This window comes from uncultured Flavobacterium sp. (assembly GCF_951805225.1).
GTDB lineage: Bacteria > Bacteroidota > Bacteroidia > Flavobacteriales > Flavobacteriaceae > Flavobacterium.
Genome location: NZ_OX638201.1, coordinates 2306856 through 2422198 on the forward strand (window position 1 = coordinate 2306856; position 115343 = coordinate 2422198).

Below are 115343 nucleotides of genomic sequence, written 5' to 3' on the forward strand. Positions count from 1 at the left end.
TGGAGCAATTCGTCATATCCTAAAAAACGCCCTTTAATCTTGAGAGTTTTCCCGGATGTAATATTTTGAGGCAAACGGTTTTTGAATGTCACAAATATTTTTTCGCTCATAACAATTCCATTACCAGCTTTATCAATACTTGTTACTGGTGCAGATAATTCAATTGTTTTGTCCTGATATTTGATGTAAGCCAGACTATCGTTTGAAGCAAACTCTCTTTCCAGTTCGTTAACGGTTACAACATAATCGGCAGTTTCTGATTCTATATCCCTATGCCCTTTGTAGATGTAGAAGAAAGACAAAATTCCGATTATTATAAAAAGGGAAATTGTAGTTAGTATTTTTTTTCTCATAACTGTTTTTTAGTATTTGGATTATCTACGTTAAAAAATACCTATTGGATTTAAACCATTAAATATGCCTTTTGTTAAATCTGTATTATTCTTTTCAACGTATATGATTTTGAAATGCCTGATGATTCTTAAAATCATGCCTTTATTTATAACTAAAAACCAATCTTATGAATCTAAAAACACTTTTCGTTATCTCATCATTAGCTTCAATCTTTGTAAGCTGCGCCAACGATGATCCAAGCACCTTAATGGACCCCACACCCATTAATGGTCTGGCAACGTACAGCCAAAATGTAAAATCTATTATTGATAATAACTGTGTTGTATGCCATGCAGCAGTTCCTAAAAATGGAGCGCCTATGTCCTTAGTTACTTATGATCAGGTGAAAAATGCAGTTTTAAATCGAGGATTGCTTACACGAATTTCTTTAGAAAATGGAGATAGTTCCTTAATGCCACAGGGCGGACCAAGATTACCTCAAACCACTATAGATATTATAAATAAATGGAATCAGGATGGATTATTAGAAAAATAATCTAGAACAAGATCATGAGGAAAATCATAATAATGCCAATGCTATTGGCTTCTTTTATTGTTTTTTCGCAAGAAAAAACAGTAACTAAATCTGCAGCAATAACCCTTGAAGCTTCAGTACCTTCTTTTCAACCGGTTGCAGGAACTAACAGCAATGTAACTTTTGTTTTAAATCCCGCAACAGGAGAAGTGGCAAGCCTTGCTTTAATGAAAGGATTCCAATTTGAAATGGCTTTGATGGAAGAACATTTTAATGAAAATTACATGGAAACCGATAAGTATCCAAAAGCCGTTTTTAGAGGCCAAATTGAGGGGTTCGACATTAAAAGTCTAACAGAAGATTATAAAGATTATATTATAAAAGGGAAGTTAGAACTTCACGGTAAATCTAAAGATATAAAAGCCGCTGCAAAAATTACCAAGACGGGGTCGCGAATCACCATCATTTCTGATTTCGCCGTAAATGCCAGTGATTTTAGCATCCCTATCCCATCGCTTATTAAGTATAAACTGGACGATAGGGTAAAAGTTCAAATTATTGCGGTTTTAAAATAAGTGCTAAACCAGATAAATCTTATCCACTAAAAACAATGTAAAGCCAAAAAACTATGAAAAAAAACATACTCATTGCAATGCTATATGTCTGCGCTATTGGCCTCTCACAAGAAAAAATGATCAGTAAATCAGGAAAAATTACTTTTGAAGCATCCGTTGCTTCTTTTGAAGAAGTCAAGGCCACAAATACTAATGTTACTTTTGTCCTGAATCCTGCAACGGGCGAAATTGCAAGTTTAGCCTTAATGAAAGGATTTCGATTTAAAGTCGCTTTGATGGAAGAACATTTCAATGAAAATTATATTGAAAGTGACCGCTATCCAAAAGCAGTCTTTAAAGGAAAAATAGAAGGATTTGATCTTCAGAGCCTAACGGTAAATCCTAAAGATTTTATCATTAAGGGTAAATTGGAACTTCACGGAAAATCTAAGGATGTAAGCACCACAGCAAGGATAAGCAAATCAATATCAGGAGTTAGTATTTTATCTGATTTTAGTGTAAATGCCAGTGATTTTAATATTGCAATACCAAGCCTTGTTAAAAGCAAAGTTTCTAATAAAATAAACATTCAAGTTGCAGCAGTATTAGGAGCAAACAGACAATAACTACCAAAAAAACTTAAAAAGTCAATTATTCATTATATCAAAAAAAATGGAGGAAGAAACAAAAATTGAAGACGACTTTACCCTTATACGCTTTCAGAATGACAGTTCAGAGCCTTTTTTTGCCAACCGTGAGCTGGGAAGTGATATGATTCAGTTTCATTTCGGACTGAAAGGCAATAGCAAATTTTTGTTCAGTCAGGGTAGTTATACTTTAGAATTGAAAGAGGAAAAATCCCTGCTTTTGTATAATCCTAAAAAGCAGACATCACTTCATTTAGAACTTGCTCCAAATTCATGGGTGATTTCTATTATCGTCTCGATTAAGAAATTTCACGCGCTGTTTTCTACTCAAGCAGATTATATTACTTTATTAAGTGCTGATAATAACAACCAAAAGTATTCTACTGAAGCAAATATCAATCCCCCGATGGCAATTGTTTTAAGCCAGCTGTTTCATTATAACTTTCATCCTTCTATAAAAAACCTTTATTACAAAGGAAAAGGATATGAACTGCTGAGTTTGTATTTTAACAGGTCTGAGAATCCAAGTGCACAACATTGTCCGTTTTTAATTGATCAGGACAATGTTTTGAAAATCAGAAAAGCCAAAGAAATTATTATTGCAAATATGAATGAACCCCCTGGTTTACAGGAATTGGCAGATGAAATTGGCCTTAATATGAAAAAACTAAAAATAGGTTTCAAACAAATATACGGTGATACTGTCTATGGTTTTCTGTTTGATTACAAAATGGATTGCGCCAGAAAACTGCTTGACAGCGGCTGCTACAATGTAAATGAAGTGGGCTTAAAAATAGGTTACAGCACCGGAAGCCACTTCATTGCGGGATTCAAGAAAAAATTTGCCACAACTCCAAAAAAATATCTGATGTCGATTAATACCAATTTTAAAACAGTATCGATTTTGTAAATTGCAGTATAAATAAAAAATAATATTACTCATATTTCTAAATGGCAGCAAATGCTACTTTTAGAAAAAATTCAAACAACAAATACTTAAAGCTTAAAGCTTAAAGCTTAAGTAAAAAGCAAAAAAATAATGAAAGGCGTATTAATAGTAAATTTGGGATCTCCCGAAAGTCCAACACCAAAAGATGTAAAGCCGTATTTAGATGAATTTTTAATGGATAAATACGTGATCGATGTTCCGTATTTATTGAGAGCTTTATTAGTCCGAGGCATCATCTTAAGAAAAAGACCCAAAGAATCGGCACATGCTTATACAAAAATCTGGTGGGACGAAGGTTCGCCCCTTGTAGTGCTTTCAGAAAGAATGCAGAAGAAAGTACAAACATTGGTAAATGTACCGGTTGCACTGGCAATGCGCTACGGAAGCATGACCATCGAGAAAGGACTCCAGGAGTTACACGATAAAGGCGTTAGCGAAGTAATGCTTTTCCCACTGTATCCGCAATATGCAATGGCTTCTACTCTAACCATTTTAGTAAAGGCAGAGGAAATCAGAAAGAAGAAATTTCCACAGATGACTTTTACCAATGTTGCTGCTTTTTACAACAAACCGGATTATATCAAAAATCTGGCAGATTCAATTCAGAAACATTTAGCTGGATTTCCATACGATCATTTATTGTTTTCGTATCACGGAATTCCAGAACGTCATATACGAAAAACCGATGTAACCAAATCGCATTGCAAAATTGACGGTTCTTGCTGTAACACACCTTCACCAGCGCATGATTTCTGTTATCGTCATCAATGTTATGAAACGACAAAACAAGTAGTAAAATTATTAGGTCTCCCAGAAGATAAATACAGCTTAACTTTCCAGTCCCGATTGGCTGGAGATAAATGGCTGGAGCCTTATACCGATATTGAAATTGATAAAATGCCGGCAAAAGGAATTAAAAATCTGGCTGTGGTAACACCGGCTTTCGTTTCGGATTGTTTAGAAACGCTCGAAGAAATCGCCATGCGTGCCAGAGAAGATTTTGAGAAAAATGGAGGAGAAAATTTCTTGGCCGTTCCTTGTTTGAATGACGACGACCAGTGGTGCCAGACTGTTGGTAACTGGATTAATGACTGGGCTGAATAATACTAAAATAGCAATATCGAGATATTGGACCTCCCATCATTCATATATCCGTTCGCCTCTTTTTACAAATGAACTTCGATAATTCTTCTGTCGAAGCATTTAGTGATTCGGCAGATTGAATAATCAAAAGTAAAATTTCTCTCAACTCATTATTTCCAAGATTTACATCTTCACACAACAATTTTGAAAGACCCAGGATATTGGCAACGGACTTTCTAACCTTGTGAGAAATTGCAAACATCATCTGCTCTAAACCACTGTTAAATTCTTCCATGTTCAACTCCTTTTCTTTTTCTCTGATATTCAAATTTACATTGGCAATTTTTAAATCTTTAGTACATCTTTCCAATTCTTCGTGATTAAAAATAAGTTCTTGCTTCGCTTTTTTTAACTTATCTAATATAATATCCTGATCCATAATTTACGATTAATAAAGTTAGTTAAAAGTATAACATTTAAAACGACTTTTCTTACATAAGTGCATCTAACATCAATTAGATTCTAAATTCCCCACTTTTTATTTCGATGTTTTGTTATTAATTGATTTTGAGAATTAAAAAAAAAATTTTAAAAAGTAAATATTTACTCTGGAAAGTAATTTTGTTTAATATTCTAATTCTGCACTAATTATCTTGGTAACTTTTTTAAGTTTTAAAATAGAATTATTTTGCATAATTTTAAGTAAAACTATTTTATGTATAACAAGTTTAATATTTCTGAAATCATTCTTAATATACTGGCACAAAGCCCTGAAAAAACTTGCCCTTTTGAAGATTTAACCAGTATGGTTATTCCTGGTTTGAATGAATCCCTACAAGAGATTTTTATCCAAAGGTCAAATCAGGCAAAAGTCTTAGATGCATTAATAATGCTAGATAGTGAAGGTCTTATTATTTTAGATTCAGCTACAGATGCAAGCATTATAACTATTAAGGGACTAATAAATATAAGAAGCAAAAGCTTTCTAAATTGATAAACAGTCTTTTTTGACTTTCTAAATATATTACCCATTAATACCTTTGTTAAAGAACTAGTACCAGTATAAATATCATTTATCTTCTTATTCTGCATTTATCACTGCAATATTTCACTTCGTCCCAGATTTTTTCCCATTTTTTTCTCCACGCAAATGGTCTCTGGCAAACAATGCAGATTTTAGTGGGCAGGTTTTGTTTTTTAACTCCTCTCATTTTTTTGTTTATTTCTAAAACTCCAAACAATATCACTGGCGTATTTTCGAGTTTGTTCTATGTCAACTATAGGCTCTGGATAATCTCTACCTATTTCGCATTTGTAAAATTGCTGCTCAATAAGATTTAATTTCCATGGTTCATGAATTAATTGTGGTGGAATTTCAGCCAGCTCAGGTAGCCATTTCTTTATAAATATGCCCTCTGAATCGTGCTGCTGTGAATTTTTTACGGGATTATAAATTCTAATGGTATTGCCTGTTGTTGTACCGGCCTGCATCTGAATCTGCGGATAATGAATTCCGGGTTCATAATCTAAAAACTGTCTTGCCAAGAAATGAAGGTCCCGCCAGTCCTGCCACAAATTGAATGTGAAAAAGGAAACCAGCATGGCCCGCATTCTAAAGTTGACATAACCTGTCTGGACTAAACATCGCATGCAGGCATCAACAATAGGAACGCCGGTTTTACCTTCCTGCCAGGCTTTTATATAGATTTCGTTTTTTGGCTTGACCAAGGAATCGTAATCTTTGTTTATATTTTCAAATTCAATTTGACAGTCATTTTCAAATTTTTGCATAAAATGGCAATGCCAGTGAAGTCTGGAAACAAAATTTAGCATGGCTCTTTTGTTGTATGATGTTTCATAAAACTGATTGGTATATTGATACACCATTCGCATACTGATGTTTCCGTAAGTTAAATAAGGCGATAAACGGCTGCAGCCTTTTCGACTTAAAGCTGGTTTGGAAATATGTTTGCTGTAATTTACGTGTCTTTCTTTTGCAAAACTTTCTAAATATCGCCGGGCCCAATATTCGCCACCTTGTTGAAAATTTTTATTTCGGTTTGTAATTTCATTCGAAAGTACTCTTCCTTTTAGTTTTTGATAAAAATCAGGATCTAAATTTTCAAATTTAAAAGTATTCAGGTCAATCATTTTAGGAATTGCGCGCATTGTTTCTGCCCAGCGCTTATCCCAATCTTGTTTTGATCGCAGCTTTCTGATAACACCATGGAGCTGGAATTGTTTCCAAAGAATTTTATGATCATCAAAAAAAGACTGCATGGCAATATCCCTGTCAAAAGTGACTTTGTTGCCAATTTCCTGATGCGAAAACACTGTTTGAACATCATAAAGACTGCATAAGTGCTCAAAAACAGTCTGGACTTCGTTATGAAAATAATAAATCTGCGCAGCAAATGATTTTAATTTAGACTGCATTTCCTGTAAGGATTCATAAACAAACCGCCAATGACGGACATCAGCATCATCGCAAGCCATTATTGAGGGTTGAAAAAAATAAACCAAAAGAAGGGGGATATTTTCCTGCTGCGCCACAAAAAGAGGTTCGTGATCTGTAAAACGGAGATCACGTTTGAACCACATAATATTTATCTTTTTTTTATTCAACTTTTAAGCAATGATGTAATTTCCTTATCGGGCTTTGCATAGCTTAATCGGTCTAACTGCATGGTTTTATGATAGCTGTCCAGACCGGAACAAGTAATAGTATTGGCTTTTTCTAAATCGAGGAAACCATCCTCAGACAAGCAGTCTTCGGGTATGAAAATCTGGACTATTTCCCCGATAATCATAGTAGTATTATTGATTGAAATGGCTGTTTTTTCTTTAAATTTAATGCCTAACTGTACGTTGCTTTCGAGCACAAAAGGAGCTGGAAAGTTATTTTTATATTCCGCACTGAGTCCTGCAGCATCAAATTCTGAAATTTCTTTATTGTATCTCGCTGATGTCTGATGTGCCTGCTTGTAGATCTGTTCATTGATATGATTAATGGTATAGAATCCTGTATCTAAAATATTTCTCATGGTATCACGCTCGGGCGGGCTGGGGCGAAAAATCATACCTATTAATGGAGGATTTGCTCCAATATGAAAAAAAGAACTAAAAATGGATAAATTAGTATTTCCCTGTACATCAGAAGTTCCTACCAATGCCACACTTTTAAAACCGCCTAAACTATTGATTAAATGCACGGCTGTTTGCTTTTCCATTTTTTCCAGATCACTGGTTTTAAAATTTATTTTGTTTTTCATTAGTAGAAATTTATTAAAAAAAGCAACTTTTCAATTGATGAGTATCCATTTTTTATCACTGTTAAGTCTAAAAGTAGCAATATGTTCCTTATTCCATTCTTTGGGTCCTATAAGTGAGAGAAAATCAAAACCGTCTGCATCTTTATATAAGTGATATATTTCACCTACAATAGGTTCAAAAGAAAATCTGGCATTGTATACCAATTCATTCCATTGGAATTCTTCGATTAAATCCTGGTATTGCATTTTTAGTTCATTGAATTTACTTTCAAACTCTTTGTTTACCTTATTTAGGCCCATGCCTTTCCATCCTGCTAAATCATCTGCTTTTATTACCGGTGCACCAACACTTGTAGCATATGGCAATAGGCTTGCATTATAACCATGCTGCTCAGAAAATACGACATTATCCGGTTTATCTTTTTTTATCATATTGAAATGTTTTTTTAACGCTTAGATATTTTATTATTTGAAATTGATCTTTGCCTGTTACATTTAAACCTTTCAATTTCTGGGGTTCTCTTTGCAGCGTGTTTTGTTTTACAATTTTCAACGCGAATGCGCCATAATTTATAACTGCTGAATTTTAGCTCTTTTTTCATTAAAGCTTTAACATCGGCTTCTGAAAGATGAAATTGAAATTTTATTGCATCAAAAGGTGTTCGGTCTTCCCATGTCATTTCTATAATTCTATCGATCTGAATTTCATTCAATACACCATTATCGATTTTTACAATGATTGACTTTATCATATATTTTGTTTAACAGTTATTAAATACCATTAAACAAAAATAATACTTTTACAGTTATGAGAGAATTGATAATACATTAAATCTTAAACCAATAGATATAATCTAAAAGATGGGAAGAAATTCTATTTTATAAATTGATAAAAAATCCAGGCCACAATTCTTTATTTCAAGAATTCCATCTTTTAAGTACTTAAAAGGGCTAAAAGAATAACATTTGATTTTTAAAGTTTATAATCAATTGATTAAAATTACTTAATTGAAAACTTGGAGTGCCAAAGATAAAGAAGAAGAAATTTAGGCTATACATTACATGTTTGCTTTGATTTTGAATACAACAGCGAAATTATTTTGACAAAAGTAAATTGCACAAAAAATATTACTTCAAAATACTCATCCATAATACCTTTTACTTAGTCCGATTTTATTTTACTTTATTTTTTGACTTCTTTTAAAACCAAAAAGAATATTAAAGCGTAAATGACTTTATAACTTAAAAAAAGTAATTATGAAAACTAGAAAATTTTTAGCCGCAGCAATTTTGGCATTAGGGTTTGGATTTACATCATTTGCGCAAAAAACTGTAATGGTTGGCGGATCAGCTATGTATCCTAATAAAAATATTATAGAAAATGCGATAAACTCAAAGGATCATACCACCTTGGTAGCAGCAGTAAAAGCAGCAGGATTAGTTGAAACTCTGCAAGGTAAAGGGCTATTTACTGTTTTTGCACCAACAAATGAAGCATTTAGTAAATTGCCGCCTGGAACTGTTGATACATTATTGAAACCTGAGAATATTAAATCATTACAAACCATATTGACATATCATGTAGTGGCCGGTAAAATGAATAGTTCTGATATTGCAAAAGCAATAAAAGCTGGTAAAGGAAAAGCTGCTTTAAAAACAGTGAGCGGAGGAACTCTAACTGCCTGGATGGATGGAAAAGATTTGTACATTAGCGACGAAAGCGGCAATAAGGCTAAAGTTACAATTTCAGATGTAAATCAATCTAATGGTGTTATACATGTAGTGGACACAGTACTGCTTCCAAAAATGTAATTTGCTGAAAATAAATTACAATTATATAAAAAGCCCTGAAATTTCAGGGCTTTTTATATAATTACTATGAGATACAATATTAATAGTCAATTGTATAAGAGATTTTGATTACCATTTTATTGCCAGCTTAAGACTTTAAATATTTTGGACTTGACATCTCTTTTTTGGAAAAAATTAAGAATATATCTTTTTACTATAAAGTACATGAACTAACATTCATAGCCATAATCTTCATTCTTCAACATCTCAATAAGTTAAAATAAACCTAAACCTGTAATAGACTTCCTGCTGAATGGTAACCTTTGGACAGCAATGACCTTCGGTATCCATTTTCGATGCGTTAAAAATTCTAAATCTAAAAGCGGCAGGAGCGTGATGACAGTCTCTAAGGGATTTTTTTCGTAACAATATTCAAAAAATCTTTTTCTGCAGCCCGATATCGGAACGTCCGCTGAGTACAATGCCCAAAGGGCAGAACCTCGAAACCTTTGAGATGCTGTCAAAAGTTTTACATTCCTTATTCCATTCCAAGTCCATACCGCTGTGGGGACAGGTTCCCTCATAGAGGTGCAGTTTTCCGCTTTTATCCCGGTAGGCTGCAATTTTATCATCTCCCGCAGTAATAATCCTGCCCTCTTCATCACGCAGGTCCGAAACTGTTGAAATATCCCAGGCAAGCCATTTTCGGGCCTTCTCCAGTGAAGCCCTGCGAATTTCACGAGTATCCTCTCCGGCTTTCCTCATCGGAGTCCGCGACGGGGCATATAATTTTACACAGCTGTTTCTTTTTCCATTAATAAGATCCTTAATAATAAGGGCACCTAATGCCCCGTCCGAAATTTCGTTTACTGCAGACCCTTTTACAATAAAAATATTCCCGCCGGCTGAACTTCTGCCTATCAAAGGCAACAGATCGCAAGGCTGCATTATTTCTCCCGACCATTTACAGTCAGCAGCGGTGAAAGAAGGAAAATGCATTTTAGTCCATAAAGCAAGCTTTTCCATTCTCTGCTCCCCTTTTTCAGTTTCAGGCTCATATCTTGCCGATGTATCATATAAAGCTTCTGCAGTTAAAAGATCGTACTGGGAATCCAGTGCTTCCACTACAGCATTATGATTGGGTCCGGAAACCCGCTGGGAATATAAAGGCCGGGTTTCACTCCAGAATCCAAAGGGCATTGTACCCTTTGGAATTTTTACTCCGATGCGGTACGCTTTCTGCATATTGAGTCTGGCCGAGAATTGAGGCAGCTTGTTGATCAGCGTATCACAAGCGAGTACAACATGGTCCGATTGTATGAAATACCCGTTAATATCTGCCCCTTGGTCAGAGATTTTTTCAACATTTGAGTGGTCAAAAAATATCCCGCCCTCCTCTATAAATGCCTTAAGAAGCCCATTAAGAAATGAGGCAACATCACATTGGGACTGTCTGGAAAGCTGCAGACATTTTTTGTTTTCCGCCGTCTTACAAGACGGTATAGAATGAAGCATCTTTACCGGCAGCCGCAGGGATCGGGCAGCGGCATATTCTTTGTCCATCCTGCTGTCATCTTCATCCGCACAAGGAAATAAATAACTCTTCACTTCCTTATATCCGCATTGTATTGCTTCCTGCCTTATTACAGAGGCAGTCCATTCTAATGCATTTTTGTAACTCTTGAGAACTTTGGCCGCTTTTTTCACCCCTATCCTGTCTGACATGTCATAATAACTACACGTTATGGGGTTTGCTATATTGGCTGTAATCCTCCCGGACCCGCTCTGGTGAGGCATTGCCGTGCCTGCCAGTATCACCTTCCTGCCGGATTTTCTTAACCAGTAGGCAGCGCTGATACCTGCAGCGCTTGTACCGATAACTAAAATCTCTGTGCTGTGATTGCATTTGATTTCGCTTCGAATATCCTTGGTAGATGAAATACATTTTGTAGACCCGTCCAGTTCTAAACATTTATCTGTATTCATAACTTATCTTATTATAAATTGAAGTCGTTATCAGAATAAAAATATAACTTCTAAAAGTTTTAAATTTAATAAAATTCTTACAACAAAAAAAATAAAATGTCTATAAATTTTAAAGTTCAGGAAATGATAATTTATATGATTATCCAGCAAATCTTCCGCTGGGGTCAGGATGTAGAAGCTTAAAGTCAAAACGGCATTTTTAATCCCCTGTTTCATTATAACACCAATCATTACAACATACATTAAAACGCTGGCAATTTAGCTCTAAAAACTACAAATGAGTTTTTAATAAGCAATTGGTACACAAATTGGAGTTGATACCTTATTTGCGACTAAAAGCTTAGGCAGTATTTATCTGAATTTGTAAAAAATGATGATATATTGCCTAAAATTTCTGACTGGCAGCTAATTTTATTCCTTCTAATTTTAACAGCATGAAAAATACGAGGAGAACCTTTACTTTAAGCTTTAAGATTCTGGCCGCTTCCATGAGCATCCACTGCGGAAGAGTCTGTGACGTGGCAAGAGAACTCAATATCAGTACAAGTACCCTTCAGCACTGGAAGAAGCTTTACCAGGAAGGCATATTTACCATAAAGAAAACTTCAGCTGAAATATCCCATAAAAATGAGCTGCAGAAGCTTCGGAAACAGATAAAAGAATTAGAAATTGAAAGGGACATCCTAAAAAAGGCTCAAAATATCTTCTCCAAGAGCGGCGGGTGAAATATGAATTCATCAGAGAAAATGCTGAAATTTTTCCTGTCGAGAAGATGTGCCGGATTTTTCAGATTCACAAAAGCAGTTTCTTCAGATGGAGGAAAAGAACCCCCACTGCAAAGTCAGTTCGGAAAGCCCATATAATAAAAGAAATTATAAGAATTTACCACTGGAGCCAATGCCGATACGGAAGCCCGAGAATTGCTAAAGAATTAGATTCCATCGGGATAAAAGTTTCCAGAAAATTTGTCGGGCAGATTATGAAGGAAAACCATCTGAGAAGCATTGCTAAATCTAAATCTAAATATAAAAAGACTACAAGCCCACCCCGTAATAACAGATCAGCAGAAAACAGATTAGAACAGATTTTTAAGGCAGCCAGAAGAAACGAAATCTGGGTTTCTGATATTACCTACATCGAAACAGATGAAGGCTGGATCTATCTCACTGTGGTAATAGACCTTTTTGACCGTAAAGTGATCGGCTGGTCAATCAGCGAAACAATGAGAGCAAAAGATACCAGCATCACCTCTTTAACGAAAGCTCTTTTAAATCGTCCATTGGAGAACAATCAGGAACTACTCTTTCACTCAGACCAAGGAAAGCAATATGCCTGCCGTGAGTTTATTGCTTTATTAGTCACAAATAAAATAACCCAAAGCATGAGCCGAAAAGGAAACTGCTATGATAACGCGATAGCAGAAAGCTTCTTCAAGACATTAAAGGTAGAACTGGTATACCAAAATAAATATAAGACTAAAGAGAAAGCAGAAAAATCAATAACCGATTATATCGAGAACTTTTACAACACCTGCAGAAGACATTCTGCACTCGGAAACTTAACGATCGAAGAGTTTCAGAATCAGCAGGCAATTAAATAATAGCTTTTCTTATGATGCTAGAGTTAAACTGGGTGCACAATCGATGCATTTAGATTTAACAAGAACTGATAATACTGTATTAAAACAATTTGAAGGCTCAAGTTCGAAACATTACTACCTTATTAGTATACCTAAAAAAATTTAGTCTTTTTTACTAAAAACAGGTGGTCAACATCACTTAGTTTTACAATTTGTAATCTGAAGCATTACTCCAGATCATTATCTGCCTTCTTTTGTCCAGATCTTTACCTTGATTTTAATGTACTTCATTAGGGCTCCTCATTTTTTTGTACTTTTGTTTTAGCTTAAACCCCGAAGAAAACTGATGTCTTATGGCACTGCTTGTTATTGAGTTTGTTATTTGTATTTTGGCAAGAGGCAATGGTTTTAGGCAGGCTGTTAGAAAAATAGAAGTCATTTTATGGAGGAAAAACTAAGAGAACATATAGAAAAAATAGTACCACTCAGTGATGAGGAATTTACCTTTGTATCGACTCATTTTATGGTCAAGAAGTTTAAGAAACACCAATTTATTATCCAGAAGGGCGATCAGGTGAAATATTCTTACTTTGTAGTATCGGGGCTTTTAAAATTGGTTCATACAGATGATTCGGTAAAAGAGCACATCATTTCCTTTGCAATGGAAGATTGGTGGGAAAGTGATTATTATGCCTTTTACACGCAGACTGAAGCAACTCTATCGTTGGAATGTTTGGAAGACACTGAAGTGCTCGCCCTTTCCTTCGATAATTACCGAAAGCTATGTGATGGCCTCCAAAAGATGGAACGTTTCTTCCTCGAGAAATCGAGTTTTGGTTTTCTTGGAGCGCAGCGACGCATATTGTCGCTGATTAGCTCTAATGCAAAAGAACGCTATGAGCAATTGCTTAAACGATATCCTTCTTTATTTCATCGCGTCCCAAAATCACTAATTGCTGCCTATCTGGGCGTGTCCAGAGAAACCCTGAGCAGATTTTCCCGTTAACCGAACAAAGGGCATGGTGTGACAAACCTCACACCATAATAGTGAGTAATGTCATCTTCAAAATCCCTGCATTCCATCTAACTTTGGATGATTAATTAAATACAACCATGGACTATCCATGGCAACAGAAAATCCAAAAAAAGAATGCAAAAGAAAATCACTAATCCCTGGAAATGGCAAGATCAACTGAGTTTTGTACAAGCTGTAGAAGTAGAACAAATACAAGGTACACTCTACGTTTCAGGACAAACAGCCATCAGCGCTGATGGACAATCGAGTACTGGCGACATGAAAACACAATTGACTGGAGCCATACAAAATCTGGAACAAGTAATCCGCGAAGCTGGTTACGACTGCAAAAATATTGTGCACTTAAAGATCTACACCATCTCAACTGCAGATCTTTGGCGCCAGTTTCCTATCCTTCAGGAATGGATCGCCAAAAATGACATCAAACTGACGATGACTTTGTTAGAGGTAAAAGGTCTTTTTGAAACACTGACAGTAGAGCTGGAAGCTATAGCAGTAAGATAACCCTTCCTCAATTGCAGTGAATGGGTTAAGTATCAATAGGCTCCTAAAGACTACAAAAAAGAAGAGGCTGTCCGAGAAGTAATTTCGGACAGTTTTTTTTTGTTTTTCACATTGGTTTCACTTAATTTAAGTATTAAAATCAATGATTATGCAGCCCAGCTCTTAACACAATCATTTTATAATAAACGGTGGTTCTGTGGCATCTGTCAGAATCAAATATAAGAATCTAAGTAATTTAAAAGTTAGCCTGCTAATTTACATAATGATTTAAACATAGCTGTCCCATGTCCAATCATCTGATTCTTTCTCAGCATATGCACAACTTCAATTCTACTCAATGTTCGTCTTGCTGATTCAAAGCTTTTAAAGCCTAACCCGTTTTGTATCCTCCATTTTATAAATCGATGGTCCTGTTTCCGTACAGTTTGGGACTTCAGTTTAGCTGGCAACCTTAACCAACATTTCTGGCCTTGTATATAGTTTCTCTCCGTCAGGCCAAGAGTTTGCCTACTGTTTCCTTCAGATTCCACTCACGCGATGGACACCCTTGCATTCAGTTAGCACTTCCCACTGTAAAGGTATGTTGGGGACTTGCACCCTAGAGTTATCGCCCATGCTGGGCACACCAGCCAATTGGCGCTTTTTTTTATAACCTTCTTAATTTTTTATTAGTCTAAAGAGCCGCAGTATGCTATGTTTTATTGCATCAGTATAAAAAGGCGAGTGTTTAGTAAAGTTGAAAGGCAGCTTCATGTGTTTAGGTTATTCATTGATTTTCTGCTGGAAGTAATAATAGCTTTGTGAGAGAATTGCACATATGGCATTAAAAAAAAACGAAAATTCAGTATTGATTAGAAATACAAAAAGTGGGTTGCAATGTACAGTTCTCGATAAACAAAAAGCCCTGCAGCAGCACTGGCCCCGATAGCAGTGAAATCCTTTGGTGCCGAGGCTGGGCACAAAAGAATTCTTAGCCAGTTCGCTTGCGATCGGGTGAAACGTATAGCGGGATGATCTCCTAAAAAATAATATTATATATAATTGACGATCATGACCACTCCAAATTAATTACCTAATTTATCTACTGTTATATATAAATAACACAAGATATCTTTTATTTGATATAGGTCTCATCCAATCTCCAACTCGCCCCCACTCTGTCTTTTCTCTTCTTGATCTCTGACTTAATCAAAGGCGCAAACTTACCCGGCGCTGAATCGTAGCATGATCCACAAACACTCCTCTAACCTTCATTATTTCTTCAACATCCGATAGCTAAGTATACATCTTAATTTGAAATATACTGACTGAAGAATTATGTATTTTGGATAACAATGACCTTTAGTATTCATTTTTTTGATGATTTAAAATTCTAAAGATTGTATTCATTTTTTGGTAGTTTTAAAATTCCAAAGATAGAAGTATTCCCAAATGCGAAAAAAGCGTTGCAATATATCTTAGTTCTTAATTTCTTTCAAATGAAGATTTTTAATACTATATTTGAAACTTAGAAATGGTAAGCAAATATTCTTAATTATTTCTTACCGAAATTATTTAAAACTCCATCTAAAACAAGACAATAAGTGAATTATTTTTTATCTAGTTATCATGAATTTAGATAACTTCATTAGTTTTAGTAGATCAATAATTTATTTAAATTCTACGCAGTTTTAGTATTTAGTTAGTGAGTAAATTCAACAAGTTTTTAGTCCAGTACTGTGGCTATTTTTTTTAAGATATTCTTTTTTAGTTTAAATATGTACATTCCAGAAAATTTGCCAACACAAAAAATAAAGAAAGGTACAATTGTACTTTTTAAAGGAGATGATTGTAAATATACATACAAAATTCTACGAGGGTGCTTGAGAAGTTATATCATAAACGAAAAAGGCAAGGAGGTAACCTTAATATTTGCTCCAGAGGATTGGTTATTAACAGATTTCAATAGTTTCATTTATAATGAGCCTTCAGTATTTTTTATTGACGCAATAGAAGACTCTGAAGTATTATTGTTAGGCAGGAATTTAATTGCAGAATTACCACAATATAAAAACGAAGATCTTATCGAAAGAATATTTGTTTTAACAAAAAACATTATAGCAATTAATAAACGCTTATCAATGTTATTGGGTTCGACACCAATTGAAAGATATAAAGATTTTATAAAATCCTATCCAAATTTAATTCAAAGAATACCTCAAAAGCTTATCGCTTCATATATTGGTGTTTCCTCTGAACATTTGAGTACCTTGAAAAATAATAACCTTTTTTTTTAATTTACAGAACTGTATGTTAAAATTACATCACAATGTAAAACATTGTTGACTAATCAAATACAAGTAGCCCACGATTTTAGTTTTGTTTTATAACCTCCTAAGAAACCAACTGCGAAACTAAATCGTCTTTTTAAACACTATTTTGACATTTGAATTGTAATTTATAACACCTTACCTTGTCTTACGCTATAATTGTATTTACTGAATTAACTGACGTCTGAATCTAAATTATTGAAAGAGAATATCACCAAAAGAATAATCTTAATTCTAAATGTATATTCCTTGAAGTCTTTTTTAAAATAATACTATTTACATCTTCAATTATCTTTAGAAACGTGATGAGACGAATTTTTGAGCAATTTTATACAGCAAATTTTCAATATCCCTGAGCTAATGAAAAATTAAAATTGCGTTCAAAAAAAAGAGGCTGTTTTCTGGACAGCCTCTTCAAATTATATTTTATAATACTTAGCTCAACAATGTAATAACCTGTAAAGCCAATTCTGTACCAATTCTGTCTTGTGCTTCTCCGGTAGCAGCTCCAATGTGTGGCGTTAATGAAATTTTAGAGTGCATTAAAATAGCCATTTCTGGTTTTGGTTCGCTTTCAAAAACGTCTAAACCTGCAAAAGCAACTTTTCCAGAATCTAAAGCTTTTACTAAAGCAACTTCATCGATAACACCACCTCGAGCACAGTTTACGATTCCAACACCGTCTTTCATGATTGCCAGTTCTTTTTCTCCAATGATGTAACCATCCTGAGCAGGAACGTGTAATGTAATGAAATCAGCTTCTTTGAATAAAGATTCTAAAGATTGAGAAACGATAGTCGTAGTGATTGACTGACCATCAAAAAACTCCACTTTAACGTCTACAGAAGGAATAAAACTATCGGCAGCGATTACTTTCATTCCTAAACCAAGCGCCATTTTTGCAGTAGCTTGTCCGATACGACCAATACCAACAATACCTAGAGTCTTTCCTCTTAATTCAGTTCCATTTGCATATGCTTTTTTCAAACCATCAAAGTTCGAATCCCCTTCAAGAGGCATGTTTCTATTAGAATCATGTAAGAAACGAACACCAGAAAACAAGTGTCCAAATACCAGTTCAGCAACAGATTCTGATGATGAAGCCGGAGTATTAATTACATGTATTCCTTTGCTTTTGGCATAATCAACATCGATATTGTCCATACCAACACCACCACGACCAATAATTTTAAGTCCCGGACAGGCATCGATAATGTCTTTACGAACTTTGGTAGCACTACGTACTAAAACCACCGTTACATTATTTTCGTTTACAAAGTTAGCCACCTGTTCCTGAGCTACTTTTGTAGTAATAACTTCAAAACCTCCTTTTTCTAAAGCAAGAATTCCACTTTTTGAAATTCCGTCATTGGCTAATACTTTCATCTTCGTTTATGTGTTTACTTGTTTAATCGTACAGATTAGATTAAACATATATTATAATTTTTTCTTTTTTGTTTAGGAGCTGATCCCGCTATCCGTTATAATCTTTTTTGTTTTTAAAGAAAAAACAAAAAAGGATTTCCATCTATCGGGGCTAAGAATCCCGTATTCAATTTAAATTTTCGGGTAAACTGAAAACTGTGACTGAAAACTAAACTTTACTTTCCAGTGCTTTCATAACATCTACTAAAACCTGAACACTTTCGATCGGCATAGCATTGTAGATGGAAGCTCTGTAACCACCCACTGAGCGGTGTCCAGGCAATCCTGAAATTCCGGCTTCTTTCCATAAAGCATCAAAAGTTGCAGTATGATCGGCGTTGTTTAACAAGAACGTAACGTTCATTTTAGAACGATCTTCTACCGCTGCAGCACCTTTAAATAATGGGTTTCTGTCGATTTCAGCATAAAGTAAATCAGCTTTTGCGTCGTTTAATTTTTCAACAGCAACGATTCCACCTTTGCTTTTAATCCATTGTAATGTTAATAATGAAACGTAAACAGCAAAAACAGGAGGAGTATTGTACATACTTTCTGCTTTAATATGTTTGGCATAATCTAACATACTGGGAATAGTTCTTCCGTTTTTCTCTAGAATTTCTTCTTTGATTACCACTAAAGTAGTTCCTGCAGGGCCCATATTTTTTTGAGCTCCGGCGAAGATCAAATCAAATTTAGAGAAATCTAAATTGCGAGAAAAAATATCAGAACTCATATCGCAAACAACAGGAATGTTAGTTGCCGGAAATTCTTTCATTTGAGTTCCAAAAATGGTATTGTTACTTGTGCAGTGAAAATAATCAGCATCACTTGGTATTGCGTATCCTTTTGGAATATGATTGTAATTTTCTTCTTTTGAAGAACCTACGATAACAGTTTCGCCAAAAAGCTTAGCTTCTTTTACAGCGGCAGTTGCCCAGGTTCCGGAGTCTAAATAAGCGGCTTTTCCACCTTCTTTCAATAAATTATACGGAGCCATCAAGAATGCTGTGCTTGCACCACCTTGTAAAAATAAGGCTTGATACCCTTTTCCTGTAAGTCCTAATAACTCTAAAGCAAGGGATCGGGCTTCTTCCATAACGGCAACGAAATCTTTGCTTCGGTGCGAAATTTCAAGAATAGAAAGTCCTGAATCATTAAAATTTAATATAGCTTTTGATGCTTTCTCAAAAACCTCTTGAGGTAAAATACTTGGTCCTGCGCTGTAGTTGTGTTTTTTCATGGTTGTTGTTAATTTCTTTTTTCTAAGAAATTAAAATTTCGAGAATAGGTTTGAAAATTGCTAAATTGCTTACAAATTTATTGTGCGCTGATAATATTCACTATTAATTTTTTTTCACCATTATAGGATACGAAAATAGCCTTATTCCCATCTGTTGTTTTTTTAATAGATTGTGTAGGATACAGAACAACAGCAGGCAGTACAGTGGGACTAGATATCAAATTTCCTTTTATATCAGCTAAACAGAATTTACTGTTTAGAGGCTTCTTGCCATCAAAAGTATTCCATCCAATCAAGATTTTATCTCCCAATTGTACAACTTTAGAACCCCAACCAACATATTCCGGTCCCTTATTAGAACTTACCCACGACTCTTTATTGATATTGGGTTTGCTTGTCTGTAAAGCATCCAAAATAACTAATTTTAAATCTCTATTTGATCTTGCGTCTGATGTTGAAAAAACAATTGCAACATTTCCATCTGATAGTTCTTCTAAATCTCCCGTATTGGAATTAGTTGTATTATTTCCACTTGCTCCATTTTGTATTTTATGATATTCAATTCCTCCTTCACTCCCCTTAATAGATGAGAATTTCTCAAATCCTAATGACCTGGGAAAAGAATCGCCATGAGCAAGAACATAAAATTTTCCCTCTTTTGAAAACATTCCTCTTTGATCAAAATTATGAGAATAAAACCAAGTGTTACCAACTACTTCATTCTTACTTCCCTTAGTTAGAAGTTTACCTGTTGTAGCATCTAAAAAACCTAGCCATCCTGCCTGATGCCTAACATTGTCATCCCATCTTTGTGTATGTGCGGTATAAATTGCAATTACTTTATCTTTCGCATTGTATTTTACAATTGATGTTCCAGCCTGTCCTGGATTTCCTTTAGACCATATCTCTGCTAAACTTATTTCTCCAAAAATTCGTGTATCAAATATCTCTTTACCAGTATTACCATCAAAAGCAGTATACCAGGCTTCAGCATCTTTATCACCAGATGAATTATCTTTTGAATAACCTAGAACAAATTTATCCTCTCCAAGTGAATCAAAACCAAGAAAATTACCCAAATTTGCTTTGGTAGGAATTATAAAATCTTTTATCACAGACTTATTTATCAACGAAACCCTTATTAAATGTTTAATTTTATCTTTACCAATCCACAAAATATCTATCGTATTATCTAAATTGACTACAAAATCAATGACGGCCCCCATCCCATAAGGTGAAGAAGGGCTGCTATATAAAGAATTAGCAATCTCAGCAACTGTTACAGGCGGCGCATCAGATATCGGAATTTCAAAACTACTAAGGCTTGACAAAAGATCTATTTTGGATAAAGGAATCTCTTCCTTTTTTTCTTTGTCATCGCTGCAGGACACTACAGAAAATATTACTAACATCATAACGATTTTTAAAACATAATTCATGCAACTTTTAATTTGAAACTTCATAGGTAACTTTATTTTATAATTATTAATACACTCTAAAAACTAACCCTCTCAATATTTTCAATACTCTAAAAATATTTTACTGGTAAACAAAATTGTGAACCTTTTATAGATTCTATAAAAATCAATTAGGAAAATTATTTGCAAAACTATTCAAGGCTGAAATAACCCTGTTTTCGCTAACGAAATATAATATCTGCTGGTTTCCTTTTTCATCTATGATATAACTTTTTAAACATCCCGTCAAAACTTTATAAATAACTTTACGACCTGTCTTTTAAAATAATTTAACTTTCTCTGATTTGTAGTATCATTTTTTTCTTACTAAAGAGAGTTTGAAATTTTATCACTAACAACAATAAATCTGAGTGTTTTTTTTATATAATACCACTAGAAATAAATACTCTGCAAAAATGAAACTTTTTTATAACTCAAATAATAAGATATCTTAATAAAAAAAATAATATTGTGCGACATCTAATTAATAAGATTACTTAATCAATTATTTTGTCAACGCATAACTACGAGATATTTACAACTTAAAGAAACCGGAAATAATCAAATAATTTAATACGCAATTAATTCTACTGAAACCTTAAAAAGAAAATGACTCATTCAGATTTAAACCTATAGTGAGTAATTTTTAATGCTAAATGAAAAAGACAAGTAATCATTTAGTCCTTAAAAAAAGGTTTTATTTAAAGCCTAGCTGATAGTTTTCAGAAAAACTTTCCTCAAACCTTAATCAATATAAGAAAATGGATTGCTTCTAGATGTGTGCTAATTCTTCCCTAGCCTCCTTGTGAAGTTAGCATATATACTTTCCAATTTTTCGGATTAAACGATTATAGGTATTCGATAAATAAAGAAATTCATATTATGAAACCAGTTGGAATGTTACTATTAAAAATTTATAACATAATAAGTAATCAATTCACCAACTGAACAAAATAGTATGCTAATAAAATCCACATGAATTATATCTATTATCCATACATACGATTTAAAGATTTATATTTTTATTGCTACACATTAGCTACTAAATTTTAAATGGAATATTTTAGCGGCAAAACATAAAGCTTTTGGCTTTCAAAAAACTTTTTAAACATAGTAGAACAACTGCTTCAAGACAAATAGTTAAGGAAAGAATATTGCGCTTAACAAGCATTTTTATATTAGTATTATTCTTGGTTAACATAAGTTGATTTATACAATAAAAAAAAATTAAAATTCATTAATTCTCTAATCCAATGATATTAATTATTTCAATACTATTATAAATAGTATATCCTTACTAACAGATCATTGTAGTGTAAAAAAAAATTAAAATACAAACTGCTAATAAAGCTTTAATTGAAAATACATAACTACAAAGGCAAATATGCGCTACATGTCATCTCGAATTTAGTTCAGTCACTAATTTATATATTTTGAATTCTTTAAAAGTGATTCCATTAATGGTCATATTTATTCTTATTTCAGAATATATTAAAATTTCTTTAAGGGATATTTTTTTGCTTTTGGTTCACTTCCCATAATTTAACAAATAGTCATTTATAGAGCCAAATTGATCGTGATCGTTGATAGGGCTATTGAAAAAGCGTTTTTTAGATCTTGATGAAAAACACTATCAAAAATTCAAAAATATTTCGTTTTACTAATTAACTTCTTGGTACTGATTTAAAAAGAGTTTAAAATTAAACATGGTAGTTTTTAAACCTGATAATTTTTTAAAACACAGAATTTCAATTCTTACAATTATAAAAAAATTTAGAAAAAGTACATCTCTTGATAGTTTATCGTATAAAACAGTTTGAAATTAGAAAAATTGAATTTACAAATTCTTAAAAAATCACAACTGTTGCCTTATTTTTTTTCAAATCGCCTGAAAAAAAAAGTAATTTATTAAGATATCTTAATATTTAATATCTAAAATAGGCAGATTTTTGCTAAAAAATTACTGGACAGTAAAATAGAAAAATTAATATTTCATTTTAAAAATAACATAAAATATTACCCTCTTTTTGTTTTAACATAAATCAGATAGAGCACCTTTAGTCTTCTTGTCAAAAGAAGTAAGGATTAATGGGGATATTATATATTACTAAAATAAATACCTATGTCAGAAAAATTTACAGTTAAAAAAATCAAAAAACACACCATAATATTATTTAAAGGAGAAGACTGTAAAGCTGTTTATAAAGTTTTGACGGGATGTTTAAAAAGTTATATCATAGATGAAAAAGGAAACCAGCATATAGTAGAATTCGCAGCTGAAAATGAGATTATCTCAGATTTAAATAGTTTTGTAAATGGCGTACCATCATTAATTTTCATAGAATCAGTGGAAGATTCAAAAATACTAGTAATCAGTAGATTATTTTTAAAAAACATTGAATTTTTAAATAAACAAGATCTCTTATACGCATTATTTTTAATTGCTGAAACTCTTATTAATGCAAATAATAGAATTTCAAAATTGATAAGCTTAGGGTCCTCGGAAAGATATGCCGACTTTGTCAAAACTTATCCTCATTTAGTTCAAAGATTATCTCAAAAGTCCATAGCCTCATTTATTAATGTAACACCTGAATATTTAAGTGATATAAAAAACAAAGCTAATCTTTCTTAATTTTTAATAATATAAAATGCAATAGTTTTTTATTAAGAACTTTAATTTAAGCTAAACAACATAAAAATGATTTATAAAAAAATATATTTAATTGGAGACATCGGAGATCCTAAAGACTTTAAAATTGTAGAAAAATTTAATTCTGCAGCTACGTTTATGAGGAATCTTGGTTTTATTGTAATAAACCCTATAGATATGTTTAAAAAATATGACGATGAATATAACAAAGCAATTAAAATTAACAAAGATTTACTTTTAAGATCTGATGGAATATGCATTTTAGATTATGATATTTATAATATCGATATAATGGAACAAATTAAAATGGCAATGTTTTTAAATTTATTCGTTACTAATTTTTCGTTCAATTTAAGTAACACAAATAATAATTAATATTCATATGCTTTTAAAATATATTATAATTGAAAAAAATGATATTCCAATTATATTTCCATTAGAAATTTTTCATTCTGATGTCTCAGTAAATGTGGGAACAGTTAAATCTGCAGGTTTTTGCATACTAAATTTAAAATGTAACGAAATTTATGTAAAATGTTTTGGGGAATCAACATCTTTAAAAATTAAAAGTAATGCTGATTTCGATGAAAAAGCTATCAAACGTAGTTTTTTCCCTAAATATGAATTATAAAAATATTTTATCAAATATTTTGGCATACTATTTACATGAATATTGTAAAGCAATAACTAATTCAAAATATAATCATTTTGTTGTCCCAAATATTTCAAACTGAAACTTTATAGTAAAAGCATTACATAACCCTTGGTTGCCAGAGCTTTATTTTTTTTACTCGCAATATATACAACTTATAATCAACTATTTTTTAATGTACAAATTAACCAATATGAAGGGGATTTTTACTTTTTCGCTAATCTAAAAACCATAAATTATTATTGAGAGCTCGCCTTTCACAGTTTTAAATTATTTAAAGTTAAAAGTGGTTATCTCTGGTTAAAACTTCCGATTTTCAAAAAGAAATCATATTAAAGTCCATATTAAAAAATTATATTATAAACATAATTAAATCCAATGTCTAAAAAAAACACATCCCAAATTCTTTTTTTTATTCTCTTAATCCTATTTTATTCAATCAATTCATTTTCTCAAAAAAATCTTTATGCCGGAATCGAAATCGGCCGCAGAGCAATAAAAATTTCAGTTCTGGATGTAAATAATATCAAGAACACAGAATATAAAATTCTCTACTTCGCCAATGAAAAACTTAGTCTTGCCGACCATATTTCTGCTAATGGCAAGCTTACTCAGGACGACATCAACAAAACTAGTACTATCGTTTTTGATCAATTAAGCAAAATTAGAAAAGATTTTAATCTTCTCGAAGAAAATATCTTTATAGCAGCTGCTCCAGTTTTCGCATCCGCTAGCAACATTGACGTTTTAAGAAATAAAATTACTATTTTGACTAACAAAAGTTTTGATATAATTAATATTGACGAGGAATCTAAAATACTATTTAAGGGTGGTATCCCGCAAGTAGATTATTCTAATGCTTTATTGCTCAATATCGGTGCCCAAAATACTAAAGGCGGTTACCTTCATAAACTGGCAGAGAATAAATCAGAGTTTATATCCCTGAAGTTTGATTTAGGAACAGTGACGCTTACAGATGCAGTAAGAAAAAAAGTTATGTATCAAAACCAGGTCTATGACATGTCAACATTCCAGGAAAAATCTTTTGACTATAAAACCATTCTGTGCAAGAAAGTAAAAGAAATGCTTGATGAAAATCCTATTTTATTAAAAAAAGAAAAGATCTATTTATCTGGTGGAGCCGTTTGGGCCTTTGCAACGTTATATTATGACCAAAACATTAAAGATCATTATGTTTCTTTAAGCATGGAAGATATTTTTAATTACGATGCGATCCTGAAGAATAATTTCAACAAGTTTAATACCCTTTCTAAAACCAATAAAGAAGCAGCCAGAGTTTTGAGTACATATGATCAGAAAAACCTTATTTCAGCAAATAACATATTATTGGCCTTTGTAGAAAGCATTCCAAATTTAGATAAAAAGAAAATATACTTTGTAAAAGAAGGACAAATAGTATGGCTTATCTCATACATAATAGATCACACAAAAAAAGTAATAGCTAATTTTTAACCATCTACTTTAGTATTCTTAGAAAGCTTATTAGCTTTCGCTATTACAAAATTCTATAAAATAATATTCTGTATCATTTAACTTCTTCCATTCATCCTGAAATAGTATGAAAATTATCCTGATCTCTTTGGTCTTAACAAAATAGCCGAAGTTATTAATACTCCATCTACAAAAAAACTGCCTTATTAGGTAGTCTGATTCCTTTTTCCTGACTTACTCATACGAGAAGATTTTCAAAAAATAATCTCTAAAACCTAAATTATAAATAAAAATACATGTCTTGTAACTGGTTTTATCAGGAGTATCGGTTAGTAAATATTATATTTACCTGAATCCCAACTCACAACATGGTATTTATTATGAAGCCGACAATCAGATTCTTGAATACGCGCAAAGCAAAGTCATGTCTTATGGAGGTGAATTGCAAATGTATTATCAGTTTCTAAAAAAAATAATTGGCAAAATTCTCACTGAATACCTTTATTTGGAACAATTATCAGGAAGTAAAAAAAGATATTCACTTCTCTCCGCCTACTTCTATTTTGTTTGGGATGACTTACTAATCGGCAATTCAAGAAATCAAGTCATTCCTGCCTAAAGAACAACAGCCAGCAGCAACGTCTTCAACCTTTCTGTGGAAACTAAAACTATGACAACTAAAATAATTAAGCCATTTCTAAGCCAACATCGAAAAATGTTGAACTGGAACTGCCAACAAGAAGTGAGCCTTAATTGGTAGCGATTTCCATTTTAATGCCCATGTAATTCCCGATGACAAAATCGCCGACGTACAAATTTAAAATACTTCTAAAAAATGGCAAAAACTACACGAAAGACTGGAAGTCCGAATTGTCTTTTACAGAATACAAAGGTCCAAAAACACCAACTTGGACAAATATTTTAATATTCATGATGATTCCCCTTAGGGGAAATACGATTTCTCGTTTATTGTTTTTTAATTCAAATATGTCTTACATTATCAATTGAAAAAAAAGAATTCCAGAAAAAGTTTTAAAGTTTTTCTGGAATTACAGTAGATATAATAAGGATTTTTATTCAAACTATAGTTTACTTCAACTCTATATTTATAGAAGACGCCCTATCGTTAAAATCAACAATACAATCTTTGTATGAAGTCACTACTTTACTATTTCCTGAAAAATTATCTCCATCATAAAGTGTAACCTTAAAACCTAAGGGAACTTTTATTCCGGAAACATCATTATTAGTTATCCCTGCATCCTTCAAATCTTGCGCAGTATACTTTCCTACTCCCAACTCAACCTCATAGCCTCCGAAGCCACAATTTTGATAAAATTTTGGCTTTTCGTTAGATGTAAAACTCGGTTTGCCTCCTATAAAATTAAAAGGAAAAATATCAGTAGTTAAAGCTCCATTTTCAAAAACCAATATAACTTTCAAATCATAAGGTATATCCTCTGTATATTCTAATTCATCAATAGGTATGTCCATTTTTAAGTTATTATCGCCCGAAACGGATTTCTTCCAGCCTATCGCATTATAATCATGGTTAACTCCACTTCCCTCATTTTCTACATTAGGGTCGAGTAAATAAATGACATCGGTAACTTTTTTGTCAGCTTTAAAATTTCCATCTATTTGAATAGTTTTATTATTACTATTATAACCAACTCGTATATCCACAACAGATTCTACTGATCCATAAAATTTCATATCAGATTCAGACTGAAAAATTTCATTTCGATTAAGAATTGCAGCACTTAATTCAGTTATAAAAGTCGACTTCCTTCCAAATGTACCATTTCCAGCCCCCATTAATGAAGTCCCTAAAGATTTTGCTTCTGATTTTTTTGCCTTATTATGAAAAAGATTTAAACCGTGACCTAACTCGTGCAGCATCCCTCCAATCAAATCTGACTTGGTTGTTTTAATTTCCTCTACTCTAATATCTGAATTATCTACGGCAAAACAACTACTACCCCATCCAAAAAAAGGCTGACGTCCTTTATCCGTTCGTTGAGGTAAAATTATCAGATTATGATGTTCACTGCTAAACTCTTTAGAATGTTGCTCTTTGTATAAGTTTATTTCATTAATGATAATTTGCCCGCTACCATAATCATAATCTTTCTGACCTAACTTACCTTTAATAGTAATAATTTTGACCTTAGGAGAATTAACATTAGAATAATCTATAGGTAGTCCAAAAGTTTTTTTTCCGAAACCATTCCTATCCATTTCTTCTTTTACGTAATTTTGAAAATATATTAACAGGTTACTTAATCTATTTTTATAATCTGCAACTTCAGGATTGTCATTAGGAACAAAATAAATAACATTGAGATTTTTTGAATGACTTTCAAATCCTATCTCTTTATCATTTGTAACTGCATTAATGGCGTTCTCCTCACTTAATTCTTTTTTAGAACAAGCAAATAATCCAAAAAGAATAAGAACAGTTATCATAGTCCTTATTTTAAAAATAAACATTTTCATACTGATTTTTTTAAAAATTATTATTATTATTATTATTATTATTATTATTATTATTATTATTATTATTATTATTATTATTATTATTATTATTATTATCATCACCTTTTTTTGAATATAGCTAATCCAAAATAATTTATGATATTCTATTATATTTAATATACCTTTTTGCCAATAGCCTAAAATCTTTTTTTTGGAATAACTAAGAAATATGTATTGTATAAGGTTAATTAATCTCATTATCATTTAAAGAGTTTTTTTTATCAAAATTATTAACAGGACAAAATTGTAACCTTTAAATAGAAGAAAAAATAAGATATCTTAATAAAAGCTATCAAGTTGGAGTTGCAATCTTTGTCGTCAGAGATTTTGTAAAATTACAAGTCCAACAAAATCAAGTTTTAGCGAATTTGAGTTCGTATGTGCAACTGAAGTATGTCTTAAATACAATAGCTTATACGTCCATGGCAAAACAGGAGAAGAAAAGCAGCAAGACCAGCAATTTCAGTAGCTCTTTAGTCTTGAAGGATTAGTTTTTTTTTGCTAAAAATATATTAGTGAATATAAATCATAACACATTTGTTATTCTTTTTTTGCCTTGATTGTTGGACTGTTTTTTTCTTTAGTAAAAATATTTATAAGAGAATTTTCTTTAATTCCATTTTTATTTTATTTTTTTTAAAACCAGCTAAGGATTATGATTAGATACTGACTATCAATCCCAAAGAAATATTAATTCCCGGCAACGGTGCTAAATACTTTAGAAAAGAATTCTGCGGTCTGGCTTCAACATTGAGCAGATTGGTACCAGCAGCAAAATATTCTATTTTATATTCTTTGAAAATCATATTGTAGGCAAGTCTTGCAGAAAGAAGTGAATAGGCCGGCATTGGCGGTTCCTGATTAATATTTTTTCCGAGGTAACGCTGTTCCATATAACGGTCGAATGCTGCGCTAAGTTCAAATTTACTCAAAGCGATCCCGCCTGAAAATCCAAATCGGCTGGTTGGCATATTGGGCATATAGTCTCCTTCTGCCCAGTGTCTCATACCATCTTCGGCAACATTGATATTTTTAACCAGGTCAAAATACCATCCCAGCTGGATATTAAAGTTTTCGCTGATTTTTTTATCGTATGCCATTTCAGCTTCCCAGCCATTTAACTCCGTGTCCGATTGGCGCCATTCTTTTACCAAAAAACCTCCTGAACGTGAAATTCCTGTATGAGCCAGATATAAATAATTATCCAATAAGGTGTGGTAGTTTGTAACAGAAAACTTTAGTCCGGCATAATTAAATCCTGCTCCAAACTCTGTGGTCTTTGCCGTTTCTTTGTTTAACTTGTCATCTCCGTTTTCTTCTAAAATAATAGCAAAATGATTATTGCCCGCATACAATTCGTTAACATCAGGAGCACGTTCGGAATGAGAGTAAGAGCCCCGTACATAGACATATTTAATAATATCTATTTGCAATCCAGAAGTAAACTGGCTGAGATGGAAATCACGATCTGACAGTTTTCCGCCACCCAGTCCCCTGCTTGGTTTATAGCCTTCTGTAAGCGTGGCACGTCTTTGAACCAGATCATGACGATAGCCTGCATTTAGCTTCAGAAATTTTATGGCAAATTGCTGCAGGGTGAATATTCCGTACTCGTGGCTATTGTTATCAGGAAGGTATCGCTGTTCACCGCTTCCATCAATATTGACAGCAGAAACGTCTATACCCGAAAGTCCTATTAAAAACTCAAGAGGCTGCTGATCCAACTCTAACCTAACAATCTGGCGTTCTGCCGAAAATTTATTGGCAAGATAATCGTCAATGAGTTCGCTGTCTTCAGAATATTGCAACATGTAATTTAATCTCAAGGCAGCAATTCCGGCGCTTTGGGGTCTGTACTCCGATTCCATCATCAGACTATTGCTTTCTGATCTGGTGTTTATGGGTAAGTAAATGCTTTCTCCTTCAACTTCATGTGCATAACCATCGTCATGTGTGTGCGTATGTCCAGGCAGTTTACGCAGTGCAAAACCGGGAATTCCATAATAGCCGTACGTTCTGCGAAACCCGGCGCCAATATTGAACTTTTCGCCCACATATCCCGTTCCAAAATTTACAACATAACTGTTGGCATGGCTATTAGGCATCGTTCCTTTTTTAACTGGAGCATAATCCGTAATCCCTTTCACTATGGTTGTAGAAAATGGTGTTCCGACGGGTTGTCCCGATATATATAAGCTGTTTTTCGGATTTGATACATAGGCGCCATCAACAAATGATTTTTCTTGAAAAGTATACAAGTCGGCATCTGTAAGCGCCCATTGCGGATCGTTCATTTTATCCAATACAAACTGGCTTATATAAGGATATAAAGTCAGATTTCTTGTAGTTTGTTTTTCTAGATGAACCTGCGCCATCGAAGCAGTTAGATTATCAATTTTTGGATCGTAGGCAATGGAAGCTTTTGTTTTTCCCGGTATCTTAATATCATCATTCCATCTGTTCATACCTCCGCCATGCCAGACCCATTTTTTTCCAATATTTCCGTTAAAGTCAAAGGCTTGTTTGTATCCGAGATTCGTACTTCCGTCTGCCCGTGCAAAACCAGAAAGGGATTTAGGTGCTTTCTCTTTCGGAATGGTGTTGTCTTTCAGGTTGACTGCGCCGCCAATGGCTCTTCCGCCAAAAAGAACATTTCCGTCATTAATGTGAACATCAATTCCCAAAAGATTATCCATATCTGTAATCAGATTAAGGTTTGGACTGATACCCGAAAGGTCGTTCATTGCCATTCCGTTGCTTAGCACTTTTACACGGTTACCGCTGAGACTTCTGATTACCACAGCTCCGGAATTTGGTCCGAAATACGAATTCTGAATTCCGGGAACGTGACTCAGTGTCTCTCCAAGGGTCGCCGACTGATTTTTTGAAAGTTCTTTTTGAGAAATCTTTCTTGAATTAGATAATTCTGATTTAATGTTATTACTAATGACGACTTCATTCAAAACATTGGTTTTAACACTGTCGACCGGTTTATCCTGCGAATATGCATAAAGATTAAAGGCAAGAAAAAATAGACATAAAGATTGGGAGGTAATTTGCATGATCACACTGAATTTGGATAAATAATGGGCGCAAATATAGCGCTTAAAAACACTATTGCAACAAAATTGCAATAAAATAACGCAACTATGTTGCGATAATGATTTTTAAAATATACTTTTGGCAAAAATTTTAAATATGAGAAAAGAAAAAAACTACGCCAAACTACTACTTATGGGACTTTTGGCTCTTTCGCTGACAGCGTGTAGCAGTGACAATGAGGAAACTCCTCAAAAACAAATTGATATCGAATTGACACCGGCTGCCTCTATGGTTTATGGCAAACAGCAGAGTATTGATCTGCCTTCGAGCGTTTTGGAAGCTTCTGATGTTCAGATTAGCTTAGATTTCAGCCTGAATGAAAATGTAAAAGTGAATGCTTCTGAAAATCTTAATGATAAACTTTTGAAGGCTTTAACGGTAAACAAGCAATCAGGAAAAATCAATATAAACAGCAGCCTGCTTTATCCTAACGGCGCTGTTTCGGGTAATGGAACGAAATTACCTGACAGCTACAAAGTTATTGTAAAGGCAAGTTCTGTAAGTCAGAACTTCCAAGGCAAACAAACTATTGACTTTAAAATCACGCCTGCCAATCTGTCGATGAAAGGTATCGAAAGCAAAGTAGCGATTCCGGTAGCTTATGTGATTTATGGTGATGCCGCCAGTTTTGAGCTTGAAGCTCCTCAAACTGTTTCGGCTGATATGAGCTGGGCAATTGAAAATCAATCGTCTATCGGAACAGATGTATCACTAAGTTCGAATGTTTTAAAATTTCCAGCCAATGCCGGAGATCCGGATAAAAAATCTGAAAAAGCTTACGATGTGACTCCAGTTCTCCTTAAAGACGGTTTCCGCGTAGCATCAACAACATTCCGCGTGATATTTATTCCGAAGATTAAATTCTTTTTCGGAGCCTATTATCCTGAATATGATCTGACCATAGTACTGAATAATCTTCATATTGCTTTATCGAACGGATATGTATCAGCTGCCCCGGCTTTTTCTCCGGAAGCTTACAAATCATCGTTTGCTATCAATGGTATTAAAAAAGACGGTCAGTCTTTTACCGATACTGAAAGTATATTTTCAATAAACGAAAAAACAGGTTCTGTTACCGTAAAGAAAAGTATTTCACTAACTGCAGGAGCATACGAAATCACCGTTAAAGCAATCACAACAACAGGACTTGAATTCCTAACCACATTGACTTTAAACATGTCAAAAGCAGAATAAATCAGTAAATTAATGGCAAGTTTAACGTATAACTTGAAGAAATACTTGCGCTTTAGTATCAAAAAACCATCAATTTTAAGTCAAGTTATTTCCCTAAAACAAGGAAAGAACTTTTTTGTAAAAACCATGTTTTACAACTTTAAAAACTGGATTTTAAGCTAACAAAAATTTTACATTTATAAAATAAACCTCCTTTAAATCACTTTAAAAGAGGTTTATTTTTATGATTTTGATTCTGAAGCTTCGGGACGTTTTAAAAAATGGTAATTGTGCAACAGTTATCTGTGTTAGCTGTTCGCCTTTCTTTTTAATCCTCTTCTTAAGGAAACTACCTTCAAGGTTGAGTTTTATCTGCTCTTCTATGAAATTTTTAAGCTTGTCATACTTAAACTTCCAGCTAATAATTTATCATTAAACAGGTTTATTGTTTCTCCTTTTTTTTGAAGCCCAAGACTGTATATTAATGGTAAATAATGGTCTGGAGTGGGAATTGCTAATTGAAATGCTTTTGATTGCTTATGGTAATCGATGAGCGGTTGGTAATTGCCATCGAGTAAATAATTATTGATAGTTGATCTAGCTTCAACTGCCCAGTCATAGCCATAATCGTCCTTATGTGCGTTTGCAAAATCAATCATGCCTAAATTGTGAATAATATTACCACTGCCTATTATTAAAATTCCTTTATTACGCAGGCTGCTTAATTGTTGTGCCAATTCATAGTGTTGTTGTGTAGATTTGATGTAATCAATACACAACTGAATTACGGGTATATTAGCTTCCGGGTAAAGGTGTTTTATTACACTGCATGCACCATGGTCTAAACCCCATTTTTCATCTAATTCTACTAACGTAGGTGATAATAATGTTTTGGTTTCTTGAGCGAGCGTTGGACTACCCTTTGCAGGATATTGCACATCAAATAAAGCTTGTGGAAATCCACCAAAATCGTGTATTGTTTTTGGCATTTCCATGGCAGTTACTTTGGTGCCTTTTGTAAACCAATGAGCCGACTGGAGTTGATACCTTTTTTGCGGCTAAACGCTTAGGCAGTGTTTATCTGCAGTAATAAAAAATGAGGATATATTGCCTAAAATTTCTGACTGGCAGCTAATTTTATTCGTGGATGGTATTTTCGAAACATCCAGCCTTTTTTAAATACTTTCATAGGAGACACCATGGCAACCTCTATTGATTTCGGGGATTTAGGTTCATAAAATAGAATAATTTCATCATCAAAATTATTGACGGGTTTTATCGCAGCTTCTAGAAAAGCTGGAGCGATATCAACAGTTCTTTCTCCTAATGGAATTGAGCCTAAAATAATTGCTTTTAAAATTAAATCAGGATATTGCAGGGCTGCGAACTGCGCAATCAATCCTGCCCAGGACCATCCTAGCACTACGGCTTTTTCTAACTTTAAATACAGTGCTAAATCCTTTATATCATTAGCACAACTGACATATCTGTAGGTAATGTACCCGTTGAAAGATATAAAGCTGTCCCAGAAAATGGAAAAATGGCTCAAGGGGGGATCATAAGGATAAAATAATTGCATAAAACTGCAGTAAACGACGGGATTACGATGTCCAAGTACTTTTTTATACCGGCAGTTAGTATTAGTTGTTGCTTAAAAGACAGCCAGCAAGAGCAATAACAAATAGGAACGCCATTATCACATTGATAATAAATCCAAAAATACTTCTAATTCCAATAGGTTCAGCAAGGCTTTTGAATGAATATACGATTCCGATTATTGAAGTCAGTCCAATCAGCAATCCAATAATACCAATAAATAAACCAGGCACATTGAGTCCAAATACTGCCCAAATTAAAAATATAAATAAAATTATTGATACAACTCCTAAGGAAAATGCTGCGTTCGAGTTTCTTCGCTGCAATATTGGCTGATCCATATCTAGTAATTTATTGAACTTACCTTGAGAAAAAAACAGAAAGCCGCTTAAACGGCTTTCCTTAGAGATTAATTATTTAGTTAAATTTCATTAGCCTAAATGAATTTTCTTTAACATTTTCTTCAATTATAAAAATTCCATTTTTAGTTATTGATGTTTCATAATTGCGTTTTGATTTCATTTGTGTTTTAAAAAAGTCGGCTACTTTTGGATTCAAAAAATTAGCATAAATTGTATTTATGTCGACATTATTATCTCCAAAAATTTCATCCACTGAATATCCTGTCGGAAATGACCCTCCTCTAATTCCGTTTAAAAGGATATTATCTACTTTATAAGTCACTTTTACATCTTTTGTAATTTGTCCTTTTTTAGAATCAATTTCGTACATAAATGCAAAATTATCCTTGGTTTTTTTTATTCCAAAACCAAATTGATTATCATTTAAATAAAAGAAATCAACATTCATGAAAAAAGCAACCGTATTTTTATTGAATTGTTTTTCATCTGAAATTTCTTTTTCAATTTTCCAGATTAAGTTTCCTTCAAAACTGTATTTAAAAATATAAAATCCTGAGAACTTTGAATTGTAGAAATCTTCATCAATTGTATTAGAATACAAACCGTATATATAAAATATTTTGTTTTTTATATCAACATAAACATTTCCTGTTGCCGATTCAGATAAAGAATGTTTTGAAGTATGTTCATCCTGAATAATAGTAAACTCTCCAAAGCCATTATTTGAGGGAGAAAAATATTTGTTTTCTAATTTTAAAGGAATGCTGACAGTAGAAATGATCTCACTATTCATATTATACCCCAAAATATTGTAAATATCTACAGTTCTTTCTTTGTTTAGGTCTTTATTCATCATGTAAAACCGATCATTGAAAAACGAACCTAATCCCCATTTTTCAATTTCTTTTTCCTTATTAAATTTGGGAGGTGTAAAATCATAAAGCTGCGTTGAAAAATCATTAAGGCTTCTTCTGTGTATTTGATATTCTTCATGCTCTTTTTTTTTCTTTTTGTTGTTTATTTTCTCACCGAGCAAAAAAGCATAATCATCATTAAAGAATTCGAAGCGAGTATACATTTGATCTACATTTTCAATATCTTCAAATGTAAAATCTTTTACATTGCCATTATCATCAAAAACCATCTTGTCCTTATTTGCAATTGCCAGCTTACCGCTTGTTGTACCAATTATGTCGTAATAGATAGGTCTGTCATTCATGCCTCTTCCAAAAAACGCCGGCAAGCCTTTATAGTTTGAGAGAATATCTTTAGAGTATCTTACATTTAACAGGCTGTCGTAACAAACAATTTTGACCTCTGATTTTGGAGATTTTTCTCTGCCCGTGACGATATAGACTGTTCCGTTTTTAACAAAATCAAAACCCAAAAGCTTATTTTTATCAGCTAATTTAAATTCGACAACTTTATCTTGTGCTTTCGCAAAGAAAGAAAACATAGAGAACAGGAATACAGAGAAATAAAAGTTTTTAGTCATTTTTTATTTATTATTAATTTAATTCAGTTTAGTTTTTTAAATTTTTAAGATAAGGCAGTATATGATTTTTAAAAATTATTTCTGGCTGTTGTGTTTTTCCATTTCTGTAGTTTCCCGATGTGATTGCAACAACTGCATTTAAACTTGGAACAACAAAAATATACTGCCCGCCTGCTCCTCTGGCTTCAATAGTTGCTGTATTTTTTCCTTTTACCTGATAGCTGTTATGCCACCATAAATACCCGTATCCATTTTTGTCTTCAGTGTTTTCTAAAACAAGGTAATTTTTAAATGAATCTTCTACCCATTTTTTTGATAGAACCCGTTTTCTGTTCCATTTTCCCTCGTTGAGATAGAGTTCTCCAAATTTGATCATATCTTTAGAAGTCAGATACATTCCACCTCCAAAATAAGGGTTTTTATTTAAATCACTAAAGATAACATAGTTTGAAATCTCTAATTTTTGAAATAAATAATGATCCATAAATAATTCTAAAGGCTCTGAAACAACTGAATCCATTGCAATTCCGAGTAAATACGGATTAGCAGATCCATAATTGGCTTTTGTATTTGGACTGTTTATCATTGGAGTATTCAATATCGTTTCGATCCAGTCTTTTGACTTTTGATAATTGTCTTCAACCGCCGGAGATTTAGGATTAGCATTAATTCCGTAATCAATTGCATCCAATCCAGAACTCATAGTCAATAAGCTTTTAATATTAATTTTTGCTTTTAAACTATCTTTATGAACCTGATATTTTGAAGGTAAAAAATCAAAAATAGATTGCTCGACACTTTTAAATAATGATTTATCTAAAGCAATTCCCACTATGGCAGATGAAATACTTTTTGATGCAGAGCGCATATCGTGCGGTACATTTGCGGTGTAACCTTCAAAATATTTTTCATAAATCAGTTTGCCATTTTTCGAAATTAAAACGGAATGTGTATTAGGTAATAAATTATTTGAAATAAGGTTCTCCAATTCTTTAAGTTCAGGAATGTAAGTTGGATTATTTGTTTTGAAACCACCAATTTTCCAATCTGTTACAGACTTTTTTAAATCAATCTCCGTGATTAAAGATTTTCCTAAAAATATTTCTAAGTGAATTTTATTAGTCACTAATTTTCCTTTAAATTGTAAACCGGTTTTAAAATCAGAAAACGATATAACATCATTTTCTTTTTGAAAATTGTCGCACCATGTTCCGGTAAAACGATTGTCGCCCAAAATGGGATAAGCCTCATATTTATTTTTTGAACCATTCTCTAGACTTAAATAAAAATCCAGTGCTTTTAGTTCGTCTACCATCAAAACATTCCAATCTCCTATAAAAAAATTGTGTACAGATTTAATTAATCTTACATGATAAAGCAGCATACCCGATTTAATAAATCCATTAATTGCTTTGCCATCCTTTGATAGAACGCCTTCAAAAAATATATTTTCGGCAAAAGGTATAGTAATGCGATTAACATTTGTGGCATTAAATGGATAATTGATAATGCTTTTGCTGTTGTAAATTTTTAAAGCAGCATTTTCAAATCCAAAATTTTCAATTTCTACCTTTAAATTGAATGTTTTAGAATTTTCAATTTTTCCTTCCCAGTTGTCTGTATATTCAGCCATATCCTGTGCCGTGACAGAAAAGGAATAAAGGATAAAGAAAAAAAACAGGAGGTTATGAAATCTCATTTTTTAATAGATTTAAAAATATGGTGCGAAGATGAGATTTTAAAAGCTTAAAAAATTGTATAAAATTAACATTTTAAAATTTTTCGAAATAATTTTGCCGGAGTTGTATTATAGATTTTTTTGAAACTTGAAATAAAATGACTTTGGTCGCAGAATCCGCATTGATAACAGATATCTGTCATTGAAATTTTATTAGAAACGATTAAACAAAAAGCCTTATTAACTTTTATTACCCTAATGTCATTTCCAAGGCTTGTACCAAAATATCTATTAAACTCTCTGGATAAGTGAATGGGATGAATTCCTAAAATGGAACTTAGTTTAGCCAGGGAATAATCAATTTGTTCTTCAAAAAGGAGCTCCTGAAGTTTGTGAACCCAATCCGGTTTTTTAGTACTAATTTTTTTAGTTTCTTTTATTGTACTGAAAAGTTCAACCATTAACGATTCAATGCCTAAGTTAGAATACTGATCGTTTATTTTGGATTCAATAAATACTTTATTCATCAAATTTATAGTTAATGGATTTTTCAGATGCATACTTCCTTCAAAATCTGTTGTTTGAATATCATAATTTAAAAACCAATTCTCATTGAGCTCAATATGAAATCCTCTTGCAAAACCAGGTGGCTTTATATTGTAATGGGCATCCTGCCAATTGTGAAACAACAAGCTTCCCTGCTCTAAGTAATACGATTCTTTTTTGTTAGATTCAAAAAGTTTTCCTTGAAGCAAATACGTAAAATAAGGGTTTTCATGATAATGCCAATCGACTTTACTGTGGGTATATTCAGTATCCGTAATAATAGTATTTTGGAAAATTGACTTTTGATAATTTGTTCCGTAAAATTCTCCTTTATTTAGTTGATTCATTTATTTCTTGAGGTTTTCTTCAGCACAATAAAGATTAATATTAAATTGGGATATTCCATCAAAATTCAAGTTTTTCTAGCTCCGTTCATCCTAAAAAATGTTTTTGAAAGAACGAAAATACGATTAAAAACCGTAATTGTAATAAATTAGTTGAATACAAAGAAGCTGTTTAGCGGATTTTTTTTAGTTCCCATTGTTTAACTGTTTAGTAATTCCAAATTCCTTTTTGCATCGCAATTTTCAATTGATAGTCTTTTGGATTACGATTGTAATTTTCTCTATTCATTTCAGAGCTAACACTGAATACCTCAGTTTTGTTTTTGAATTCAAAAGAGATATCCGGATTTTTTCTTGTATAAAATCCCGTTACTTTACAATTAATTATCTCTGTTTTATTTCTTTCAGACTCTTTTATATTTAGAAAATTCCACATTACAGCAGCAATTTGCCCGAAACTCAAATAGAAAATTATAACTCCTTGCAATAAATAAAATCCTATAACATATAATTTGGCATATGTTTCATCAAAACTTGTATATATATTGAGTAAAAAATCTTTTCTATAAATTACAAAAAATACTATTCCAATAACTTGAGCTGGGTCATAAAAATGAACCAGCTCAAATTTTTAAGTGACGAAAAAGAAGGACAATCAAACAGCTAATAAAAACATTTAATTTCAATTATTATATTTTTAAATAGATATTGATATAAAATTTTATGAGTCAGATTTATAAATTAACTTACATCAAACAAACCTCAATACATTAAATGATCCAATCTGAGGTTTGTGTTGGAAGAAAGTCAGCAACTGTATGAAGGTTTTTCCATTTAGGCTTAATTTAGAACCCATTCAGCATTCATAGAAAATTATTTATTTTGAAAAGGATTATAGGAAATACCAATATTAAAATAACCATTCATATCTTGTTTAACAGTCATGATTTCATTGGTTGCTCCTCTTTCTCGCAAGTTTCCCTGTAAAGTATTATTCACTCCGGCCTTAAATGTTGTAATAAAATTTTTGTTCAGCATATATTCATATACAAACCCTGATTTAATTTCATTTCTGTTAAACTGATATACTTCCTTTAGTCCGGATTGATGAGGATAAACAAAAAAAGATTCATTATCAAACGTTGAACCTAATGAAAGACGTCCTTTTTCTAATAATGGCCTTCTAATATATACATATTTTGGCAGCACAACATCAAGCGACCATAATGAATTAGAGAATTTATGTTCGAAAGTAAAAGTTGGTAATACAGGAAAAATAGACGTGTTGTTTGTCTGCAGAAGCATTCCTAAAGTTAGCGTAGTTTGTTCTGTTTTTTTGAGTAGAAAACTTCCTATCAAAACCCCGTTAATTCTTTCAAAACCTCCATTTGATCCTTCAGCAATAACGCTGGCATTATAAACAAAGGTTCTTCCAAATAATTTAGAATAGTACGTAAAATTTAGTCCTGTAGAATAGAAATTAAAGTTTTCATTATCGGTATGATATATGGGTGTACCAGTAGTTGCAAAATTCTCATAATTTTCAAATTCCAAAGATTCAAATTTATAGCGTAGAGATCCGCTTAAAGTCCATTTTTCTTTTCTGATAATTGGTGCATTCAATGCTGCTTTAAATCTTTTTTGACTTTTAAGTGTTCCTTTCTCATATAGTTTTTCATATAAATCAGCATCATAATCACCAGGAGAAAATTGCTCATATTGAAAATCCAAAAACCTCGTAGATGGAAAACGCGTTGTAATAGCTTTTACCGTTTTTCTTCTAACAGAATCGGATTCAATCTGTGCTGTTACAGAAAATACAGGAATTATAAGTAATAAAATGGCTAATCTCATAGTTGAAAATTTAAGTTTAAGTAATTTTGTTTCATATCAAAATGATTAAAGAAAATTACTGTTTAGGTTTTGGTTCGATATTTGGCGCAATCAATTGGTATACAACAGGCGTAACAAGTCTGGTTAGAATAGTAGAACTGGTAAGTCCTCCGATAATAACCCAGGCCAGCGGAGAATAAAACGGTGAACGCTCCAGTACTAAAGGAAGTAATCCTAAAATAGCAGTTAATGATGTCAGGATAATGGGCAAAAAACGTGTTTCTCCGGCTTGAGCAATGGCTTCATGTATTTCCATACCTTCTTCCCGAAGTTTATTGGTGTAATCAACCAGCAGAATAGAATTTTTGACCTCAATTCCGGCCAAAGCAATAATCCCTATACAAGCCATAAACGAAAGCGTATTTCCTGTGATGTGCAGAATAAAAACCGCTCCAACCATTCCAAGTGGAATTACAGACAAGACAATCAGGCAGCTTTTAAAATCTCCAAACTCTAATAATAAAACAGCAATAAATAGAAAAAAGGTTATCAGAAGAATGGTTCCAAGTCCGCCAAAACTTTCCTTGCTACTCTCAATTTCTCCTGCAACGTAATAGGAATATCCTGGTGGAAAATTTATTTTTTTGATTTTTTCTAATACTTTTTGAGTGACTTGCTGTGTATTATATCCTTTTTTCACATCTCCGGTTACTAGTCCATATCGGTTTTTATCATAATGTTTTATCATAGGAACCGATATTTCGTATTGAAGTGAACTTACTTGCTGGATTGGGATTTCTGTTCCATTTTTAGAATGTACATAAAGCTGAGACAAAATCGCAGCTGTAGGATGCTGCTCTCTGGCAACCGAAACAATCATTTTGTAATTATCTCCTTTTTCATCTTTATAATCAGCAATATCAACGCCGCTAATTCCCATGCGTACCGTTTGATCGATTTGGTTTGATTGTACACCAAAAAGTGCCGCTTTATCGGTATTAACAACCATTCGCATATCTGTTTTATAAGTATCTAAAAGATTGTTGGTATATAAAGTACCATCGGTATTTTTAATTTCTTTTTCAACTTTTCCTGCCAAAATTCTAATGGTGTTCAGATCATCACCAAAAATTCTGATAGCGATAGGCGCTTCTACAGACGGACCTTGTTCAAATTCTTTAACTTCGATTTTGGCACCAGGATAATTATGAAACGATTTACGAAACTTAGCGACAAGAGTCTGCAATTGGTCAATATCCATCTCCTCTACTCTTATAAAAAGCTGGGCAAAATTGGCAGCATCTTTATGTTGGCTTACATTGTAATAAATTTTCGGATTTCCTTTTCCAACATTCGTATAAACGGCTTTTACATTTTCATCTTTTAAAACCATTTTTTCAACATACGACGCAATGGTATCTGTTTTATAAAGATTGGTTCCCAGCGGTGTTTCAATGTTAATCATAAACATGGGTTTCTCTGATTTTGGAAATAAACTAAACCCAACTACAGGAACCAGCATAATACTTATTACAAACAATAATCCCGCAACTGCAAGTGTAACATAAGGTTTTGCCAAAGCTAAATTCAACACTGGCTTATATACCTTATTAATACCGGATTGTAGTTTTCGCAAGACTATATTTCCGTACTCATGCTCGTGTTTCTTTAATATGAGGCTAGCAAGAAACGGAACAATCGTCAACGAAACGAAAAGCGATGCCAGAACTGTTGTAATAACTGCCATTGGTAAACTTCTGATAAAATCACCGGATGTTCCCGGTAAAAATACGATCGGTAAAAAAGATATAATTAATATAACTGTACAGCCCAAAATAGCGTATCCTATTTGATGTGTAGCTTCAATCGCAGCTTTATAAGGAGAATAGCCTTCACGTAAATAACGCTCTATGTTTTCAATTACTACAATACTGTCATCAACCAAAAGTCCCAACGCAACTACAAGTCCTACAATCGTCAATTGATTGATTGTATAACCCAAAGCGTCAAGCATAAAAAGTCCTATCGCTATTGAAAGCGGAATAGAAATCATAACAATAGATGCAGCGCGCAGCCCGAGCGGTGTTAAGGTAAAAAGTACCAATACAATTGCAATACCAAAATCCCTGAAAAAATGATTCAGTCTTGCTTTTACATCATCGGCCTGAACAAAACCAGTTTCGAGCTTTATATTTGCTGGAAGTTGCTTTTTATAACTCTCAATTATGGGCAAAATCAGCGCATGATCTGCGATAATATTGGTATTTTCTTTTTCACTTACTGCAACAAATATGCAACGCTGTCCGTTATAGCGCCCAATATATTTTTCGTCTTCATACCCCATTGTAACATTAGCAACATCTTTCAAAAAAACTATTTTTTCTCCTGAAGCTTTGATTATAGTATTTTTAATTTCATCAATACTTTTATAATCGCCGCTGGTTTTGATATTGAATTTTTTATCTGAGGCATCGATACTTCCTCCCGGAATGTTTAATGCTTCGCTTTTGACCGCGCCAATAATATCATCTACTGCTATGTTATTTCGGGATGTTTTTTGCAAATCAAGATCTACTTTTATGATTTGGGCAGGACAAGCGTGAATTTCAATTTTTTTGACTGAGGAAACTTTCTCTATTTTGGTCTTCAGTTTGTCTGCCTCATTATATAAATCCTTATAACTGGCGCTATTGCTAATCAAAGCAATTTGATAGGTATTTACATCTGATGGATCGAACTTTTCTACCTCCAGACTTTTCAAATCCTGTGGCAAAACATTTCTAAGATTATTTACTTCGCGAATTACCTCATTGTATTTTTCGTCGACATTTACACCATAGTCAAATTCTACTTTTGTAGCCGCCACACCGTCTGTAATATCTGTCCTAATTTTGTCGATATCATTAAGTTCGTTTAATTTATCTTCTATTGGTTTTACAACCAGTTTTTCTAAATCTTCGGCACTGGCACCCGGATAAACGGCTACTACCGAATAATTAGGAGAATGAATAATAGGATCTTCACCACGTGGCATCGAGAAAAAAGAGTTCAACCCCAAAGCAATTGCCAGCAAAAATATAACGATGGTAAACTGGTAATTCTTAACAGAAAAATCGACTATCTTCATATCAATTATAATTTAATTTTTGAATCAGATGATAAATACGAAGCTCCATCTGTTATAACACTTTTTACATTTTCCAGCCCCGAACGTATTGCAATTCTGTTGTTTTCTGTAAAAGCAATTTCGACGGTATGTTTTTGTACTGATTTCTGATCTGGATTTACAGAGTATACTACGCCGGAATGCTCCCTTGCTTCGACCATTGCAGAAGTTGGAATAAAATAAAACTTTTCTTTTTGAGAAGGATAGATTGCTATTTTTGCTGCTAAACCATTCGCAAACTTATATTGCTGTGGATCAATTTTTAGCTTGATCAAAAATGTTCCGGTTTGAGGATCTGCCGCGACACCAATTTCAGAAACAACCGCAGTAAATTTTTTATCACCATACGCATCTGTTGTAATTACGGCCTGATCACCTTTTTTTACCCTTACCCATTCTTTGTCTGATAATCCAATTTTAATAATCCAGTTATTGTTTCCTGACGCATTAATGGTAAAAACAGGACTTCCGGCACTTGCCATTTCGCCTTCGTTCATTTCTTTTTTAATAACACTTCCAGATTGATTGGCATAAATCGATGCGTATTTTTTATTAAATTTTGCGATGTCATAAAGTTGTTTCGCTGAGTTTAAACTTGTGGCTGTATTTTCGAATTCTTCGGCTGTTGCAGCATTGTCTTTATGAAGATTTTCAATTCGTTTGTGATTTCTTTGTGCTTTCTCTAAATCATTTTTCGCTTGTTGAAGCTGTGCCGAAATTTCTGTTTGATTTAAGGTTCCTAACAATTGCCCTTTTGATACCATTTGTCCTTCGTCGACATATAATTTATCGATAATACCACCAATCTTAAAAGATAGTCGGGTTTCTTTATCAGATGTTATAATACCGCCTGAAACAATGGGTTGTGCATAACTTTTATAACTTATTTTTTGTATTTTAACTGCAATTATATCAGACTCGTTGGCTTCTACATGCTTCTTGGTACATGAAACCGTTACAGACATTATGATTATAAGAATAAAATTTTGTGTTCTCATATTTTTATTGGTTTAATATGTAAGAAGCGGTTGTACGTTCTACTTCTGCTTTTTTGATAAGCACCGCAGTATTGGCTAGTTCATAGTTTAATCGGCCATCTATAAGCTGTGTAAAAGCATCGTTAATTTCAACAAGCAACACCATTCCCTGATCGTATCTGGATTTTGTTTCTCTGTAATATTCTTCCAGAAAAACAATATTTTCAGCACTACTTTGTAATCGGGCTTCTGCACTATTTAAATCATTTTCTCCCAGTTTTTTCTGATATTCGAATTGCTTGGTACTTTCTGTAATTTTTGCATCCAAAATCGATACATCACTTTTGGCAATACTAATTTTGTTCTTGTTCTGAAAACCGGAAAAAATATTCCATTTTAGGGTCACACCGCCAAATAAATAGCGTGTATCAGTATTAAATAACAGATAAGTACTTTGAAAACCTGCATTCAGAAAAGTATTTACAACTGGCAGATAAGCCGCTTTTTTGCTCTTTACCATTAGACTAGATTGTTCGAGCGAACTTCTTAACGCTGTAATTTCTTCTCTTTCATTACTTTTAAATTCAGCTTCAGAAATAGAAACCTGAGATTGCTTAAATCCTGTGGTATCTATTTTTACTTCTTTTATTAAATCTTCATTTATAATAAAATTGAGATACGCAAAAGCCGTTTTCAGTCGGTTTTGGGCTTCGGTCTTTTTAGCGTTATTGTCGTTAATATCAGAATGAATCCTAAGAACATCGCCTTGCAGAACCTTTCCGTTTTTAAATCTCGATTGGGTAATTTTATAATTATCCTGCAGTAATTTATCGGCATTATTAAAAATTTTTATCTGATTTTTGATCATTGCAATATTGTAATAGGCAACTTTTATATCCCGGACCAAACCTCTTTTATAAACTGCTACTTCTGCCTCTTTTTGATTTATAGCTTCTTTTTTGATGTTTTTATTCAGAATCATTTCTGCATCGACCAATGACAGCATTACATTCAATCTCGTGTCATAATAATCATTGGCACTCAGATTAAATTCCTGATTATTTATGTTTTTAAAATTAGTATTGCCATTTAATTGGTTGAGGGAATTGTAAGCCGGATTTAACAAATCGCCAAGAGGTAAAACGATATTTCTTCCGCCCGAAGCGTAGGTATAATCACTTTGGAATTTTAAAGTGGGATAAAATATTCCTTTTGCAATTTTTAAATTATCAAAGGACTGTTTCAGATTTAAATTCTGTTGTTTTAGTCCAAGATTATTTTTAAATCCAAGCTGAATGTATTGATCTACTGTTTTATTTTGGCAAAATCCGAAAGAAAAAGCAAATAGAAAAGAGATCGCAATAACCTTATGAATCATAATGATAGTAATGTTTAATAATTGATTTACTGTGATTAAAGAAGTTTAAACTGTTGCATAAACTCTTTTAAATCTGAACCAAAACTATCAATTTGTTATAGTTCCTTTATTGATTTTATACCAAAGCCGTTATTTATTATACCAAATGGGCAACGGCTATAAATACTAGTTTTCTCAAGTTTGTTTGGTATAAAAAAACAGCTGTTTTGTATAAAAAGGAATTCGGTATTCGTAAAAAGGGTAATTTTATAAATAATTCAAAATTTATGGTAGAGCAACCCAAATCATCGGAAAACATTACTGCGATTAGCAATGATTTTTTTTCAAACCCAAAAAACAGGATTTACTGGCATCTCGCCCTTATAATCTTTATGATTTTATCTGCTTATTTCAGAGAAATCTCCTACACACCTCCTGCCTCTTTTATTTTTAAAGGAACCGTCGTTGTCATGCTGATTGCTTTATTCTACAGTAATGTTTATTGGCTGGTGCCGAAGTATTTATTTAAAAGAAAATTTTCTTTCTACCTTATTGTTTCATTTGTGTTTATTGCCATAATATATAGTGTAATGTTTTTTTTATTTGATGTTTTAAAACCATATCATTTTGAACAGCCAGACAATGTCAATTCTAATCAGGGCGAAATGTCAATTCTGTTTTTTATTTTTATGATCGTGGTTTTAATCGCTGCATCTGCCGCCGTGCGTTTATTTGATCAATGGATTTCTGACAATAAAATGATTGTAGAATTAGAGAAATCAAAAACGAGCGCAGAATTAGAGCAATTAAAAAACCAGATTAATCCCCACTTTCTTTTTAATATGTTGAATAATGCCAACGTACTAACCAAAAAAGATCCTGAAAAAGCTTCGGTTGTTTTAATGGGTTTAAGTGATTTACTCCGATATCAATTATATGACAGTTCGAGAGAAAAAGTTTTGCTTACGGCTGAAATTCGTTTTCTGGAAGACTTCTTAAACCTTGAAAAAATACGCCGTGATGATTTTACTTTTACAATAACTAAAAAAGGAGAATTGAACGGTGTCCAGCTGTCTCCTTTATTATTTATTACTTTTGTAGAAAATGCAGTAAAACATAATAATGGCGCAGGAAGCACGACGTTTGTTAATTTGTTTTTTAGTTTTGAGAATAATATACTTCTATTTAAATGCGTTAATTCTAAACCTTTAATAAAAGCTGTAAATACCACTGGCGGACTTGGCCTTACTAACGTGAAGAAAAGACTGAAACTGCTTTATCCTGAAAGACATGCATTAAATATTGAAGAATCTGATGTTCTTTTTAGCGTAACATTAACCATTAATTTATAAAGTATGAACTGTATTATTGTTGATGATGAACCTCTTGCTCGCGAAGCAATCGAAATGCTGATAGAACAAAACAAGACTTTACATTTATTAGGCTCTTTTAATAGTGCAGCTTCTGCATCTGAATTTATGGATGATCATAATGTTGAACTTATCTTTTTAGACATACAAATGCCAGGAATAAATGGAATTGAATTTGCTAAAAAGATTCCAAAAGAAACACTTGTTATATTTTCGACAGCATTTTCAGAATTTGCTTTAGACAGTTATGAAGTTGATGCTATTGATTATTTAATAAAACCGATACGTGAGGAACGTTTTCAAAAAAGCGTTGCTAAGGCTATTGCTTATTCTAAATTATTTAAAGCTGATCCTGTTGAAAATAAAATCGAAAGTATTGGAGATGATTACTTTTTTGTGAAAGCAGATCGCAAAATAATCAAACTATTTTTTAGTCAGATTCTATACATTGAAGGTTTAAAAGATTATGTTGTTCTGCATACAGCGAATCAGAAAATAGTCACGGCCATGAACATTAAAACTATACATGAAAAGCTTCCTCAAAAAATATTTGCACGAGTAAGTAAATCATATGTTATTAATATCAATAATATTGATTCTGTAGACAACAATACGATATACATTGGTGTCAACGAAATTCCGATAGGAAATATTTACAGAGATTCCTTTTTTGAACAATTTGTTACTGGAAAAATTTTAGGTAGATAAAAAAGAAATTACCCCTTTAACATGTTTAAAGATAGAAATGACAACTTCCTGTATTAACAGTTTTTATCATTTTGACCCTCACTATACATACAAACCGCTTATAAATAAAAATCCAAAATAATTATCTTACAAATTCACTTGCAAGTAAGCCAATTTCTTTAAATCATTCATAAAATGATTTGTAAATTGTTCAGTAACTGCTATACTTTTTATATAAATAGTATTTCTTTTGGTATTCATAATTTTATGTATTAGTTATTATCTGTTTAATTTATTTCGAAAAATAATATCCTTTACTTCTTTCTTTGAGAATGAAAAAATAAAGGGCGTAACAATAAAACAATTCAATAATGCAGTTTTGTATATAACCAAAACTCAACTTTAAAAAACATAACTTCTAATACTACAATACAGACCGGTATTACTCAGTTAGAAATATGTGTAAATATCAGTGTAACATAAAGGAAATTTACTAAGAACACTGATTATACTAATTTACTTTATGAACATTAAGTCCTGTTTATATTTTAAACATTGTTTCATTTTATAAAATGAAACGAAAAAAAAGATAAATTACCAGGCCAATATTAATTTTATCGCTGGTCACTAAATAAATTAAGAATTTTAATATTTAAACTAAGACCTCTTTAATAGATAAATAAGTATTTCTTCTTCGAGTTCTTTGGATAAGTTTTCACTTTTTAATTTTTGACTAAATATTTTCTCGATTTTTCTTTTTTGTTTTTCTGTAACCATTTTATTGCTGCAGTAATCATCGCAAATCATTTTAAATTTATCATCTACCAAATACCAAATTTTGATAGATTCGATAAAATCAGCAAATTTGACATTATACAATTCATTAGGTATTGACATATTCTATGATATTAAATGGAAACTATTGTAAAGTTAGAGATAACTGAAAAGAAATATTTTAAAAACAGGTTTCAAAATATAAAATGAAACATGATAAAGGTAAGTTTCTATACTGCCCTTCATATTCTGTAAAAGGAACAGGTCTTAACTTTTAAAATGAACTTGTTAAAGAAAGTGAACAGAAGGTTTATAAACATTACAGGAATTTTTCATGAAAAAAAGTCCCAAAATTCACATTCATGAAAAAACAGAATTGAGAATCCACGGAATAAAAGGGGAAAAATGGAAAAATCACTAGAATTTGGAAAGATACACTTCTTGAATGAGTTTAAAATTCTAAGATAAAAGTTATTACAAATACGATAGAATCCAACAAATTATCCATAGCGCTTTTAGACTTCTTTGAGGTTATGTTTTGTAAAAATTCGTGGTTTTTTCTTGTTTTTTTTACAAGATACATACAGAATAACGGTTTATAGCTATAGAATATTCTTTATTTTTACAACAAGTATAGATTTGAAGCAGTTAAATTCAAATTTTTCTTAAAGGTTTTTGTTAAATATTTGACTTTATTTGATTATTTTAATTGGATAACTTCGTCCCTCATATACAGTCTCTAATACTTTAACATCTTTTAATTTAATAGGATCAATTTTCATTGGATTTTCAGCTAAGATTACAAAATCTGCCTTTTTCCCTACCTTAACACTCCCTGTTACATCTTCCAAACGCAAAACAAAAGCAGCATTTGAAGTAATCCCTTTCAAAGCATTATAAACAGGAACTCTTTCTTCCGGAGCTAACAAATTCCCATCAGCTGTTATCCTATTTACAGCAACCCAAGCCAAAACTAATGGCTGAAGCGGTGCCATGGTAAAATCAGTATGCAATGCAAAAGGCACTTTATTTTTGAGTAACGAACCTAGTCGTACAAGCTCTGAACCTCTTGCTTTACCCAGAATTTTATCGCCCGAAAATTTATCGCCCATCGCAAATAAATAATATGGATTAGCCGATACAACAGCTCCTAAATCTGCAATTCTTTTAGCTTGTGCAGCTGATGATTGTCCAAAATGTTCAATAGTCAGACGATGGTCTTTCTGTGGACTTTCTTTTTGTAAAATTTCTAATTCATCTAAAATGGCTGTCAAACCACCGCTTCCATTGCAATGAATATGAATTGTATATCCTGCATTCCACCAAAAACGCATTGTTTTATGCAGCCGTTCCGGCTGCATAATCCACTCTCCATGATGACCATCATTAAAACCAGGCGCTTCTACCTGAAAAGCCTGACCAAAAAAAGCACCATCAGAAAATAGTTTTATACTATGTCCAATGATCATGTGGGGCGATTTTTTCTTCTCCAATTCTTTTACAATTATCAAGGTCTTTTCTCCATCTCCATTTATAACGCCCAATGTATTTAGGTCTGGAGTATAGTGTATGCGAAATGGTGTGTTTGGGTTATCTAAAATCGATGCAGTCATTTTTAAATCGGTTTCCATACTTCCGGAAGAACCTAATGCCATATCGCCAACCGTTGTAATTCCACCAAGGTGAACCACTTCACTAAATTTCTCCATCGCTTCCTTCATTACTTTTTCTCCCATTAAGTACGGAGCTAGTTTGGGTAATGCAATCGAGAAAAAACCTGCTTCTACAAATCGACCTTTTTTGTAATCAATCTGGCTATTCCCTTTTGCTTGGGCTTCTGTGATTTTAAATTTTTTAAGAGCAGCTGTATTAAAAAACATTTCGTGAGCCGAATATTGCCAGACTACGATAGGTCGGATAGTTGAAATAGAATCCAGCTCTGTACGCGATATACTGCCATGAAAAGGTTCCATATAACCCCACACTATTAATTGTTCCAAAGGGTCTTTCAATGCTTTATCATATTGAACCACTTTATCTATAAAAGGTTTATGCCCACGAACAGCAGTTACTTTCCCCCAGGGAAAATTCCAATCAAATGGCGACGCAAATTTTGTATTTAATATTACAGATCCAAGAATTGGATGTAAATGCGGATCAATAAACCCAGGCATCATGGTTTTTCCTTCCAGGTCATTCATTTTAGTTGTTTCGCCTTGAAATTTTTTGGCTTCGGATTTAGAACCAACGAAAAGAATTTTTCCATCTTTGATGGCTACGGCTTCAGCATAATTTGCAGTATCTCCTTCCATGGTTAGAATATCTCCACCATAATATATAGCATCGGCTAAACCTGTCATTTTTTTTGTTTTGAAGTCTGATTACAACTCACAAAGATCATTAAGAAAATTGTCAAAATAAATATGGTTATTTTTTTCATTTCAAGTATTTTGTTTAGTGTTACATCTTATTGAATGTATCAGCAACAGACTTACAATCAGTATTATTAAGTAAAAAAGATCCAATTCTGCTGTTAACAAATATAACCAAATTTTAGTATGAAAACAGGATTACTCATATCTTTAAAAGTTGTCAGATGTCACGTAAATTTTCTGCCATCAGCTTCATTTTGCTGGAAATTAAATATGGTTCGAATCCTGCCATTGTCTAATTTTCTCCAATTCTGTTTTGTAAAATTTAAAAGAGTTGATTTTTTCTCTTATTTGCTGTAAAACTGTATTTTTCTTTTCAAACAATTAAAAATTACAAAATTCATTTTAAGCAAGCTAAACTTTGCTCTTTTATTGGGAAATATTTAAAAATTAGCTTTTTGTACTTTAGTAATACTTAGGAATCAATTCCCTTTTTAATGTAAATGAAAAATGCTGAAGAATAAAAAATGTAAATTAGCCTAAATTTGCAATTGCACTTCCTGCTGCTCCAGAAAATTTTTCTTTGGAAATCAATGTCACTTTTTTAAGCTGTTAAGGTTAGATTTTAAAACTAATAAAAACATAAAAGATTGTAACTGGCAATACTTGTTTTGTGAAATTTTTGTATACTATCTCTTTATGACTCAAAACCAGATTCTAAGTTCGAAAAAGCAAAGCAGATTAATCCCTTTTATTTTTTCTTAATCATGAGTAAAGGTACTCCTATTTAATATGTGGAAAATTCAGTATGCAAATTAAAATTAACTTATCAATACCTGTAAAGACTCTGCACTTCCAATGCAGAGTCTTTTAGTTCATATCTCTGAGGATTTTATTATTTCTTAGATGGCTTAATTATAAAAAAATAAAGCTTCTTTTTTATAGTTAACCATTTTTATTTTCGCTCTAACTGTATGTTGCAGATCTTATTATAAGCTACTGGAATTTGCTCAACCTGCACATCACTTTTGTCTAAGCCGAAAGCTTTCTCATCGCTTAACCCTAATTTTTTAAGAAAGAAATATCCTTTTAATAAGAATCCGTCACGTAATTCAAATTCATTTTCTACTGAAAGGAATTTTTCGATCACAACAAATTTAAAATCAGGTTCGTTGTTATATTTCGTCGAACCATCTGGGCGGATATGCAGATTTAGTTCTTTACTTGCTACCAATTCCTGTACAATTTTTTTGAAATACAATTCGGCTCTTGGCTGTACTCTAAAACCAACATTGATATTTATTTTTATCACTTTATCATCAACCAACTCCGAAACATCATACGAAAGAGTAAATGGATCCTCAGTACGATTAATGTGAAGAAACCAGTACACATCGGCACGTTTTGGTTTTTTGGCAAAAATTGATTTGATAATTTTTTCTTCTATTTCATGTCTTCTGTCAGCTTTAGTCAGATAAATTAAATGCGTTGCAAATTTTGGTATAACATCATCCTGACTTAATTCTGTCAATTGTTCACTGTATTTTCCTAATTCTACAAATTTGGTGTAGCTATTATTAATTTTTCGTGCATAATACCACACGTACATTACCATAAATATAAATAATTCAAAAAACAAAAACATCCAGCGTTCCTTTATTTTAGCCACATTAGCTATAAAAAATGAAATTTCAATAGCGCCAAAAACAACTAAAAACCCTATGACATAAATTTTATTCCATTTTAATCGATAATATATAAAATAACTTAATAATAAGGAAGTCATCATCATTGTGATGGTTATGGAAAACCCGTAAGCAGCTTCCATATGTGCGCTTCTTTTAAAATAAACCATCATTAAAACACAGCCAAACCAAAGCATGGTATTTACACTTGGTATATAAATTTGACCTTTGCTATCGCTGGGCTGGCTTACAGTAACCCTCGGCCAAAAGTTAAGATTCATTGCTTCGCTTATTAAAGTAAAACTTCCGCTTATTAAAGCCTGTGAAGCAATTATGGTTGCCATTGTAGCAATTATTATACTGGGTAAAAGAAACCATCTTGGAATAATTTCAAAAAATGGATTTCTGTCATTTAGCAAAACTTGTCCTTGGTGCATGAGCCATGCCGCCTGCCCCAAATAGGCAGTTACCAGACTTATTTTTACATAAATCCAAGTGATACGAATATTTTTGATGCCACAGTGTCCCAAATCCGAATATAAAGCTTCAGCACCAGTTGTACAAAGAAAAACGGCTCCTAAAAGCCAAAAGCCATTCGGGTAATTAATTAATAAATTATACGCATGATAGGGATTTAAGGCAGTGATTATATCAGGATGAATTACAATTTCATTAATTCCAAAAACAATCAGCATTGTGAACCAAAGTGTCATAATCGGGCCAAATGCTTTACCTATAACCTGAGTTCCGAAACGTTGAAAAAAAAATAAAAGTGAGATAATGGCAACTACAATTCCGATGGTAAGCGTATTTCCCGGAATAATAACATTTTCCAATCCTTTGACCATACCTAAACCTTCGATGGCTGATGAAACAGAAATTGGCGGGGTAATAATTCCGTCTGCAAGTAATGTTGTTGCTCCAAGAATAGTAGGAATTACTAATTTTTTACCGTAACGCCTAACGAGTGCGTAAAGCGAAAATATCCCTCCTTCACCGTGATTATCTGCCCGGAGTGTAAGCCAGATATATTTAATTGTCGTTTGAAAGACTAAAGTCCAAAACACACATGAAACTCCTCCATATACTAAAGTTAAATCTATATTTCGTGCACCAATTATGGCTCTAAAAACATATAAAGGACTTGTACCAATATCTCCATATATTATACCGAGTGCAACTAAAAGTGAAGCAATTGTTACTTTGTTTTTAATGCCATTTTTTGAAGTATCCATTTTAATTTGTTAAAAATTTAATGGCGCAAAGTTCGACGAAATGATATTTGTAAAATATAAAGAAGTATGCTTAAAATATAAAGATTTTATAAAGATTAACTAAAACGGTAACCGACACCGCTTTCAGTAACAATATGTTTGGGCTGATTAGGGTTTTCTTCAATTTTTTTGCGCAATGTTGCCACAAAAACACGTAGATATTGAGTTTCGGTTTGATACCCTATCCCCCAGATTTCTTTTAGAAGATACTGATGTGTTAAAACTCGTCCTTCATTTTTTACAAAAAGAGTTAATAAATTGAATTCCGTTGCCGTCAATTTTAAAATTTCATTATTTTTTTTCACTATTCGGGCACTAAAATCAATTTCTAATTCTCCATAATTTGAAATATTGCTGTCTTCATCTCTTTGATTGCGTCTAATAACAGATCGGACTCTTGCCAATAATTCAGCTGTTCTAAATGGTTTTGCCAGATAATCTGTTGCGTGATTGTCCAATGCTTTTACAATATCTTTTTCGCTGTTTTGCACAGAAAGAATAATAATTCCTTTAGTGTACCAGGTACGTAATTCTTTCAGCACTTCATGGCCACTTTTGTCTGGCAGGCCAATATCCAGTAAAATTAAATCCGGCGGATGGTTCACTGCCATTAGTATACCACTTTTACCTGTTTCAGCCTGCCAAACTTTATAATCGTTACTTTCCAAAGTAATTTCGAGCAGTTTCCTAATTGGTGCTTCGTCGTCTATAATTAATATTTTGGCTTTATTCATTCTTTAAATTTTTTAAATAGGAAGTTTCAACAGGCAATTTTAGCGTAAATTTTGCTCCGCCTGTTGTATTGTTTTCCAATTCTATAGTCCCATCATGTGCCTCTACAAATCCTTTTACAATTGACAGTCCCAATCCGCTTCCGCCGCTTTTACTTTTTTGCAGTCTGTAAAATTTATCAAAAACAAGTTGTATCTCATCTTCAGGTAAACCATTGCCATTGTCGGAAACAGAAATAATACAAGTAGAAATCTCGTATTTGATATCAATCTCAATAATTGTATCCTTTGGAGTGTAAAGCAGTGCATTATAAATTAGATTACGCATTATTTCCTCCATCAACCCGGTATCTAATTTAAAAAAAGGCAGATTTTCCTTTGGTTTAAAAAATATAATATGATTACTGCCTAACGGTACTAATTTTTGAATAACACTGTTTATCAATTCTTCAGTATCACACCAATCTTTTTTCAACTGCAGTATTCCGGTATCCAGTCGGCTCATATTTAAGAGATTTTCTACCTGCTGATTGAGCCTAATACTGGCCTTGTCTATTTCATCTAATAAAACTTCTTGATTTTCTGCAGAAACGATAGTCCCTTTTTCTTTTAAAAGATCAACAGCTCCTATTATTGTAGCAATTGGTGTTCGCAATTCGTGTGAAATTGAATTCAATAAAACATTGTAGAGTTTTATGGTTTTTATTTTTTCTTCTATATCTCTTGCTTTTTCTCTTGCTTTGTTTTCAGATTCACGGATTTTGAAAGTTAAAACCGCATTTACTAATGCAATAATAATGTACATCATAAATAGCAGGACGTCTTCGGTATTCGTAATTTCAAATGAAAAAAGAGGCTTGATGAAAAAGAAATTCAAAATTAAACCGCTTAAGATTGCGGTTATTAACACTGGAAAAATATCAAATAGTACCGCAAGAACAGAAACAGTCATTAGTAAAATTAATGCCGTAATTCTATAATCGATCCATTGTGAAGATAAAAAACAAAGTGCCGAAATTAGTAAAACTAATGTAATACTAATAATGGACTGCTTTTCAATGGAGTATACTTTAACTGTCAGCCTTTTCAAAATAGAAATAATTTTGGTGTGAGCAAAAGTACTTAAATATTAAACTGCTTAAAATAAAAGTTTCCATCCAGGGTTTAATTTTGCCAATTTCATTTACCTTAAGCAGTTTTTACCTCTCTTACTATTTAGACATTTAATAATTTGTCCATTAATCAAAGTTTATTATTTCCTATGATCTTACAAACTTATTAAAGCAAATCCTGAATTTCAGTGCCCGATTAATAATGATACTATCATTCTCCTTTTTGATATTTATTTGAATAGCTGTCATTTTAATTCGTATTTTTAACAAGATATAAAACATTACAATACAGCAATATAAATAAAATCAGAATATCATTAATATTTATAATGCCACTTTAATATTTTAAAAAAAAATCAGTTTCAGTCTTATTTTAAAGAACAAAAATCTAATTTAAATACAAACAGCAATGAAAATAAGAAGCAAAATTCTTACAAATTTACTTATCCTTACTGTCCTAATTCTCAATCAGAATGCGGAAGCCTGCACAAGAGTGGTATACAAGGGATTAAATGGAATGATTATTACGGCACGTTCTATGGACTGGAAGACCGATATTGCGGCTAATTTATGGATTTTCCCCCGCGCAATGGATAGAAATGGTGAAGCAGGAACCAATTCTTTAAAATGGAAATCCAAATACGGAAGTGTCATAACAAGCTCCTGGGACATTGCTTCCTCTGACGGCATGAATGAAAAAGGCCTTGTGAGTAATCTTCTATGGCTGGCGGAGTCCAATTTCCCTGCTTTCGAAAAAAACGGAAATAAAAAAGGACTGGCAGTTTCACTCTGGCTACAATATACATTAGATAATTTTGCGACGGTAGCAGAAGCAGTGGAAGCATTTTCAAAGAATGATTTTGTGGTTGTTTCCTCTCACATTCCCGGAACGGATATTTTTGCTACTGTTCATTTATCTGTTTCTGATCCGACTGGAGACAATGCTATTTTTGAATATATCAACGGAAAACTAGTCATACATCATGATCCAAAATTCACTGTAATGACCAACTCCCCGATTTTTGAAGAACAATTGGCAATAAACAGCTACTGGAAAGGAATTCCGGGAACCATTATGCTGCCCGGAACAAACAGAGCTGCAGACAGATTTACAAGAGCCTCCTATTATATTGACGCAATCCCAAAAACAGACAATACAAGAGAGGCAATAGCTAGTGTGTTTGGAGTGATCAGAAATTGCTCTGTACCTCTTGGTATTTCGTCGCCAACAGAACCAAATATTTCCTCTACCAGATGGAGAACTGTAGCAGACCAAAAAAATCTTGTCTATTATTTCGATAATGTACTAAATCCAAACGTAATATGGGTTGAATTTAGCAAAATTGACTTTAGTGAAAAAGCCAAAGTCAGAAAACTGAGTTTGGAAAATAACGAAAATTACTCCGGAGATTCTTTGATGAATTTTAAAGCGACACAGCCATTTAAGTTTGCTGGCTTAGACTAGAATTAAAGTATCTTGATCTTAAACAAAATCCATAGATCTCCTTTCAAATGAATTTGCGGTCTATGGTTTATCTCTTTACCTATTTATTTTTCAAATACAAAAAATAATTCCTTTTGTATACAATTTCAAAAAAATCAAAATTATAACTTAAATTTCAGCATTTAATCTTATCAAAATAAATTAATAATACTTATACAATATATAATCAGCTGATTAATTTTTTAATCATACCATTAAAAATAAAACCGTGAAAAGGCAAAACTGAATACCAATAAAGTTTACCCATTATTCCTCTGGGCTTAAATGTAGCAGTCTGATATAATGTATTTTTGATAATCTTAAATTCAAGCCAGGCTTCACCGGGCAATTTCATTTCTGCATATAAAATCAATTTTCCCTGTTCTTTATTGGCATATATTACCCGCCAAAAATCCAGGGCATCACCTGAATGTATTTCATTTTTATGAGTTCTGCCTCTTCTGGCTCCAACCCCTCCAAAAACCTTATCTATAAATCCGCGTAAGCTCCAGAGCCAGTCCCCATAATACCAGCCTGTTTCTCCACCAATACACCAGATTTTTTCAATCGTGTATTCCCTGTTTATAATATCTTCTTTTCTACGATCAATAAAACAGTCCTTTTTTGGAACTTTTAGATAATGGCCAACATTTCCCTTAAATTGCCCGCTGATCAAAGAATCCTTCCAACTCGAAACAATATTATCTTCATTAATTTTTAGAAGTGCTCTATCCAAAGCCTGCTTGTAAGTAATTGGAGTTACTCCCAAAAGATCATTAATCCTGTTGTCATTACAAATCACTTCTACCTTCATGCTGCTGACCAGTGCAGAAGCTAACTTAAAAGAGGTCGAGGTTACAAAATAGAGCCAATACGAAGACAATTTTGGAGTCATTACCGGAATGGTAAAAATATATCTTTTTAGTTTTTTTGCTTTAGCGAACTGCAATAACATCTCTTTATAAGATACTATATCCGGGCCTCCTATATCAAAACTCTCATCATAGGTTACAGGGTTCAGTAACGACTTTGTTAAAAACTCTAAAACATCCGTAATAGCTATGGGCTGGCATTTGGTATTGAGCCATGTTGGAGTAATCATAACCGGCAATTTATTGACTAAATCGCGTATTATTTCAAATGATGCACTTCCCGATCCTACTATGATTCCAGCCCTTAAAGTTGTCGTTGGAATTGTTCCCGTTTTTAAAATATCTTCGACAGCTTTTCTCGACGACAGATGCTTGGATAACGACTTATCATTTACTATTCCGCTTAAATAAATAATTTGTTTTGCATTTGTTTTATTTATTTTTTCTACAAAATAATTTGCTGAAATACTTTCCAATTCATCATAATTACTTGCAGAACCCGACATAGAATGAATCAGATAATAAGCCGCAACGATATCATCGGGGATACTTTCCAGACTCTCGGGATTTAGAAAATCAACTTCGATGACTTGTATGTTATTTTTAAATTTTTCAGGAAAATAAAACCTGTTTTTATCTCTTACACAGCAAACCACATCATGTCCTTGCTCAATAAGCAAAGGTAAAATTCGTTTTCCTATATAACCTGTTGCACCTGTTAAGAGAATTTTCATGATCTATTTCTTTATAATTTAAAGCTTACCAAACCATAATCCATCTGGAAAATCTGGCCGGAAATAGATCTCGCATTTTCAGAAATCAGATAATTAGCCATTTGAGCTACTTCTTCAGGCTTGAGATAATTTTTCATCGGATGGCGCTCCATCATATTTTCCTTCATCCGATCATTTCGTAAAATAGAAGCGGTCAATGAGGTGTCAGTAATGGTGGGTGCAATGGCATTGATACGTATTGTCGGAGCCAGCTCAGCCCCAAGTGATTTTACCAGCCCTTCAACCCCTGATTTAGCCGCAGCGATACTGGCATGAAAAGGCATTCCTAATTTTGCGGCAACAGTACTAAATAAAACAATTGATGGATTTTTTCCTTGCTTTAAAACAGGCAGGTATTGCTGAATTACTCTTACGGCTCCAATGACATTAATTTCAAAATCATCTCTGAAATCGTTAGTACTCAGACTTAAAATGGGCTTCAGATTGATCGATCCGGGACAATAAATTAAAGCATCAATACTTTCGATTTCAGGCAATACATCTTGCAGAACATCGATCGAAAAATGAACTAAATTAGGATGCGAAATATCAGGTGTTGTCCTGCTGATATTATAAACAAAATTATTTTCTAATTGCTGTAGCAAAATAGCACTGCCAATTCCTTTACTGCCTCCGATAATTACAATTTTATCCATTTCCGTTCGACTTTAAAAATTTAGTATTGCTGTTTTGTTAGTTGGCATTAGTTGCATTTATATGTTAAAGATAATAATTGTTTAACAATTATTATTAAATGTTAAACAAAATAATATTTTAATTATCTTCGTAAAAGAACTTTTGTCTATTACATTTATAATTTAAAAAAAGTTCATAATCATTATTTAATGCAATAAGTAATTTTATGAAAAATAAAAAAATTAGTTTCTCTGATGTTGAATTAGATCGTATTCTAGAAATGGCCTGGGAGGATCGAACTACTTTTGATACTATAGAGCTTCAGTTTAATTTATCAGAAGCGGATGTAAAAGTGGAGTTGATACCTTATTTGCGACTAAAAGCTTAGGCAGTATTTATCTGAATTTGTAAAAAATGATGATATATTGCCTAAAATTTCTGACTGCCAGCTAATTTTATTCCTGCTAATTTTAACAGCATGAAAAATACAAGGAGAACCTTTACTTTAAGCTTTAAGATTCTGGCCGCTTCCATGAGCATCCATTGCTGAAGAGTCTGTGACGTGGCAAGAGAACTCAACATCAGTACAAATACCCTTCAGCACTGGAAGAAGCTTTACCAGGAAGGCAGATTTACCATAAAGAAAACTTCAGCTGAAATATCCCATAAAAATGAGCTGCAGAAGCTTCGGAAACAGATAAAAGAATTAGAAATTGAAAGGGACATCCTAAAAAAGGCTCAAAATATCTTCTCCAAGAGCGGCAGGTGAAATATGAATTCATCAGAGAAAATGCTGAAATATTTCCTGTCGAGAAGATGTGCCGGATTTTTCAGATCCACAAAAGCAGTTTCTTCCGCTGGAGGAAAAGAACACCCACATCAAAGTCTGTGCGGAAAGCCCATATAATAAAAGAAATTATAAGAATTTACCACTGGAGCCAATGCCGATACGGAAGCCCGAGAATTGCTAAAGAATTAGATTCCATCGGGATAAAAGTTTCCAGAAAATTTGTAGGGCAGATTATGAAGGAAAACCATCTGAGAAGCATTGCAAAATCTAAATATAAAAAGACTACAAACCCACCCCGTAATAACAGATCAGCAGAAAACAGATTAGAACAGATTTTTAAGACATCCAGAAGAAACGAAATCTGGGTTTCTGATATCACCTACATCGAAACAGATGAAGGCTGGATCTATCTCACTGTGGTGATAGACCTTTTTGACCGTAAAGTGATCGGCTGGTCAATCAGCGAAACAATGAGAGCAAAAGATACAAGCATCACCTCTTTAACGAAAGCTCTTTTAAATCGTCCATTGCAGAACAATCAGGAACTACTCTTTCACTCAGACCAAGGAAAGCAATATGCCTGCCGTGAATTTATTGCTTTATTAGCCACAAATAAAATAACCCAAAGCATGAGCCGAAAAGGAAACTGCTATGATAACGCGATAGCAGAAAGCTTCTTCAAGACATTAAAGGTAGAACTGGTATACCAAAATAAATATAAGACTAAAGAGAAAGCAGAAAAATCAATAACCGATTATATCGAGAACTTTTACAACACCTGCAGGAGACATTCTGCACTCGGAAACTTAACCATCGAAGAGTTTCAGAATCAGCAGGCAATTAAATAATAGCTTTTCTTATGATGCTAGAGTTAAACTGGGTGCACAATCGATGCATTTAGATTTAACAAGAACTGATAATACTGTATTAAAACAATTTGAAGGCTCAAGTTCGAAACATTACTAGCCCAACAATTCTGTCGACAGGGTCGGCAGAATTTATTTTCCATATTCAAATGTTTTCAAAATTAGATTATATTCATTAAATTAGCAGTATGGATAAAGAAGCAGAATCAGGACTCGATTTTATAATTGACAAATTAACAAACTCAATAGAAAACGTGATTACTGGAGATAGTTTTCAGACTGAAATTTCTATTCTCCAAAATTCTGATTTAAAGTCTTTAACAAAGAAAAATGGCTGGCTTTTTAATTGGAATGAAGAATTTAAAAATCCAATTAGAGATGTTTATAAACTTACAATCTTTGGAAATTCAAAAATAATTCAAGGTCTTATCAGCTTAGAAGTTAAGTCAGATCATGTCTATATGCATCTTGTTGAAAGTGCTCCATTCAATAAAGGACAAACAAAGGTTTATGCTGGTGTAGCTGGTAATCTAGTTGCTTATGCTTGTAAATTATCTTTTCAGCGCGGTCACGATGGAAATGTTTCTTTTCTTTCAAAATCGCAATTAGTTGATCATTATGAAAAAACACTTGGAGCATTCCATTTCGGTGGTAGAATTATGATAATTGAAACAAAATCAGCTTTGAAATTAATCAATAAATATTTTCAAAATAAATAATTATGAAAACTAAAAAATTAGATTTAGATATAGACAGTATTGGTGGACTAAGTTCTCTAACATTAGCTGAAGAAAAAGCTTTAAGCGATTTTTTTCAAAAGAAAAAACTAACAAAAAAGAAAACTGAGAAAAAGAAATTAATACTTAAAAATTAGAACGGTTCTGTCGCATCTATCAGAATCAGATATAAGAATTTAAGTAATTTAAAATTTAGCCCGCCAATTTACAGAATGATTTAAACATAGATATCCCGGGTTTGACCATCTGATTCTTTCTTAGCATATGCACAACTTCAATTCCACTCAATGTTCGTTTTGCCGATTCAAAACTTTTAAAACCTAATCCGTTTTGTATGCGCCATTTTATAAATCGATGGTCCTGTTCGACAATATTGTTGAGATATTTACACTGTCGGATTTTAATCTTTGAGAATGAACGTTTGTTATAGACTTTGATCGCTGCTGTATTAGAACCGCTTTTATCAATGTTTATTACTCTTGGCCGGAAATTATTACCAATTGCTTTAATTAGAAAAGACTGAGCGCTCATTCTTTGTCTTTTTCTGGTCAAAAGAAAGTCAACCGTATGGCCTAATTTATCTACTGCTCGATATAAATAACACCAAATTCCTTTTACTTTGATATAGGTCTCATCCAATCTCCAGCTCGCCCCCACTCTGCCTTTTCTCTTCTTCATCTCTGCCTCAATGAAAGGCGTAAACTTATAAACCCAGCGTTGGATAGTGGCATGATCAACAATCACACCCCTAATCTTCATTATTTCTTCAACTTCACGATAACTAAGTGTAAATCTTAATTTAAAATACACTGCCTGAAGAATTATGTATTTTGGATAACAATGACCTTTAGTATTCATCTTTTGATCGGTTTAAAATTCTAAAGATAAAAGTTATTCCCAGATGCGACAGAACCAAAATTTACACTTCAAAAAACATTAACCTGAAATGAAAAAGCCAAAGCAAAAAAATCTCGCACTGTTATGCAGTATTGCTATTACGGGCATCCTGTTCACCTGCTGCACTTCGGTAAAGGAATATCAAAAAGGAAAAATCAACGATTCTGAAATGGTGCTTTCTAACAGAAAAATCGAAAAGACAGAACTCAGTTTTCAATCCTACCGTGAAGGAGCTTCCGGAGCAAATTCAGGAAAAAGCGGCGGTGGCTGCGGTTGTAACTAATTTTCATGCCTTAAAAAATGAAAAGAATATTCATAACAGGATTTGCTTTATTGGCGCTATTTCAGGTAAGAGCACAAAATGTTCGTACTGATTCTACCAGTTACAAAAGCAAAAAATTAAAATTGGAAGAAGTTAATCTAGTTTCGAGCTATTATAAACAGGACGGAAACAATTCAGCCGTTACGGGCGGAATTGGTTCTGAACATCTAACCGACATTGCAAACACAATAGATGTTAAACTGGTAAAATACGGAGAAACCGGAATCAAGCATACTTTTGATATCGAAGCCGGTATTGATCATTATACCTCAGCATCATCAGATATGATTGATTTGAGTGCAAATTCATCTGCTTCATCTTCAGACAATCGCTTCTACCCTTCTTTGACTTATCTGAGAGAAAATGAAGAAAAAGGCAGGACAATCGGCATCGGCGTTTCATCATCAACAGAGTTTGATTACCAATCTTTTGGAGGAAATGTTAGCTTCTCACAAAAAACAAAAGACAGAAATGGAGAATTTACCGCTAAATTCCAAACCTTTATAGATCAGCTGAAACTAATTGAACCCGTTGAGCTTCGTGCTCCAGGAAGTGAAGGTTATGACAGTGCCAACCGAAATACTTTTGCAGGAACTTTAAGTTACTCTCAGGTTGTAAACAAAAATCTACAGGTAATGCTTGTAGGTGATGTTATCAGCCAAAACGGATATTTAAGCCTGCCTTTTCACAGAGTTTATTTTGCAGATGGTTCAGTGCATCAGGAAAAAATGCCGGATACCCGATTAAAAATTCCATTGGGAATCAGAGGAAGCTATTTTTTAGGAGATAATGTAATCATTAGAGCTTATTACAGATATTATACTGATGATTGGAACTTAAAAGCACATACCGCTGATCTGGAAATTCCTGTAAAATTAACACAGGCCTTTTCAGTTAGTCCATTTTACAGATATTATACTCAAACCGGAACGAAATATTTTAGACCATATGGCGAACATACTGCTTCTGATGAATATTACACTAGTAATTATGATCTATCTAAGTTTGACAGCAGTTTCTTTGGAATGGGAATGAAATTTACACCGCTAAACGGATTATTTGGGTTAAAACACTGGAATACTTTAGAGATTCGTTACGGGCATTACACACGAACTACTAATATGACTTCTGATATTATTAGCATTAACATCAAATATAAATAACAGCTAATCAAACACATACATTGAATAAAATTTTAGGCATGTTTCTTGTTTTATTTGAAAATATTAATGAATTAAAAACTGAAATTATGAAAACTTTAAAATATTTTTTGATCGGAATACTATTCCTTTCTTTTAGTTATACGCAGGCTCAAGTATCTGTTAATGTTAATATAGGCACTCCTCCTGCATGGGGACCTGCCGGTTATACAGATGTTCGTTATTACTATCTGCCAGACCTTGAAACATATTACGATGTAAACACATCAAACTATGTTTACTTAAATAACGGGAAATGGGTAAGAACCAGATCACTTCCTTCAGCTTACAGAAATTATGATCTCTATAATGAATATAAAGTTGTATTGACAGATTATAGAGGCGATCGTCCTTATGATAATTTCAAAACCCATAAAGTAAAATATGGAAAAGGCTATAAGGGACAACCTCAAAAAACAATTGGTCAAAAGCCCGGCAAAGGAAATAATAAACAAGGGAAAGATAATGGCCATCACGATAATGGCAACCATAATGGAAATGGGAAAGGAAATGGAAAACAGTAATAAAAAAGAGGCTCAATAAAAAGCCTCTTTTTTTATATCAATTATATATCATTCAATACGTAAATCTTTAATTACAATTTGCAATTCTAGGATTATTTACTGCTCCACATTGGAAAGCATATTTACTCTGCGGATATAATGGAGAAGGATTATCGGTTACCTCTAATGGAGATAGTGCCTGGCCATTATAACTCGGCATTGTTATTTGTTCTTTAGATCCGTTTCCCAGTGCTACATTTTTCGCTGTCAAATTTCCATTAAAACTATAATCAATCATTGCATCAAGTAATCTGTAAATTCCATAATAATCATATGCATCATATGAGGTTTGTGTATTAGGAAGATTATGCTCTGCCGTGTAAGTAAAAGTTGGTAAAACTGATTTTTTTATCAAAATAAAATCTTTCTCAGAGTTTGGAATATTTATATTTTTAAAAATATCAATTGCCAGCCTATGATCATTTGTTACGTCGTCATTATAGACCTGAGTTATCAATTTTGTATTTTCAGGGAAACTTTGTAATTCTGCCTGTGTAATTTCATAGGAATACCATTGTGCCATTGCAAAAATAAAACGCCCGTTTTGTCCCCAGCCTTCATCAATAAATCCTTTATGAGCCAAAGCAAAAGAGGCTCCTCCTCCAAATGAATGTCCCATGAAGCCTACTTTTTTTGTGTCAATTATAGTGGGATAATCTGTCACAGCTTTTTTGAAGCTTTGCCAAAGTGTGTCATATCTTTCATCGACTGTTACACCTGTTGTAGGATAAGGTGCAAATACGACAACATATCCTTTTTTTGCAATAAACTCATACAAACCTATATTGTATGCACTTTCTTCACCACCATAAGGATGCGAATAAAAAATAACAGGTTTGGGGGAAGTAATTCCTTTTGGGTAAAAAATTTCAACATTTTTTCCACTATATAATGGGCTTGGAAAACTAATTTTTGCAACTTCATAACTGCCATCCGAACCATATCCGGTTTTTGGCCTGGAAATAGGCCCTGCCAAATCATCATCTATATAAGCAGAATCTTGATTTGATTCATCTGCTTCATTTTTTGAGCAGGATAATAATAGAAAAAAAGAGATTATAAGTAAAATTGGGGTCTTCATTATTTAGGTATTTTAAGATTATTTTAATAAGACTGCTTTTGTATAAAATAGTTTAATTCGACTTTTAAATATTGGTCAATTTAATATAAATAATGAATTTAGGAAATGAAAATACCTTATTTAGAATAATTTAATTATCATATTAAAAGTAATAGGTTCGAATCTGTCAGAATCAAATATAAAACTTTAATCAATGTTAAAGTTAGTCCACCAATTTACAGAATGATTTAAACATAGATATTCCTTATCTAACCATCTCATTCTTTCTTAGCACATGCACAACTTCAATTCCGCTTAAGGTTCGTTTGACCGATTCAAAATTTTTAAAACCTAATCCGCTTTAGATGCGCCATTTGATGAAACGATGGTCCCGTTCTAATATATTGTTGAGATATTTACACTGCTTTTCTCTTCTTCATCTCTGACTCAAGTAAGGTGTAAACTTATAAACCCAGCGCTGAATTGTAGCATGATCAAACTCTTCAAAAAGAAAATCAGTTTAACTCACCTGCAATTAAGGCAATCTTTTAATTAGCAAAATAAAATTGCTTTAAAATTTAGAGTAAACTTATTTTTATTTAATTTTGTATCGATCATTATAAAAATAAATAAAACAATGAGAGGAAGACCTACCATCTACGAAGACTCTAATATTGTAAAAAAAGCGCAAGAAGTTTTTTGGCAGAAAGGATACAGTGCTACCTCATTGAATGATTTACAAAAAGCAACTGGTGCTGGTGCCGGAAGCTTTTATAATACTTTCAAAGGTGGTAAAAAAGAGGTTTTTGAAAAAGCTATTGAAGAACGACGATTGGCTTTTGATGCTTTTAAACTGGAATTAATCAAAAGCGAATCTCCATTAAGATTAATTAAAGACTTTTTTATTAGTATCGCTTCCGCAGAAGAAAATGAGCATCTTAAAGGATGTATTATTGCCAATACGGTTGTAGAAATGACTTTTATAGATAAAAATCTGGAAGCCAGTGCGGTTCAAATTTTAAAAGATGTAGAACAAATGTTTACTAAAGCCATTAAAGATGAAAAATTAAAGGGAAACTTAAAAACACCAACACATCCCGAGATCCTTGGGAAATATCTAATAACATTTTGGTGTGGACTTAATACGCTCAGAAGAATGTATCCAGATAAAAATGTCTTAAAAAATCAAATCGAAATGCAATTAGCTGTTATCAGCTAATTTTTTTGAATATTTATGTATCAATCATTACAAAATTAAAATAATAAAAATGAATTTAAAATTAGAAGGAAAAAGAGCATTTATAAGTGGTTCGACACAAGGAATTGGTTTTGCAATTGCCAAACAATTATTAAATGAAAAAGCTGAAGTCATAATCAATGGAAGACATGAAGAAAAGACAAATTTAGCCGTACAAAAATTAAACGATGAATTTCCAGATGCAGTAATTTCAGGAATTGTATGTGATTTAAAAAAAAAAGAAGAAGTAACTGCTTTATTAACTAAATTAAATAATATTGATATTTTGATTAATAACGTTGGTATTTTCGAATTAAAAGACTTTGAAAATCTGGAAGATGAAGAGTGGTATAGAATATTTGAAGTTAATGTGATGAGCTGTATTAGGCTTTCTAAAAAACTTTTACCGCAAATGCTTCAGAAAAAATCAGGAAGAATTGTTTTTATTAGCAGTGAATCTGGCGTGAATATTCCAGGAAATATGATTCATTACGGAATGACAAAAGCTACAATGACGACAATAAGTAATGGTTTATCTAAACTAACTACAGGTACGGAAGTTACAGTGAATGCTATTTTAGGCGGACCAACTTATTCTGACGGAGTTGCTTCAACAATTGAACATATTGCTGCTTTACAAAATATCGAAATTGAACAAATGAAAAATGCCATTATACAGCAGACCAATCCACACTCTTTATTACAGCGTTTCATTGATCCTGAAGAAATTGCTTCGCTGGCTGTTTATTTGTCAAGTCCGATTTCAATTGCTACGAATGGAGCATCATTAAGAGCAGATGGAGGTGTTTTAAAAACTATCTAATTATTCTAAATTGATATATTCCGTAATAAAAATTAAAATTATTCTTTTTGGTCAACAAAATTATATAGTTTCTGCACTTGTCCGTGTTCAATAACAAACAAATCTGGAGTCGATTTTAATTTTACTACAAAAATTGAATTTGTATTTTCTTGAATTCATTTTTGTGTGATTTAAAAGAGTTCGAAATTATTTCTTAAAAAAATATATTTTTACAATTGAAATACTTATGAATTATAACATTTATTTTAAACAATTTAACAGATTAAAACGTTCAATTTGGGATTTGTAGCATTCGTGACAAAGCTGAAATGGAATGAATTCCTTTTTTGCGACAAAAACTTAAAGCTTTTTTTAGAGTATTTCTGCAAGTTTTGAGTTACATAATTTATAAATTGATTAAGTCTGAAATTAAATATAAAAACCTCCACTGGAGGTTTTTAGTATTGAATTAATTATAACCGTTAAAAATTTATTTAAAAAGCGATATTGTATCTGCCATGTTCTCTTTAATTACAAATACTTTTATAAATTCCTGAACTTTACTTTTCGTTTCATCTGTGGTTTCTAATGAGTTGATATTAATTTCATTATCCTGATATAAAATATGTATAATTTCTGTATATCCCTTACAAATTAAACTTCCCTTTAGTCTGATTATTTCAACTTTTGCTGGCAATCCAAATCCTTTTGGACTTTTTGTTTTATAGCTTTTTCCATCACAGATATTTTAAAATTAATAAAGACCTAATTCAAATCAAATGTAGATATTTTTTATTTTTTGCTCTGTTAAAAAAACAACTCCTTTTTATTTATTATTTAAAAATATTCATCTTCTCATCATAACAGGATTTAGAATGTTTAAAAAGTTTAAAATACTATGCAACACATAGCTTTTAATATTGACAATTAATGAGCTATTGTAGAAATCTCTTCACTTAATTACGGTATTATTTAATAGTTATATAACTCCTGAACTTCCATCCTGCCCTCTGCAGGCTTTTCAAAAGAATTGAAATGAAATTCATCGTCCTGATCCAAAATATTAATAATTTCAGTATAGCCCTTAGAAATTGAGTTGCCTTTTAATTTAATTATATCATTTTGCTGGAGTACGTTCAGATCCTTACGAACCTGCAGTTTAACAACTTTTTGCTTTCTAAATTTTAAATTGACATTATAAAATCTACGCTAAAATTAGAAAATAATTGGCTCAAAAACTAACTTTAACACAACATCAATTTTTTCATAAACAAAAAACATTGTAAAAAAGAGAAGGTGAAGTATTTTTAAATGTAATGGATATTTTTAATACATTAGTCTTACAAAAAAAAATAAAATAAGAAGATTTTAGTTATATCACCAAAGATTATTACGAAACACCAGTAATATGTTTTGGAATCAGTTACAAATTTTAGATTTTTTTTAATCAGTTATTAAAAATTCAGAATTAATTCTGAATTGTATTTTAAAATTCACGCTTATTAAAAGTTATGCCGAAACTAAATCCGTCTCACAGCAGATACGCTGTATTATTCTATTTTATGATATGGTTTTTAATCCTGTCACAAATCCTTAGAATCACTTTTTTTATATGGCAGTATGATGAAGTATCCTGGAACATCATAAACCTTTTCAGAACACTTTTTACAGGCTTATTCTATGATATCGGAACAATTACTTTTGTGACACCTACCGCTATTCTTTATTATACGGTTATGCCTAACAAATGGATTGGTTCAGTCCTGGATAAAATTTTAATTTATTTCTTTACCACCTTAACGGTCTTTATTCTGGTGTTTACCTTTTTTGCAGAACTGACCTTTTGGGATGAGTTTAAGACTCGCTTTAATTTCATAGCAGTGGACTACTTAATCTATACCCATGAAGTAGTGGCTAATATCGAGCAGTCCTACCCGCTTCCTTTATTGGTTGGAGGTGTGCTGCTACTTACTATGCTTTTTATTTTCATTTTCTTTAAAAGAGGAGCCTTCGGTAGTACCTTTACAACCAAAGCAAGTGCAAAAACCAGATTAACGGTTTTGAGCGTTTCGGCAGCGGTTGCATTATTCTTTGGATTTTTTATCCATAATTATCAGACCGAATGGTCAGCGAATCGTTATAACTCGGAAATTTCAAAATCAGGAATCTATTCTTTTTTTGCTGCTTTTCGCAACAACCAGATGAAGTATGTTGATTTCTATACTTCTATAGGTAACGATAAAGCATTTGGAATTATAAAAGAAAAACTTAAAGATCCGAATAGCCGTTACAATTCTGCGGGATATTCTATTCATAGAACCATAAAGGACAGCGCAGCATCTGACCAGAAAAAAAATATAGTTTTTGTTCTGGTTGAAAGCTTAAGCGGCAGTTTTTTAAAGGAGTTTGGAAACAAGGAAAACATAACACCTTTTATGGACAGTCTGGCCCAGAAAAGTATATTTTTTAATGATCTTTACGCAACAGGTACGCGAACAGTTCGGGGTATGGAAGCAGTGACACTCTGTATTCCTCCCACCCCAGGACAGTCGATTGTAAAAAGACCTGAAAATCAAAATCTATATACGGTTTGCAGTGTTTTTAAATCAAAAGCATATGACTGTAATTTTTTCTACGGAGGAGACGGCTATTTTGATAACATGAATGCCTATTTTGGCGGAAACGGCTTTACAATATATGACCGGGGGCGCGGTAGTGTACTGAGTGATAAGATAAAAACAACCAGATATAACATCGATGACAATGAAGTAACATTTGAGAATGCATGGGGAATATGCGATGAAGATATCTTCAATAAAATGCTTAGCGTTGCTGATGCGCAGTATAAAAACAATAAGCCTTTTTTCAATTTTGTCATGACCACTTCCAATCACAGGCCCTTTACCTATCCATCGGGAAAAATTGACATTCTATCTGGAACCAGCCGTGAAGGAGCAGTAAAATATACTGACTTTGCCTTAAGGGAATTATTCAGGAAAGCCAGCCAGAAACCGTGGTTTAAAAATACGGTGTTTGTAATCATTGCAGACCACTGTGCCAGCAGCGCCGGCAAGGATGAAATAGATGTTGCCAATTATCATATTCCGGCTCTCATAGTAAACCTGCCCGAGCAGTACAACCAAAAAATTACCAGGCAGTGTTCTCAGATTGACCTGTGGCCTACCCTGTTCTCTATTTTCAAATGGAATTATGAGTCTGACTTTTTTGGAAAAAACGTACTTGATCCAAAGTTTGAAGAGCGTGCCCTAATGGGTACCTATCGTAAGCTGGTATTGATGAAAAAAGAAAAAGTAATGATTTTATCAGACCAGAAAAAACAGGCTTTTTACTCCTGGAATAAAGAAGATAACAGCCTTAAGTCCATACCTATGAACCAGCCGTTCCTTGAAGAAACTATTGCATGGTACCAGACTGCCGATTACCTTTTTACCAATAAATTATTAAAATAATAGTAACCTATATACATTTTATAATCAATCCAATTTAAAGTGGATACCCTTTTTGCCACAAAAAGTTAAGGTGGTTTGTAAAGATATTTGACCATTCCAAGTTTTATGGCAGAATCGTGGCGCATTTCATTTTGAAAAAGTACAACATCAGCAAAATCAAGGCCTAAGAAGTTTAGGTTCGAAACTTTTACACTCTGCGGTTGATTTAAAAGGAAACTTTTCAAAGTCTACAAAAAGTCAAAATTTATGGAAGCCCTGCATTTTAAATATTTATAATTATATTTGTAAAGCAAAAGAATAATACAACTTCTTGTTAGTTCGTTAGTACTCTAATTTTTGTGCATGTTTGAATATTGAAATAGTAAAATTGAATTTGGGTGCAGAATCGGTGCATTAGGTTCCAGACATTTATAAATACGTAGCAAAGACGGGATCTAAACACATAAAGTTCGAATCCTGCTCTCCCCACTAAAAGTCCTAATGAAAATTAGGACTTTTTTTATGCCCTAAATTTAGATGTTTTTTTTGCCACAAAATAGGATCAACGCAAAAACCTGTGGAGAAACATAAAATATTTTGTATTGACTAATTATTTTAACCGCAAAGGGCGCAAAGGCTTTTTATTCCTAAGGTTTTATATAAACGCAAAGTTCGCAAAGCTATATTGATAAAGCTTTGCGAACTTTGCGTTTAAGGAGCGTAATCTATAACAAAAAAACCTTTGCGCCCTTTGCGGTTAAATTCATGCTTAATTTTTATAGTTCCACAGGTTATTGCATTGATCCATTCTTAACTTATTGAAATTTAAAAAAGAATCATTAAAAATTTTTAGCTTTCATTTAAAGTAACTGAACTGAGAAATAACGGATAAGACTCTATATTTTTTGCCTGCAGGTCTGCATAATTATTATTTTCTTGTAAGTTTTCATTTTTTGTTTGCAAACATGAAAAACGTTCTTATATTTGCAACCGCTTAGAAAAACAAAGCGCACTAACGCTGAGATCGGGGAGATACTCAAGCGGCCAACGAGGGCAGACTGTAAATCTGCTGTGAAAACTTCGCAGGTTCGAATCCTGCTCTCCCCACTAAAAAGTCCTAATAAAAATTAGGACTTTTTTTATGGCAAAATTTCATTGCTGAGAATTCAAAAATAAAATCTTCCGTAAATAAAAAAACATATAAAAACTACAAATTCAAGGATTCGTAGTTTTTATATGTTTCTAAGGTAATTTCAATCTTTATAAAGATACTCAAAAGTTTTATGGCAGAATCACGGAAAATGGTGATTTTGAAAAAACTCAAAATATAATTTGATAGCGCTGCTATTCTATATTTAAATCAAAAACCCCCAATACTGGAAATAAACTCCTAAAACAATTAAAGAGAAAAGAATTGTTGAAATAACGCTTGCATTTGAAATTGACTTAAGTTTAAATGTAAAATAAATCAATGAAAATATAGTAAATAGAATAAAAAGCCACTGTACTACAAACAAATAGCTAAACTGACTGCGCATACCGAAAGCCAGTATATAAAAATTTTCCTGAGCTGTGTTGTTTATAGCTAAAACAAACCCGATGATGGCAAACAGCCCTAATAGAGAAGCAATTACAATTAAGATCCTGATAAATTTATTTGCTTTAGTATCGATTTCCTTTTTTATAAAGAAATAAATAAATACAAAAATTGAAATCAATAAAATAATAAAGGCAATGAGCAATGGTGCAAAAAATAAAAGGTTGAAACCATTTAGACTATTTGCAAAGTGAGAAACCCCGCCGTTTAATTCTACATCTGTAACAAAATTGACTTTATCAACAGATTCAAATCCTGTTACATCAAGTTTTTTACCTGGATTACTGATGAAATCATCAATAACTTTAGCTCCGATTTTGGAAAAAGCGGGAGCATGTCCAAAAACCGGAGCATCAACTAACAAAACATTTTTAAATCTTGCTGCAGTAATTTTTCCATTTGAAGGCGGAGTAATTGGGTCAAAATTTCCTGAAAGCACTAACACTGGAGCTTGCAATTCAGACAGATTCGACAGATCATTTTTGGCTTTAGCTGTTGTTACGTTTCCTAAATTCCATTTTTCGCATACTAAAAAATCTGATTTATAAAACGATAAACCGCCTTTTAATTTTTTATACTTAGCTGCATTCAAATCAAATGCTGTGATCGAGTTATACGGAATGGCCTCGTTGCAACTCACACAATAATACTGACCGTAATCTAAACTTAATGCTCCAGAAAATGCCGCTACAAGTGAACTTAATGTATTTGTATTGCCTTTGTTAAACTCGGTGATTAATAACGGTAAAAGTTCTATTAATTTTTTTTGGTACAACGCCTGCTGAATAGAAATTTTAAAATCCTGAGCATTATAAGTGAACTCCCCTTTCGGGATTATCTTTTGATCTACTTTTACGGTTATTGGCTTTTTTTCTAATTTCTCTATTGTTTCATAATATACATTCTCTAAATCAGGATATTGTTTATTGCAGTTTGGGTCATTTTTACAAGCATTAAAAACTTTTTCCAGACTGGTGACATAGTTTGAAGTATTCAAATTATAATAGTTGGAAATATCAGAAATTGAAGAATTGAGAACCAAAGATTTGATGTCCTGAGGAAAATCATTTGCATAAACCTGAGCTGTATACGTCCCGTAAGAAGTACCATAAACGTTCCAATTATTATAACCCAGTTCTTTTTTTAAAGCATTTAGATCTTTAGCGATAGACTTGCTGTTATATTCGTTTATGTCAATATCTCTAATCAATAAATCTTGTCTGCAGGCCGCTGCCGCTATAGCTTTTTGCTTTTCGTCTTGTGTTGTGTTTTGATTTTTGGCTAATATTTCTAAAAATTTCTTTCCTAAATCCGGACAAAATTTAGGAAGCGAAAAACCCGTTCCTCTTACATCTGCCAAAATAATATCACTGTTGCTTCTTAACGGATGCTTAAGCCAGCCCCATATTCCATTAATTCCTCCTGCTCCCGGGCCTCCTTCAATATAAATAACAGGATTTGTATCTGCTTTTCCAGAAGTATTTTTTAAAACTGCCACCGCAATTTTAATTTTTTTTCCATTGGGTTTATCCCAATTTTCAGGAACGGTTAAATATCCCCATTCGATGTTTTCTTCGTTTATGCTTTTTGCTTCAGGAAAAAAAGTCGAAGTTTTCTCAAATTTAAAAGCAGGCGTTTGAGAAAACAAACAAGTTGGCAATAGGCATAGTAATAAAAATAACTTTAATATGTTTTTCATTTTATTCTTAATTAATTATTAGCTTACAATATATTTTTTCAAAACAACCTCATTAAAATTCGTTTTTAATGAAACTGTACATTTATATTTTTCATCAATTTTAATCTCTTTCAAGTAGAATTTTTCTCCATTAATTATGGTGCTGTCTTCTGTAATTTCAAATGATTTCAGGGGAATTGTCAACCCGTGTCCATGTGCTTTTATAACCGCTTCTTTTTGTGTCCAGTAACTAAAAAAAGAGCTCTTTTTATTATTGGAATTTATAATTTCACTCCATTCGTTTTCAGTCATCTGAAATTTAAAATCATCGATTGTAACATCGCTTATAATTTCGATATCAATTCCTATTTCGTTTTTCAGACTTAATGCACAAACCACAATCTCTCCGGAATGTGAAATATTAAACTGTATTAAATTATCTTCAAAAAAAGGCTTATTATACTTCGTGAATTTTATTTCCTTATCAGCAGGACAAAATAAACCGACTTCCTTAATTCCTTCAAACAATAATATCCTGCCCAAAAGCGATAATTGTGCATCTTGCCATCGTCTAAACCTTCTAATTTTATTCTGATATTCTTCTGAAAAATGATGCAGGTTATTTTTCAATAAACTTTCATGATTTTCCTCTGACAAATAAGAATAATAGATATAAATCAAAACTCCGGCTGTTTATTAAAAATTAAAATCAAAATCAGATACAGTGTTTTTCTCCACCTCTGTTTTAGCATCAATAAAATCTAATGCCAATGATGGATTTTTTATTATTTCGCTTAAAAGTGCCGTATATGTAACTGCAATTATCTGTATCGTATCCTTCTCAAATAAATCACTATTATAATCTATAATTCCTTTTAAGGTATTTCCGCTTTCAAATAAATTAAACACGATTGGCAGTCTGCTGTATTTATTATCAAGAGGATAAGAAGCTAATTTTAGACCGTTTAATGCATCAATATTTTCAAATGAAAATTCAGGATTTTGATACACCAACATTACATCAAAAACAGATTGTGGAATTTTATTAAACGGAACATCTTGATAATCATTAATTTCTAATAAATTACTTTGGGTATTTTTTAATAACTTCGCAAAGGTTTGTTCCTGCTCTATTTTTGTTCTTAAAATAAGTGTTTTAACAAACATTCCTATTTGATTATTTAGTTCCGGAATATTTCTTCCTGAGTTTGCAATTCCAATAGTAATATCATTATGATTGGAGAACTTGTAGATCAAAACATTTAAAGATGCTGCCAAAACGGTATAAAAAGTAACGTGTTCCTTAAGCGCAAATTTCTTTAAAGCCGAGGTTGTTTCCGGATTTAGTTCAAATAAAAACCTGTCTCCTTTATTCTGGTTCTGTTTACTGTCAAAATCCGTCTCAAATGAAGAAGCAAATTCATAATTCTGTAAGTAATTTTTCCAGAACAATTCATTTTTTGCAGCATTATCTTCTTGTGTTTTATTAAACCATTCTGAATAATCTTTAAATTGATATTTCAAAATGTGCTCTTTTGATATTCCTGCAGCATTATTTTCATTATAATTTTCAATAAATTCTTTAATGAAAATCTCTATAGACAAACCATCCATAATAATGTGGTGCGTGCAAAAAAGCAGTACATATTTGTTTTCCGCTATTTGAAAAAGCATAACTCTCAACAGTAAATCTGTTTCTAAATCAAATGCAGTATTAATTAATCTATTTATAACCTCATCTGCTTTTTCATCTCCTTTTTCATGCGTAGAAACTGCAAATTTTACATTTTCGAAAGGATTAATTTTTTGATGTGGAATTCCGTTTATCTCAATAAAATTGGTTCTTAAGATTTCATGTCGATTAATGATTTTATTGACTGCATTCGAAATTTTGTCCAAATCTGCAATTCCTTCTATTTGATAAGCTGCAGACATATTGTATGCTATAGAAGTATTTTTTCGCTGAGATGCCAGCCAAATATGGTATTGAGATTGTGTTAAATCATAAAAAACTTTAGTTTCTGAAAGTGGTATAACGGCTGATTGATTGGGAGCAAGTTTTTGCAGATAATCGGCCAGTAATTCAATTGTAGGATAATCAAAAATAGTTTTTAGAGAAATATCCAGTGAAAGTTCTTTGGTTATCAAACCAATTAATTTAACGGCATTTAAAGAATGTCCTCCTAATGCAAAAAAATTATCACTTACACTTATTGGTTCTTTGCTGTGTAAAACCTCTTTCCAATAGTAAGAAAGTTTTTTTTCTAAATCTGAAATGGGAGCTTTAAAATCATCATAATTTATTTCCTGATGAATGGCTCTTTGAGATAAAGATTTTCGATCTATTTTTTGATTTGGTGTAAGAGGAAATTCTTCCAAAGCAATAATTACGTTTGGAATCATATAATAAGGAAGATTTTCTTTTAGCACTTTTTTTATCCCTTCTATGTCAACTTCTTGCTGACTTTTTACAAAATAAGCTACTAAAAAAGCTTCTTGCTGCTCTAATTTTTTAGCAATAACAACTGAATTGTGAATCCCTTCTATTTGGTTGAACTGCGACTCAATATCGCCAAGTTCGATTCTGTAACCTCTTATTTTAACCTGATTGTCATTTCTTCCTAAAAATATGATTTCTCCATTATCATTCCATTTCCCAACGTCACCTGTTTCGTACAGTAAACTATCGCTGTGAAACGGATTTGTTATAAATTTTTCGTTTGTTAATTTCTCATTTTTATAATATCCTTTGGCAAGTCCATCGCCTGCTATGTAAATTGCTCCCGGAACTCCTATAGGTTTTGGGCTAAGAAATTCATCCAGAATATAAAACTGTGTGTTGTTTATTGGTTTTCCAATGTTTGAAGCGTCTCTAAACTGTTCAATTCTTTTTGAGCTTGACCAAATCGTAGTTTCGGTTGGGCCGTACATATTCCAAATTTCAAAACTATTTTTTATCAGTTTTTCTGCCAATGCCTCACTTAATAAATCTCCGCCGCAGAGCACTTTTAATCGCTTACTGCCTTGCCAGCCTACGTTAAAAAGCATTTGATAAAAACTTGGCGTAGCCTGAATTATAGTAGGCTGTATTTCTTCTATTTTTTGAATAATCAAATTTGGATCAGCCAAAAAGCTTTGATTGGCAACATATAAAACTGCTCCTGATATTAGCGGAACAAAAAACTCTAATATCGAAATATCAAAGGAATAGGTTGTTACCGAAAAAAAGGTATCGTTTGTGCCAACGCCAGGTTTTTGCTGAATACTGGTTAAAAAGTTAAGCAATGCTTTGTGACCAATTTCTACTCCTTTTGGGTTTCCGGTTGAACCTGATGTGTAAATGATATAAGCTGTGTCTTGGGGAGAAACTATTTTTCCCGAAGTTCCATTAAAGGTATCTATGCTTTCAAAAATGCTTTCAAAAATACTTTCTAATGATATTACGCGCACATCTGCAGCTGTATTTAGCAGATATTCTTTTTCATTTATAAGTATTTTACTTTGGCTGTTTTCAATAATATAATTGAGTCTGTCTTCTGGAAATGCCGGATCTAATGGAATGTATGATCTTCCCGATTTTAATATTCCTAATAAAACAACTACCATATCTGCCGATCGGTCTAATAATACAGCAATTGGAGATTTGTCTTTTTTACCGTAGGCTGCGATTAAAAATTGAGCTATTTGGTTTGATAATTTATTAAGCTCAGCATAAGAGTATGATTTATACTCATCTTTTAAAGCTTCTTTTCCGGGGAAATCCTCAACTTGTTTCTGAAATAAATCTAGTAATGTTGCGTCATTTTGATAATCCGTTTTTGTATCATTAAATGCTTCTAAAACCTGAGTTCTTTCGTCTTTGGTTACATAAATCAGTTCTTTTAACTTTTTATCAGGATGAATTAAAATATTCGTAAGCAGGTTTTCAAAATGATGAACTACTTGTGTAATTCGGGTTTCGGTAAAATAATTTAAGTTGTAATCAAAATCTATTTTTACATCTTCGAGTTCATCAAATTCGCGAATATAAACTGCCAGAGCAACTCGTTCTGATTGATGTGTTAACGGAATTACTTTGGTTTGTGTATTCTTAAAATTATCAGCATAATTTTGCTTTTCATAAGAAAGTGTAATATTGAATATTTTGTCTTTTTCCTTAAAAACCTGAAGTTCCTGAATTAATTTTCCTAAAGGAAATCGCTGATGACGATAATCGTTTCTCAATTGGTTTTTAATCAAATTGATTAAATCTACAAAAGCGGCATCAAAATCCAGAGCAATTCTTAAGGGCGATACTCCCATAAAAAGTCCTACTGTTTTCTTGTATATTGATTTGCTTCTGTTTAAAACTGGTAATCCAATGGCAAAATCATTGTTTTGATGTTTTCTTCCAAAATAAGTAAACAAAATACCTAAAATTAAATGAAAAGAAGAGCAGTTAGATGCTGCCGCCAACTGGTTTAATTGATTGTATACTTCTCTTTTAATAATCAATTCTTTTCGGCTGCTTTTATTGTTTTCTGCCAAATCATTTTCTTTTTCTAACAAAGCTTCGGGCAGTGTTCTAAATTTCTCTGTCCAATACTTTTTATCTTCTAAAAAAGACTCCGAGTTTTGGTATTGAAAATCATCTTCTGCAAAATTTTTATAACTAAAAGGATAAGTTGTTATAACATCTCCGGATTCATGGATTTCATTATAATTCTGCACCAATCGCTGAAACATTAGTGATGTTCCCCAGCCATCGGTAATAATATGATGGTAAACCGAAAATAAATAATGAAAACTGTCATTTACTTTTACCAATGTAAAAACATGCAGCAGATTTTCATTAAATAAATCAAAAGGTTTCATAAACTCTTTCTGCATATAAACAGAAGCTTCTTCTTCGGGATTTACAGCATCAGAAAAATCAATAAAGTTTAATTGAGCTTGATACGCCTCTAAAACTTTGAAAGTTGTTTCTTCTTTATCTTTTACCAGAACGCTTCTGTACGTATCATGCTGCTCTATAAGCTTTGTATAGGCTTTATTAAAAGTTTCAGTATTTATTACACCTTTAATTTCAACTTTAGCCCCAATATTATATATAGGATCATTAGGAAATAATAATTGCTCAAAATAAACATCTTGTTGTGGAAGAGTAAGTTTCATTGAAAAGTGTGGTATTAATTATGAATTACAAAATTTTATGCTTTATGAAAGTGTTATTTAACTCTCGACTTCATTACGCCATAAACTTTCTGTGTGCAGGATTTCGTCTTTTACTTTAAAATCTTTTACAATTTCTCCGTAATCAAATTTTAGTATTCTGTCTGCGTATTTAAAATAAGCATCATCATGAGTTACTGCTATGATTGTTTTACCTTCTTCTTTTAACTTAGGCAGTAAGTTTTCGTAAAAATATTTTCTAAAATGCGGATCCTGATCAGCTGCCCATTCGTCTAATACAAGAATTGGTTTATCTTCTAAAAGTGCAAAAATCAATGACATTCTTTTGCCCTGCCCTTTAGAGAAAGGTCTTCTTGCAGAATCTTCTCTGTCATCCTGAATTACTTTGTCCAGCTCCATTATTCTTAAAAGCTCCAGATATTCTTTGTTGTTTTCTAAGGCATATTGGTCGTAATTTTTAGAGTAAATATGGTTATCTGTAAAAACTGCCGATATGAGGTTTTGCGTTGTTGTATTTTTCTTTTCGTATTCCTGTTCGTTTAGTATGATTTCTCCTTCTGTTGGCTGATACAAACCGGTTAAAATATTGATAAAAGTACTTTTACCGCTACCGTTTCCGCCAATAATAAAGATCATTTCTCCTTTTTCTATTGAAAGGTTTACCGGGCCTAAAGCAAATGTTTTTTCGGCAGCGTTATTTTCATATTCAAAATGAATATTATCAAATCGTAAGGATTTAAATGCTTCCGGATCTGTTTTTTTAATGGTAACGGCCAATTCTACGCTGTCAAAATCTTTCAAAAAATTCTTTATCCTGTTATTGGCTACAGTTAATCTGGTATAAACATTCTGCATATTAATCAGGTTGTTTATCGGTCCTGATACAAACAATAAAATCACTACATAAGAGATAACGTCTTCTCTTTTTAATATTCCTATTTCCGGAAGAAAAAACAAAATGGAACCAATAACTAAATACAACCCATATTGACTTATCAAGTTGATGGATAAAAAGACATAATTGATATTAAAATCCAGTTTTTTGGCATTTTCTCTATTTGGAGACAAATGTTCCGTCATTAAATTATCTCGTCTGTGCGTGCTTAATTTAAAACCTTTGAATCCTTTTATTACATCGTCTACATACTTATAATAATGTTCGTTATACTTTCTAAGCGTGGTTACTTTTTGCGACATTGTATTGATGACCAAAAAATAGGTTACAGCGATGAGAATTATTAAAGTAACAACGACCAAAGCCGCAGAAACAGACAGCGTAAATAAGTATATCATACAAAGCAAAAGCATTAATAAGGAATTGATGGTATGCGTTACTACTTCCGGAAAAGTGGCAAAAATCCTTAAATCTTCAATTGCGGTATAAAATCGCTGTGAGCCTAGTTTTTCTAAAATAATTAAGGGAGCTTTTAATATTTTGTCAAATATTTTTTTCTCATTTTCATATAATATTTCAAAAGAAAATTGATTGATTTTTTTCTGAAAAACAATATTTAGCAAATAGGTATATATAACAGTCGAGACAAATACAATTCCCATATAATCTGTTATGAAATCTATTTTTCCAGATATCACATTATTGATGATATAAACAATTCCGAAGCTTAAAATCGTATTGGGTATTGCATAAAGCAAAAGATAAATTACATAGGAAAATTTCAATTTAAACATAATAGTTTCTATTTTGATTGATTAAATGTTTTTTATGCTGACTTATAAAAATACTGGCTAATTGAACAGCTGATTTGTATATAAAAAAATGATCGCCGTTCCATATTTCAGAGGTAAAAGTATTGTTGGTAAAGTTTTTCCAGTTTTCGATTTTATCACCGTTATCTTCATCAGAACCCATAAGAGCATAAATTGGTGTATTTATCTTTAAGTCTTTTTCTGAAGAAAAACCCGTTTCCAAACACTCAAAATCGGCTCTTATTATGGGCAGAAAATAGTCGAACAAATCATTGTTTTCTCTTATTTCCTTTGCGATTCCGCCTAAAATCATGAGTTCTTTTTTAAAATTTAAATCATCTAATTGATGATACAGGAAATCTTTATTTTTTTTTATTCCCGGCCCCGGATTTCCGGAAACAATAAGTAATTCGGGATTATCTCCGTCAGCTTCCATTTTTGCGGCAACAGAAAATCCTAAAGCCGCTCCCATACTATGACCATAAATCATATAAGGCTCTCCGTTTCTTAAAGATTTAATTTGCTTATAATAATCTTCAATCGCCTGATCTTTATTGATAATTAATTTCTCTTTATGCCTTTTACCTCTTCCGGGTAATTCAAGTGGAATGAAATCGACAGCTGTTATCTCTTTTCTAAGAAATTCAAACGAGTAAACATTTCCTCCGGCAAAGTGTAATAAAAAAAGCTGCATATTTTGTTGTTTTTATCTTGAATGGTCTACTGCATTTTCGGCAATTCTTTCTACATAATTTAATTTCTTGTTTCCAAACTTATAGGTCGCCGAAATTCTAAAAGCTCTGGGATCCTGATAGTTTCTAAATGTCTGGTAAATATTATCTACCGTAGAAACTTTATTCTCTGTCATTGATTTTAAAATATCCGTAACATTCAATTCGATCATCAAATCTTTTTTCAGCAGTAAAAATTTCATTCCAAAATCAAGCGCACATTGTTTTTTAATCAAAGCTTCCTGACTGATGTTTTTAGAACGATACCAAAAACTTAAATTGGTGGAAATATTTCTTGATGAATTGAAATAAAACTGATTGTTTATCATACCATACCAGCCCCAGACGTCGAGATCCTTTATAACCGGAACTAATGATGTATTGTACTTATAGTATCCTTGTAACTGTAAATTTGTTTCAATGGTATTATTATATTTTATAAAAGCATTACCTGTAAGCTGAAGCGCGTTTAAATCCATATAGCTCAACACTTTATGAGCAACGACATAATCTTCTGTGAAATTGGTTAAAGACCAGTAATTATCTTTTGTGTTTGAATACGATAGGCCTAAATCGTATTTTGATTTGAATGAATAGACCAGATTTAAATTATTTGTTGTTGACGGCTTTAAAAACGGATTCCCTAAATAATTTTCATAAGCGTTATAAATTCCTAAAGAAGGGTTTATAAATCTATACAACGGCCTGTTGAAAAACTCTGAATAGGAAAAACTTATTTTACTGTCTTTATTAAAAATATAACTTGCATTTACATACGGAAACAACTTTAAATATCTATCATCCAAATCCTTATGTGTTAAATCTGAAACATATCCGTTTATAAATGTATTTTCGAGTTTTAAACCAACTTGAAGATCCAGTTTTCCAAAATTCTTTTTAACATCCGAAAATACAAGCTGTCTGTTTTCGATGTAAGTACAAATTGGTGACAATTCTAAAATCTGTACATAATCAGTATCAAATTTTCTAAAATGCCTAATGTTATAATCAGATTCAATGTATATCCATTTTCCTCCCACATTAAAATCAAATAGACTTGTAGATCCATGATACAAACCATTGAGCGTGTAGATATTCAAATCTGTACGTCCGTCATGATAAACCGTATAATTACGATTAGGAATTGCAGCACCATTTACATCATAATCCTGCCCATATGTGTTTTGGTTATAATCCCAAGGTCTTTGCAGCCAGTCTGCTTCTATGGTTAAAAATTCATTTTTATTAAAATCATGCCTTAACAGCACATTCAAAGAATTCCGTTTAAGGTTCGAAACCAATCTCTTACTTCCCACATAATATTTATTCAACTCATTGTCTGATGTATTATAAATATCAATATTCGTTTTAGTGTCTAATATGTTCTCATAAGTATCATTCATAGACGAAACATTTATTTTTGTTTTATCCGAAATCTTGTACTGAACATCAATAAAACTCACAAAACTGTTAAAGTCATAATCTGTAGTTCCGGTGCCTATAAATGATAAATCAGGAAAAAAAGTACTTACATCATTTTCTCTGAAAAATTTCTCGCGTCCATAACTTATACTTGTATTGACTTTCCATCTTCCTTTATTATAAACCAGATTCACGCTATTATTAAAACTCGGAAACTTATGCTGTTTGTACACTGATTTTACTGCGCCGCCAAAATATTCACCTGATTCTTCTGTCTGACTTGGTTCTTTTATTGAAACACTTGTCTGTGAAAAACCTAAAAAAGGAATAAACAGCAAGCAGAATAATTTATATTTCATTTACAATTTTTATTTTTTTATTGATGATTCTTCGCAGCCCTTTTCAAGATGTTATTCCTGAAAAATGGCTGTGTAGATATCTTCTTTTGCAATAATTTTATTTAATATTTTTTTATTGTGCTTCAAATTATTTCCTTCAAGCATGTTTTGGTGCTCTCCTTTTCCGGTTATATAACTTATCGTTTCAAAGTTTTCTTCCCATTTTTTGTCGTCGTTATTTTCTGCTTTTACCAGTACTAATTCGGATGACAATTTGTTTGTGTATTTCAGATTTTTCAAATAATTGATATAGGCTATTCGTTTTTCTTTTGCCTGAGCAAGTATTTCCTGCATATTTTCATCGATTTCTGTTCCTAAATCAAATCCTTCAGCAGCGAGTTCTATATTTAGTTTTTCTTCGTTAAGAATTACCGAATCAAACATTATGATTCTCGAAACAGTTCTGTTGAGTTTATTTATAAGATGATTTGCGACTTCATACGATAAATTTCCTCCCGCTGACCAGCCAAATAAAACGATGTCCCCATTTTCCTGAATCTCATTGATTTTATGCGCATAATAAGACACTGTATCAGCTTCATTTTCTATAAAATTGAAGGATATAAATCTGGAATCTTCATTGTTTTGAAACAAGTCTCTATAAGCGCTTCCGTAACCCGCAATTGGAGGAAAAGCAAAAACTGTATTTTGAGAATCACTATTACCGTATTCATAAAAATCTTTATCCGAATCAAAAATGGTGTTCAAATGATGTTTTACTATTTCGGCAATCGTATTAAAACGAAACAGCGAATCGACAGGATAATTTGCCGCAAATTCTTTATTCATTTTAATAATTGTGTTTATTGCCGAAATACTGTTTCCGCCTAATTCAAAGAAATTATCGGTAATTCCAACTTTTTCAAGACGAAGAACTTCCTGCCATATTTCGACAATTTTCTTTTCTGTCTCATTTCTTGGCGCTGTATATTCTGTTCTTATCAGGTCTTCTCCGCTAATTCCCGGCAGTGCTTTTCGATCTGTTTTTCCGTTAGGTGTCAAAGGCAGACTATCCAGAGCTATATAAAATGACGGCACCATATATTCAGGCAGTTTTCCCAGAAGATAATTTCTTATGGCAGCCTTGTCTATTTCGATCTCACTGGCATAATAAGCTGCAATTACTTTTTCGCCATTTACTTCTTTTACCTCAACAACAACTTGTTTTATATCCGCCGAATATTGAGAAAAACAAGTTTCGATTTCTCCAAGTTCAATTCTAAATCCTCTAATTTTTACCTGATGGTCATTTCTTCCTAAAAATTCAATATTTCCGTCTGGAAGCCATCTTCCTAAATCTCCTGTATCGTACATTATGCTTCCGGACTTAAACGGACTTGCAATAAATTTCTCTGCCGTAAGTTCTGGTTTGTTCAAATAACCTCTTGCTACACCTGCTCCCGCAACATATATTTTTCCAAAAACTCCGCTAGGAACCGCTTGAAGTTTTTTGTCTAATATGTAGAGTTGTGTATTAGAAATTGCTTTTCCAATTGGTATTGATAAATAGTCTTTCCGTTTAATTTTAAAATATGTACTGTACGTTGTATCTTCAGATGGACCGTATAAATTATACACTTCAATCTGGTCTAAAGGCAATCTTTGTATAATGCTGTGAGAGATTGGCTCTCCGGCCATGTTTAAAATATTTACAGTATCAAACGAAACTCCATCATCTAAAAGCTGATTTACCACAGACGGAACAGTGTTTATTAATAAATTCTTGTCTTTATCAATATGGTTTTTAATTTCCAATCCATTTTTCAAGAGCTTGATTTTCTTTCCGATTGAAAGTGTATAGAATATTTCAAAAACAGATAAATCAAAGCAGTAAGACGTTACAGCATATACAGTTTCAAATTTAGTACTGTCAAATTCTGCGTTTGACCAGTCTATTAATGCCACTGCATTTCTATGCTCAATCATAACCCCTTTAGGATTTCCTGTAGTTCCTGAGGTGTAAATTATATACGCTAAATCATTTGCTGTATTTGTTCTTTCAGTATTTACTTTAGCATATTCTTTCCCGCTGTTATAGAATAATTCCAGTACATTTTCGTCAATTACAACTTTGCTGTTGCTGTCTTTTTCTATATACTCAATTCTTTCCTGAGGATATGATTTATCAATTGGTACATAAGCGGCGCCCGTTTTTAGGATTCCTAAAAGTGTAACAATCATTTTCTCGCTTCGATCTAATTTAATACCAACTAAATCGGCGGTTTCGATCTTGTAATTCTCTATTAAGTAATTGGCTAACTGATTTGCCTGCTCATTGATTTCTTTATAAGTGAAGCTTTTATCTTCAAAAACAACAGCAATATTTTCCGGTGTTTTCAAAACCTGATCTTCAAATAAATCGATCATTGTTTTCTCTTTCGGATACGCTGTCGAATTATTATTATAATCCAGCAATAATTTCTTTTCTTCGGCAATTGTTAGATAATCAACCTCATCTACAGCGCGTTTAGGATCGTCAATTACTTCATTAAATAAATGTTCCAAATGCCCAAATATCGAGTCTATAAATAAAGAATCGTATATATCTGTATTATAATCTATGCTGAGAATTAGTTGCTGTGTTTCAACAAAAGTGAAGGTTATATCCAGTTTTGCAATCTTGTTTTCAAACTCAAAACCTTCAATTTCTATTCCGTCTAATGCTGTATGGTTTGTTAGGTTTTTTAATTGGTTTTGATTTTGAAGCACAACCAATACGTCAAACAAAGCAGAACGGCTTAAATCTCTCTTTAAATTTAGATTATCTACTAATTCATCAAGCGAATATTCCTGATGCTGATAAGCATTTAAGAGTGTTTCTTTCTCTTTATTTAAGATATCCAGAAATTGATCTTCTTCTTCAAACTTTGTTCTAATGGCCAATGTGTTAAGGTAAAGTCCCAATTGATTTTCTAAATCCGGATGTTCCCTGCCCGCAATTGGCGTACCTACAATAATATCATCCTGATTTGTATATCTGTACAACAGCGTTTTGATACCCGCCATTAAGGTCATAAACAACGTAACATCGTGCTTTTTTGAAAATGTTTTTAGTTTTTCTAAAAGCTCACTCGTGAATTGATGCGATTTATTATCACCATAATAAGTTTGTACCAAAGGTCTTTTCTTAAAGCTCGGAAGTTCTAATACAGGCAATTCTCCTGTAAATTGGTTTAACCAAAAATCTTTTGACTTTTGATATTTTTCCTGCTGAACGGCCTCATTAATCCAAACAGCATAATCTTTGTAATGAAAGTTTAACTGTGGAAGATTGGCAGGTATTCCCTCAACTATTGCGTTGTATATTTTTACTACTTCGGAAATTAATAACTGCATCGACCATCCATCACCAATTATATGATGCAGGCTGATGAAAAAGATATGCTCATTTTCATTTGTTTTAATTAAAGAAGCTCTTATTAAAGGGGCTTTTTCCAGATTAAAAGCAATCGCATTTTGTTCTTTTATGTATTGCGAAACAGCAGATTCCTGTTTTTCTAAATTGCTGAAATCTTTCTCTGTTATTTCAAAAACAATCTCGGCTGCAGGTTTTATAAACTGGCGTATTTGTCCGTCTGAATCATTTTTGAAACCTGTTCTTAATATCTCATGTCTGTCAATTAATAAATTAAAAGTTTCCTTAAATTTTTCCGTATCCAAATCACCTTTTAATTTTATAGCTGCAGGCATATTATACGCCAGCGGACCTCCCTCTAACTGACTCAATATCCATAATCTGTACTGCGAAGACGTTAACGGATAATTATCCGCAGCAATTGCCTGAGGTATTGCTTCATATTCGTTTTGGTGCAACTCTTTTGAAAGAGATTCAATTGTAGGACTTGAAAAGAAACTTTTAAACGAAACCGTTTTATTTAATTGCTTGTTTAGTCGATTAATAACTTGCGCTACAATTAAGCTGTGTCCGCCAAGCTCAAAGAAATTATCAGTAATTCCTATTTTTTCAAGACCCAGAACTTCCTGCCATATTTCGGCAATTTTCTGTTGAGTTTCATTTTTTGGTTCAACATATTCTCTTCTAATACCATCTTCTCCCGTACTATTTGGAAGTGCTTTACGATCTATTTTTCCGTTTGGCGTTACCGGAAAACGTTCCAGGGCTATATAGAACGAAGGAACCATATATTCCGGCAGTTTTCCTAAAAGGTACTCTCTTATTTCTTTTTTATCGATTTCTTCATCCGATACGTAATAAGCGATCAGCATTTTTTCTCCGTTTACTTCTCTTACGAGAACAACAGCTTGTTTTAAATGAGAAGCATATTGCAAAAGATTGGTTTCTATTTCGCCCAATTCAATTCTAAATCCTCTTACTTTAACCTGATGGTCGTTTCTGCCTAAAAATTCAATATTTCCGTCCGGAAGCCATCGCGCAACATCTCCCGTATTGTACATTTTCGTTCCCGGAATAAATGGATTTTCAATGAATTTTTCGGCCGTTAAATCTGGTTTATTTAAGTAACCGCGCGTTACGCCATCTCCAGCTATATATACATTGCCAGAAACACCAAGAGCCACGGGAAATAATGCATTGTTAAGGATGTAAACTTGTGTATTTGAAATTGGACGGCCGATAGAAAATGGCTTGTTTTTGTTATACAAAAATTCGATCGAAGTAACAGTAGTTTCCGTTGGTCCGTATTTATTATAAAAATTACAAAAAGTACTCCATGATTCTGCCAGTTTTTCTGAACAGATATCTCCTCCTGACAAAACTCTCTTTAAACTAAATTTATCAGAAGGTTTCAATTTACTTACTACTGATGGAACAGAATGAAAGTGCGTAATCTTATTTTTAATTACAAATTCTTCCAGTTCAATTTCATCTAACAGTACTTTTCTTGGCAGAATATATAAAGCCGCACCATTTAAAAGCGCTAAAAATGTCTGCTCAACAGAAGCATCAAAAGAGAAATTCGAAAGCTGCAGGATTCTCTCAGTTTCCTCAATTTTAAATTCTTTTGTTTGGGAATTTATTAAGTTGATTACGTTTCTGTGCTCGACCATTACTCCTTTTGGATTTCCAGTCGTTCCGGATGTGTAAATAATATAGGCTAAATCGCTCGGACTGTTTATTTTTTCGATATTTAAACCTGAGTATGTTTCTCTTGTTTTGTAAAAAGACTCAAAAATATTCTCATCAATTACGATTTTACAATTACTGTCTTTTTCTATATATTCAATTCTTTCCTGCGGATAAGAAGAATCGATTGGTACGTAAGCCGCGCCTGATTTTAATATTCCTAATAGCGTTACAATGATTCGCTCGCTGCGTTCTAGTTTAATTCCCACTAAATCGCCCGTTGTAACGGCATGATTTTCTCTTAAATAATGCGCCAGCTGGTTTGCCAGTTCATTAAGTTCCTGATATGTAAGCGTGGTTTCTTCAAAAACAACCGCAGTATTATTTGGTGTTTTCCCGAGTTGTTCTTCAAATAAATCGATTAGTGTTTTATTTTTTGGATAATCTGCCGAAACGCCATTAAAATCAGATAATAATTTAATTTTCTCCAGTTCCGTTAAATAATCCAGTTGATCTATGGATTGTTCAGGATTGTTGATTCCGGCATTGAATAGATTTTCCAGATGTCTGAATAGAGAATCGATTAAAAACTCATCATAAATATCTGTATTGTAATTAATTGAAAGAATTAATTGCTGCGTTTCGACAAAAATAAAACTGATGTCGAATTTTGATGTTTTGTTTTCAAAATCAAAAGCTTCTACATCTAATCCTGTTAAAGTGCTATTGTTTCCTATATTTTTTAACTGCGCTTGATTTTGAAGCACAATTAAGATATCAAACAAAGCAGAACGGCTTAAATCTCTCTTTAAATTTAGGTTTCCTGCCAGTTCATCAAAAGAATAATCCTGATGTTGATAAGCGTTTAAGAGCGTTTCTTTTTCTTTATTTAAAATATCCAGAAAAGTATCACCCTGCTCAAACTTTGTTCGAATGGCAAGTGTATTTAAAAATAACCCAAGCTGATTTTCTAAATCCGGGTGTTCCCTGCCGGCTATTGGCGTACCAATAATAATATCGTCCTGATTGCTGTAATTATGCAGCAGTGTTTTTATACCCGCCGTTAATGTCATAAACAGCGTTACATCGTGTTCACTTGAAAAGGCTTTTATTTTTTCTAAAAACGCACCAGAAAACTCATATAATTTTACGGCACCATTGTAGGTTTGAACCAAAGGCCTTTTTTTAAAGCTTGGAAGTTCTAATACCGGAATTTCGCCTTTTAATTCGTTTAACCAAAAATCTTTAGACTGTTGGTATTTTTCCTTCTGGATTTCTTCATTAATCCATACTGCATAATCTTTGTAATGAATGTTTAAATCCGGTAAATTGACTGAAACTCCCTGAATTATGGCGTTGTATGTTTTTACAATTTCAGAAATTATTAACTGCATCGACCATCCGTCTCCAATAATATGATGCATACAAAGTGAAAATATATGCTCATTATCTTTCAATTTAATTAAGGAAGCTCGTATTAATGGCGCTTTTTCCAAATTAAAAGCAATAGCATTCTGTTCTTCTAAATACTGTACAACAAGATTTTCCTGTTCTTTATGATTGCTGAAATCCTGTTCTTTTACTTCAAACTTAATTTCATTTGCAGGCGTTATATATTGCTGAATCTGCCCTTCTGAATTGGTTTTAAAGCTGGTTCTTAATATTTCATATCGCTGAATTAACAAACTAAAGGTTTCCTTGAATTTAGCAGTATCTAAATCGCCTTTTAATTTAATCGCCGATGGCATATTGTACGCCAAAGAACCTCCTTCTAGCTGACTCAAAATCCAAAATCTGTTTTGAGAAGCCGTTAATGGATAACTTTCTCTGATTTCTGCTTTTGGAATAGCGGCATAATTATCCTGATTTAAAGTTTTACTCAACGCATCAATTGTTGGGTTAGAGAAAAAGTCCTTAAATGAGACTGTTTTATTCAGCTGTTTGTTTAGTCTGTTGATAACTTGTGCGACAATTAAGCTATGTCCTCCCAGTTCAAAGAAATTATCGGTAATCCCTATTTTTTCAAGACCAAGGACTTCCTGCCAGATTTCGGCCATTTTCTGTTCGGTTTCGTTTCTTGGCGCAATATATTCTCTTCGAATGCTGTCTTCTCCATTAATTCCCGGTAAAGCATTACGATCAGTTTTTCCATTTGGCGTAAGCGGTATAAAATCCAGAAGCACATAAAAAGACGGAATCATATATTCCGGTAACTTTGTCTGAAGGTAATTTCTAATCTCGATCTTGTCAATTTCGATATCCGAAACATAATAAGCGACCAAGACTTTTTCGCCATTTACATCTTTAACCTGAACAACAACTTGTTTTAAATTGGATGAAAATTGTAAAAGGCTTGTTTCAATTTCGCCCAATTCAATTCGGTAACCTCTTATTTTTACCTGATGATCATTTCTACCCAAAAATTCAATAGTACCGTTTGGAAGCCATCTTCCTAAATCGCCGGTATCGTACATTCTGGTTTCTGAAATAAACGGATTTGGTACAAATTTTTCGGCTGTAAGTTCCGGCTGGTTTAAATATCCTCTTGAAACTCCGTCGCCGGATAAATATAGTTTTCCGCTTACGCCAATACCTGCCGGCTGTAAATTTTGATCTAATACATAAGCCTGACTGTTTGGAATAGGTTTTCCTATTGGAATTGTGATATACTTTTCATTCTGAATATCAAAAGTTACCGAAAAAGTCGTGTTTTCTGTTGGGCCATAACCGTTTACAATTTTTATGGATGGATTACTTTCAAAAACTTTTTGAGTATGTTTTGGCGATACAACATCTCCTCCAACTATTAATTGATTAATGCTTTCAAAGAAACTGATATTATCTTCAACCACGCTGTTAAACCACGAAGCCGTCATCCAGAGACTATTAACTCCGTTTGTTTTTACAACATTTTCTAATGTTCTTAAATCAAGTAAATCGTCCTGACTGGTTAAAACTAAAGTTGATCCGTTTAATAAAGTTCCAAAAAACTCGATTGTTGTGGCATCAAAAGATATCGAACCTGTACTTAGCAAAACTGTATCTGTGTGTAATGGAAAATAAGTACAAGGCTTAACCAGTCTTATTACATTGTGGTGTTCTACCATTACTCCTTTTGGATTTCCGGTTGAACCGGAAGTATAAATAATATAGGCTAAATGTGACGGCAAATTTATTGTATCAGGGTTTTCAGTTGAATATCTGAATCTCTGGAAATTGAACATCATCAGTTCGTCTTCATCAATAACAGCTTTACAATTGGTATCTTTTTCAATGTAATCTATTCTTTCCTGCGGATAATCTGAATCGATAGGAACATAAGCGGCACCGGATTTTAATACTCCTAAAATTGTAATAATTAACTGTTCGCTTCTGCCTAATTTTATCCCAACAAGGTCGTCCGGTTCGATATCGTAGCTCTCTCTTAAATAATAAGCAAACTGATTTACTTTTTCATTAAGTTCTTTATAGGTTAATTTTAATCCTTCAAAAACTATTGCAATATTATCCGGCGTTTTATGTGCCTGTTCTTCAAACAATTCAACAATCGTTTTATCTCTTGGATATTCCGCTGCCGTATCATTAAAATCGTATACTAACTGTTTGATTTCATTTGGCGAAAGATAATTTATACGCGAAACAGGAAGGTTTGGTTCTGCAATAACTCCTTGCAGCAAAGTACCAAAATGCTCTGTAATTTTTTCTATAAAATCTATAGTATAAATATCTGTATTGAATGTTATATTAAGATTTAATTCATTTCCAAATTCATCAAACGTAAATTCTAAATCGTACTTAATAAGTACATTTTGTACATTTTGATAGTTTTGAATTGTTATGTCTTCCAGCTGTTTTGAACTGTTGTTGTCAGTCATATTCTGCAATATTAACATCACATCAAATAACGGACTGCGACCTGCTTCTCTTTTTAGATTTAAATTTTCTATTAATTCATCAAATGGATATACCTGATGTTCGTAGGCTTCTAATGTTTTGTTTTTAACATTCGATAATAACTCCATAAAGCTGTCCTGCCCGTCAAAATGAGTTCGTAATGCCAGAGTATTTAGATAAAGTCCCATTTGATTTTGCAAATCAGCATGTGGTCTTCCTGCAATTGGGGTTCCTATTATTATATCATTTTGATTGGTGTATCTATAAAACAAAATGTTCAATAAGCTTGTTAATCCCATGAAAAGTGTGGCTTCCTGAGACTGGCATAAATTGGAGAATTGTTTTAAAATTTCAGAATTAAAACTTCTTTTTACGATACCGCCATTAAATGTTTTGCTTAAAGGTCTTGTTTTATATACTGGTAAATCAAGAATAGGAATTGTATCCTGAAATTGTTTTAACCAATATTCTTTATGTGCGGCATTATTATCTCTTAACTGGTTTTGCTGCCACGCTGCGTAATCTTTATATTGAATTTGTAAAGGAAATAACGGGTTCGAAAGATTGTTAATAAAGGCATTATACAGAACAAATAACTCATTGATCATTAATTGTATAGATAAGCCATCTGTAATGATATGATGAATTACAAGTACAAAAACAAAAGTATCGTCTGCGGTTTTAATTAGTGTGGCACGAACAAGGCTGTCTTTGGATAAATCAAATGAAAATTTTAATTCTTTCTCTATTAGAATATGTAGGTTTTGAGAATCATTCTCCTGAGATAAATCTTCTGTTCGAAACTTAAAATCCAGATTTTTTACAGAAACAATTTTTTGTCTCACTTCGGCATTTTCTGTTTCAACAAAATTTGTTCTTAAAGATTCATGGCGTTCAAGCAATGCATAAAATGCTTTTTCGAGTGCCTCAATGTTTAAGTTTCCTTTTATTTCAAATATGCTGGGAATATTATAAACGGTATTTTGTTCTTCTAACTGACATAGAAGCCACAAACTTTTTTGCGATGATGATACGATATAAGTTTCCGCCTCATCGATATTTGGAATATCAATATGGTTATCACTTAAGTTTTGTGAAAGCTTGATAAAATCAATTATATTTTGCTTGTGCAATTTAATTTCTTCTAATAACTCAGGTGTCAGAACTCCTTTTGGAGCGTTAATATCCAGTTTATCTCCAGATAAGTTAAGTTTTATGTTTGAAGACCTTAATTTTTTAAGTAATGTTTGCATCGCTATATCGTATTATATACTTGTCTGTAATTATTCCCTAATTTATTCTCACACGCCTACAGAGGATTATTAAAAACCTTTGTTATTCGTGTATATTTTTTTAAACCAAGCTGTAGTAGTCTGCTTTTTTCTTGCTGTACAAGATTTCTTTCTCTCCAAATAATCTTTCTGTAATGATTTTTCTTGAATTACATTCGTTAATTAAGTGGTTCGATTGAATGATAGGATTTGATTCGTCAGTATATTTAATACTGCTGATAAACTCACACCAAGGCTCTTGTCCCATCGCATATACATAAACTTCCAGCGGATTAAAAACATCTACCAAATGCATTCCTTTGGCAAAATCAGATCCGGCAAGTCTTCTGGATTGATCGTGTTCCTTTGATAATTCGGTTACAACCAGCGGACCGTATAACCAGGTTAATGGAGCGCCATCGCATTCCATTCCGAGGAAAACAACATCAACATCGCCAATTATACGGTGTGTGTTTTCATATAATTTCTTTTCAAGAATTCTGGAATCAGCAACAAAAAGCAGCGAGAATTCTTCGATTTCAACATGATAGCAAAGTTTTGCCTTTATATCCAGATCGCTATGTTCTCCTGTAAAAGGAATACCGGTAATTTTACAATCTGAGAAGTTTATGGTCGAGAATTCTTCGATTTCGATAATATTATTAAATCCAATATTATTGAACATTAGTTTTAAGGAAGGATCCTGAAGATGTCCTCCTCCTGAACGCGGTACAATAATGTTTTTAATTTTATGTCGAAGCGGTAAAAGCGTTTCAAGCAAGATATGATCCTGATGGTTGTGTGTTATCAAAACATAATCTATTTTTTCCGGCAGTTCATAATCAGAAAAATGCTCAACGCTCGATTGATATCCATAGTAACTAATTAATGGATCTACGAGTATGCTTACATCTTTTGTCTCAATTAATATACAGGCATGTCCAAAATATCTCATTCGTATTTTATCGCCTTCATAATTTGCATAAGGTACTGACGGAGTTTCTGTAAAGAATGATTCAAATAAAGCGCTCTCTGTTTCATTTAAATCCCCCGCCAATTCTCTTATTTCATTGTAAGAACGCGGTGTTCTTTTCATTTTACTTAACTCATCTATAAATTGATGATCAAAAGGCATGTCTAAATGCAGTACATCTTTCTCATCTAATCTTGGAGTACTTAAACAAAATGGGCGCGAATCATTATTGGTAACCCACAAAGCCAGACTCTGATTGCTTTTATTGTAAAATTTGCTGTTGTATAAAAGCTGTTCGTAAAATCTAAAAGAAGGATTTCCGTTTAGATCATATACTAACTCTACATATCCTTTTAAAATATCCGGTACATTTTTGTAAAGTTCTTCCATCGATTGTCCTTTGGCTTCTTTATTGAGCATCAAAACCAGTTTTCTAATCGCCATCGAAAGATTAATCAGCTCTTTTTGATTCACAAAAGTTGATTCCAGCAGTTTTCTCACATCGGCAGAACGATCTCCATCATAATCCATAAAAGGTCCGCCCAGCATTTTAGGATCTTTAACAGCATCATGATGAACAGCAGGCGATTCTAAGTAAGAATTCATAATCTCGATATGTCTCTTAGTTACATTCATAGCTGCAGTTGCAGGCGATATTAAGTGAGACCACGCATACCATCTTTCTATTAAAGGTTCTATAACAACGTTCGGTTTTAAATAAACTAATCCTTCCATTTCAAAATATTTTAATGATTTTCTTTTATATTAAATGATTTCTATTTCTATACTATTTTCTAACCTCCTACTCTTTTTCTTTCCTCTTCATTACCGGTATTTCTGTTTATATTTTTCGCCTTTTTACTTCCAAATCTATAATTCAGGTACAACTGCACATATCTGCTGTCGTTGTAAATACTATACTCCTGATATATTCCGTTTACGGTTGGGGCGAATTTTATTTTTTCAGTTCTAAAAATATCGTTGCCTTTTAGTGATATTTTCAAGTCATTATTAAGCAGTAAATATTGAATCGTTATTGCGGTAGAACTTGATGATTCCAATTTTACGAATCCTTCCGTTTTTGGAAAAGCATACCAAAAATTAAGGTTTAACAGAAAGGTTTTCTTCTTGTTTAAAACGAAATCATTGTTTGTCGCTAATTTCAAATTAAGACCTTCAACTCCTTTTGTTGATGCAATTATGGTTTCTGATTTTGTATAGTTTAAGTCTGCAGTATTATTGCTTGTCCACCACTTGAATTTATTAAAAGCATAGATTTCCGAAATCCCGAATCGCTGCATGTTAAAAATATTTTGGGTAATTACCTTAACCACATTAGTATCAGGATCTGGTGTAGAAATCTGCATGAATACATTTTTATCATGGCTGTAATAAAGTTTGCTTTCAAGTGTTTTATACGAATAAATAAATTCTAAATTATCGATAAAAGCAGGCTGCAGCAGCGGATTTCCCTGAATACTCTGAAACGGATTTATATAAGCTATGTTGGGATTTAACTGAGCAAAATTAGGTCTGTCTATTCTTCGACTGTAGCTTAATCTGTATGTAGAATTCTCCTGAGGCGTATAGGTAATATTAAAAGACGGAAACAATTTTGTGTAGTTATTATCAAAAGATTGATCCGGACCTACATCATATGATTTTGCCCTCGTATGCTCGACTCTTGCGCCAATCTGGGCTTCCAGATTATCAGTAAACTTTCTGTTTCCGGATGCATATACTGCCTGTACATTTTCCTTATAACCAAATTCGTAATTTGTTATCGGAAGATCTGTTACCGGCTGATCTGTAAAACCGCTATTAAAAGACGCAATTAAATTTTTAGTATCTGAAAATGAAGTTTTTCCTCCAAAGCTATAATTAGCCCATTCTGTATGTAGTTCATAATCAACCTTTACCGAGAAATTATTGATCTTTTGATCGTTATTATTTATCCCAACAAAATATTGTTTTTTAGGCGGATTGAACTCTTCCGAAGTTCCTTCATACGGTCTTGAATCGTTAGTTTGATAATTAAAATAATCTAAATTGACCGCTATTTTTTCTCCCGTCTGATTTAACTTATATTCATTAAACAAGTTAATAGAATGCAGTTTTGGTCTTAAATAAGCATAACCAAGAGAAGTTATGTTTTTTGTAATATCATTTGTGGCATTATCATAAATCAATAAAGTTCTGGTTGCATCTGTATTTGTTTTATTCAAATTAGTCAGATATTGAAAACCAAAAGTCCATTTTGGTGTCGCTGCATACTGCATACTGAAAATTCCATTCAGCATTTTTACTTTTTTCTGAAGCGGATAATCCAAAGCCCATAATTCATCTGCAAAATGAACACGGCTGTCCTGCTGTAAATAGTTTCCGCCATTTCTGTAATTGAGCGAGGCCGACATACTCAATTTATCTTTATTGTATATAAAATTGCTTGTGAGTGAACCTTCTCCATCGTGCTGCCTTCGCATATAACCGCTCCCGAGAGAAAGATTCCAGGAATCACTTTTTGCTTTCTTTAATTTAATATTGACAAGACCGCTGTTTCCTAAAGCTTCGTATTTAGCCGGAGGAGTCGTAATTACTTCAATACTTTTGATGTTCTCAGATGGAATTGATTTTAATAAATTTGTCAATTCTTCCTGTCCCAGGTCAAGTATTTTGTCGTCTATCAAAACTCTTACAGTACTTTTTCCAATTATGGTGATACTTTCATTTTGAATTTGTATTCCGGGAGTAATTTTTAATGCGTCAAGTGCATCACCGCCCGTTGTACTGATTGTATTTTCTATATTAAAAACAAGTCGGTCGACTTTGCGCTCTACAAGTTCTTTCTTTTTAGTAACTACAACTGTTTCTAGTTCCTGTACCTGATTGATTACTATTCCGCCCAAATCGAGATCTGAATTCAATACTATTTCTTTTTTATATAAAATAGAACCAAAATGGCTGATTTGTAATAAATATGTCCCAGCTGTGTATTCTAATGTAAACTCGCCTTTTTCATTTGTTACCTGATCTTTTACAGGAACGGACTGATTTGTAAAAAGTATAACTTCGGCAAACTCTACAGGAATATTTTCTGTAGTAACCACTTTTCCTGATATTTTGACTTGTGCTGTTAATACGTTACTTAAAATAAATGCAATAAATAATAACCGATTCATTAGTTCGTTTTTGTTTTATTAATATTTCAATTTTAACCCGTGGGAATGCTTGTAAGAAATTATTTTGAAAGGCTTAAGGCTCACAGCAGGTTTTGATTTTATAAATCATATCGTAAAATTTTCAGATTCGTCAATCGAAATATTTTCTTCATTACTGGTGCTGAACAATATGGTATTTTCTAAAAGCAGTGCTAATTCTTCAAGTATGATATTATTAAACAAATCGATGATTGATAATTTGACATTAAACTGTTTATGAATAATACTAATGAGTTTTGTGGCATTAAGGCTATGTCCGCCGAGTTCAAAAAAACTATCTGTAACACCTACTTTTTCAACTCCAAGAATTTCCTGCCATATTTCGGCTATTTTTTGCTCAATTTCATTTCTCGGTGCTACATATTCTTTCCTGATAATATCCTGCTCATTAATGCCTCGCAAAGCACTGCGGTCAATTTTTCCGATTGCAGTCAATGGAAGATGATCCAGAATTACAAAAAATGAAGGAACCATATATTCCGGCAGTTTGGTATGGAGATATTGGCGAATTTCGGTTTTGTCAATTTCAGCGTCAGCCACATAATAAGCTACTAACGTTCTGTCTCCGTTTACATATTGAGGCTGTACTACAACTTGTTTTAAATGTGCCGAAAATTGCAAAAGAGTATTTTCTATTTCGCCAAGCTCAATTCTAAAACCTCTTATTTTTACCTGATCGTCGTTTCTGCCCAAAAATTCGATATTTCCATCAGGCAGCCATCTTCCTAAATCTCCTGTATCATACATTTTTGTATTAGGCACAAATGGATTTTCAATGAATTTTTCTGCGGTAAGCTCCGGTTTATTTAAGTAACCGCGGGTAACTCCTGCGCCGGATATATAGATTCTGCCCAAAACGCCCAATTGAGTTGGCAACAGATAATTATCTAAAATATAAACCTGTGTGTTTAAAATGGGTTTTCCTATAGAAAATGTTTTGTCTTTATTATAAAGAAACTCGATCGAAGTAACTGTGGTTTCGGTTGGCCCGTATTCGTTATAAAAATCACAAACAGAACTCCACGATTCAGCCAATTTGATAGAACAAATGTCGCCTCCCGCAATAACTCTTTTTAAATTAAAGCGATCACTGGCTGTTATTTTTTCTAAAACAGACGGTACTGCATGAAGATGTGTGATTTCATTTTTCGAAATAAATTCTTCAAAAACCTCCGCTTCAAGTAATGCTTCTTTCGAAATAATATGCAGACTTGCACCGTTTAAAAGCGCCAGAAAAATTTGCTCTACAGATGCATCAAAAGTGTAATTTGAGAGCTGAAGTATTTTTTCATTTTCGTCTATTTTAAACTCTTTGGTCTGCGAAATTATCAAGTTAACTACATTTGTATTTTCGACCATCACACCTTTTGGATTTCCTGTGGTTCCCGAAGTGTAAATGATGTAAGCCAAATCTTTTTGACTGTTTATTTTTTCAATATTCGCATCTGAATATTCCTTTTGATTTTTATAAAATGTTTCTAATACATTTTCATCGATTACAATTTTGCAATGGCTATCATTCTCAATATAATCTATTCGTTCCTGCGGATAAGCCGGATCAATAGGCACATAAGCCGCACCGGATTTTAATACTCCTAAAACAGCCAGAATCATTTTTTCACTTCTGTCTAGTTTGATTCCAATTAAATCGTCTGCTTTAATTCCATGCTGATTTCGCAAATAACTTCCTAACTGATTGGCTGCTGCGTTGAGTTCTTTATATGTTAATTTGGTATTTTCGAAAACAACTGCAATATTATTTGGCGTTTTTACTGCCTGATCTTCGAATAAATCGATAATTGTTTTATGTTCAGGAAAATCAAATTTGGTTTCGTTAAATCCGTATACGATATCATGAAACTGAGCTTCGTTTAGAATTGAAAGCTGAGAAATCTTTTTCTCCGGAACATCGACAAATTGTTCCAGAAGATGTAAAAACGTATCCATCATAGAGTAAATAAACTCTTGGCTAAACACGCCTGCTTTGTATTCTACTTCCAATTCAAGTGAATCTAAAACATCAAAAAACGTAAAGGATAAATTAAATCTTGAAAAGGTCGAAGTCTGATTAATATCTTCTTCAATTTCAAATGGCAAATCACTTTTACTGACCAATCCTGCTCTGTTGTTTTGGTTTTGCAATACCACCATTACATCAAAAAAGGATTTCTTATTGGCTATTTTTAAGTCATTTAATATCAAATCATAAGGATAGATCTGATACTCTAATGCTTTCATAATAGTGTACATTTCATCAGCGGCACAATCGGCAAAACTTTTATCACCATCTATTTCGGTATAAATAGGCAGAGTATTGATAAACATTCCAATTGTTGACTCAAATTCTTTTTTAACCCTTCCGGAAACGGCTGTACCAATCACAAAGTTTTCCTGAGCCAATCGGTATAGAGAGATTCTTACAGAAGAAATTAAGATGCTGAATAAGGTTACTCGGTTTTTATTGGCATAATCTGTTAATTTGTCTTTCAGATTTTTATCAATACTAAAATTTAATCTCGAACCTTCTAAAGTCCCGATATCAGGATTTCCTAATTTTAAATTTGAATTAATATCTCTGAGCTTTACTTTCCAATAATCTGCGTATGATTCTATTTTTTCTGTATGCAGATTTTCTTTCAGCCAGTTTAGATAATCAAAATAATCATTTTTACTGGCTGTGCGAACATATACCTGACTTATAATTTGCTTATAAACAGATACAAAATCTTTTATAAAAACTCCTGTAGACCAGCCGTCGAATATAATGTGATGGAAAACAAATATTAACTTGTAATTGTTTTCATCTATTTGAAGAACAGATGCCTGAAACAACGGACCAAATTCTAAATCAAACTTAATGTTTTGAATTTCGTTCTTTTTTTGCTCTAAAATAAAAGGATCATTATTAGCATAAAAAGTAAAAAAATCATCAATAGCTATCGTTTCGATCTCATTTATTTTCTGTCTGACAGTTCCATCTTCATCTGTATAGAAAGTCGATCTTAAGCATGCGTGAATCTTGATTAATTCGTGCAGCGTTTCTTTAAAAACTTCAACATTTAAACTTCCTTTGGCGTTGTAAGTCAAAGTAATATTATAAATAGACTGCATCGAATTGTCGATCAGAGATTCAATCCACATTCTTTGCTGAGAGTTCGATGCTTCAAGGGTTTCAAAAATTAATTCATCATTTTTCACAACAGCTATAAAATCACTTTCGTCTTTTGCCTGAATTGCTTGTTTTATAAGATCAACAATTTCGTTTATCTCATAACAATCAAATAAAGCCTCAAAGTTTATCGTTATGCCAAACAGTTCGTTAATTCTGTTAATAAACTGAACGCCAACAATTGAATTTCCGCCTAATTCAAAAAAATCGTCTGTAAGAGTTAAACTGTCATTTTTTAAAACTTCTTTTAAAATGCTCACAACAATTTCTTCCTCACTTAAATTTTCGGTAAGCAATTGTGGTTTTTCGGCTTCTGGTTTTGTGTTTAGGTTACCAAACAGTAAAGGATTTTTGTTCTCGTTCCAGCAGGATATTTTTTCAAAAGGATAAGTTGGCGCTGTAACTTTTTTGTAGACTTGACCTTTGTAAAATTCTTTCCAGTTAAACTCTAATCCATTATTATACAAAGTACTCCATAACGAATTCCAGTTATTGTCATTAACGATTTTTAGTAAATCGATACCCGGAATTTGTTCTTCTCGTAACGCTTCAAGAATACTGGAAATTGAATTTGAATTACTGCCCGCCAATACTAACAATATGTTATTGTCATTACAGTTTTTAGCTAATAATTTTAATTTTTCGAAGTCTAAATTAAAATCTCCGTTAAATTTTAAATCTTTAGAAATAATACTTTTCCCGTCAATTATTTCTTTAGAAGCTTTAGCGATATTTCCGTTGCAAATAAGCTGATTTACATTAAATCCTTTTGCTGAAAGATATTTGAATAAAGAAACCTGAAATGCTAAAGTTTGTGAAACATCAAAATCTGTTTCATCGTTTTCAATTTCTTTTTTCAGATTGTCGAAAATAGCTGCAAATGAACTGCTTTTTAAGAAGTTATCTATATTTAAAACTTCATCAGAAAGATATAATAAAGCGATTTTATTATAGTTTTTTGTACTAAAATCGTTCTTGTCTTTTTGGTTTAAAAGTTGCTCTTTTATTTCATCAATTGTATTTCCAGATACTGACAATTGGTATTTATACTCTTTTCTGCCGGTATTTAAAGTATAAGCCAGATCTTCTATTGAAGTAGTTTCTGAGATAGAATTATAAATATTGTCAATATATTTATTTAACGAATTTTTGCTTTTTGCAGCGACTTTAAACCAGTTATTATTTTCGGTATTTCCAGACGTTTCTGTATTTGATTTATATTCTTCAAGAATAATATGTGCATTTGTACCGCTTAAACCAAACGAACTTACTCCGGCTCTTCTTACTTCATTGGTGATCCATTTGCCTCCTTCTTTTTGCAAAATGATATTTGGATCTTCCTCAATAAATTTATTGACGGTATTAAAATTTGCCAGAGGAAAAAACTCTTTTTCCTTTAATACAAAAGCTGCTTTTATAAAACCAAATAATCCCGACATGTTATCCAAATGTCCAATATTTGGTTTTAAAGTCCCCAAACGAACTGAATATTTTTGATTGTCAAAAAAGAAAGCATCTTTTATGCCTTTGTATTCAATGGGATCTCCCAGTTTAGTTCCTGTACCGTGAGTTTCTATATAACCTACACTTGAAACAGGGATATTGGCATTTTTGCAGGCGCTTAAAATAACATTCTTTTGTGCAACAGGACTTGGAGCCGTAATGCTGTTAGAACTGCTTCCATCATTATTAATTGCTGACCCTTTTATGACTGATATAATAGCATCATTATCTCTTATTGCATGATCTAATCTTTTTAAAATAACAACTGCCACGCCTTCTCCTCCTGCGGTTCCAGAGGCATCGTCATCAAAAGCCCTGCACATACCATCAGTCGACATTATGGCATCTTTATCAAAATTACCTGCTTCATCAAACCAATATAATAAGCGCGAACCTGCCACAATACCTAAATCAATTTCGCCGTTTCTTATGTTTTGTACCGCTTCGTGAATTGCAACCAAAGAAGATGAACATGCGGTATCAATGTTCATTACCGGGCCTCTGATATTTAAAATATTAGCAATTCTACCGCCGCCTATTGAGGGTAATCCGCCTATAAAATCCAATCCTTTATTTTCAGATTGGTACAATAAATTATAAAGTCCGGTTTGAGTTGTAGTAAACAAACCTGTATTTTGCGACGAGATATAATCTAAATCATAACCGCTGTTTTCAATTGCAGTGCATACACCTTCCAGAATCATTCTGTGTCCCGGATCTATTGTATTGGCTTCTCCTTTTGATATATTAAAGAATTCATGGTCAAACAAATCAGCTCTGTCTAAATAACCATAAGGATGATACTTTTCTTTTTTCTCAATTTTCGAATATGCGATTCGTTCTTCAGAAGGCTGTTTTATACAAACCTTATTGTTTCTTATAACTTCTACAAACTCTTGCAGCTTTGTTATATCAGCATATTTTATACTAGCTCCAATTAATGCAATATCCATAGCGTTTTTGTTTTTTATATTTCAAAAAATTTCATCTCGTCTTTTTCTTCTAAGCTGCTTTCATCTGAGTCTTTATGAATAAAAGCTGCTATATCTTTGATCGAATTAAATTCAAATAAATCTGAGATAACCATTTTATCAGGCCACAATAATTCAATCATTTTTTGCAATTTGATAAGCTGAAAAGAAGTGCCTCCCAACTCAAAGAAATTATCGGTAATTCCCACTTTTTCAATTCCCAGAATATCCTGCCAGACTTCGGCCAGTTTTTCTTCTGTTTGATTTCCAGGCGATACATATTCTGCACGAATAAGATCATCGCCCGCAATGCCCGGAAGCAGTTTTCTGTCGACTTTTCCGCTTGAAGTCATCGGTAAAGTCTCCAGTTCTATATAAAAGCCCGGAACCATATATTCTGGTAGTTTTCCCTGCAGATAGGTTCGTATTGCAGCTTTGTCTACTGTAGTTCCTCTTTCTAAAAGGTAATAAGCCGCCAGAACTTTTTCTCCGTTTAATTCTTTTGGAGCTGCTACTGCCTGCTGAATTCCGCCATAAGACATCACTGCATTTTCTACTTCTCCAAGTTCAATTCTGTTTCCTCTTATTTTTACCTGATTATCAATTCTTCCCATATAATAAATAGAACCGTCGGGTTTCCATTGGGCAATATCTCCGGTGCGATAAACTTGATAACCTTCTCTAAAAGGATCGGCTATAAAACGGTCTTTTGTCTGTTCTGGAAGGTTTAAATAACCTCTTGCAACCTGAATTCCTGAGATTAAAAGTTCTCCCGGAACGCCAAAAGGCTGCAGCCCAAGCAAACTGTTAACGATATATATACTGGTGTTGGCTATGGGTTTACCAATACTTACACCTTCTTTTATTACATCTATTTCGCTTAAGTTTATCGCTGTTACATCAATTGCGGCTTCTGTTGGACCGTATAGATTGTGAAGTTTTGCCTGCACGATTTTTTCTTTGCATTCCTGAGCCATCAGCGAAGGAAGTTCTTCGCCGCTGCAGACAATATGTGACAAACTGCTGCATTTTTCGCTGTCGGCATCCAAAAGGAAAACGCCTAACATCGAAGGCACAAAATGCACGATAGAAACTTGTTTTTTACTGATTATTTCCTGCAGGTACGCTGTATCTTTATGGCCTTCTGGTTTTGCTATGACAAGAGTGCTTCCGGTAATAAAAGGAAGGATTAATTCCCAAACCGAAACATCAAATGTATAAGGTGTTTTTTGAAGAAAAACTTCGTTTTCTTCTACTTTCAGATACGACTGCATCCATAACAGACGATTGTACAAACCGGCATGATGGTTCAATACGCCTTTCGGGTTTCCTGTAGATCCTGAAGTGTAAATACAATAAGCCAGATGGTTTATTAAATCTTCACGCTCGATTGCTTTTGTGCTGTATGAATCCTGATCTGCTTTAAATTTTGCAAACTCAATCTCATCAATATTAACTTTAAGCTTTGCATCACGCGTTATAAAATCAACTCTATCCTGAGGATAATTTACATCCATTGGCACATAAGCTCCTGCAGCTTTTAATATTCCAAAAATGGAAATTATCATTCGCTCGCTTCTGTTGAGTATGATTCCAACTAAATCATCGGTTTCAATGGCATAATTTTTAATCAAATAAGATGCTAATTGATTCGATTGTTCATCTAAATCTTTATAGGTCAGTTTTGTTTCTTCGAAAACAAGGGCAATACTATCGGGAGTTTTTGCAGCTTGTTCTTCAAATAAATCCAGAACAGTTTTATCTTTTGGATATTCTACTGTTGTTTGGTTGAGATTATAAAGTAAATTTTGTTTCTCCAGATTTGGTAAAACTGATTCATTTTTTAAAACAACATTCGTGGAATTTACCAGCACAGCTAAAAAGTTATTGTAGTACTCCTGCAATTGCGCTACTGTTAATCCGTATTTTAAAGTTCTCTGCTGATTCCATGATACTTTTATAGCATTTGCAGACGGACGAATATTTAAATCCAAAAATGTATTTGTTGCTTCAAAATTGAGGTCGGCAAATCTAAATTCATTCACTTTTTCGTCATTCTTCCCATTAAGATCATTGTAAATGTGAAAATCGATATAATTAAAATGAGTGTCAAAAAATGGATTTTCTCCCTTTTTATTAATTGAAAAACGGGTTTGCAATTCATTCAAACTAATTCTTTCAAACTGTTTTTGAATATTCAGCAATTCATTAATTTTTTGTACAAATGACAGTGCCGTTTCATTTGTTTCCTTAATTCTAAAAGGAACTGTATTCAGGAAACAGCCTAATATTTTATCTGCATCTTCCTGAATAGGCCTGCCATTTGTGACCAAACCTACCGTTACATCTCCATCGTAAGTCAGGGTTTTTAAAGTAGCTAAATAAGCGGCAAAAGCTATTGTTTTTAAACTTAAACTATGTGTCTGGCTAAATTGTATTACCGAATCATAGAGTTCGCTATCTATTGTAAAATCATGTCTTTTTGAAAAATTCTCTTCTGTAAAAATGTCCAGCTTTTTGTATTCGCTTAGATTTTCTTTCCAAAAAACATTGTATTTATCACTTTTCTTAATACAGCTTTGTTCAAAAACATAATCTTTATAAGTAAGCGTTAATTTTTCTGTGGCAGGTTCCTCATTATCTAAAACAGAAAGATAAATATTGTTTAATTCTGTCATTAATGAAGCCACACTCCATCCATCCAATATTGCATGATGAAATTGAAAAAGAAGGCTGTATTCATTTTCAGCAGTTTTGTAAATTTTCATTCTCCATAAACCCGGCTCAGTTGTAACGAAAGAATTTTGCGTTCTCTCATTGACCATAAAGTCGTTTATGGCAGTAAAAATTTCTTCCTGTTTATTTGTCGAAAAATCTTCATAATCTAAATTGAAATCTATTTTTTCATAAACAAGATGGACTGGTGTACTATATCTTTCAATATTATACGCTGTTCTAAGAATTTCATGTTTTTCAACTAAAACCGAAATGGCTTTAACAAATGATTTTTTGTCAAATCGTGAAGTTGGCAGCGGAAAAACAAACTGATCGTGATATACACCTTTGTTTCTGGTTGCAATAGAACCGAAAAGCATTCCTAATTCTATATCACTCATAGGATAAATAGAAACTATTTTTTCCTGTGAGAATGGCGCAACAGCATTTAAACCTTCAGAATCTTTATTGTTAGTTTTATGAAGGAATTCTTTTTCTTCATAAAATTCATACGGATTAAATTCTTTTTCTAAGGTACTAAAATAGGCTTCAACTTCTGCTTTTACAGCATTTGAAATCTCACTTGTTGTTCGTTCTGTTTCTATAGATAATAACCTTTCAATCGTTGGCAACGCATAAATATCGGCCAACTTATAATTGATGTTAAGCTCTTTATTAATTTTCCCTAAAATTCGTAGAGCTCGTATAGAATCGCCTCCTAATTCAAAAAAGTTATCAGTAATTCCCACTTTTTCAATTCCCAAAATATCCTGCCAGACTTCGGCCAGTTTTTCTTCTGTCTGATTTCCAGGCGATACATATTCTGCACGAATAAGATCATCGCCCGCAATGCCCGGAAGCTGTTTTCTGTCGACTTTTCCGCTTGAAGTCATCGGTAAAGTCTCCAGTTCTATATAAAAGCCCGGAACCATATATTCAGGCAGTTTTTCCTGCAGATAGGTTCGTATTGCAGCTTTGTCTACTGTAGTTCCTCTTTCTAAAAGATAATAAGCCGCCAAAACTTTTTCTCCGTTTAATTCTTTTGGAGCCGCTACTGCCTGCTGAATTCCGCCATAAGACATCACTGCATTTTCTACTTCTCCAAGTTCAATTCTGTTTCCTCTTATTTTTACCTGATTATCAATTCTTCCCATGTAATGAATAGAACCGTCGACTTTCCATTGGGCAATATCTCCGGTGCGATAAACTTGATAACCTTCTCTAAAAGGATCGGCTATAAAACGGTCTTTTGTCTGTTCTGGAAGGTTTAAATAACCTCTTGCAACCTGAATTCCCGAGATTAAAAGTTCTCCCGGAACGCCAAAAGGCTGTAGTCCAAGCAAACTGTTAACGATATAGATACTAGTGTTGGCTATGGGTTTACCAATACTTACACCTTCTTTTATTACATCTATTTCACTTAAGTTTATCGCTGTTACATCAATTGCGGCTTCTGTTGGACCGTATAGATTGTGAAGTTTTGCCTGTACGATTTTTTCTTTGCATTCCTGAGCCATCAGCGCAGGAAGTTCTTCGCCGCTGCAGACAATATGCGACAAACTGCTGCATTTTTCGCTATCGGCATCCAAAAGGAAAACACCTAACATCGAAGGCACAAAATGCACGATAGAAACTTGTTTTTTACTGATTATTTCCTGTAGGTACGCCGTATCTTTATGACCTTCCGGTTTTGCTATGACAAGGGTGCTTCCGGTAATAAAAGGAAGGATTAATTCCCAAACCGAAACGTCAAATGTATAAGGTGTTTTTTGAAGAAAAACTTCATTTTCTTCTACGTTCAGATACGACTGCATCCATAAAAGACGATTGTACAGACCGGCATGATGGTTCAATACTCCTTTTGGGTTTCCTGTAGATCCTGAAGTGTAAATACAATAAGCCAGATGGTCTATTAAATCTTCACGCTCGATTGTTTTTGTGCTGTATGAATCCTGATCTGCTTTAAATTTTGCAAACTCAATCTCATCAATATTAACTTTAAGCTTCGCATCACGCGTTATAAAATCAACTCTATCCTGAGGATAATTTACATCCATTGGCACATAAGCTCCTGCGGCTTTTAATATTCCAAAAATGGAAATTATCATTCGCTCGCTTCTGTTGAGTATGATTCCAACTAAATCATCGGTTTCAATAGCATAATTTTTAATCAAATAAGCTGCTAATTGATTCGATTGTTCATCTAACTCTTTATAGGTCAGTTTTGTTTCTTCGAAAACAAGAGCAATACTATCTGGAGTTTTTGCAGCTTGTTCTTCAAATAAATCCAGAACCGTTTTATCTTTTGGATATTCGACTGCTGTTTGGTTAAGTTCAAATAAAAGATGGTTCTTTTCCTTTTCTGTTAAATAATCTATTTCATTAATTGGCTTTTCAGGCTGTTTTAATGTCTGGCTGATTAGATTTTCGAAGTGGTCAAAAATTCTTTCAATCAAATAACCGTCATAGATATCTGTATTGTATTCAATTCTAAGGTCTAATCCTTCTGTTTCTACGAAAATAAAACTAACGTCAAACTGTGATGTTTTTGTCTTTAACTCAAATTTTCCGATTTCCAGATCAATTAGTTCCTCGTTATTAAGGTTATTGAGCTGTTCCTGGTTTTGCAGCACTACTAAAACATCAAATAAAACAGAACGGCTTGTATCTCTTTTTAAATTCAGTTTTCCCACTAATTCATCAAATGGATAATTTTGATGATCATAAGCACTTAATAAGATGTCTTTTTGCTGCGTTACAAGGTCAAGAAAACTGTTTTCTTCTTTTAACTGAGTACGAATAGCAAGCGTATTTAGATATAATCCCATTTGATTTTCTAAATCAGTATGCTCTCTGCCTGCAATTGGAGTTCCAAGTATGATGTCGTTCTGACCTGTATAGCTATGCAGCAAAGCATTTATACCGGCCATTAAAGTCATAAACAAAGTAACATCATGCTCTTTTGAAAATTCCTTTAATTTCTCTAAAAATGCATTGGAAAACTGATGTGTTACACTATCGCCATTATAGGTTTGTACCAATGGGCGTGCCTTAGAACCAGGTAAATCTAATACTGGTAATTCTCCCGCAAATTGCGATAACCAATATTCTTTTGACTGCTGATACTTTTCATTATGCAGTTCTTCAATCAGCCAGACTGCATAATCTTTATACTGAATGTCTAATTCCGGAAAACTAATTGTTTTTCCCTGCATTAGTGCATTGTACGTTTTTACTACTTCGGATATTAATAATTCGATCGACCAGCCATCGCCAATGATGTGATGCAGAGACAAGAAAAAAACATATTCGTCTTTTTTTAGTTTGATTAACGAAGCTCTAATTAACGGCGCTTGTTCTAAATTAAAAGGCTGTCTATTTTTATTTTGCAAATAATCAGCTGTAAATTCCTTATTATTTTCAACCAAACTATAATTTTTCTCTCCGATCTTAAAGTTTACTTCTTCTGCCGGAAGTATATATTGATTAACTTCTTCGTCAGCGTTTGTTTTAAAATAAGTTCTTAATATTTCATGACGCTGAATCAAGAGATTAAAGGATTTCTGAAATTTTTGAAAATCAATAATTCCGTTTAATTTTACCGCGGCTGGCATATTGTATGCTAATGTTGCTCCGTCAAGCTGGCTCAAAATCCACAATCTTTTTTGTGATGCCGTTAAGGGATACGAATTTGCAGCAGGAGTTTTAGGAATTGCCAGATAATTATTCTCCTGCAATTGTCTGCTTAACTGCTCAATGCTTGGATTTGTAAAAAATGTTTTAAACGAAACTGATTTTCCTAATTGTTTATGGATTCTATTGATTACTTGTCCGGTAATTAAACTGTGTCCGCCTAAATCAAAGAAATTATCGGTTATGCCTATTTTTTGAATTCCAAGAACTTCCTGCCATATTAAAACAAGACTTTTTTCTGTTTCATTTCTTGGCGCAGTATACGTTCTTCTTATAACATCGTTGCTTGTAATATCCGGCAGGGCTTTTCTGTCTATTTTACCATTTGGGGTCAAAGGCAGATTATCTAATGTTATATAAAATCCCGGTACCAAATAGTCAGGAAGCGCCTTTTGCAGAAAATTTTTCAGTTCAGATTTGTTTATTGGCTCAGTTCCTACCAGATACGCAGCTAGAACTTTTTCGTGATTGTTTTCTTTTACTTCAACAACCACTTGTTTTAAAGTATCCGAATATTGTAAAATTGTATTTTCAATTTCGCCTAATTCTACTCTGTAGCCTCTTATCTTTACCTGATGATCTTTTCTTCCTAGAAACTCAATATTTCCATCCGCTAACCAACATCCTAAATCGCCTGTATCGTAAATGCGTTCTCCTTTCTGAAACGGATTTGCTGTAAATTTCTCTAAGGTAAGTTCCGGCTTATTCAAATAACCACGACCCACACCGGTTCCAGATATATATATTTTTCCTGCAACACCTATCGGTAAAGGTTTTAAGGCTTCGTCAAGTATGTAAATTTTACTATTTGAAATTGGTTTTCCAATTGGAATATTGATCTTATCAAAATCATTTTCAGACAACTTATAAATCGTTGCACAAACCGAGCATTCTGTCGGACCGTATGCATTGTAGTAAGCAATTCCTGATTTTAGAACTGCATTTGCTTTGGTTGAATTTGCCGATTCTCCTGCCGTGATAATACATCTAAGTCCCGAAATATCTTCTTCAGATAATAATCCTAAATAACTTGGAGGAAAAGTGACCACTGTAGCTTTAGTTTCCTTTAGAAATGATACAAACTTGTCCTTGTCTTTTATAACTTCTTCTGTCGGAATACATAACAATCCACCGCTGTACAAGCTCATCATAATCTCTGATATTGAGGCATCAAAAGCGACAGAAGCAAACCATACCACCTTATCATCTTTAGTGATTTCAAAAGATTTAATCTGATCAATAGACATATTTATGCTGCTGGTATGCTCAATCAGCACTCCTTTTGGCTGTCCTGTAGAACCCGACGTATAAATAATATAAGCTAAATCGTTTGGTGAAATTACTGTATTGATATTCTCCCCATTATTGTCATCAAAATTGATGGATTGTAAAGCTATTGTTTCGCAATCATCAGTCAATAACGTTTCAGGACTATCAGTTATCAATAATTTTAATCCACTATCCTTTATTAAGTAGTCGATTCTTTCCTTTGGGTAATTGGTATCAATAGGTAAATAAACTGCACCTAACTTTAATATTGCCAGTAAAGCAATAATACCAGCATCTGATTTAGGTAAAAAGACTCCTATAATATCTCCCTTTTTTATTGCATTTTTATGCGAAATATAATTAGCCAGCTGGTTGGCTCTTTGGTTTAATACAAAATAAGTTAAAGTCGATTCTTTAAAAAAAACAGCGCTATTATCAGGAGTTTTTGTCACCTGTTCCTCAAATAAATCAACTATTGTTTTTTCTTTTGGATAAATTTCATCTGTTGCATTAAAATCTACTAATAATTGATTTTTTTCCTCCTCAGACAATAATTCATAATGTGATAAATCAATTTCTATACAATTTTCTAAATTTTTGATAAACTGTACAAACAGTTTAATAAGGTGCTGTACAACTGTTTTCTTTACAAAATCTTCTAAATAAGAGACGTTAATTTCAATGCCCTTATTTTCATTAATTTTCACATCAAATAAAACACCATTATTAACTAAATGTGGTAATGAATTAATTCCAATGCTATAGTTGGAAAAAACACTTAAATCATTGAAATTATTTGTTTCAGATGCGTAATCACTATGATAATCTGAATGTCTTAATGTATCTAAAATTTCCAGCTTTACTTTTTGAAGATATTCTTTAAAAGAAAAATTTAAATCTACAGGAAGTGACAAAAGCAAAGAACCAGATTCTTCAGCATATCCCGAAACAACGTAACCATCAAATTCGTTGAGAAGCCTCTTCAATAAAAAAGAATATACTGCACTCAGCACTGCAGCCTGTGCTATAATATTATTATTGGTAAGCTTATTAAAATAGTTAAGATCGCTTGATTCGATAGTAACATTTGGCAGTTGATTTTGACTACCATGTACACTTAGAAACTGCTTTCTATCAGCAATTTTTTTCTTCCAATATTTTTTAACTAAATAAAGATTATTTGACAATGCATTCTTATCCATAACTTCAGAACTCTTTTCTTGTTTACAATTAGTATGTTACTGCATAACTTTATCTTTTCAGTATGAATATATTTTGTAAGTTTTTTTAAATTTTACATTCTTAAAACAGAACTCTAAAATTTAATTCTTTTACTCATACTTCTTAAAGCTGAGCGCTAAAGTAGTAGTATAATTATTTAAGGAATTACGGACTTTTAATATAAAAATTACGGTTTTTAAAATAGCAAAAATCGCTTAACATACTGTAAAACATTGGATAACATACATTTTTGAAGATTTAACGCAATTAATTAACTCTATTTATTATATAGAATTACTAAAATTTATAATAAATTTAAGCGCAAACAAAATATTTATGAATATTTTTGTAATCCAATATTAGCCTAATTTTTTCAATTTTGAAATTTGGATACATTTAGAAAACATTATCAGGTTCAATTATTTATTCTTGTAAAACAATAAATTGACATACAGTTTTTATTACAGCCTAATACCTATAATAAGTAAAATTGAAGAAGCCAATGATTAGAGTTGCCTTTAATTTTGCCACAAAAAGCTAAGATGTTTTTTGAGAAAATTATAAAAAGAGTTAAATGGCTTGTTTTTTTGACACTATAGTTCTGAAAATTAAAAGAAATAATAGTGTCTAGATTTACAAGTATGAAAAAAACCAGAAAAAATATGCGCTAGAGTTTGATCCTTACTGCCTGGATAAGCATCCACTGCTGAAAATTTCTTGAGGTAACTCTTAGTGTATTGTAACTTTTATAATCAGCTTTTGTTTTTTGCAATTCTGAATAGAATGTTTTTTGCAATTGCTGTAAAAAGTCTATATCCAATTATATTTCGGTAGTCGTAAGTCCAAACTTTTGCTTGAAAGTATAGTAAAAATGTGATAGGTTTTCAAACCCTAAATCGAGATAAAAATCCGCAGGTTTTTCCTTTTTTTGTTTGATGCGGTACATTGCTTCGTCCAAACGCCTTTCTCTTAACCATTGTTTGGGTGTCGTGTTGAATGTTTTCGCAAAATCCCGTTTGAATCCTGAAGCACTTCTTCCTGTAAGCCTTGCAAATGTTTCAACCGAAACGTTAAACATATAATTTTGATTCATAAATTCTTCTAAATCTATTTTGTAAGGTTCGGAAAAATCAAATAAAACATCTTTTAAATCAGGGTTGCTTTGAAGTATTAATTCAATAGCTTCCCTGATTTTTAGGTTTGCCAATTTAGGTGTAGCTTCTTTAGTTTTGTTAATATATGGACTAAGCGAAAGAAAATAGGCATTCAGAAATTCATCGGGTTCAAAAAATAATTTTTGTTTGTTCTTATTACTATGTTCACCGATTATTTTATTTTCTAATGCATACTGGCGAAGAATTTCACTGTCTAACGAAATTGAAATAAACTGATATTTTCCGGATTTTCCGGGATATTTAACCGTACGAATGAGTTGATTTTTTCTAACCAGCAAAATCTGATTTTCGGTAATAACGGTATTACCATCCGCATAAAAAGCGTGGGTTTCTCCGGACAATTGAAATCCCAGAAAATGCTCAGGTATAAACTCTTCGTGTCCTCTGTATTTTTCAAATGCACAGGAATACACCAATTTATCGAATATGATTTCGCTACTTTCTGCCATACTACAAATATCTAAAAATTATGCAAGCGATTTGGCTCCTGCTTCTGCAATTTCTTTATCTTGTTCTACCGTTCCACCCGAAGAGCCGACTGCACCAATGATGTTTCCATCGACATCTTTAATTACAGCACCTCCGGGAATCGTCAAAAGCCCACCATTAGAATTAAGCATTCCGTAACCATGAATGTCTGAACTTGCAACGATAGTGCCCATGATTTCGCTATTAACACCAAACATTACGGCAGTTTTAGCTTTCTTTACGGCGAAATCAATCACGCCATACACACTGTCCAATCGTGCAAATACAATCAAATGTCCGCCATTGTCCACCACGGCAATACTCACAGGAATATTGAGTTCATTTGCTTTTTCAATCGAAGCATTCAGTGCTTTTGATGCTTCATTATAGGTAATATTCATATCGTTTCGTTTATTGTTGAATAAAAAAAAAGCACAGATTTCAGCCTGTGCTTTTATAGAAATGATTTAACTTTTTGCTATCCAGGCTTCTGCTTGTAATTGTTTTACAAAATCTTCTGTTTCTTTCGGATGCACATTTCTGAAATTTGAATTTTCATCTAAAGCAACATTCACAATTGTATCTGCCATTGATTGCGGATCTAACTGATCTTTCAGTGAATCAGCCGCTCCATCAAATGCAGTTGGTGGTGTGAAATTTTTCTCCGGATTGTACCAACGGAAAATAGAATCTACGCCACGATCGTTAAACCCTGTACCAAAAACTCCTGGATTACATG

77 protein-coding genes, 1 tRNA gene and 3 pseudogenes (2 of these 81 cut by a window edge) are annotated in these 115343 nt (G+C 32.7%); 31 read left to right on the forward strand and 50 right to left on the reverse strand.

Annotation, left to right across the window (positions count from 1 at the left end; genetic code table 11):
* Window positions 1-353: the 5' portion of a hypothetical protein gene (locus WN975_RS09425; protein WP_035625455.1), read on the reverse strand. 37 nt of this gene lie to the left of the window's left edge; 353 of the gene's 390 nt are visible here — the first part of the coding sequence; it begins with the start codon at window positions 351-353; its stop codon lies beyond the left edge, outside the window.
* Between the two features lie 248 nt (window positions 354-601).
* Between WN975_RS09425 and WN975_RS09430 the strand changes: the two genes are divergently transcribed.
* From WN975_RS09430 to hemH, 5 genes are all read left to right on the forward strand, one after another.
* Window positions 602-889: a hypothetical protein gene (locus WN975_RS09430; protein ID WP_202704137.1), complete on the forward strand. Its 288-nt coding sequence runs from the start codon at window positions 602-604 to the stop codon at window positions 887-889.
* 14 nt (window positions 890-903) lie between these two features.
* The gene (locus WN975_RS09435; protein WP_337966313.1) at window positions 904-1443 is read left to right on the forward strand and encodes a YceI family protein; all 540 of its coding nucleotides are present in this window, start codon (window positions 904-906) and stop codon (window positions 1441-1443) included.
* Between the two features lie 53 nt (window positions 1444-1496).
* Entirely contained in the window at window positions 1497-2048 is a 552-nt protein-coding gene (locus WN975_RS09440) for a YceI family protein (RefSeq protein WP_173972893.1), read from the forward strand.
* Between the two features lie 46 nt (window positions 2049-2094).
* Window positions 2095-2979, forward strand: a complete 885-nt coding sequence (locus WN975_RS09445; protein WP_337966314.1) for an AraC family transcriptional regulator — start codon at window positions 2095-2097, stop codon at window positions 2977-2979.
* A gap of 129 nt (window positions 2980-3108) precedes the next feature.
* Window positions 3109-4122: a ferrochelatase gene (hemH, locus tag WN975_RS09450; protein WP_337966315.1), complete on the forward strand. Its 1014-nt coding sequence runs from the start codon at window positions 3109-3111 to the stop codon at window positions 4120-4122.
* A 40-nt stretch (window positions 4123-4162) separates the two neighbouring features.
* Here hemH and WN975_RS09455 read toward each other — a convergent pair whose 3' ends face one another.
* Window positions 4163-4540: a hypothetical protein gene (locus WN975_RS09455; protein ID WP_337966316.1), complete on the reverse strand. Its 378-nt coding sequence runs from the start codon at window positions 4538-4540 to the stop codon at window positions 4163-4165.
* A 276-nt stretch (window positions 4541-4816) separates the two neighbouring features.
* Here WN975_RS09455 and WN975_RS09460 point away from each other — a divergent pair, with 276 nt between their 5' ends.
* Window positions 4817-5095 (forward strand): hypothetical protein, encoded by a 279-nt coding sequence (locus WN975_RS09460; protein WP_337966317.1) that lies wholly within the window; start codon window positions 4817-4819, stop codon window positions 5093-5095.
* Between the two features lie 79 nt (window positions 5096-5174).
* On the opposite strand, the gene WN975_RS09465 is transcribed toward WN975_RS09460, so the two are convergent.
* From WN975_RS09465 to WN975_RS09485, 5 genes are read right to left on the reverse strand one after another with little or no spacing between them, the layout of a single operon-like run.
* A complete protein-coding gene (locus WN975_RS09465) occupies window positions 5175-5312 on the reverse strand; it encodes a DUF2256 domain-containing protein (RefSeq protein ID WP_337966318.1) in 138 nt (45 codons plus the stop codon).
* Window positions 5299-6726: a deoxyribodipyrimidine photo-lyase gene (locus WN975_RS09470; RefSeq protein ID WP_337966319.1), complete on the reverse strand. Its 1428-nt coding sequence runs from the start codon at window positions 6724-6726 to the stop codon at window positions 5299-5301. Before WN975_RS09470 ends, WN975_RS09465 begins: the two co-directional genes overlap by 14 nt.
* Window positions 6723-7373 (reverse strand): flavin reductase, encoded by a 651-nt coding sequence (locus WN975_RS09475; RefSeq protein WP_337966320.1) that lies wholly within the window; start codon window positions 7371-7373, stop codon window positions 6723-6725. The genes WN975_RS09470 and WN975_RS09475 overlap by 4 nt, the downstream gene beginning before the upstream one ends.
* Before the next feature lie 30 nt (window positions 7374-7403).
* The gene (locus tag WN975_RS09480) at window positions 7404-7802 is read right to left on the reverse strand and encodes a DUF2452 domain-containing protein (RefSeq protein WP_337968982.1); all 399 of its coding nucleotides are present in this window, start codon (window positions 7800-7802) and stop codon (window positions 7404-7406) included.
* A gap of 17 nt (window positions 7803-7819) precedes the next feature.
* Window positions 7820-8125 carry a TIGR03643 family protein gene (locus tag WN975_RS09485; RefSeq protein WP_337966321.1) on the reverse strand — a complete coding sequence of 102 codons (306 nt, stop codon included), beginning with the start codon at window positions 8123-8125 and terminating at the stop codon, window positions 7820-7822.
* Window positions 8126-8630: 505 nt separating this feature from the next.
* Here WN975_RS09485 and WN975_RS09490 point away from each other — a divergent pair.
* Window positions 8631-9185 carry a fasciclin domain-containing protein gene (locus tag WN975_RS09490; protein WP_337966322.1) on the forward strand — a complete coding sequence of 185 codons (555 nt, stop codon included), beginning with the start codon at window positions 8631-8633 and terminating at the stop codon, window positions 9183-9185.
* 411 nt (window positions 9186-9596) lie between these two features.
* Here WN975_RS09490 and WN975_RS09495 read toward each other — a convergent pair whose 3' ends face one another.
* Window positions 9597-11150 (reverse strand): FAD-dependent oxidoreductase, encoded by a 1554-nt coding sequence (locus tag WN975_RS09495; protein ID WP_337966323.1) that lies wholly within the window; start codon window positions 11148-11150, stop codon window positions 9597-9599.
* A 434-nt stretch (window positions 11151-11584) separates the two neighbouring features.
* Here WN975_RS09495 and WN975_RS09500 point away from each other — a divergent pair, with 434 nt between their 5' ends.
* The 4 genes from WN975_RS09500 (at window position 11585) to WN975_RS09515 (ending at window position 14269) form a co-directional block, all read left to right on the forward strand.
* A complete protein-coding gene (locus WN975_RS09500) occupies window positions 11585-11875 on the forward strand; it encodes a transposase (protein WP_337966324.1) in 291 nt (96 codons plus the stop codon).
* Window positions 11872-12750, forward strand: coding sequence for an IS3 family transposase (locus tag WN975_RS09505; protein ID WP_337966325.1), 879 nt, complete (start codon window positions 11872-11874; stop codon window positions 12748-12750). Before WN975_RS09500 ends, WN975_RS09505 begins: the two co-directional genes overlap by 4 nt.
* A gap of 421 nt (window positions 12751-13171) precedes the next feature.
* Entirely contained in the window at window positions 13172-13735 is a 564-nt protein-coding gene (locus WN975_RS09510) for a Crp/Fnr family transcriptional regulator (RefSeq protein WP_337966326.1), read from the forward strand.
* 144 nt (window positions 13736-13879) lie between these two features.
* A complete protein-coding gene (locus tag WN975_RS09515; RefSeq protein ID WP_337966327.1) occupies window positions 13880-14269 on the forward strand; it encodes a RidA family protein in 390 nt (129 codons plus the stop codon).
* A gap of 242 nt (window positions 14270-14511) precedes the next feature.
* Here WN975_RS09515 and WN975_RS09520 read toward each other — a convergent pair.
* Window positions 14512-14685: pseudogene (locus WN975_RS09520) on the reverse strand (DDE-type integrase/transposase/recombinase); the annotation flags it as partial.
* 1341 nt (window positions 14686-16026) lie between these two features.
* Between WN975_RS09520 and WN975_RS09525 the strand changes: the two are divergent.
* A complete protein-coding gene (locus tag WN975_RS09525; RefSeq protein ID WP_337966328.1) occupies window positions 16027-16545 on the forward strand; it encodes a Crp/Fnr family transcriptional regulator in 519 nt (172 codons plus the stop codon).
* Between the two features lie 468 nt (window positions 16546-17013).
* Here the strand turns inward: WN975_RS09525 and WN975_RS09530 are convergent, their stop codons facing one another.
* The 3 genes from WN975_RS09530 to WN975_RS09540 all read right to left on the reverse strand — a co-directional run bounded on the left by WN975_RS09530 (window position 17014) and on the right by WN975_RS09540 (window position 20706).
* The gene (locus WN975_RS09530) at window positions 17014-17964 is read right to left on the reverse strand and encodes a D-2-hydroxyacid dehydrogenase (RefSeq protein ID WP_337966329.1); all 951 of its coding nucleotides are present in this window, start codon (window positions 17962-17964) and stop codon (window positions 17014-17016) included.
* Between the two features lie 208 nt (window positions 17965-18172).
* Complete coding sequence (gene serC / locus WN975_RS09535) at window positions 18173-19243, reverse strand: 3-phosphoserine/phosphohydroxythreonine transaminase (protein ID WP_337966330.1); 1071 nt, start codon at window positions 19241-19243, stop codon at window positions 18173-18175.
* A gap of 77 nt (window positions 19244-19320) precedes the next feature.
* Window positions 19321-20706 (reverse strand): hypothetical protein, encoded by a 1386-nt coding sequence (locus tag WN975_RS09540; protein WP_337966331.1) that lies wholly within the window; start codon window positions 20704-20706, stop codon window positions 19321-19323.
* A gap of 2116 nt (window positions 20707-22822) precedes the next feature.
* Here WN975_RS09540 and WN975_RS09545 point away from each other — a divergent pair.
* The 4 genes from WN975_RS09545 to WN975_RS09560 all read left to right on the forward strand — a co-directional run bounded on the left by WN975_RS09545 (window position 22823) and on the right by WN975_RS09560 (window position 25478).
* Entirely contained in the window at window positions 22823-23335 is a 513-nt protein-coding gene (locus WN975_RS09545; protein WP_337966332.1) for a Crp/Fnr family transcriptional regulator, read from the forward strand.
* 66 nt (window positions 23336-23401) lie between these two features.
* Window positions 23402-23728, forward strand: a complete 327-nt coding sequence (locus tag WN975_RS09550; RefSeq protein ID WP_337966333.1) for a hypothetical protein — start codon at window positions 23402-23404, stop codon at window positions 23726-23728.
* Between the two features lie 7 nt (window positions 23729-23735).
* Window positions 23736-23984 (forward strand): hypothetical protein, encoded by a 249-nt coding sequence (locus tag WN975_RS09555; protein WP_337966334.1) that lies wholly within the window; start codon window positions 23736-23738, stop codon window positions 23982-23984.
* Between the two features lie 399 nt (window positions 23985-24383).
* Window positions 24384-25478, forward strand: a complete 1095-nt coding sequence (locus WN975_RS09560; protein WP_337966335.1) for an exopolyphosphatase — start codon at window positions 24384-24386, stop codon at window positions 25476-25478.
* Between the two features lie 1068 nt (window positions 25479-26546).
* On the opposite strand, the gene WN975_RS09565 is transcribed toward WN975_RS09560, so the two are convergent.
* Together WN975_RS09565 and WN975_RS09570 are read right to left on the reverse strand one after the other, a co-directional pair.
* Entirely contained in the window at window positions 26547-28193 is a 1647-nt protein-coding gene (locus WN975_RS09565; protein ID WP_337966336.1) for a hypothetical protein, read from the reverse strand.
* A 461-nt stretch (window positions 28194-28654) separates the two neighbouring features.
* Window positions 28655-31057, reverse strand: coding sequence for a TonB-dependent receptor (locus WN975_RS09570; protein ID WP_337966337.1), 2403 nt, complete (start codon window positions 31055-31057; stop codon window positions 28655-28657).
* A gap of 136 nt (window positions 31058-31193) precedes the next feature.
* Here WN975_RS09570 and WN975_RS09575 point away from each other — a divergent pair, with 136 nt between their 5' ends.
* Window positions 31194-32291, forward strand: coding sequence for a hypothetical protein (locus WN975_RS09575; RefSeq protein ID WP_337966338.1), 1098 nt, complete (start codon window positions 31194-31196; stop codon window positions 32289-32291).
* A gap of 359 nt (window positions 32292-32650) precedes the next feature.
* Here the strand turns inward: WN975_RS09575 and ygiD are convergent.
* The 11 genes and pseudogenes from ygiD to WN975_RS09630 form a co-directional block, all read right to left on the reverse strand.
* A pseudogene (gene ygiD / locus WN975_RS09580) lies at window positions 32651-33304 on the reverse strand (4,5-DOPA dioxygenase extradiol); the annotation flags it as partial.
* Between the two features lie 77 nt (window positions 33305-33381).
* Window positions 33382-33849: an alpha/beta fold hydrolase gene (locus WN975_RS09585; RefSeq protein WP_337966339.1), complete on the reverse strand. Its 468-nt coding sequence runs from the start codon at window positions 33847-33849 to the stop codon at window positions 33382-33384.
* A 61-nt stretch (window positions 33850-33910) separates the two neighbouring features.
* Complete coding sequence (locus WN975_RS09590) at window positions 33911-34207, reverse strand: hypothetical protein (protein ID WP_337966340.1); 297 nt, start codon at window positions 34205-34207, stop codon at window positions 33911-33913.
* A 76-nt stretch (window positions 34208-34283) separates the two neighbouring features.
* On the reverse strand, window positions 34284-35723 hold the full coding sequence (locus WN975_RS09595) for a hypothetical protein (RefSeq protein ID WP_337966341.1): 1440 nt from the start codon (window positions 35721-35723) through the stop codon (window positions 34284-34286).
* Window positions 35724-35751: 28 nt separating this feature from the next.
* Window positions 35752-37422, reverse strand: coding sequence for a serine hydrolase (locus WN975_RS09600; protein ID WP_337966342.1), 1671 nt, complete (start codon window positions 37420-37422; stop codon window positions 35752-35754).
* Window positions 37423-37487: 65 nt separating this feature from the next.
* Window positions 37488-38294, reverse strand: coding sequence for a helix-turn-helix transcriptional regulator (locus WN975_RS09605; protein ID WP_337966343.1), 807 nt, complete (start codon window positions 38292-38294; stop codon window positions 37488-37490).
* Between the two features lie 205 nt (window positions 38295-38499).
* A complete protein-coding gene (locus WN975_RS09610; RefSeq protein ID WP_337966344.1) occupies window positions 38500-38727 on the reverse strand; it encodes a hypothetical protein in 228 nt (75 codons plus the stop codon).
* Window positions 38728-39164: 437 nt separating this feature from the next.
* Window positions 39165-40145, reverse strand: a complete 981-nt coding sequence (locus WN975_RS09615; protein WP_337966345.1) for a hypothetical protein — start codon at window positions 40143-40145, stop codon at window positions 39165-39167.
* Window positions 40146-40200: 55 nt separating this feature from the next.
* Window positions 40201-43251 carry an efflux RND transporter permease subunit gene (locus WN975_RS09620; RefSeq protein ID WP_337966346.1) on the reverse strand — a complete coding sequence of 1017 codons (3051 nt, stop codon included), beginning with the start codon at window positions 43249-43251 and terminating at the stop codon, window positions 40201-40203.
* A 5-nt stretch (window positions 43252-43256) separates the two neighbouring features.
* The gene (locus WN975_RS09625) at window positions 43257-44288 is read right to left on the reverse strand and encodes an efflux RND transporter periplasmic adaptor subunit (RefSeq protein WP_337966347.1); all 1032 of its coding nucleotides are present in this window, start codon (window positions 44286-44288) and stop codon (window positions 43257-43259) included.
* Window positions 44289-44292: 4 nt separating this feature from the next.
* Complete coding sequence (locus tag WN975_RS09630) at window positions 44293-45645, reverse strand: TolC family protein (protein WP_337966348.1); 1353 nt, start codon at window positions 45643-45645, stop codon at window positions 44293-44295.
* 266 nt (window positions 45646-45911) lie between these two features.
* On the opposite strand from WN975_RS09630, the gene WN975_RS09635 reads away from it, so the two are divergent.
* The gene (locus WN975_RS09635; protein WP_337966349.1) at window positions 45912-46976 is read left to right on the forward strand and encodes a sensor histidine kinase; all 1065 of its coding nucleotides are present in this window, start codon (window positions 45912-45914) and stop codon (window positions 46974-46976) included.
* A gap of 3 nt (window positions 46977-46979) precedes the next feature.
* Entirely contained in the window at window positions 46980-47702 is a 723-nt protein-coding gene (locus WN975_RS09640; RefSeq protein ID WP_337966350.1) for a LytTR family DNA-binding domain-containing protein, read from the forward strand.
* 636 nt (window positions 47703-48338) lie between these two features.
* Here the strand turns inward: WN975_RS09640 and WN975_RS09645 are convergent.
* From WN975_RS09645 to WN975_RS09665, 5 genes are all read right to left on the reverse strand, one after another.
* Window positions 48339-48578, reverse strand: a complete 240-nt coding sequence (locus WN975_RS09645) for a hypothetical protein (protein WP_337966351.1) — start codon at window positions 48576-48578, stop codon at window positions 48339-48341.
* Between the two features lie 569 nt (window positions 48579-49147).
* Window positions 49148-50815 (reverse strand): amidohydrolase, encoded by a 1668-nt coding sequence (locus WN975_RS09650; RefSeq protein WP_337966352.1) that lies wholly within the window; start codon window positions 50813-50815, stop codon window positions 49148-49150.
* 967 nt (window positions 50816-51782) lie between these two features.
* A complete protein-coding gene (locus WN975_RS09655) occupies window positions 51783-53747 on the reverse strand; it encodes a KUP/HAK/KT family potassium transporter (protein WP_337966353.1) in 1965 nt (654 codons plus the stop codon).
* Between the two features lie 95 nt (window positions 53748-53842).
* Complete coding sequence (locus WN975_RS09660; protein ID WP_337966354.1) at window positions 53843-54520, reverse strand: response regulator transcription factor; 678 nt, start codon at window positions 54518-54520, stop codon at window positions 53843-53845.
* Complete coding sequence (locus WN975_RS09665) at window positions 54513-55607, reverse strand: ATP-binding protein (protein ID WP_337966355.1); 1095 nt, start codon at window positions 55605-55607, stop codon at window positions 54513-54515. The genes WN975_RS09660 and WN975_RS09665 overlap by 8 nt, the downstream gene beginning before the upstream one ends.
* Before the next feature lie 431 nt (window positions 55608-56038).
* Between WN975_RS09665 and WN975_RS09670 the strand changes: the two genes are divergently transcribed.
* Window positions 56039-57094, forward strand: coding sequence for a linear amide C-N hydrolase (locus tag WN975_RS09670; protein ID WP_337966356.1), 1056 nt, complete (start codon window positions 56039-56041; stop codon window positions 57092-57094).
* Between the two features lie 205 nt (window positions 57095-57299).
* Here the strand turns inward: WN975_RS09670 and WN975_RS09675 are convergent, their stop codons facing one another.
* Together WN975_RS09675 and WN975_RS09680 are read right to left on the reverse strand one after the other, a co-directional pair.
* Window positions 57300-58718, reverse strand: coding sequence for an SDR family oxidoreductase (locus WN975_RS09675; protein ID WP_337966357.1), 1419 nt, complete (start codon window positions 58716-58718; stop codon window positions 57300-57302).
* A gap of 11 nt (window positions 58719-58729) precedes the next feature.
* On the reverse strand, window positions 58730-59413 hold the full coding sequence (locus WN975_RS09680) for an SDR family oxidoreductase (protein WP_337966358.1): 684 nt from the start codon (window positions 59411-59413) through the stop codon (window positions 58730-58732).
* A gap of 206 nt (window positions 59414-59619) precedes the next feature.
* Here WN975_RS09680 and WN975_RS09685 point away from each other — a divergent pair, with 206 nt between their 5' ends.
* The 4 genes from WN975_RS09685 to WN975_RS09700 all read left to right on the forward strand — a co-directional run bounded on the left by WN975_RS09685 (window position 59620) and on the right by WN975_RS09700 (window position 61923).
* Window positions 59620-59781, forward strand: coding sequence for a DUF2805 domain-containing protein (locus WN975_RS09685; protein WP_338140817.1), 162 nt, complete (start codon window positions 59620-59622; stop codon window positions 59779-59781).
* A gap of 377 nt (window positions 59782-60158) precedes the next feature.
* On the forward strand, window positions 60159-61031 hold the full coding sequence (locus tag WN975_RS09690) for an IS3 family transposase (RefSeq protein WP_109746267.1): 873 nt from the start codon (window positions 60159-60161) through the stop codon (window positions 61029-61031).
* A 206-nt stretch (window positions 61032-61237) separates the two neighbouring features.
* Complete coding sequence (locus WN975_RS09695) at window positions 61238-61768, forward strand: hypothetical protein (protein ID WP_042565294.1); 531 nt, start codon at window positions 61238-61240, stop codon at window positions 61766-61768.
* A gap of 2 nt (window positions 61769-61770) precedes the next feature.
* Entirely contained in the window at window positions 61771-61923 is a 153-nt protein-coding gene (locus WN975_RS09700) for a hypothetical protein (RefSeq protein WP_165571361.1), read from the forward strand.
* A gap of 55 nt (window positions 61924-61978) precedes the next feature.
* On the opposite strand, the gene WN975_RS09705 is transcribed toward WN975_RS09700, so the two are convergent.
* Window positions 61979-62644 carry an IS6 family transposase gene (locus WN975_RS09705; protein ID WP_109746268.1) on the reverse strand — a complete coding sequence of 222 codons (666 nt, stop codon included), beginning with the start codon at window positions 62642-62644 and terminating at the stop codon, window positions 61979-61981.
* Window positions 62645-62732: 88 nt separating this feature from the next.
* Between WN975_RS09705 and WN975_RS09710 the strand changes: the two genes are divergently transcribed.
* The 3 genes from WN975_RS09710 to WN975_RS09720 all read left to right on the forward strand — a co-directional run bounded on the left by WN975_RS09710 (window position 62733) and on the right by WN975_RS09720 (window position 64728).
* Entirely contained in the window at window positions 62733-62966 is a 234-nt protein-coding gene (locus WN975_RS09710; protein ID WP_337966359.1) for a DUF4266 domain-containing protein, read from the forward strand.
* A 17-nt stretch (window positions 62967-62983) separates the two neighbouring features.
* A complete protein-coding gene (locus WN975_RS09715; RefSeq protein ID WP_337966360.1) occupies window positions 62984-64168 on the forward strand; it encodes a DUF3570 domain-containing protein in 1185 nt (394 codons plus the stop codon).
* Window positions 64169-64254: 86 nt separating this feature from the next.
* The gene (locus tag WN975_RS09720; RefSeq protein WP_337966361.1) at window positions 64255-64728 is read left to right on the forward strand and encodes a hypothetical protein; all 474 of its coding nucleotides are present in this window, start codon (window positions 64255-64257) and stop codon (window positions 64726-64728) included.
* 67 nt (window positions 64729-64795) lie between these two features.
* Here the strand turns inward: WN975_RS09720 and WN975_RS09725 are convergent, their stop codons facing one another.
* Both WN975_RS09725 and WN975_RS09730 read right to left on the reverse strand, forming a co-directional pair.
* On the reverse strand, window positions 64796-65848 hold the full coding sequence (locus tag WN975_RS09725; RefSeq protein ID WP_089482088.1) for an alpha/beta hydrolase: 1053 nt from the start codon (window positions 65846-65848) through the stop codon (window positions 64796-64798).
* 244 nt (window positions 65849-66092) lie between these two features.
* Window positions 66093-66260 (reverse strand): annotated as a pseudogene (locus WN975_RS09730) (DDE-type integrase/transposase/recombinase); the annotation flags it as partial.
* Between the two features lie 204 nt (window positions 66261-66464).
* Between WN975_RS09730 and WN975_RS09735 the strand changes: the two are divergent.
* Together WN975_RS09735 and WN975_RS09740 are read left to right on the forward strand one after the other, a co-directional pair.
* Window positions 66465-67046 (forward strand): TetR/AcrR family transcriptional regulator, encoded by a 582-nt coding sequence (locus tag WN975_RS09735; protein WP_089482087.1) that lies wholly within the window; start codon window positions 66465-66467, stop codon window positions 67044-67046.
* Window positions 67047-67095: 49 nt separating this feature from the next.
* The gene (locus WN975_RS09740; protein WP_337966362.1) at window positions 67096-67887 is read left to right on the forward strand and encodes an SDR family oxidoreductase; all 792 of its coding nucleotides are present in this window, start codon (window positions 67096-67098) and stop codon (window positions 67885-67887) included.
* A gap of 469 nt (window positions 67888-68356) precedes the next feature.
* Here the strand turns inward: WN975_RS09740 and WN975_RS09745 are convergent, their stop codons facing one another.
* Window positions 68357-68563 carry a hypothetical protein gene (locus WN975_RS09745; protein WP_338140818.1) on the reverse strand — a complete coding sequence of 69 codons (207 nt, stop codon included), beginning with the start codon at window positions 68561-68563 and terminating at the stop codon, window positions 68357-68359.
* Window positions 68564-69377: 814 nt separating this feature from the next.
* On the opposite strand from WN975_RS09745, the gene WN975_RS09750 reads away from it, so the two are divergent.
* Window positions 69378-71336, forward strand: a complete 1959-nt coding sequence (locus WN975_RS09750) for a sulfatase-like hydrolase/transferase (RefSeq protein ID WP_337966363.1) — start codon at window positions 69378-69380, stop codon at window positions 71334-71336.
* A 1005-nt stretch (window positions 71337-72341) separates the two neighbouring features.
* A tRNA-Tyr gene (locus WN975_RS09755) sits at window positions 72342-72422 on the forward strand.
* Window positions 72423-72670: 248 nt separating this feature from the next.
* Here the strand turns inward: WN975_RS09755 and WN975_RS09760 are convergent.
* The 14 genes from WN975_RS09760 to WN975_RS09825 all read right to left on the reverse strand — a co-directional run.
* Entirely contained in the window at window positions 72671-74611 is a 1941-nt protein-coding gene (locus WN975_RS09760; RefSeq protein ID WP_337966364.1) for an alpha/beta fold hydrolase, read from the reverse strand.
* Between the two features lie 18 nt (window positions 74612-74629).
* Window positions 74630-75271: a 4'-phosphopantetheinyl transferase superfamily protein gene (locus WN975_RS09765; protein WP_337966365.1), complete on the reverse strand. Its 642-nt coding sequence runs from the start codon at window positions 75269-75271 to the stop codon at window positions 74630-74632.
* A 15-nt stretch (window positions 75272-75286) separates the two neighbouring features.
* Window positions 75287-79744 (reverse strand): amino acid adenylation domain-containing protein, encoded by a 4458-nt coding sequence (locus WN975_RS09770; RefSeq protein WP_337966366.1) that lies wholly within the window; start codon window positions 79742-79744, stop codon window positions 75287-75289.
* A 57-nt stretch (window positions 79745-79801) separates the two neighbouring features.
* Window positions 79802-81451, reverse strand: coding sequence for a cyclic peptide export ABC transporter (locus WN975_RS09775; RefSeq protein ID WP_337966367.1), 1650 nt, complete (start codon window positions 81449-81451; stop codon window positions 79802-79804).
* Window positions 81444-82163, reverse strand: a complete 720-nt coding sequence (locus tag WN975_RS09780) for a thioesterase domain-containing protein (RefSeq protein ID WP_337966368.1) — start codon at window positions 82161-82163, stop codon at window positions 81444-81446. Before WN975_RS09780 ends, WN975_RS09775 begins: the two co-directional genes overlap by 8 nt.
* A gap of 12 nt (window positions 82164-82175) precedes the next feature.
* A complete protein-coding gene (locus WN975_RS09785) occupies window positions 82176-83981 on the reverse strand; it encodes an outer membrane beta-barrel family protein (protein ID WP_337966369.1) in 1806 nt (601 codons plus the stop codon).
* A 51-nt stretch (window positions 83982-84032) separates the two neighbouring features.
* On the reverse strand, window positions 84033-94211 hold the full coding sequence (locus WN975_RS09790) for an amino acid adenylation domain-containing protein (protein ID WP_337966370.1): 10179 nt from the start codon (window positions 94209-94211) through the stop codon (window positions 84033-84035).
* Between the two features lie 100 nt (window positions 94212-94311).
* The gene (locus WN975_RS09795; RefSeq protein WP_337966371.1) at window positions 94312-95937 is read right to left on the reverse strand and encodes an MBL fold metallo-hydrolase; all 1626 of its coding nucleotides are present in this window, start codon (window positions 95935-95937) and stop codon (window positions 94312-94314) included.
* 59 nt (window positions 95938-95996) lie between these two features.
* Window positions 95997-98381 carry a TonB-dependent receptor gene (locus tag WN975_RS09800; protein WP_337966372.1) on the reverse strand — a complete coding sequence of 795 codons (2385 nt, stop codon included), beginning with the start codon at window positions 98379-98381 and terminating at the stop codon, window positions 95997-95999.
* 105 nt (window positions 98382-98486) lie between these two features.
* Entirely contained in the window at window positions 98487-104045 is a 5559-nt protein-coding gene (locus tag WN975_RS09805) for an amino acid adenylation domain-containing protein (RefSeq protein WP_337966373.1), read from the reverse strand.
* Window positions 104046-104059: 14 nt separating this feature from the next.
* Window positions 104060-112942, reverse strand: coding sequence for an amino acid adenylation domain-containing protein (locus tag WN975_RS09810; RefSeq protein WP_337966374.1), 8883 nt, complete (start codon window positions 112940-112942; stop codon window positions 104060-104062).
* An 839-nt stretch (window positions 112943-113781) separates the two neighbouring features.
* On the reverse strand, window positions 113782-114585 hold the full coding sequence (locus WN975_RS09815; RefSeq protein WP_337966375.1) for an AraC family transcriptional regulator: 804 nt from the start codon (window positions 114583-114585) through the stop codon (window positions 113782-113784).
* 18 nt (window positions 114586-114603) lie between these two features.
* Window positions 114604-115005, reverse strand: a complete 402-nt coding sequence (locus WN975_RS09820; protein WP_337966376.1) for a heme-binding protein — start codon at window positions 115003-115005, stop codon at window positions 114604-114606.
* A 66-nt stretch (window positions 115006-115071) separates the two neighbouring features.
* A protein-coding gene (locus tag WN975_RS09825; protein WP_337966377.1) for an SDR family oxidoreductase crosses the window boundary here: on the reverse strand, window positions 115072-115343 show its end. Its footprint extends 520 nt past the window's final position; 272 of the gene's 792 nt are visible here — the last part of the coding sequence; its start codon lies off the right edge, out of view; its stop codon occupies window positions 115072-115074.

Excerpts from the sequence above, each read along its gene's own strand:
- WN975_RS09770 (WP_337966366.1), bottom strand. The coding sequence starts at position 79,744 with ATGAAACTTACTCTTCCACAACAAGATGTTTATTTTGAGCAATTATTA.
- WN975_RS09610 (WP_337966344.1), bottom strand. The coding sequence starts at position 38,727 with ATGTGGAATTTTCTAAATATAAAAGAGTCTGAAAGAAATAAAACAGAG.
- WN975_RS09625 (WP_337966347.1), bottom strand. The coding sequence starts at position 44,288 with ATGAGAACACAAAATTTTATTCTTATAATCATAATGTCTGTAACGGTT.
- WN975_RS09655 (WP_337966353.1), bottom strand. The coding sequence starts at position 53,747 with ATGGATACTTCAAAAAATGGCATTAAAAACAAAGTAACAATTGCTTCA.
- WN975_RS09440 (WP_173972893.1), top strand. The coding sequence starts at position 1,497 with ATGAAAAAAAACATACTCATTGCAATGCTATATGTCTGCGCTATTGGC.
- WN975_RS09785 (WP_337966369.1), bottom strand. The coding sequence starts at position 83,981 with ATGAAATATAAATTATTCTGCTTGCTGTTTATTCCTTTTTTAGGTTTT.
- WN975_RS09475 (WP_337966320.1), bottom strand. The coding sequence starts at position 7,373 with ATGAAAAACAAAATAAATTTTAAAACCAGTGATCTGGAAAAAATGGAA.
- WN975_RS09735 (WP_089482087.1), top strand. The coding sequence starts at position 66,465 with ATGAGAGGAAGACCTACCATCTACGAAGACTCTAATATTGTAAAAAAA.
- WN975_RS09570 (WP_337966337.1), bottom strand. The coding sequence starts at position 31,057 with ATGCAAATTACCTCCCAATCTTTATGTCTATTTTTTCTTGCCTTTAAT.
- WN975_RS09695 (WP_042565294.1), top strand. The coding sequence starts at position 61,238 with ATGGATAAAGAAGCAGAATCAGGACTCGATTTTATAATTGACAAATTA.
- WN975_RS09485 (WP_337966321.1), bottom strand. The coding sequence starts at position 8,125 with ATGATAAAGTCAATCATTGTAAAAATCGATAATGGTGTATTGAATGAA.
- WN975_RS09700 (WP_165571361.1), top strand. The coding sequence starts at position 61,771 with ATGAAAACTAAAAAATTAGATTTAGATATAGACAGTATTGGTGGACTA.
- WN975_RS09820 (WP_337966376.1), bottom strand. The coding sequence starts at position 115,005 with ATGAATATTACCTATAATGAAGCATCAAAAGCACTGAATGCTTCGATT.
- WN975_RS09795 (WP_337966371.1), bottom strand. The coding sequence starts at position 95,937 with ATGGAAGGATTAGTTTATTTAAAACCGAACGTTGTTATAGAACCTTTA.
- WN975_RS09445 (WP_337966314.1), top strand. The coding sequence starts at position 2,095 with ATGGAGGAAGAAACAAAAATTGAAGACGACTTTACCCTTATACGCTTT.
- WN975_RS09565 (WP_337966336.1), bottom strand. The coding sequence starts at position 28,193 with ATGAGATTAATTAACCTTATACAATACATATTTCTTAGTTATTCCAAA.
- WN975_RS09605 (WP_337966343.1), bottom strand. The coding sequence starts at position 38,294 with ATGAATCAACTAAATAAAGGAGAATTTTACGGAACAAATTATCAAAAG.
- WN975_RS09650 (WP_337966352.1), bottom strand. The coding sequence starts at position 50,815 with ATGACAGGTTTAGCCGATGCTATATATTATGGTGGAGATATTCTAACC.
- WN975_RS09590 (WP_337966340.1), bottom strand. The coding sequence starts at position 34,207 with ATGGATCAGCCAATATTGCAGCGAAGAAACTCGAACGCAGCATTTTCC.
- WN975_RS09545 (WP_337966332.1), top strand. The coding sequence starts at position 22,823 with ATGTCAGAAAAATTTACAGTTAAAAAAATCAAAAAACACACCATAATA.
- WN975_RS09630 (WP_337966348.1), bottom strand. The coding sequence starts at position 45,645 with ATGATTCATAAGGTTATTGCGATCTCTTTTCTATTTGCTTTTTCTTTC.
- WN975_RS09740 (WP_337966362.1), top strand. The coding sequence starts at position 67,096 with ATGAATTTAAAATTAGAAGGAAAAAGAGCATTTATAAGTGGTTCGACA.
- WN975_RS09805 (WP_337966373.1), bottom strand. The coding sequence starts at position 104,045 with ATGGATATTGCATTAATTGGAGCTAGTATAAAATATGCTGATATAACA.
- WN975_RS09495 (WP_337966323.1), bottom strand. The coding sequence starts at position 11,150 with ATGAATACAGATAAATGTTTAGAACTGGACGGGTCTACAAAATGTATT.
- WN975_RS09725 (WP_089482088.1), bottom strand. The coding sequence starts at position 65,848 with ATGAAGACCCCAATTTTACTTATAATCTCTTTTTTTCTATTATTATCC.
- WN975_RS09465 (WP_337966318.1), bottom strand. The coding sequence starts at position 5,312 with ATGAGAGGAGTTAAAAAACAAAACCTGCCCACTAAAATCTGCATTGTT.
- WN975_RS09515 (WP_337966327.1), top strand. The coding sequence starts at position 13,880 with ATGCAAAAGAAAATCACTAATCCCTGGAAATGGCAAGATCAACTGAGT.
- WN975_RS09790 (WP_337966370.1), bottom strand. The coding sequence starts at position 94,211 with ATGCAAACATTACTTAAAAAATTAAGGTCTTCAAACATAAAACTTAAC.
- WN975_RS09660 (WP_337966354.1), bottom strand. The coding sequence starts at position 54,520 with ATGAATAAAGCCAAAATATTAATTATAGACGACGAAGCACCAATTAGG.
- WN975_RS09720 (WP_337966361.1), top strand. The coding sequence starts at position 64,255 with ATGAAAACTTTAAAATATTTTTTGATCGGAATACTATTCCTTTCTTTT.
- WN975_RS09530 (WP_337966329.1), bottom strand. The coding sequence starts at position 17,964 with ATGAAAGTATTAGCCAATGACGGAATTTCAAAAAGTGGAATTCTTGCT.
- WN975_RS09710 (WP_337966359.1), top strand. The coding sequence starts at position 62,733 with ATGAAAAAGCCAAAGCAAAAAAATCTCGCACTGTTATGCAGTATTGCT.
- WN975_RS09715 (WP_337966360.1), top strand. The coding sequence starts at position 62,984 with ATGAAAAGAATATTCATAACAGGATTTGCTTTATTGGCGCTATTTCAG.
- WN975_RS09500 (WP_337966324.1), top strand. The coding sequence starts at position 11,585 with ATGAAAAATACGAGGAGAACCTTTACTTTAAGCTTTAAGATTCTGGCC.
- serC (WP_337966330.1), bottom strand. The coding sequence starts at position 19,243 with ATGAAAAAACACAACTACAGCGCAGGACCAAGTATTTTACCTCAAGAG.
- WN975_RS09750 (WP_337966363.1), top strand. The coding sequence starts at position 69,378 with ATGCCGAAACTAAATCCGTCTCACAGCAGATACGCTGTATTATTCTAT.
- WN975_RS09775 (WP_337966367.1), bottom strand. The coding sequence starts at position 81,451 with ATGTTTAAATTGAAATTTTCCTATGTAATTTATCTTTTGCTTTATGCA.
- WN975_RS09600 (WP_337966342.1), bottom strand. The coding sequence starts at position 37,422 with ATGAGATTTCATAACCTCCTGTTTTTTTTCTTTATCCTTTATTCCTTT.
- WN975_RS09490 (WP_337966322.1), top strand. The coding sequence starts at position 8,631 with ATGAAAACTAGAAAATTTTTAGCCGCAGCAATTTTGGCATTAGGGTTT.
- WN975_RS09800 (WP_337966372.1), bottom strand. The coding sequence starts at position 98,381 with ATGAATCGGTTATTATTTATTGCATTTATTTTAAGTAACGTATTAACA.
- WN975_RS09455 (WP_337966316.1), bottom strand. The coding sequence starts at position 4,540 with ATGGATCAGGATATTATATTAGATAAGTTAAAAAAAGCGAAGCAAGAA.
- WN975_RS09675 (WP_337966357.1), bottom strand. The coding sequence starts at position 58,718 with ATGAAAATTCTCTTAACAGGTGCAACAGGTTATATAGGAAAACGAATT.
- WN975_RS09815 (WP_337966375.1), bottom strand. The coding sequence starts at position 114,585 with ATGGCAGAAAGTAGCGAAATCATATTCGATAAATTGGTGTATTCCTGT.
- WN975_RS09555 (WP_337966334.1), top strand. The coding sequence starts at position 23,736 with ATGCTTTTAAAATATATTATAATTGAAAAAAATGATATTCCAATTATA.
- WN975_RS09685 (WP_338140817.1), top strand. The coding sequence starts at position 59,620 with ATGAAAAATAAAAAAATTAGTTTCTCTGATGTTGAATTAGATCGTATT.
- WN975_RS09460 (WP_337966317.1), top strand. The coding sequence starts at position 4,817 with ATGTATAACAAGTTTAATATTTCTGAAATCATTCTTAATATACTGGCA.
- WN975_RS09435 (WP_337966313.1), top strand. The coding sequence starts at position 904 with ATGAGGAAAATCATAATAATGCCAATGCTATTGGCTTCTTTTATTGTT.
- WN975_RS09620 (WP_337966346.1), bottom strand. The coding sequence starts at position 43,251 with ATGAAGATAGTCGATTTTTCTGTTAAGAATTACCAGTTTACCATCGTT.
- WN975_RS09635 (WP_337966349.1), top strand. The coding sequence starts at position 45,912 with ATGGTAGAGCAACCCAAATCATCGGAAAACATTACTGCGATTAGCAAT.
- WN975_RS09510 (WP_337966326.1), top strand. The coding sequence starts at position 13,172 with ATGGAGGAAAAACTAAGAGAACATATAGAAAAAATAGTACCACTCAGT.
- WN975_RS09550 (WP_337966333.1), top strand. The coding sequence starts at position 23,402 with ATGATTTATAAAAAAATATATTTAATTGGAGACATCGGAGATCCTAAA.
- WN975_RS09525 (WP_337966328.1), top strand. The coding sequence starts at position 16,027 with ATGTACATTCCAGAAAATTTGCCAACACAAAAAATAAAGAAAGGTACA.
- WN975_RS09595 (WP_337966341.1), bottom strand. The coding sequence starts at position 35,723 with ATGACTAAAAACTTTTATTTCTCTGTATTCCTGTTCTCTATGTTTTCT.
- WN975_RS09430 (WP_202704137.1), top strand. The coding sequence starts at position 602 with ATGGACCCCACACCCATTAATGGTCTGGCAACGTACAGCCAAAATGTA.
- WN975_RS09680 (WP_337966358.1), bottom strand. The coding sequence starts at position 59,413 with ATGGATAAAATTGTAATTATCGGAGGCAGTAAAGGAATTGGCAGTGCT.
- WN975_RS09560 (WP_337966335.1), top strand. The coding sequence starts at position 24,384 with ATGTCTAAAAAAAACACATCCCAAATTCTTTTTTTTATTCTCTTAATC.
- WN975_RS09705 (WP_109746268.1), bottom strand. The coding sequence starts at position 62,644 with ATGAATACTAAAGGTCATTGTTATCCAAAATACATAATTCTTCAGGCA.
- WN975_RS09540 (WP_337966331.1), bottom strand. The coding sequence starts at position 20,706 with ATGAAGTTTCAAATTAAAAGTTGCATGAATTATGTTTTAAAAATCGTT.
- WN975_RS09640 (WP_337966350.1), top strand. The coding sequence starts at position 46,980 with ATGAACTGTATTATTGTTGATGATGAACCTCTTGCTCGCGAAGCAATC.
- WN975_RS09810 (WP_337966374.1), bottom strand. The coding sequence starts at position 112,942 with ATGGATAAGAATGCATTGTCAAATAATCTTTATTTAGTTAAAAAATAT.
- WN975_RS09585 (WP_337966339.1), bottom strand. The coding sequence starts at position 33,849 with ATGCAATTATTTTATCCTTATGATCCCCCCTTGAGCCATTTTTCCATT.
- WN975_RS09760 (WP_337966364.1), bottom strand. The coding sequence starts at position 74,611 with ATGAAAAACATATTAAAGTTATTTTTATTACTATGCCTATTGCCAACT.
- hemH (WP_337966315.1), top strand. The coding sequence starts at position 3,109 with ATGAAAGGCGTATTAATAGTAAATTTGGGATCTCCCGAAAGTCCAACA.
- WN975_RS09780 (WP_337966368.1), bottom strand. The coding sequence starts at position 82,163 with ATGCAGCTTTTTTTATTACACTTTGCCGGAGGAAATGTTTACTCGTTT.
- WN975_RS09645 (WP_337966351.1), bottom strand. The coding sequence starts at position 48,578 with ATGTCAATACCTAATGAATTGTATAATGTCAAATTTGCTGATTTTATC.
- WN975_RS09615 (WP_337966345.1), bottom strand. The coding sequence starts at position 40,145 with ATGAGATTAGCCATTTTATTACTTATAATTCCTGTATTTTCTGTAACA.
- WN975_RS09575 (WP_337966338.1), top strand. The coding sequence starts at position 31,194 with ATGAGAAAAGAAAAAAACTACGCCAAACTACTACTTATGGGACTTTTG.
- WN975_RS09670 (WP_337966356.1), top strand. The coding sequence starts at position 56,039 with ATGAAAATAAGAAGCAAAATTCTTACAAATTTACTTATCCTTACTGTC.